100 protein-coding genes, 1 tRNA gene and 1 pseudogene (1 of these 102 only partly in view) are annotated in these 114,228 nt (G+C 71.8%); 55 read left to right on the forward strand and 47 right to left on the reverse strand.

The annotated features are described in order from the left end of the window. On the forward strand, positions 1 to 900 hold a 900-nt coding region (locus IF61_RS0113310; RefSeq protein ID WP_030366556.1), incomplete at its 5' end, for a SidA/IucD/PvdA family monooxygenase. Here the strand turns inward: IF61_RS0113310 and IF61_RS0113315 are convergent. Continuing rightward, positions 856 to 2,670 carry a bifunctional metallophosphatase/5'-nucleotidase gene (locus IF61_RS0113315; RefSeq protein WP_030366557.1) on the reverse strand — a complete coding sequence of 605 codons (1,815 nt, stop codon included), beginning with the start codon at positions 2,668 to 2,670 and terminating at the stop codon, positions 856 to 858. The genes IF61_RS0113310 and IF61_RS0113315 overlap by 45 nt on opposite strands. Before the next feature lie 141 nt (positions 2,671 to 2,811). On the opposite strand from IF61_RS0113315, the gene IF61_RS0113320 reads away from it, so the two are divergent. Both IF61_RS0113320 and pyk read left to right on the forward strand, forming a co-directional pair. Then, positions 2,812 to 3,510, forward strand: coding sequence for an SIMPL domain-containing protein (locus IF61_RS0113320; RefSeq protein ID WP_030366558.1), 699 nt, complete (start codon positions 2,812 to 2,814; stop codon positions 3,508 to 3,510). 120 nt (positions 3,511 to 3,630) lie between these two features. After that, positions 3,631 to 5,052, forward strand: a complete 1,422-nt coding sequence (gene pyk, locus IF61_RS0113325) for a pyruvate kinase (RefSeq protein ID WP_030366559.1) — start codon at positions 3,631 to 3,633, stop codon at positions 5,050 to 5,052. Positions 5,053 to 5,062: 10 nt separating this feature from the next. Here the strand turns inward: pyk and IF61_RS0113330 are convergent, their stop codons facing one another. Continuing rightward, the gene (locus IF61_RS0113330; protein ID WP_030366560.1) at positions 5,063 to 5,836 is read right to left on the reverse strand and encodes a hypothetical protein; all 774 of its coding nucleotides are present in this window, start codon (positions 5,834 to 5,836) and stop codon (positions 5,063 to 5,065) included. Positions 5,837 to 5,955: 119 nt separating this feature from the next. Further along, a tRNA-Leu gene (locus IF61_RS0113335) sits at positions 5,956 to 6,028 on the reverse strand. Between the two features lie 100 nt (positions 6,029 to 6,128). Between IF61_RS0113335 and IF61_RS0113340 the strand changes: the two genes are divergently transcribed. Then, positions 6,129 to 6,779: an ANTAR domain-containing response regulator gene (locus IF61_RS0113340; protein WP_030366561.1), complete on the forward strand. Its 651-nt coding sequence runs from the start codon at positions 6,129 to 6,131 to the stop codon at positions 6,777 to 6,779. 51 nt (positions 6,780 to 6,830) lie between these two features. Here IF61_RS0113340 and IF61_RS0113345 read toward each other — a convergent pair whose 3' ends face one another. From IF61_RS0113345 to IF61_RS0113380, 8 genes are all read right to left on the reverse strand, one after another. Next, entirely contained in the window at positions 6,831 to 7,547 is a 717-nt protein-coding gene (locus IF61_RS0113345) for an ABC transporter ATP-binding protein (protein WP_030366562.1), read from the reverse strand. After that, positions 7,544 to 8,413, reverse strand: a complete 870-nt coding sequence (locus IF61_RS0113350) for an ABC transporter ATP-binding protein (RefSeq protein WP_030366563.1) — start codon at positions 8,411 to 8,413, stop codon at positions 7,544 to 7,546. Before IF61_RS0113350 ends, IF61_RS0113345 begins: the two co-directional genes overlap by 4 nt. Then, entirely contained in the window at positions 8,410 to 10,257 is a 1,848-nt protein-coding gene (locus IF61_RS0113355; protein WP_030366564.1) for a branched-chain amino acid ABC transporter permease, read from the reverse strand. Before IF61_RS0113355 ends, IF61_RS0113350 begins: the two co-directional genes overlap by 4 nt. Positions 10,258 to 10,262: 5 nt before the next feature. After that, positions 10,263 to 11,195 (reverse strand): branched-chain amino acid ABC transporter permease, encoded by a 933-nt coding sequence (locus tag IF61_RS0113360; RefSeq protein ID WP_030366565.1) that lies wholly within the window; start codon positions 11,193 to 11,195, stop codon positions 10,263 to 10,265. 150 nt (positions 11,196 to 11,345) lie between these two features. Then, positions 11,346 to 12,590 (reverse strand): branched-chain amino acid ABC transporter substrate-binding protein, encoded by a 1,245-nt coding sequence (locus tag IF61_RS0113365; protein ID WP_030366566.1) that lies wholly within the window; start codon positions 12,588 to 12,590, stop codon positions 11,346 to 11,348. Positions 12,591 to 12,892: 302 nt separating this feature from the next. Further along, the gene (locus tag IF61_RS0113370) at positions 12,893 to 13,294 is read right to left on the reverse strand and encodes a hypothetical protein (RefSeq protein ID WP_052392674.1); all 402 of its coding nucleotides are present in this window, start codon (positions 13,292 to 13,294) and stop codon (positions 12,893 to 12,895) included. Between the two features lie 253 nt (positions 13,295 to 13,547). After that, positions 13,548 to 14,003, reverse strand: a complete 456-nt coding sequence (locus IF61_RS0113375; protein WP_030366568.1) for a PaaI family thioesterase — start codon at positions 14,001 to 14,003, stop codon at positions 13,548 to 13,550. A gap of 76 nt (positions 14,004 to 14,079) precedes the next feature. Beyond that, a complete protein-coding gene (locus tag IF61_RS0113380) occupies positions 14,080 to 16,386 on the reverse strand; it encodes an FdhF/YdeP family oxidoreductase (RefSeq protein WP_030366569.1) in 2,307 nt (768 codons plus the stop codon). A gap of 237 nt (positions 16,387 to 16,623) precedes the next feature. Between IF61_RS0113380 and polA the strand changes: the two genes are divergently transcribed. The 4 genes from polA to IF61_RS0113400 all read left to right on the forward strand — a co-directional run bounded on the left by polA (position 16,624) and on the right by IF61_RS0113400 (position 20,831). Then, entirely contained in the window at positions 16,624 to 19,281 is a 2,658-nt protein-coding gene (gene polA / locus IF61_RS0113385; RefSeq protein ID WP_211264882.1) for a DNA polymerase I, read from the forward strand. A gap of 165 nt (positions 19,282 to 19,446) precedes the next feature. Further along, positions 19,447 to 19,581 (forward strand): SPW_0924 family protein, encoded by a 135-nt coding sequence (locus tag IF61_RS35220; RefSeq protein ID WP_107043038.1) that lies wholly within the window; start codon positions 19,447 to 19,449, stop codon positions 19,579 to 19,581. Between the two features lie 15 nt (positions 19,582 to 19,596). After that, the gene (pgfA, locus tag IF61_RS0113395) at positions 19,597 to 20,628 is read left to right on the forward strand and encodes a cell envelope lipid trafficking protein PgfA (protein WP_078660184.1); all 1,032 of its coding nucleotides are present in this window, start codon (positions 19,597 to 19,599) and stop codon (positions 20,626 to 20,628) included. Further along, positions 20,625 to 20,831, forward strand: a complete 207-nt coding sequence (locus tag IF61_RS0113400) for a hypothetical protein (protein ID WP_030366572.1) — start codon at positions 20,625 to 20,627, stop codon at positions 20,829 to 20,831. The genes pgfA and IF61_RS0113400 overlap by 4 nt, the downstream gene beginning before the upstream one ends. Positions 20,832 to 21,356: 525 nt before the next feature. Here IF61_RS0113400 and hrpB read toward each other — a convergent pair. Beyond that, positions 21,357 to 23,882, reverse strand: coding sequence for an ATP-dependent helicase HrpB (gene hrpB / locus IF61_RS0113405; RefSeq protein WP_030366573.1), 2,526 nt, complete (start codon positions 23,880 to 23,882; stop codon positions 21,357 to 21,359). 54 nt (positions 23,883 to 23,936) lie between these two features. Continuing rightward, complete coding sequence (locus tag IF61_RS0113410; protein WP_030366574.1) at positions 23,937 to 24,740, reverse strand: class I SAM-dependent methyltransferase; 804 nt, start codon at positions 24,738 to 24,740, stop codon at positions 23,937 to 23,939. Between the two features lie 397 nt (positions 24,741 to 25,137). On the opposite strand from IF61_RS0113410, the gene rpsA reads away from it, so the two are divergent. From rpsA to IF61_RS0113445, 7 genes are all read left to right on the forward strand, one after another. Continuing rightward, on the forward strand, positions 25,138 to 26,640 hold the full coding sequence (gene rpsA, locus IF61_RS0113415) for a 30S ribosomal protein S1 (protein WP_030366575.1): 1,503 nt from the start codon (positions 25,138 to 25,140) through the stop codon (positions 26,638 to 26,640). 176 nt (positions 26,641 to 26,816) lie between these two features. After that, entirely contained in the window at positions 26,817 to 27,761 is a 945-nt protein-coding gene (locus tag IF61_RS0113420) for a PAC2 family protein (RefSeq protein ID WP_030366576.1), read from the forward strand. Between the two features lie 25 nt (positions 27,762 to 27,786). Beyond that, on the forward strand, positions 27,787 to 28,392 hold the full coding sequence (gene coaE / locus IF61_RS0113425; RefSeq protein ID WP_030366577.1) for a dephospho-CoA kinase: 606 nt from the start codon (positions 27,787 to 27,789) through the stop codon (positions 28,390 to 28,392). Between the two features lie 74 nt (positions 28,393 to 28,466). Next, complete coding sequence (locus IF61_RS0113430; protein ID WP_342667990.1) at positions 28,467 to 28,853, forward strand: DUF6228 family protein; 387 nt, start codon at positions 28,467 to 28,469, stop codon at positions 28,851 to 28,853. A 223-nt stretch (positions 28,854 to 29,076) separates the two neighbouring features. Continuing rightward, on the forward strand, positions 29,077 to 29,667 hold the full coding sequence (locus IF61_RS35850; RefSeq protein WP_030366579.1) for a hypothetical protein: 591 nt from the start codon (positions 29,077 to 29,079) through the stop codon (positions 29,665 to 29,667). 11 nt (positions 29,668 to 29,678) lie between these two features. After that, on the forward strand, positions 29,679 to 29,999 hold the full coding sequence (locus IF61_RS35855) for a WXG100 family type VII secretion target (protein ID WP_030366580.1): 321 nt from the start codon (positions 29,679 to 29,681) through the stop codon (positions 29,997 to 29,999). After that, on the forward strand, positions 29,996 to 30,730 hold the full coding sequence (locus IF61_RS0113445) for a hypothetical protein (RefSeq protein ID WP_030366581.1): 735 nt from the start codon (positions 29,996 to 29,998) through the stop codon (positions 30,728 to 30,730). Before IF61_RS35855 ends, IF61_RS0113445 begins: the two co-directional genes overlap by 4 nt. Positions 30,731 to 30,887: 157 nt before the next feature. Here IF61_RS0113445 and IF61_RS34130 read toward each other — a convergent pair whose 3' ends face one another. Continuing rightward, positions 30,888 to 31,670 carry a hypothetical protein gene (locus IF61_RS34130; RefSeq protein ID WP_211264881.1) on the reverse strand — a complete coding sequence of 261 codons (783 nt, stop codon included), beginning with the start codon at positions 31,668 to 31,670 and terminating at the stop codon, positions 30,888 to 30,890. A gap of 80 nt (positions 31,671 to 31,750) precedes the next feature. Between IF61_RS34130 and IF61_RS33365 the strand changes: the two genes are divergently transcribed. Next, positions 31,751 to 33,907 (forward strand): tetratricopeptide repeat protein, encoded by a 2,157-nt coding sequence (locus IF61_RS33365; RefSeq protein WP_030366585.1) that lies wholly within the window; start codon positions 31,751 to 31,753, stop codon positions 33,905 to 33,907. A gap of 53 nt (positions 33,908 to 33,960) precedes the next feature. Here IF61_RS33365 and IF61_RS0113470 read toward each other — a convergent pair whose 3' ends face one another. The 4 genes from IF61_RS0113470 to IF61_RS0113485 all read right to left on the reverse strand — a co-directional run bounded on the left by IF61_RS0113470 (position 33,961) and on the right by IF61_RS0113485 (position 37,569). Further along, entirely contained in the window at positions 33,961 to 34,275 is a 315-nt protein-coding gene (locus IF61_RS0113470) for a DUF6343 family protein (protein ID WP_052392676.1), read from the reverse strand. 69 nt (positions 34,276 to 34,344) lie between these two features. Further along, positions 34,345 to 35,775, reverse strand: a complete 1,431-nt coding sequence (locus tag IF61_RS0113475; RefSeq protein WP_030366587.1) for a WGR domain-containing protein — start codon at positions 35,773 to 35,775, stop codon at positions 34,345 to 34,347. A 126-nt stretch (positions 35,776 to 35,901) separates the two neighbouring features. Next, complete coding sequence (locus IF61_RS0113480; RefSeq protein ID WP_078660187.1) at positions 35,902 to 36,483, reverse strand: methylated-DNA--[protein]-cysteine S-methyltransferase; 582 nt, start codon at positions 36,481 to 36,483, stop codon at positions 35,902 to 35,904. A gap of 126 nt (positions 36,484 to 36,609) precedes the next feature. Beyond that, entirely contained in the window at positions 36,610 to 37,569 is a 960-nt protein-coding gene (locus IF61_RS0113485) for a glycerophosphodiester phosphodiesterase (protein WP_030366589.1), read from the reverse strand. Between the two features lie 227 nt (positions 37,570 to 37,796). Here IF61_RS0113485 and uvrB point away from each other — a divergent pair, with 227 nt between their 5' ends. The 4 genes from uvrB (at position 37,797) to IF61_RS0113505 (ending at position 43,818) form a co-directional block, all read left to right on the forward strand. Further along, positions 37,797 to 39,941: an excinuclease ABC subunit UvrB gene (gene uvrB / locus IF61_RS0113490; RefSeq protein ID WP_030366590.1), complete on the forward strand. Its 2,145-nt coding sequence runs from the start codon at positions 37,797 to 37,799 to the stop codon at positions 39,939 to 39,941. 157 nt (positions 39,942 to 40,098) lie between these two features. Beyond that, the gene (locus IF61_RS0113495; RefSeq protein WP_030366591.1) at positions 40,099 to 40,677 is read left to right on the forward strand and encodes a TerD family protein; all 579 of its coding nucleotides are present in this window, start codon (positions 40,099 to 40,101) and stop codon (positions 40,675 to 40,677) included. A gap of 120 nt (positions 40,678 to 40,797) precedes the next feature. Continuing rightward, complete coding sequence (locus tag IF61_RS0113500; RefSeq protein WP_030366592.1) at positions 40,798 to 42,672, forward strand: TerD family protein; 1,875 nt, start codon at positions 40,798 to 40,800, stop codon at positions 42,670 to 42,672. A gap of 120 nt (positions 42,673 to 42,792) precedes the next feature. After that, positions 42,793 to 43,818: a TerC family protein gene (locus tag IF61_RS0113505; protein ID WP_030366593.1), complete on the forward strand. Its 1,026-nt coding sequence runs from the start codon at positions 42,793 to 42,795 to the stop codon at positions 43,816 to 43,818. 38 nt (positions 43,819 to 43,856) lie between these two features. Here the strand turns inward: IF61_RS0113505 and IF61_RS0113510 are convergent, their stop codons facing one another. From IF61_RS0113510 to IF61_RS0113520, 3 genes are all read right to left on the reverse strand, one after another. Then, entirely contained in the window at positions 43,857 to 45,140 is a 1,284-nt protein-coding gene (locus IF61_RS0113510; protein WP_030366594.1) for an MFS transporter, read from the reverse strand. A gap of 314 nt (positions 45,141 to 45,454) precedes the next feature. Beyond that, positions 45,455 to 46,111 carry an MBL fold metallo-hydrolase gene (locus IF61_RS0113515; RefSeq protein ID WP_030366595.1) on the reverse strand — a complete coding sequence of 219 codons (657 nt, stop codon included), beginning with the start codon at positions 46,109 to 46,111 and terminating at the stop codon, positions 45,455 to 45,457. A 39-nt stretch (positions 46,112 to 46,150) separates the two neighbouring features. After that, complete coding sequence (locus IF61_RS0113520) at positions 46,151 to 46,843, reverse strand: maleylpyruvate isomerase family mycothiol-dependent enzyme (protein ID WP_030366596.1); 693 nt, start codon at positions 46,841 to 46,843, stop codon at positions 46,151 to 46,153. Between the two features lie 254 nt (positions 46,844 to 47,097). On the opposite strand from IF61_RS0113520, the gene uvrA reads away from it, so the two are divergent. Next, complete coding sequence (gene uvrA, locus IF61_RS0113525; RefSeq protein WP_043189106.1) at positions 47,098 to 50,010, forward strand: excinuclease ABC subunit UvrA; 2,913 nt, start codon at positions 47,098 to 47,100, stop codon at positions 50,008 to 50,010. Between the two features lie 139 nt (positions 50,011 to 50,149). Then, positions 50,150 to 50,602, forward strand: a complete 453-nt coding sequence (locus tag IF61_RS0113530) for a Rieske (2Fe-2S) protein (protein WP_030366598.1) — start codon at positions 50,150 to 50,152, stop codon at positions 50,600 to 50,602. Positions 50,603 to 50,731: 129 nt separating this feature from the next. On the opposite strand, the gene IF61_RS0113535 is transcribed toward IF61_RS0113530, so the two are convergent. After that, entirely contained in the window at positions 50,732 to 51,691 is a 960-nt protein-coding gene (locus tag IF61_RS0113535) for a hypothetical protein (RefSeq protein ID WP_052392677.1), read from the reverse strand. 235 nt (positions 51,692 to 51,926) lie between these two features. Between IF61_RS0113535 and IF61_RS0113540 the strand changes: the two genes are divergently transcribed. From IF61_RS0113540 to pgi, 13 genes and pseudogenes are all read left to right on the forward strand, one after another. Beyond that, positions 51,927 to 52,553: a papain-like cysteine protease family protein gene (locus IF61_RS0113540; RefSeq protein ID WP_043189055.1), complete on the forward strand. Its 627-nt coding sequence runs from the start codon at positions 51,927 to 51,929 to the stop codon at positions 52,551 to 52,553. 4 nt (positions 52,554 to 52,557) lie between these two features. Next, the gene (locus IF61_RS0113545) at positions 52,558 to 53,415 is read left to right on the forward strand and encodes a hypothetical protein (protein WP_245684502.1); all 858 of its coding nucleotides are present in this window, start codon (positions 52,558 to 52,560) and stop codon (positions 53,413 to 53,415) included. A 183-nt stretch (positions 53,416 to 53,598) separates the two neighbouring features. After that, positions 53,599 to 55,605: an excinuclease ABC subunit UvrC gene (gene uvrC / locus IF61_RS0113550; protein ID WP_030366602.1), complete on the forward strand. Its 2,007-nt coding sequence runs from the start codon at positions 53,599 to 53,601 to the stop codon at positions 55,603 to 55,605. Between the two features lie 66 nt (positions 55,606 to 55,671). Beyond that, positions 55,672 to 56,604, forward strand: coding sequence for an RNase adapter RapZ (gene rapZ / locus IF61_RS0113555; RefSeq protein ID WP_030366603.1), 933 nt, complete (start codon positions 55,672 to 55,674; stop codon positions 56,602 to 56,604). Continuing rightward, positions 56,601 to 57,653, forward strand: coding sequence for a gluconeogenesis factor YvcK family protein (locus tag IF61_RS0113560; protein ID WP_030366604.1), 1,053 nt, complete (start codon positions 56,601 to 56,603; stop codon positions 57,651 to 57,653). The genes rapZ and IF61_RS0113560 overlap by 4 nt, the downstream gene beginning before the upstream one ends. Then, entirely contained in the window at positions 57,644 to 58,651 is a 1,008-nt protein-coding gene (whiA, locus tag IF61_RS0113565; RefSeq protein WP_030366605.1) for a DNA-binding protein WhiA, read from the forward strand. The genes IF61_RS0113560 and whiA overlap by 10 nt, the downstream gene beginning before the upstream one ends. Positions 58,652 to 58,805: 154 nt before the next feature. Further along, positions 58,806 to 61,016: pseudogene (locus IF61_RS0113570) on the forward strand (M14 family metallopeptidase); the annotation flags it as partial. A 331-nt stretch (positions 61,017 to 61,347) separates the two neighbouring features. Beyond that, entirely contained in the window at positions 61,348 to 62,352 is a 1,005-nt protein-coding gene (gene gap, locus IF61_RS0113575) for a type I glyceraldehyde-3-phosphate dehydrogenase (RefSeq protein WP_030366607.1), read from the forward strand. Positions 62,353 to 62,526: 174 nt separating this feature from the next. Continuing rightward, positions 62,527 to 63,738: a phosphoglycerate kinase gene (locus IF61_RS0113580; RefSeq protein ID WP_030366608.1), complete on the forward strand. Its 1,212-nt coding sequence runs from the start codon at positions 62,527 to 62,529 to the stop codon at positions 63,736 to 63,738. Positions 63,739 to 63,744: 6 nt separating this feature from the next. Beyond that, the gene (gene tpiA / locus IF61_RS0113585; protein WP_030366609.1) at positions 63,745 to 64,521 is read left to right on the forward strand and encodes a triose-phosphate isomerase; all 777 of its coding nucleotides are present in this window, start codon (positions 63,745 to 63,747) and stop codon (positions 64,519 to 64,521) included. Between the two features lie 115 nt (positions 64,522 to 64,636). Next, positions 64,637 to 64,867, forward strand: a complete 231-nt coding sequence (gene secG, locus IF61_RS0113590) for a preprotein translocase subunit SecG (protein WP_030366610.1) — start codon at positions 64,637 to 64,639, stop codon at positions 64,865 to 64,867. Positions 64,868 to 65,028: 161 nt separating this feature from the next. Next, entirely contained in the window at positions 65,029 to 65,364 is a 336-nt protein-coding gene (locus IF61_RS0113595) for an RNA polymerase-binding protein RbpA (RefSeq protein ID WP_003957010.1), read from the forward strand. 112 nt (positions 65,365 to 65,476) lie between these two features. Next, on the forward strand, positions 65,477 to 67,129 hold the full coding sequence (gene pgi, locus IF61_RS0113600; protein ID WP_030366611.1) for a glucose-6-phosphate isomerase: 1,653 nt from the start codon (positions 65,477 to 65,479) through the stop codon (positions 67,127 to 67,129). A gap of 222 nt (positions 67,130 to 67,351) precedes the next feature. Here the strand turns inward: pgi and pgl are convergent, their stop codons facing one another. The 5 genes from pgl to tkt are packed head-to-tail and all read right to left on the reverse strand — an operon-like array spanning position 67,352 to position 73,967. Beyond that, a complete protein-coding gene (gene pgl, locus IF61_RS0113605; RefSeq protein WP_030366612.1) occupies positions 67,352 to 68,131 on the reverse strand; it encodes a 6-phosphogluconolactonase in 780 nt (259 codons plus the stop codon). Continuing rightward, positions 68,128 to 69,204, reverse strand: coding sequence for a glucose-6-phosphate dehydrogenase assembly protein OpcA (opcA, locus tag IF61_RS0113610; protein ID WP_030366613.1), 1,077 nt, complete (start codon positions 69,202 to 69,204; stop codon positions 68,128 to 68,130). The genes pgl and opcA overlap by 4 nt, the downstream gene beginning before the upstream one ends. Beyond that, positions 69,201 to 70,727: a glucose-6-phosphate dehydrogenase gene (gene zwf / locus IF61_RS0113615; RefSeq protein WP_030366614.1), complete on the reverse strand. Its 1,527-nt coding sequence runs from the start codon at positions 70,725 to 70,727 to the stop codon at positions 69,201 to 69,203. Before zwf ends, opcA begins: the two co-directional genes overlap by 4 nt. 1 nt (position 70,728) lies before the next feature. Further along, positions 70,729 to 71,844, reverse strand: coding sequence for a transaldolase (tal, locus tag IF61_RS0113620; RefSeq protein WP_030366615.1), 1,116 nt, complete (start codon positions 71,842 to 71,844; stop codon positions 70,729 to 70,731). Between the two features lie 35 nt (positions 71,845 to 71,879). Further along, a complete protein-coding gene (gene tkt / locus IF61_RS0113625) occupies positions 71,880 to 73,967 on the reverse strand; it encodes a transketolase (protein WP_030366616.1) in 2,088 nt (695 codons plus the stop codon). Between the two features lie 433 nt (positions 73,968 to 74,400). On the opposite strand from tkt, the gene IF61_RS0113630 reads away from it, so the two are divergent. From IF61_RS0113630 to IF61_RS0113640, 3 genes are all read left to right on the forward strand, one after another. Then, entirely contained in the window at positions 74,401 to 75,375 is a 975-nt protein-coding gene (locus IF61_RS0113630) for a heme o synthase (protein ID WP_030366617.1), read from the forward strand. A gap of 24 nt (positions 75,376 to 75,399) precedes the next feature. Further along, complete coding sequence (locus IF61_RS0113635; RefSeq protein ID WP_030366618.1) at positions 75,400 to 75,774, forward strand: hypothetical protein; 375 nt, start codon at positions 75,400 to 75,402, stop codon at positions 75,772 to 75,774. Positions 75,775 to 75,876: 102 nt separating this feature from the next. Then, positions 75,877 to 76,923, forward strand: coding sequence for an amidohydrolase family protein (locus IF61_RS0113640; protein ID WP_030366619.1), 1,047 nt, complete (start codon positions 75,877 to 75,879; stop codon positions 76,921 to 76,923). Here IF61_RS0113640 and IF61_RS0113645 read toward each other — a convergent pair. The 3 genes from IF61_RS0113645 to IF61_RS0113655 form a co-directional block, all read right to left on the reverse strand. Continuing rightward, positions 76,896 to 77,891 (reverse strand): COX15/CtaA family protein, encoded by a 996-nt coding sequence (locus IF61_RS0113645; RefSeq protein ID WP_030366620.1) that lies wholly within the window; start codon positions 77,889 to 77,891, stop codon positions 76,896 to 76,898. The two genes, IF61_RS0113640 and IF61_RS0113645, sit on opposite strands and share 28 nt — an antisense overlap. Before the next feature lie 112 nt (positions 77,892 to 78,003). After that, the gene (locus IF61_RS0113650) at positions 78,004 to 78,789 is read right to left on the reverse strand and encodes an ABC transporter permease (protein ID WP_030366621.1); all 786 of its coding nucleotides are present in this window, start codon (positions 78,787 to 78,789) and stop codon (positions 78,004 to 78,006) included. Continuing rightward, positions 78,786 to 79,745: an ABC transporter ATP-binding protein gene (locus IF61_RS0113655; RefSeq protein ID WP_030366622.1), complete on the reverse strand. Its 960-nt coding sequence runs from the start codon at positions 79,743 to 79,745 to the stop codon at positions 78,786 to 78,788. The genes IF61_RS0113650 and IF61_RS0113655 overlap by 4 nt, the downstream gene beginning before the upstream one ends. A 205-nt stretch (positions 79,746 to 79,950) precedes the next feature. Here IF61_RS0113655 and IF61_RS0113660 point away from each other — a divergent pair, with 205 nt between their 5' ends. The 8 genes from IF61_RS0113660 (at position 79,951) to IF61_RS0113695 (ending at position 86,622) form a co-directional block, all read left to right on the forward strand. Further along, positions 79,951 to 80,760: a helix-turn-helix transcriptional regulator gene (locus IF61_RS0113660; RefSeq protein ID WP_030366623.1), complete on the forward strand. Its 810-nt coding sequence runs from the start codon at positions 79,951 to 79,953 to the stop codon at positions 80,758 to 80,760. Continuing rightward, the gene (sufB, locus tag IF61_RS0113665; RefSeq protein WP_030366624.1) at positions 80,757 to 82,178 is read left to right on the forward strand and encodes a Fe-S cluster assembly protein SufB; all 1,422 of its coding nucleotides are present in this window, start codon (positions 80,757 to 80,759) and stop codon (positions 82,176 to 82,178) included. Before IF61_RS0113660 ends, sufB begins: the two co-directional genes overlap by 4 nt. Before the next feature lie 93 nt (positions 82,179 to 82,271). Beyond that, complete coding sequence (gene sufD, locus IF61_RS0113670) at positions 82,272 to 83,459, forward strand: Fe-S cluster assembly protein SufD (RefSeq protein WP_030366625.1); 1,188 nt, start codon at positions 82,272 to 82,274, stop codon at positions 83,457 to 83,459. Continuing rightward, complete coding sequence (locus IF61_RS0113675; RefSeq protein WP_030366626.1) at positions 83,456 to 83,782, forward strand: non-heme iron oxygenase ferredoxin subunit; 327 nt, start codon at positions 83,456 to 83,458, stop codon at positions 83,780 to 83,782. The genes sufD and IF61_RS0113675 overlap by 4 nt, the downstream gene beginning before the upstream one ends. Positions 83,783 to 83,789: 7 nt before the next feature. After that, positions 83,790 to 84,557 (forward strand): Fe-S cluster assembly ATPase SufC, encoded by a 768-nt coding sequence (sufC, locus tag IF61_RS0113680; protein WP_030366627.1) that lies wholly within the window; start codon positions 83,790 to 83,792, stop codon positions 84,555 to 84,557. Further along, entirely contained in the window at positions 84,554 to 85,810 is a 1,257-nt protein-coding gene (locus tag IF61_RS0113685) for a cysteine desulfurase (RefSeq protein WP_030366628.1), read from the forward strand. Before sufC ends, IF61_RS0113685 begins: the two co-directional genes overlap by 4 nt. A gap of 12 nt (positions 85,811 to 85,822) precedes the next feature. Beyond that, positions 85,823 to 86,287: a Fe-S cluster assembly sulfur transfer protein SufU gene (sufU, locus tag IF61_RS0113690; RefSeq protein ID WP_030366629.1), complete on the forward strand. Its 465-nt coding sequence runs from the start codon at positions 85,823 to 85,825 to the stop codon at positions 86,285 to 86,287. Further along, positions 86,284 to 86,622 carry a metal-sulfur cluster assembly factor gene (locus IF61_RS0113695; protein WP_030366630.1) on the forward strand — a complete coding sequence of 113 codons (339 nt, stop codon included), beginning with the start codon at positions 86,284 to 86,286 and terminating at the stop codon, positions 86,620 to 86,622. The genes sufU and IF61_RS0113695 overlap by 4 nt, the downstream gene beginning before the upstream one ends. A gap of 46 nt (positions 86,623 to 86,668) precedes the next feature. On the opposite strand, the gene IF61_RS0113700 is transcribed toward IF61_RS0113695, so the two are convergent. After that, the gene (locus IF61_RS0113700) at positions 86,669 to 87,661 is read right to left on the reverse strand and encodes an agmatine deiminase family protein (RefSeq protein WP_245684503.1); all 993 of its coding nucleotides are present in this window, start codon (positions 87,659 to 87,661) and stop codon (positions 86,669 to 86,671) included. A 48-nt stretch (positions 87,662 to 87,709) separates the two neighbouring features. On the opposite strand from IF61_RS0113700, the gene IF61_RS0113705 reads away from it, so the two are divergent. From IF61_RS0113705 to dapD, 4 genes are all read left to right on the forward strand, one after another. Further along, on the forward strand, positions 87,710 to 88,075 hold the full coding sequence (locus IF61_RS0113705; RefSeq protein WP_030366632.1) for a VOC family protein: 366 nt from the start codon (positions 87,710 to 87,712) through the stop codon (positions 88,073 to 88,075). A gap of 59 nt (positions 88,076 to 88,134) precedes the next feature. Then, on the forward strand, positions 88,135 to 88,458 hold the full coding sequence (locus tag IF61_RS0113710) for a DMT family transporter (RefSeq protein WP_030366633.1): 324 nt from the start codon (positions 88,135 to 88,137) through the stop codon (positions 88,456 to 88,458). Beyond that, positions 88,458 to 89,009 (forward strand): TetR/AcrR family transcriptional regulator, encoded by a 552-nt coding sequence (locus tag IF61_RS0113715; protein ID WP_030366634.1) that lies wholly within the window; start codon positions 88,458 to 88,460, stop codon positions 89,007 to 89,009. The genes IF61_RS0113710 and IF61_RS0113715 overlap by 1 nt, the downstream gene beginning before the upstream one ends. Before the next feature lie 174 nt (positions 89,010 to 89,183). Next, entirely contained in the window at positions 89,184 to 90,173 is a 990-nt protein-coding gene (gene dapD / locus IF61_RS0113720) for a 2,3,4,5-tetrahydropyridine-2,6-dicarboxylate N-succinyltransferase (protein WP_030366635.1), read from the forward strand. A gap of 88 nt (positions 90,174 to 90,261) precedes the next feature. Here the strand turns inward: dapD and dapA are convergent, their stop codons facing one another. Continuing rightward, complete coding sequence (gene dapA / locus IF61_RS0113725) at positions 90,262 to 91,179, reverse strand: 4-hydroxy-tetrahydrodipicolinate synthase (protein ID WP_030366636.1); 918 nt, start codon at positions 91,177 to 91,179, stop codon at positions 90,262 to 90,264. An 87-nt stretch (positions 91,180 to 91,266) separates the two neighbouring features. Next, a complete protein-coding gene (locus tag IF61_RS0113730; RefSeq protein ID WP_078660191.1) occupies positions 91,267 to 93,111 on the reverse strand; it encodes an endonuclease/exonuclease/phosphatase family protein in 1,845 nt (614 codons plus the stop codon). 307 nt (positions 93,112 to 93,418) lie between these two features. On the opposite strand from IF61_RS0113730, the gene IF61_RS0113735 reads away from it, so the two are divergent. The 3 genes from IF61_RS0113735 to IF61_RS0113745 all read left to right on the forward strand — a co-directional run bounded on the left by IF61_RS0113735 (position 93,419) and on the right by IF61_RS0113745 (position 97,790). Continuing rightward, entirely contained in the window at positions 93,419 to 94,930 is a 1,512-nt protein-coding gene (locus IF61_RS0113735) for a hypothetical protein (protein ID WP_030366638.1), read from the forward strand. 345 nt (positions 94,931 to 95,275) lie between these two features. Then, on the forward strand, positions 95,276 to 96,715 hold the full coding sequence (locus IF61_RS0113740; protein ID WP_030366639.1) for an alkaline phosphatase PhoX: 1,440 nt from the start codon (positions 95,276 to 95,278) through the stop codon (positions 96,713 to 96,715). 16 nt (positions 96,716 to 96,731) lie between these two features. After that, positions 96,732 to 97,790 (forward strand): MsnO8 family LLM class oxidoreductase, encoded by a 1,059-nt coding sequence (locus IF61_RS0113745; RefSeq protein ID WP_043189070.1) that lies wholly within the window; start codon positions 96,732 to 96,734, stop codon positions 97,788 to 97,790. Here IF61_RS0113745 and IF61_RS0113750 read toward each other — a convergent pair. From IF61_RS0113750 to IF61_RS36550, 5 genes are all read right to left on the reverse strand, one after another. Then, positions 97,765 to 98,970 (reverse strand): TerD family protein, encoded by a 1,206-nt coding sequence (locus IF61_RS0113750; RefSeq protein WP_030366641.1) that lies wholly within the window; start codon positions 98,968 to 98,970, stop codon positions 97,765 to 97,767. The genes IF61_RS0113745 and IF61_RS0113750 overlap by 26 nt on opposite strands. Positions 98,971 to 99,073: 103 nt before the next feature. Next, complete coding sequence (locus IF61_RS0113755) at positions 99,074 to 99,898, reverse strand: NAD-dependent epimerase/dehydratase family protein (protein ID WP_030366642.1); 825 nt, start codon at positions 99,896 to 99,898, stop codon at positions 99,074 to 99,076. A gap of 392 nt (positions 99,899 to 100,290) precedes the next feature. Next, positions 100,291 to 100,962, reverse strand: a complete 672-nt coding sequence (locus IF61_RS0113760) for a response regulator transcription factor (RefSeq protein ID WP_030366643.1) — start codon at positions 100,960 to 100,962, stop codon at positions 100,291 to 100,293. After that, on the reverse strand, positions 100,959 to 102,158 hold the full coding sequence (locus IF61_RS0113765; RefSeq protein ID WP_078660200.1) for a sensor histidine kinase: 1,200 nt from the start codon (positions 102,156 to 102,158) through the stop codon (positions 100,959 to 100,961). The genes IF61_RS0113760 and IF61_RS0113765 overlap by 4 nt, the downstream gene beginning before the upstream one ends. Positions 102,159 to 102,247: 89 nt before the next feature. Continuing rightward, entirely contained in the window at positions 102,248 to 103,303 is a 1,056-nt protein-coding gene (locus IF61_RS36550) for a hypothetical protein (RefSeq protein ID WP_052392679.1), read from the reverse strand. Positions 103,304 to 103,409: 106 nt separating this feature from the next. On the opposite strand from IF61_RS36550, the gene IF61_RS0113775 reads away from it, so the two are divergent. Further along, a complete protein-coding gene (locus IF61_RS0113775) occupies positions 103,410 to 104,528 on the forward strand; it encodes an aminotransferase class V-fold PLP-dependent enzyme (protein WP_078660193.1) in 1,119 nt (372 codons plus the stop codon). A 175-nt stretch (positions 104,529 to 104,703) separates the two neighbouring features. Here the strand turns inward: IF61_RS0113775 and thpD are convergent, their stop codons facing one another. From thpD to ectA, 4 genes are all read right to left on the reverse strand, one after another. Further along, positions 104,704 to 105,600: an ectoine hydroxylase gene (gene thpD, locus IF61_RS0113780; RefSeq protein ID WP_030366647.1), complete on the reverse strand. Its 897-nt coding sequence runs from the start codon at positions 105,598 to 105,600 to the stop codon at positions 104,704 to 104,706. Between the two features lie 3 nt (positions 105,601 to 105,603). After that, positions 105,604 to 106,002, reverse strand: a complete 399-nt coding sequence (locus tag IF61_RS0113785) for an ectoine synthase (RefSeq protein WP_030366648.1) — start codon at positions 106,000 to 106,002, stop codon at positions 105,604 to 105,606. 68 nt (positions 106,003 to 106,070) lie between these two features. Continuing rightward, positions 106,071 to 107,339, reverse strand: a complete 1,269-nt coding sequence (ectB, locus tag IF61_RS0113790; protein ID WP_030366649.1) for a diaminobutyrate--2-oxoglutarate transaminase — start codon at positions 107,337 to 107,339, stop codon at positions 106,071 to 106,073. A gap of 84 nt (positions 107,340 to 107,423) precedes the next feature. After that, positions 107,424 to 107,990, reverse strand: coding sequence for a diaminobutyrate acetyltransferase (gene ectA / locus IF61_RS0113795; RefSeq protein ID WP_030366650.1), 567 nt, complete (start codon positions 107,988 to 107,990; stop codon positions 107,424 to 107,426). A 388-nt stretch (positions 107,991 to 108,378) separates the two neighbouring features. Here ectA and IF61_RS0113800 point away from each other — a divergent pair, with 388 nt between their 5' ends. Further along, on the forward strand, positions 108,379 to 109,479 hold the full coding sequence (locus IF61_RS0113800; RefSeq protein ID WP_030366651.1) for an amidohydrolase family protein: 1,101 nt from the start codon (positions 108,379 to 108,381) through the stop codon (positions 109,477 to 109,479). A gap of 451 nt (positions 109,480 to 109,930) precedes the next feature. Here the strand turns inward: IF61_RS0113800 and IF61_RS0113805 are convergent, their stop codons facing one another. The 5 genes from IF61_RS0113805 to cobO all read right to left on the reverse strand — a co-directional run. Further along, the gene (locus tag IF61_RS0113805; RefSeq protein ID WP_030366652.1) at positions 109,931 to 110,899 is read right to left on the reverse strand and encodes a bile acid:sodium symporter family protein; all 969 of its coding nucleotides are present in this window, start codon (positions 110,897 to 110,899) and stop codon (positions 109,931 to 109,933) included. 46 nt (positions 110,900 to 110,945) lie between these two features. Beyond that, positions 110,946 to 111,998 carry an Rv2231c family histidinol phosphate aminotransferase CobC gene (gene cobC / locus IF61_RS0113810; protein ID WP_030366653.1) on the reverse strand — a complete coding sequence of 351 codons (1,053 nt, stop codon included), beginning with the start codon at positions 111,996 to 111,998 and terminating at the stop codon, positions 110,946 to 110,948. 92 nt (positions 111,999 to 112,090) lie between these two features. Next, positions 112,091 to 112,483, reverse strand: a complete 393-nt coding sequence (locus IF61_RS0113815) for a cobalamin biosynthesis protein (RefSeq protein WP_030366654.1) — start codon at positions 112,481 to 112,483, stop codon at positions 112,091 to 112,093. 5 nt (positions 112,484 to 112,488) lie between these two features. Next, a complete protein-coding gene (locus tag IF61_RS0113820) occupies positions 112,489 to 113,850 on the reverse strand; it encodes a cobyrinic acid a,c-diamide synthase CobB (RefSeq protein WP_397945232.1) in 1,362 nt (453 codons plus the stop codon). Beyond that, positions 113,844 to 114,228, reverse strand: partial view of a cob(I)yrinic acid a,c-diamide adenosyltransferase gene (gene cobO / locus IF61_RS0113825; RefSeq protein WP_030366656.1) — the 3' portion only. It continues 215 nt past the right edge of the window; only the last 385 of its 600 coding nucleotides appear in the window; the start codon falls outside the window, past its right edge; the stop codon is at positions 113,844 to 113,846. Before cobO ends, IF61_RS0113820 begins: the two co-directional genes overlap by 7 nt.

The raw sequence follows: 114,228 nt of genomic DNA on the forward strand, positions 1-114,228 counted from the left end.
GACCCCCTACGCCCCCTCGTCGACGCCCCCGCCGTCCCCGTCATCCACTCCGCCGACTACCTCGACCACCGCGAACGCCTCCTCGCCGCCGAACACATCACCGTCATCGGCTCCGGCCAGTCCGGCGCCGAAGTCTTCCTCGACCTCCTCCGCAACCGCCCCGCCGGCCGCGAAAAACTCCACTGGCTCGCCCGCACCCCCGCCTTCGCCCCCATGGAATACAGCAAACTCGGCCTCGAACAATTCACCCCCGACTACACCCGCTACTTCCACGCCCTCCCCGAACCCGTACGCAACCAACTCCTGCCCCAGCAATGGCAGCTCCACAAAGGCATCGCCACCGAAACCCTCACCGACATCCACGACGAGCTCTACCGCCGCAGCCTCCACGGCGGCTGGCCCGACACCGTCCTCACCCCCGGCGTCTTCGTCCGCACCGCAGGCCGCGTCGGCACCACCCGCGTCGAACTCCACCTCGAACACGCCCAGCAAGGCACCCGCTCCCGCATCACCACCGACGCCGTCATCCTCGCCACCGGCTACCGCGAACGCCCCGTCGACACCCTCCTCGCCGCCCTCGACCCCTACATCCGCCGCGACCACAGCGAACGCCCCCGCATCGACGAGAACCACCGCCTCGTCCTCGACCCCCTCGTCCGCGGCGCCATCCACGTCCAGAACGCCGAACGCCACACCCACGGCGTCGGCACCCCCGACCTCGGCCTCGCCGCCTGGCGCAGCGCCACCATCCTCAACGCCATCACAGGAAAGGCGGCCTACCCCCTCCCGGAGCGGACCGCCTTCACCACATTCGGCCTGGAGCCACGGCCACAGCCACGACCCCGCACCACCGGATCAGAAGACCGGCGCACCATCCCGCGTCAGCTTCCAGTCCACTGACGCAAAACGCCCCACATCGATCGTCCCCTGCGCCTTCACCCAGGAAATGATCGTGTTACGAATCTCCTCCGAGTTGGCCCACACCTGCTTCGCCCGCGCCACATGCGGAAAATTACCCCCACCACTGGCCCGGTAATTATTCACCGCCAGAACGAACTCGGCCGCGTCGTCCAGTGGCTTCCCGTCGAACATCAGCTTCGCAACCCGCGCCCCCGGCGCCTTCGCGACGTCGATCTCGTACGAGAGGCCGCTGACCACGTCATAGTTGTAATCCGGAATACTCTCCGCATTCGTCAGCTTCGCCGGATCCACCGGAACACCCGCCGGCGTCCGCACGTAATAGCGCGCCGAAAACTCCAGATACTCCCGCAGCTGCGCACCCGTCAGCACCCGCGCCTCCAGCGTGTTCTCGAACGGATACAGCCCCGCCACCTGACGAATCGACACCTTCCCCGCCGGCACCGCCGCCGTCCGCGAGAAACACGACGCCTGCGACAACACCGGCAGCGACGCGTACGCCGACCCCGCCAGAGCCGCCCTCACCGTCTCCTTCTGCACATGATTGATGAAATCGATGACCGGCGTGTCCTTGTACGCCGCCTCCGCAGCACTCATCGCCGCCGTCGACGTACCGATCACCTGATTCACATACGCCACGACCTTCTCGTGCTCGTCACGCAGCAACCGGGAGATCTTCCTGTCCTCAGGCACCGTGTTCGAGTTCAGCACCTTCGCCGACACCGACTCCACCTGCCAGCGGCCCCGCTCCCACACCAGACCGAAGTCGAACAGCGTCAACCGCTGACCCCACTTCAGCGGCTCCGACAGCACCACCTGCTTGCCCGTCTTCTTATTCGCCACCCGGTACTCCGGGATCTCCGTGTGCGCATGACCCACCAGAATCGCGTCGATCCCCGGCACCTGCTCCGCCACCAGCGCCGCCGCGTTCTCGATATACGGCAGCTGATCACCGTACGAAGACGTCCCGCTCGAACCCGAATGCGCCGACACGATCACCACATCCGCACCCATCGAACGCAGCCGCGGCACCCACTTCGCCGCCTGCTCCTCCAGACCCGGGAACACCATCTTCCCCTGGACATTCGCCTTGTCCCAGATCGCAATACCAGGATTCGTCAGCCCCAGGATCGCCACCTTCACATCACGACCGAACGGCGCACACACCCGCTTCATCACATACGGAGCAAACGCCGGCCGCAACGACTTCGCATCCAGCGCATTCGCCCCCAGCAGCGGAAAATCACACTGCTCCTCGAACTTCCGCAACACCGGAATGCCGTAATTGAATTCGTGATTCCCCAGCGCCGCCGCGTCATACCCGATCGCATTCATCGCCTGCGCCATCGGATGCACCGGACCATGCGCCTTGGTGATCGGATCCACCTTGGCGTAGTAATACGACAACTGCGTGCCCTGAATCGTGTCACCCGCATCGATCAACAGGGTATTCCGGCGCCCCTTCTCCGACCGCACCTGATTCACCAGCGTCGAAATCTTCGCCAGACCCACATCGTTGTGCGCCTTGTCGTCGAACTCCGCATCCGTAAAGTAATCCCAGTTGAAGACGTTCCCGTGCAGATCCGTCGTCCCCATCACCGTGAACGAATACTTCCGCTTCCCCCGGCCGCCCACGAGACCCGCATCCACCTCCTGCGCCTCGGCCGACCCGGCACCCCCCGCCCCCACGAGCGCGACCCCCGCACCCGTCGCGGCAGTACGCCCCAGAAAATTCCTCCGGTTCAGCGGCACTTCTTCTCCCCAAAGTCGCAAAGCTGACAACGCGCGTAGATTCTGACCCGCCCGCACCGCCCCGCGACACCCTCCCAAGGTTGCGATCCGATGACTCCCCAGTAACCCCACCCGGAAGAACCGGCAGTCCACACTGAACCCATGACCACACCCACACCCGCCACGCCCCTGCCCTACGGAACCCCCGACACCCCCCGCGTCTCCGTCCGCGGCGAAGCCCGCCTCGAAGTCGACCCCGAAATCGCCCACCTCGGCATCACCGTCACCGCCCGCGGCACCGACCGCACCACCACCCTCGAAGACCTCACACGCCGCAACACCCAGGCCCTCGACCTCGTCAAGTCCTACGGCGACGCCGTCGAAAGACTCGAAACCGGCCTCATCACCGTGGCCCCCCAATTCGCCGACAAAGGCCGCCACGAACGCGTCCGCTCCTACCACGGCAGCGTCTACCTCACCGCCACCCTCAACGACTTCACCGTCCTCGGCGAACTCACCACCCGCCTCGCCGACCTCCCCCTCACCCGCATCACCGGCCCCTGGTGGTCCCTCCGCCCCGACTCACCCGCACACCGAGGAGCCCGCCGCCTCGCCGTCCAAGAAGCCGTCCAGCGCGCACGCGAATACGCCGAAGCCCTCGGAGCTCACCTCACCGCCCTCCTCGAACTCGCCGACGACGGCGCCGAGAACCTCGGCTACTCCGCCATGGCCGGCGGCATGGCCCGCGGCGGATACGGAGCCGCAGCCGCCGCCGAACCCGAACTGGATCTCGAACCCCAGCGCCAGACCGCCCACGCCCAGGTCAACGCCCGCTTCACCATGACCCCGCCCCGCCTCTGAACCGCTCATCAGAGCGCGCACGCGCACGTTCATGCATTGTCAAAAACCTTTTACCGAAAGGCCGTTGGGCTGTCGCCGGCGACGGATCCACTACCCACCGGTAGGTCATAAGGTCGAAACATGCGCCGAGCAAAAATCGTCTGCACCCTCGGGCCCGCCACCGACTCGTACGAGCAGATCAAGGCACTCGTCGACGCCGGCATGGACGTAGCCCGCTTCAACCTCAGCCACGGCACCTACGCCGACCACGAGGCCCGCTACCAGCGCGTACGCAAGGCGGCCGAGGAGGCCGGCCGCAGCGTCGGCGTCCTCGCCGACCTACAAGGCCCGAAGATCCGCCTCGGCCGCTTCCGCGAAGGCCCCGTACTTCTTGAACGCGGCGACGAGTTCACCATCACCGTCGAACCCGTCGACGGCGACCGCCACACCTGCGGCACCACCTACGACGGCCTCGCCGGCGACGTCAGCCGCGGCGAGCGCATCCTCGTCGACGACGGCCGCGTCACCCTGGAGGTCACCGAGGTCGACGGCCCGCGCGTACGCACCATCGTCATCGAGGGCGGCATGGTCTCCGACCACAAGGGCCTCAACCTCCCCGGCGTCGCCGTCTCCGTCCCCGCCCTCTCCGACAAGGACGTCGAAGACCTGCGCTGGGCACTGGGCATCGGCGCCGACATCATCGCCCTGTCCTTCGTCCGCAGCGCGGAAGACGTCGCCGACGTCCACCGCGTCATGGACGAGGAAGGCCGCCGCCGCCCCGTCATCGCCAAGATCGAGAAGCCGCAGGCCGTGGAGAACCTCGACGGCATCGTCGCCGCCTTCGACGGCATCATGGTCGCGCGCGGCGACCTCGGCGTCGAAATGCCGCTGGAAACGGTCCCGATCGTGCAGAAGCGAGCGATTAAGCTCGCGAGGCGAAACGCGAAGCCGGTCATCGTGGCGACGCAGATGCTCGACTCGATGGTCGACGCCTCCCGCCCCACGCGCGCGGAGGCGTCGGATGTCGCCAACGCCGTCATCGACGGCACGGACGCGGTCATGCTCAGCGGCGAGACGAGCGTCGGGAAATACCCCGTCGAGACGGTCAAGACGATGGGCCGCATCGTCGCCGCGGCGGAGGAGGACCTTCTGGCGAAGGGCCTCCCGCCCCTGAGCGAGCGGGGCAAGCCCCGCACGCAGGGTGGCTCCGTGGCCCGCGCGGCGGCCGAAATGGGCGACTTCCTGGAGGCGAAGTTCCTGGTCGCCTTCACCCAATCCGGCGACACGGTCCGCCGCCTGAGCCGGTATCGCTCCCCGATCCCCCTGCTGGCGTTCACGCCGGAGGCGTCGACGGCGGCCCAGCTGAGCCTGACGTGGGGCGTGGAGACGTTCTTGGGCCCGATGGTCCAGACGACGGACGAGATGGTCGACCAGGTCGATGAGTACTTGCTGCGGATCGGCCGGTGCCGGAAGGGGGACCGGGTGATCATCACGGCGGGCTCGCCACCGGCGACGCCGGGCACGACGAATATGGTGCGGGTGCACCATATTGGCGAGGAGTAGGCCGACTACGTCAGTGCTTCGGGCCGATGTGGGCGTCCATGAGGGCGACGGAGTCGCGGCGGGCGATGGAGATGCTCTGAGCTCGTCGGCTCTGGTTCGCCGACTTCCACTCGACGCCGACCCTGTCGAGAGTGTCAGTGAAGAGCTTCAGGATGTCCGTGGACGTGTTGGTGAAGAAGTAGCGCGGGTATTCGTAGCGCTTGGGCTTGCCATTGACGATGCGGGTGGTCCAGTTGGTGATGCGACACCCGTCCGAGTGGATGAGTCCGCGCAACAACTCCCAGGGGTAGGCGTCCACGATCTGTTGCTGCCAGGGCTCCAGTGTGATCGCCCGCTCGTGCTTCTTGCCTGGTCCGTGCTGCGGGAAGAAGCATGGCCAGTGCTTGCTGGTGCTGGTGACCATCACACAGCCCTGCTTTCGTTCGAGCCACACGCGGTTCCCGGGGCGGACTTTCCGCATCGCCTCTCCGCAGGAGTCGATGAGGCCGGGCCACGCGTCTGCGCATGCGATGCGTAAGGCATAGACGCCTCGCCGACCGGCGCTGAGGCAGCCGTCGCCGAGGTAGAGGCCGAGCAGGTAGGTGTACGCGGCTGAGCCGTGGGGTGATTGAGGCGCCTGGCCGCATCTTTCGCATGGCGCGGCCGCGCGTGACAGGGGTTCGATCCTGGTCTGCCATGACCGGATCGCATACCGGGATATCCCGGTCTCCTTGCTCACGGAGTTGAGACTGCGTCCTTGGCGGACGAGAGCCAGTACGTGATGACGTGTTTCAAGGTCGTACACATCTGCGAGCGTGTATGAGTGCTTGCAGTGGACGGATGTATTCGGAGGAATGTTCACCACGGCGAGTGAAGATCGCCAACGGCTGGAGGATTTTCCGGACCTTCGAATTAAAGGTAAAGTGCCCTGGGTGGGATTCGAACCCACGCTGTCGGTGGTTTGAGCACCGTGTCTCTCCCGCTGGACTACCAGGGCTGGCTACGAAACCAAGGCTAGCGTAGTCAGGTCGTGTATCAAACCTACAGGAGCTAGGTAGGCTCGTGCAGCAGCACCCTGCCCTGGACCGAGGAGACCCGTGACCGCCGCCGAGCCCACGCCGCCAGTCGACGACGAGCCGACGCACACCCCTCCCCATGTCACCCGCGTGGTGATCGCCGAGGACGAGGCCCTGATCCGTCTCGACCTCAAAGAGATGCTGGAGGAAGAGGGCTACTCCGTCGTGGGCGAGGCGGGCGACGGCGAGACCGCGGTCGCGCTGGCCCGGGAGCACAAGCCCGACCTGGTGATCCTCGACGTGAAGATGCCCGTCCTCGACGGGATCTCCGCCGCCGAGCAGATTGCCCGCGACTCGATCGCCCCGGTCCTGATGCTCACAGCATTCTCGCAGCGCGACCTCGTCGAGCGTGCTCGGGACGCCGGTGCCATGGCCTACCTGGTGAAGCCGTTCAGCAAGAGCGACGTCGTCCCGGCCATCGAGATGGCCGTCTCCCGTTTCACGGAGCTGAAGGCGCTGGAGAAGGAGGTCGCGGACCTCTCCCAGCGGCTGGAGACGCGCAAGCTCGTGGACCGGGCGAAGAGCATCCTGCAGACGCAGTACGGCCTGACCGAGCCGGCCGCTTTCCGCTGGATCCAGAAGACGTCGATGGATCGCCGTCTGTCGATGCAGCAGGTCGCCGAGGCGGTCATCGAGGACGCCGAGGAGAAGAAGGCGGCGAAGGGGCAGTAGCCCGGATCCGTCACTGAGAGGGGCCCGTGTCCATCCGGACACGGGCCCCTCTCAGTCTTCGCCCAGGTAAGCCTTCCGCACGGATTCGTCGTGGAGGAGGTCCGCCCCCGTCCCGGAGAGGACGATCTTCCCGATCTCCATGACGTGGCCGCGGTCGGCCAGGGAGAGCGCGGCCTGGGCGTTCTGCTCGACGAGCAGGATGGTCGTGCCGGAGGTCTTGAGCTCGGTGATCGTGGCCATGATCCGCTGCATCATGATCGGCGAGAGGCCCATGGAGGGCTCGTCCAGCATGAGGAGCTTGGGGCGGGACATCAGGGCGCGGCCCATGGCGAGCATCTGCTGTTCGCCGCCGGAGAGGGTGCCGGCGGCTTGGCGGGCGCGTTCGCCGAGGATGGGGAAGAGGTCGTAGACGCGCTGGATGTCCTTGGTGATGCCCTCCCCGTCCTTCCGGAGGAAGGCCCCCAGCTGGAGGTTTTCCGCGATGGTGAGGCGCGGGAAGATGTGGCGGCCTTCGGGGGAGTGGGCGAGGCCGAGGGCGACGATGCGGTGGGCGGGGACGCCTATCAGCGGGCGGCCGTCGAAGCGGATGGTGCCGGCGAGGGGTTTGAGGAGTCCGGAGAGGGTGCGCAGGGTGGTGGTCTTGCCGGCGCCGTTGGTGCCGATGAGGGTGACGATCTGGCCGGCTTCGACGCTGAAGCTGATGTCTTTGACGGCTTCGATCTTGCCGTAGGCGACGCGGAGGTTTTTGACTTCGAGGAGTGCGGTCACCGCTCGTCCCCTTCCTCCGACGTGCGGGCTTCGGCGGCGGCGACTTCTGCGGCTTCCTCTTCTCCCGGGGCTCCTTCGAAGGGCGTGCCCAGGTATGCGGCGATGACGCGTTCGTCGGCCTGCACGGCGTCCGATGTGCCTTCGGTGAGTTTTTCGCCTTGGACGAGGACGGCGACGCGGTCGCAGAGGGCGAAGATGAAGCGCATGTCGTGTTCGATGACGAGGACTGCGGTTCCTTGGGCGCGGATGGCGTGGACGAGTGCTTCGGTGGCGCGGGTTTCCTGGGGGTTCATGCCGGCGGTGGGTTCGTCGAGGAGGAGGAGTCCGGGGTCGCTGGCGAGGGCGCGGGCGATTTCGAGCTTGCGTTGTTCTCCGTAGGGGAGGTTGCGGGCGAGGTGGTCGCGTTTGGTGGCGAGTCCGGTGAATTCGAGGAGTTGCATGGCGCGTTCTTCGGATGCTTTTTCGGCGTGGCGGAAGGCGGGGCCGCGGAGGAGGGCGGAGAAGAGGCCTTCTTTGGTGCGGGTGTGGCGGCCGACGAGGACGTTTTCGAGGACGGTCATGTTGGCGAAGAGGCGGATGTTCTGGAAGGTGCGGGCGATGCCGGCTTTGGTGACGAGGTGGGGTTTGGGTGGGAGGGTGTCGCCTTTGTAGGCGACGGTGCCTTCGGTGGGGACGTAGAGGCCGGTGAGGCAGTTGAAGAAGGTGGTTTTGCCGGCGCCGTTGGGTCCGATGAGGCCGACGATTTCGTTTTGTTGGACGGTGAGGTCGACGTCGCGTACGGCGGTGAGGCCGCCGAAGCGCATGGTGACGCCGGTGGCGGTGAGGACGGGGGCGGGGGCGTCCGCGGGGGCGGCGGTGGTGGTCATGGGGTGGTCGCCTCCGCGTGCGTGAGGGTGCTGCCGGTGGTGGTTCCGTCGTGGAATTCGAGTTGCCGGCGGCGGTTGGGGATGAGGCCTTCGGGGCGGAAGCGCATGAGGAGGATGAGGGCCGCGCCGAAGGCGAGGAGTTGGTAGTCCTGGAGGAATTGGAGTTTGGCGGGGATGAGGTAGAGGAGGGCGGCGCCGAGGAGGGGGCCGCTGATGGTGCCCATGCCGCCGAGGATGACGGCTGCGAGGAGGAAGGCGGAGTTGGGCGGTACGGGGCCGGCGAAGACGTATTGCTCGGGGACGACGGTGTAGGCGACGTGGGCTTGGACGGTGCCGGCGAGTCCGGCGAGGGTGGCGCCGAGAGCGAAGGCGAGGAGTTTGAGGCGGAAGCCGTTGATGCCCATGGCGGTGGCGGCGGTTTCGTCTTCGCGGATGGCGATCCAGGCGCGGCCGATGCGGGAGTTGCCGGCGCGGCTGAAGACGAGGACGACGATGACGGTGAAGAGGAGCATGAGGAGGTAGTAGTTGGCGAAGGGGTTGAGGGTGATGCTGCCGAGGTGGTGGGTCTCGCCGAAGGAGTAGCCGAAGAGGGCGAGGTCGGGGATGTTGGGGATGCCGTTGGGGCCGTTGGTGAGGGAGGGGCCGGATTCGCCGTTGAGGTTGCCGGCGGTGATGCGGAAGATCTCGCCGAAGCCGAGGGTGACGATGGCGAGGTAGTCGCCGCGCAGCCGGAGGGTGGGGGCGCCGATGACGACGCCGAAGACGAGTGAGGCGGCGGCTCCGGTGAGGACGGCGGCCCAGAAGGGGAAGCGGATGTCGAGGGTGGATGCGGTGGTGCCGGAGACGAGGGCGGCGGTGTAGGCGCCGACGCCGAGGAAGGCGACGTAGCCGAGGTCGAGGAGGCCGGCGAGGCCGACGACGACGTTGAGGCCGAGGGCGACGGTCGAGAAGATCAGGATGTTGACGGCGATGAGGGTGTATTGGTCGGTGTCCTGGGTGAGGGGGAAGAGTGCGGCGGCGATGAAGGCGGCGGTGACGGTGGGCGTGCGGTGTTTGGCGGTGAGTGCGGTGAGCCGGCTGAGGAGTCCGGCGCGGGCGAGGGCGGCGGTGCTGAGTCCGGCTAGGAGCAGGAAGCCGGTGAAGAGTTCGCCGTAGGCGGTGCCGATTCCGTAGGTGACGATGCCGAGGGCGAGGCCGAAGGCTGCGGTGATGATGAGGATTTCGGCCCAGGGGGGCAGGGGCCGGGGTGGTGGTGGCTGTTGGTGGGGGCGGCCGGGGCGGATGGTGCGGAGGGCGGTGCGGGCGAGTGCCCGGGTGCGGGTGGTGGTCCCGGGGCGGCTGGTGTCCGGGGTGGTGTCGTGGGTGTGCCGGTCGAGGGGGAGGGCGAGGGTGCCGAGGAGGGTGAGGAGGGTGGTGAGGGCGGCTGCGTAGCCGCCGGGTTCGAGGTTGGCGAGTCCGCCGAGTTGTACGGCGATGGCGATGAGGGTGTACCAGGTGGTGGCGAGGGTGGCGGTGGCCAGGAGTGCGGTGGCGTTGTGGCTGCCGGTGGGGTTGAGCCAGCGGAGGCCTGGGGTGTTCCAGGTGGTGAGGGTGTAGGCGAGGGTGAGGAGGGCGCCGGTGAGGGTGAGGAGCTGGAGGCCGCCGGGGTAGCCGTTGACGGTGAGGTTGCCGGGGAATCGGGTGGTCCAGGTCCAGGAGAGGAAGGTGGAGGCGGCGCTGAGGAGGGCGCCGGTGGTGGTGAGGGTGCGTGCGGTGTTGAGGGGGAGGGGGATGAGGGGGGCGGTTTCGGTGGTGGGTGTTTCCGTTGTTTCGGTTGCTGCTGGTGTGGTGTGTTGTGGGTTCATTGCTCTCACGCCCGATCCGCGACGCGTTCGCCGAGCAGTCCTTGGGGCCTGATGAGGAGGACGAGGATGAGGAGGGCGAAGGCCCAGACGTCTTTCCAGCCGCCTCCGCCGAGTTGTTGCATTCCGGGGATGTGCTGGATGTAGGTGGAGGCGGCGGCTTCGGCGATGCCGAGGACGACTCCGCCGAGCATGGCTCCGTAGATGTTGCCGATGCCGCCGAGGACGGCTGCGGTGAAGGCTTTGAGGCCGAGGATGAAGCCCATTTCGAAGTTGATCTGTCCGGCGCGGAGTCCCTGGGCGACGGCGGCGACGGCGGCGAAGGCGCCGCCGATGGCGAAGGCCAGGACGATGATGCGGTCGGTGTTGATGCCCATGAGTTTTGCGGTGTCGGGGTCCTGGGCGGTGGCTTGCATGGCGCGGCCGGTGCGGCTTCGGGCGACGAAGAGGCCGAGGGCGAGCATGCACAGGGGTGCGGCGACGAGGACGAAGAGGTCGTCGCGCTGGATGTGGAGGTTGCCGGCGAGTTCGAAGGCGTCGCCTTGGAACTGCGGGAATCCGCGGGATTTCTTGGCGTCGGGGTAGAAGGCCCAGACGATTTGCTGGAGGGCGATGGAGAGGCCGATGGCGGTGATGAGGGGGGCGAGTCTGGGGGCGTTGCGCAGGGGCCGGTAGGCGAAGCGTTCGGCCGCGGTGGCGACGGCGACGGAGGCCACGGCGCCGCCGATGAGCATGAGGGGGAGGGCGGCGGGGAGGGGGGTGTCGCCGGGGAGCCAGAGGTGGATGGTGAGGGCGCCGAAGGCTCCGATCATGACGATCTCGCCGTGGGCGAAGTTGATGAGCTGGACGATGCCGTAGACCATGGTGTACCCGATGGCGATGAGGCCGTAGAGGGCACCGAGGGCGAGTCCGTTGACCAGCGTTTGCGGCAGTTGGTGCACCGCTGGGCCTCCGATGCGGGTGTCGGATGTGGGTCCGCGCGAGGGCGTGGGACGCTTCCTCGCGCGGTGGGCCGGGGTCCGGGTGGGTGCTGGGGTGCTGGTTTGCCGGGGGGCGTTCGGTTTTTGAATTCCTTTGGTTCTTGCAGGTGTTCAGTCCTTGAAGGTGGCGCTCTTGACGGACTTCCAGGTGTCGCCCTTGACCTGGTAGACGGTCAGTTGTTTGTTGGTGGTGTCGCCGAATTCGTCGAAGGAGACCTTTCCGGTGACTCCTTCGAAGGAGACTTTGCCCATGGCTTCGGTGACTTTGGCGCGGGCGTCGGCGGGGAGTTTTCCGTTGTTGGCGGTGACGACGCTCTTGACGGCTTGGATGATGGCCCAGGCCGCGTCGTAGGAGTAGCCGCCGTAGGCCGCGTAGGGGTCTTTGTAGTCGGCTGCCTTGTAGTTCTGGACGAAGGCTTTGGCGGAGTCGAGGTCTTCGACGGGGTAGCCGACGGAGGTGCCGAGGTCGCCGTCGTTGCTCTCGCTGGAGGCCTTGATGAAGGCGGGGTCGTAGACACCGTCGCCGCCCATGAGGGGGATGCGGGCGCCGGCCTTCTTGACCTGGTCGGCGAGGAGGCCGCCTTCGGGGTACTGGCCGCCGTAGTAGACGATGTCGGCGCCGCTGTTCCTGACCTTGTTGGCGACGCTGGAGAAGTCGGTTTCCTTGACGGTGATGTGGTCGGTGCCGACGACTTCGCCGCCGAGGCGTTTGAATTCCTGGCCGAAGATGGAGGCGAGGCCGACGCCGTAGGTCTGTTTGTCGTCGACGACGAAGGCCTTTTTCTTCTTGGCGTCGTTGAAGGCGTACTGGGCGGCGAAGCGGCCTTGGATGATGTCGGTGGTGGCGGTGCGGAAGTAGGTTTTGAAGGGGCGTTTCTTGTCTCCCTTGAGCCAGTTGTCGCCCTGGCTGAGCTCGGGGCTGGTGTTGGCGGGGGAGACCTGGGTGAGGTCGGCGCGGGCGAAGACGCCTTGCATGGACTGGGAGACGCCCGAGTTGAGGGGGCCGACGACGCCGAGTACGGACTTGTCGGCGACGAGTTTGGTGGCGTTCTGCTGGCCGGAGGCGGGGACGGCCTGGTCGTCGAGGGTTTCGGTGCGGAAGGTGACGCCCTTGACTTCCTTGTTCTTGTTGGCGGTGCGGGCGGCGAGGTCGACGGAGTTCTTGATGCCTTGGCCGAGGGCGGAGAGGGAGCCGGTCAGCGGGGCGTCGACGCCGATGACCACGGTGGTCTGCGTGCCGCCTCCGCTGTCCTTGTCGTCGCTCTTGCCGCCGTCGTCGCGTGAGCCGCAGGCGCTCAGGGTGAGCGCGCCGGCGGCGAGGGTGCTGGTGAGGAGGAGCAGGGGACGATGGCGCACGGTGTGTCCTTTCCCCGGCGGGGTGGTGACTGGCCGTGACTCTATGGGGGTGCGGCGGCGGGGGGCAGAGGTGATGGCCATGATGTGACTGTCTTGTTATGACGCAGATCACTTCTGGGGAATTTTGTGTAGCGGTGCTGAGCGAATGATCTTCGCGGATGGTGATTTGTCCCCCGAGTGCGGAGCCAGAAAGTGCAGTTCCGCTAAGTGGTCGAGGGTGGGGGGAGGGGGTGTCAGGCCATGCCGATGGCGCTCGCGTCGCCGCCCCTACGCTTCCCGTCCTGCCTTGTGGTTACACACCGTTATGCCGGGGGCCGCCAGTTCTCGGAGCTGTGCGTCGCTCCGTTCGCGGCCTTGCAGCGCTCGGCGGACCGGCGCCGGACCAGTTCGAGTGCCGCGTCCGTCCCGCGCCGGCGCTGTTCGCCGCGCGCCTCCTGCACGATGTCGCCGTAGAGGCCGAACTGCTCGTTCGACAGGCCCTTCTGCTCCCAGTCGAGCCCGGCCCACTTGCTCCCGGTGATGTCCTGCTCGGCCCAGTACGAGATGAGCCTGGTGCACAGCTGCACGGGGGAGTCGGGGGAGGGGGAGCGCGGGGAGGGGGCGGCTGCGGAGCCGGAGTCGGAGCCGGAGCTTCCGCAGGCGGTCAGGGTGGCGGCCAGCAGCAGTGATGTACAGGCCAGTAGGCCGCCTAAGGGTGCCCGCATGCTGGGAAGGTAGAGCGCGTCTGCGGTGTGGGGAACCCGTCATGCCGCGGTTCGGCACCGCCGGTCCGCCGCGTTGTGGTGTCACACCCTTGCGGCGGAGGGGCATGCCTGCCGTGAGGCAGGGAACCGCGAGGGAGAGAACCGTGTTGCGGCGGGAACGAGATGCCCGCCGCAGCGGTGAGGTGCCCCTATGGCGAGGGTCCGGCGGAATGCGGAGCCACCCGCACCGGCGGTCAGGCTTCGGCGACGCCGGTCACCCCGCGTCGCGGATGATGCAGGTGAGCCGCGCCGAGCACACCCGCTTGTCGTGCTCGTCGGTGACGACGATCTCGTACGTGGCGGTGGTGCGCCCCCGGTGCACGGGCGTGGCGACGCCGGTCACCAGCCCGGAGCGGACGCCCCGGTGGTGGGTGCAGTTGAGGTCGACGCCGACGGCGATCCGGGAGGGGCCGCCGTGCAGCATGGCGCCGACGGAGCCGAGGGTCTCGGCGAGCACGGCGGAGGCGCCGCCGTGCAGCAGCCCGTACGGCTGGGTGTTGCCCTCGACGGGCATGGTGCCGACCACGCGGTCGGCGGAGGCCTCGACGACGCGTACGCCCATGCGCTCGCCGAGGTGCCCGGCGGAGAAGAGAGCGGGCAGGTCGAGCCCGCTGCCGGCCCACTGGTCCAGGACCTCTTGCGGGAACGTGGTCTTGCCGTGCTCGCCCATGCCTCGTGCTCCGATCACCGTCGGCCGTTGTGGTGTGAAAGTTTTTTCAGTTCAACGGCCTTGCCGTCAACCGTCGTCAGCCGGCTTGATCGTTCTTCCGCTCGGTCCGCTCGGTCCGCTCGATCCTGACGACCAGCGACTTGCTGGCCGGGGTGTTGCTGGTGTCGGCGGTGTGGTCGAGCGGTACGAGGACGTTCGTCTCGGGGTAGTAGGCGGCGGCGCAGCCGCGGGCCGTGGGGTAGTGGACGACGCGGAAGCCCGCGGTGCGGCGCTCGGTGCCGTCGGTCCACTCGCTGACGAGGTCGGCGTAGCTGCCGTCGGCGAGGTCGAGTTCCGCCGCGTCGTCGGGGTTGACGAGGACGACGCGGCGGCCGTTCTTGATGCCGCGGTAGCGGTCGTCGAGGCCGTAGATGGTGGTGTTGTACTGGTCGTGCGAGCGCAGGGTCTGCAGGAGCAGCCGGCCTTCGGGGGCGTGCGGGTACTCGACGGGGGATGCGGTGAAGTTGGCTTTGCCGGTGGTGGTGGGGAAGCGGCGTTCGTCGCGGGGGGCGTGGGGGAGGGTGAAGCCGCCGGGGTGGGCGACGCGGGTGTTGAAGTCCTCGAAGCCGGGGATGACGCGGGCGATGCGGTCGCGGATGGTGCCGTAGTCCTGCTCGAAGTCCTCCCAGGGCGTGGTGGAGTTCTTGCCGAGCACGCGGCGTGCCAGGCGGCAGACGATGGCGGGTTCGGAGAGCAGGTGGGGGCTTGCGGGCTTCAGGCCGCCGCGGGAGGCGTGGACCATGCCCATGGAGTCCTCGACGGTGACGAACTGTTCGCCGCCGGCCTGGCGGTCGCGCTCGGTGCGGCCGAGGGTGGGCAGGATGAGGGCGCGGGCGCCGGTGACCACGTGGGAGCGGTTGAGCTTGGTGGAGACGTGGACGGTGAGGCGGGCGCGCCGGACGGCGGCTTCGGTGACCTCGGTGTCGGGGGTGGCGGAGACGAAGTTGCCGCCCATGGCGAAGAAGACCTTGGCGTGTCCGTCGCGGAGTGCGCGGATGGCGCGGACGACGTCAAGGCCGTGTTCGCGTGGCGGGGTGAAGCCGAACTCCTTCTCCAGGGCGTCGAGGAAGGCGGGGGCGGGGCGTTCGAAGATGCCCATGGTGCGGTCGCCCTGGACGTTGCTGTGGCCACGGACGGGGCAGACGCCGGCGCCGGGGCGGCCGATGTCGCCGCGGAGGAGCAGGAGGTTGACGACCTCCTTGATGGTGGGGACGGCGTGTTTGTGCTGGGTGAGGCCCATGGCCCAGCAGATGATCGTGCGCTTGGAGGCGAGGATCATGGCGAGGGCCTGCTCGATCTCCGCGCGGCTGAGGCCGGTGGCCCGGAGGGTTTCGTCCCAGTCGGCGGTGAGGGCGGTGCGCCGGAAGTCGTCGAAGCCGTGGGTGTGCTCGTCGATGAATCCGGTGTCGACGGCGCCTTCGGTCTCCAGGACGAGCCGGTTGAGGATGCGGAAGAGGGCCTGGTCGCCGCCGAGGCGGATCTGCAGGAAGAGGTCGGTCAGGGCGGTGCCGCCGCCGGCGAGGCCGCGGGCGTTCTGCGGGTTTTTGAAGCGCTCGAGGCCGGCCTCGGGGAGCGGGTTGACCGTGATGATCTTCGTTCCGCCGTGCTTGGCCTTTTCCAGGGCGCTGAGCATGCGGGGGTGGTTGGTGCCCGGGTTCTGGCCGGCGACGATGATCAGGTCGGCCTTGTAGAGGTCCTCCAGGAGGACGCTGCCCTTGCCGATGCCGATGGTCTCCGAGAGTGCCGAGCCGGAGGACTCGTGGCACATGTTGGAGCAGTCGGGCAGGTTGTTGGTGCCGAATTCGCGGGCGAAGAGCTGGTAGAGGAAGGCTGCTTCGTTGCTGGTGCGGCCGGAGGTGTAGAAGACGGCTTCGTCGGGGGAGCTGAGGGCGGCGAGGTCCTCGGCGATGATGCCGAAGGCGCGTTCCCAGCTGACCGGCTCGTAGGTGTCGGAGCCCTCTGCCAGGTACATGGGCTGGGTGAGGCGGCCCTGCTGGCCGAGCCAGTAGCCGCTGCGCCCGGCCAGGTCGGTGACCGTGTGGCGGGCGAAGAAGTCGGGGGTGACGCGGCGCAGGGTGGCCTCTTCGGCGACGGCCTTGGCGCCGTTCTCGCAGAATTCGGCCGCGTGCCGTTTGTCGGGCTCGGGCCAGGCGCAGCCCGGGCAGTCGAAGCCGTCCTTCTGGTTGACCTTGAGGAGGGTGAGGGCTGTGCGGCGGGCGCCCATCTGCTGGTGGGCCATGCGCAGGGAGTGGGCGACGGCGGGCAGTCCGGCGGCGGCGTGCTGCGGGGCCGTGACGTCCGGTGCGTCCTGGACGGGATCGCCGGTGGGTGGCTTGCCTGCCATGTGTCGCTCCCCCTTGAGCGGTCGGTGGTGCGCGGTGTCGCGTACGGGTTCTCGTGCGCGTCTCTTGTGCGGCTCCGATCCTGTCACGGGGCGGCGCCGGGTGCCGGGGTGAGGTCGCCGTGGCCGGGATTGTCAGTGGGCCGTGGCAGGATCGGGGGCGTGGCAGCAAAGGCAGTGAAGACGAACGGACCGACCGGCACCGAGGCAGCGGAGGGAGGTCGCCCCCGTCTGCTCCTCATGGACGGGCACTCGATGGCGTACCGGGCGTTCTTCGCGCTGCCGGCGGAGAATTTCACGACGGTCGCCGGCCAGACGACGAACGCGGTGTACGGCTTCGCGTCGATGCTGGCGAACACCCTGCGTGATGAGACGCCCACGCACTTCGCGGTGGCGTTCGACGTGTCGCGCAAGACGTGGCGCTCGGAGGAGTTCCCGGAGTACAAGGCGACGCGGTCGAAGACGCCGGATGACTTCAAGGGTCAGGTCGAGCTGATCGGCGAGCTGCTCGACGCGATGCGGGTGCCGCGTTTCGCGGTGGACGGCTTCGAGGCGGATGACGTGATCGCCACGCTGGCTACGCAGGCCGAGGCCGAGGGCTTCCACGTCTCGATCGTCACCGGTGACCGGGACTCCTTCCAGCTGGTGTCCGATGACGTCACGGTGCTGTATCCGACGAAGGGCGTTTCGGAGCTGACGCGTTTCACGCCGGAGAAGGTCCAGGAGAAGTACGGTCTGAGCCCGTCGCAGTATCCGGACTTCGCGGCTCTGCGCGGCGACCCGTCGGACAATCTGCCGGGCATCCCGGGCGTGGGCGAGAAGACCGCCGCGAAGTGGATCAATCAGTTCGGTTCGTTCGCGGAGCTGGTGGAGCGGGTCGAGGAGGTCAAGGGCAAGGCCGGGCAGAACCTCCGTGATCACCTGGAGGCGGTCAAGCTGAACCGCCGCCTGACGGAGATGGTGCGCGACGTCGAGCTGCCGGTGGGCCCGGAGGGCCTGCGGCGCGAGGCGTACGACCGCAAGGCGCTGATCGCGTTCCTGGAGGGCCTGGAGATCCGCAACCAGGGCCTGCGGGACCGGCTGCTGGCCGCGGACCCGGGTGCGGAGGCCGAGGAGGAGGCCGCCCCCGCGGCGGGCGCCGAGGTGGACGGCACGGTGCTCGGGGCGGGTGAGCTCGCGCCGTGGCTGGCGGAGCACGGCGCGTCCCCGCTCGGTGTGGCGATCGTCGACGCGTGGAAGCTGGGCAGCGGCCGTGTCGCGGAGATCGCGCTGGCCACGGGCGAGGGCCCGGCCGCGTGGTTCGACCCGGCGGAGCTCGACGAGGCCGATGAGAAGGCGTTCGCCGGCTGGAGCGCCGATCCGGGCGCGCCGAAGGTCATGCACGACGCCAAGGCGGCGATGCGGGTCTTCGCCGAGCACGGCTGGACGGTCGAGGGCGTCAGCATGGATACGGCGCTGGCCGCCTATCTGGTCAAGCCCGGGCGCCGTTCCTTCGCGCTGGACGCCCTGTCGGTGGAGTACCTGGGCCGGGAGCTGGCCACGGCCGCCGCGGGCGACGGGCAGCTGGCCTTCGGCGCCGACGAGCAGGCCGAGGCCGACGCCCTCATGGGCCGGGCCCGTACGGTCCTCGACCTGGGGGCGGCGTTCACCACGCGTCTGCAGGAGGTCGGTGCGGCGGAGCTCATGCGCAATGTGGAGCTGCCGACGAGCGCACTGCTGGCCCGTATGGAGCGGGCGGGCATCGCGGCCGACCGCGGCTGGCTGGAGCGCATGGAGCAGCAGTTCGCCGCCGCGGTGCAGCAGGCCGTGCAGGAGGCGCACGCGGCCGCGGGCCACGAGTTCAACCTCGGCTCCCCCAAGCAGCTGCAGGAGGTGCTCTTCGGCGAGCTCGGCCTGCCGAAGACGAAGAAGACCAAGACCGGCTACACCACGGATGCCGACGCTCTGGCGTGGCTCGCGGCGCAGACCGAGAACGAACTCCCGGTGATCATGCTGCGGCACCGGGAGCAGTCGAAGCTGCGGTCCACGGTCGAGGGCCTGATCAAGTCGATCGCGCCCGGCGGCCGGATCCACACCACCTTCAACCAGACGGTGGCGGCCACGGGCCGGCTGTCCTCCACCGATCCCAACCTGCAGAACATCCCGGTGCGGACGGACGAGGGCCGGGCCATCCGCCGCGGCTTCGTCGTCGGCGAGGGCTACGAGTCCCTCATGACCGCCGACTACAGCCAGATCGAGCTGCGGGTCATGGCGCACCTCTCCGAGGACGAGGGCCTCATCGAGGCCTTCAACTCCGGTGAGGACCTGCACACCACCGTCGCCTCCCAGGTCTTCGGCGTGGAGCGGACCGAGGTCGATCCGGAGATGCGCCGGAAGATCAAGGCGATGTCGTACGGCCTCGCCTACGGTCTGTCGGCGTTCGGCCTGTCCCAGCAGCTGAACATCGCCCCCGGCGAGGCGGGCAAGCTGATGGACACGTTCTTCGAGCGCTTCGGCGGTGTGCGGGACTACCTGCAGCGGGTGGTCGTCGAGGCCCGCGCCACGGGCTACACCGAGACGATGCTCGGCCGCCGCCGTTATCTCCCGGACCTCAACAGCGACAACCGCCAGCGCCGCGAGATGGCCGAGCGGATGGCGCTGAACGCCCCGATCCAGGGCACCGCCGCCGACATCGTGAAGATCGCGATGCTGCGGGTGGGGAAGGCGCTGGAGGCCGGGGAGCTCGCGTCCCGGATGCTGCTCCAGGTCCACGACGAAATCGTGCTGGAGATCGCTCCGGGCGAGCGGGAGGCCGTCGAGGCGCTGGTGCGCCGCGAGATGGCCGGCGCCGTCGAGCTGCGCGCCCCGCTGGACGTGTCGGTCGGTGTGGGGCGGGACTGGGAGTCCGCCGCGCACTGAGCCCGTCCGTGATGTCCGTACGGCCCCTTTCCTCCGCGTCTCCCGCGGGGGAGAGGGGCCGTTCGCGTGGTTCTCATCTGCGCCGTGCATTGCTACCGTGCCCTGCCTGTTCCTGACTAGGTGTCAGATGTAGGGGATCCGGGGCGACCCGCCGGGAGGCTTCACATGCGCGCACTCGTCGCCGCGGCCGTCGGACTGGCCGCCGCCCTCGCCCTCGTCCTCACCGTCACCGCGATCGGCCCGCCCGAGGGCAGTACCTCCCCGAAGCCCCTGCTCACCTCCGCCCCCGTGCACCCCTGACGGGCCGGCCGCGCCGTGCGCCGCAGAGCGAGTCTCGTCCTTCTCGCGGTGGCCGTGTTCCTCGCGGCCCTCGCCCCGCTGCTGCGCTGGTACGCCTACCCCCGCCTCGCCAAGGTCCCGGCGGACACGTACCGGACCGCCGTCCTGGAGGCGAAGGACGCGACGCTCGTCGACTACGCGCGGATGGAGCCGCGAACCGTCCCCAAAGTGACCCTCGTCCAGACCCTCAAGGGCAACGTCGAAGAGGCCCGCAAGGTCAGGCGCGAGACCGGGCGCGACGTCGTCGTCTGGGACACCCTCACCCACATGACCGGGCCCGACGGGGCGATGATCTCCCGGATCCCCGAGCGGTACGTGTTCGACGCCCACGGCCAGCAGCCCGTGCACGCGGGCGGGGAACACGTCGACGGCACGCCCGTACGGCGCGACGGCATCGAGTACAAGTGGCCGTTCCTCGTCGAGAAGCGCGACTACCGCTACTTCGACATGCAGACCCGCGCCTCCGCGCCCATCCACTACCGCGGCACCCGATCCTTCCGGGGACTCGACGTCTACTACTTCGAGCAGACCGTCCCCTGGACCCGGGTGCCCTTCCCCAAGACGCTGCCCCTCGGAGTCACGCCCGAGACCCTCCGCCAACTGGGCCTGGAGCGGTGGTACACGACCCGGCGCATGTTCTGGGTCGACCCCGTCACCGGCGCCCCCGTCAACGGCGAGGAGATCCACCGCGAGGAACTGCGCTGGACCGACCGGCCCGAGAAACAGCCGGTCACCGCCTTCGCCGGGCACGTGAAGATGCGCGCCGACTACGTCGACTCCACCGTCGCCCTCGTGACCTCCCAGCGGCGGCTCGTCCTCCTGCTGACCTCGTGGCTGCCCTGGGGGAGCGCGGGGCTGGGCGGCGCGCTGGCCGCCCTCGCCCTGTTCCTGGAAGCCCGGGCCCGCCCTCGTCGTGCATTTACCGGACAAAAGGCACACGATGGAGGGAAAACCGAGCGGCAGGCCCCGGGGAAGAGGGCCGCGCGGAGCAGAGGAGGCTCGCCGTGAAGGAGAAGACCACGAAGGAGAAGACGGACGACGGATCCACCACGTCCCGGCCCAGGCAGCTGTACACCGGGGGCGAACGGCCGATCGACCCCGAGGACCTGGTCATGGTCTCGGGCCGGGACGTGACACCGGAACGCGTGGAGCGCGCGAAGCGGCTCATCGAGGAGAAGGGCCCGGCGGCGGTGGAGCGGTACCTCCCCTGAGGGCCGCCGCCCCGTCCGGGGCGCAGTGGTGACCCGCCGTCGCGGCGGAAGGAAAGGTGCGCGGGAACGGGAACACCTCTTCCGCCGCGACGACGGGCCGCCGCGGGTGCCCTGCCGAGTGGGTTCGCTGCGGCCGGCCCGGCCCGGCTCTGCCGGGCACCGGGCGTGATCCGGCACCGCCGATCAGGCGGTGTCGGGTTGCTCGCCGCCGCGGCGGGATGGGATCGGCGCGGCCGAATGAATTCCCGCCGCCGCGGCGGCGAGCAACCACGTACCTGCTGTCCGGCGGTGCCGAGCCGGGCGTGCCCGGGGGCGGTGCCGGAGCGCCGGGATTTCGGCCGTGCTGGATTACGCGCGCCCCAGGGCGTCGCCGCGCCGGGATTTCGGCTGTGCTGGATTACGCGCGCCCCAGGGCGTCGCCGCGCCGGGATTTCGGCTGTGCTGGATTACGCGCGCCCCAGGGCGTCGCCGCGCCGGAACTTCGGCCGTGCCGGACCACGCGTACCCCGGGGCGCCCCGCGCCCCTCAGTGGCCGCCGCTCGCCCGGCGGGTCGGGGGCGCCGAGGCCGGGTCCTCCGGCCAGGGGTGGCGGGGATAGCGGCCCCGCAGTTCCGCCCGCACCGCGCGGTAGCCGTCGCGCCAGAACGACGCCAGGTCCGCCGTGACCGCCGCGGGCCGCCCCGCGGGGGACAGCAGGTGGACCAGCACGGGGACCCGCCCGCCCGCGAGCCGCGGCGTCTCCTGCCAGCCGAACAGCTCCTGCAGCTTCACGGCCAGCACCGGCTGCCCACCGCCGTAGTCCACCCGGATCCGCGAGCCGCTCGGCACCTGGATCCGCTCCGGAGCCAGCTCCTCCAGCCGCGCAGCGTCCCCGGACGCCCACGGCAGGAGCCGTTCCAGCATCCGGCCGCCGTCCAGCCGCTCCAGGTCGGCCCGCCGCCGCGCCCGCTCCAGCTCCAGGCCGAGCCAGTCGTCCAGCCGCGCCAGCAACGCGGCGTCCGAGACGTCCGGCCACGGCTCGCCCAGCTCCCGGTGCAGGAAGGCCAGCCGCTCCCGCAGCCCGGCCCCGTCGGCCGTCCAGCGCAGCAGCCCGAGCCCCTCCCGCCGCAGCCCGTCCTCCAGCGCGGCCCGTACGAGCCCGGGGCCGGGCTCCGGCAGCGGGCGGGAGGCCAGCTCGACCGCACCGAGCCGTTCGACCCGCCGCGCCACCACGTCCCGGCGCTCCTCGGACCAGCCGACCTCCTCGCCCTCCGCGTGCAGCGCGCCCGCGGCCGCCCGCGCCGTGTCCTCGTCGATCACCGCGCCGAGCAGCACCCGCGCCGAGGCCGCCGTGACCGGCCGGTCGGCGACGGCCACCGCGAGCCAGGGCGCGCTCCGCAGCCGCGACCCGTCCCCGAGCTGCGCCCCCGTACCGGACACCATGAGGTAGGCGCCCTCGCCGCGCAGCCGGGCCACCCGCTCCGGGTAGGCGAGCGCGGTCACCAGCCCCGCCACGGCGTCGTCCGGCAGCTCACCACCGGAACCGGGCGCCGCGCCGGACCCCGGCAGCGCACCCTCCAGCCGTCGCGCCTCCGTACGCCACCGCGCGCCGTACGCGTCCCCGCCGCGCCGTGCCGTGCGCCAGGCCGCAGCCAGGTCGTCCCCGTACTCCCGCGGTGGTTCCTCGCTCAGCAGGGCGACCACTTCCGCCGCACGGCGCGCACCGGCCTCGGCAGCCCCGTCCAGGAGGGCGCGCGCGAGCCGCGGATGCACCCCCAGGCGCGCCATGCGCCGGCCCCGGTCCGTGACCCGGCCGCCGGCCGACACGGCGCCCGTGGCGGCCAGCACCTCACGGGCCGCGGCCATCGCACCGGCCGGCGGCGGGTCGAGCAGGGCCAGCCCGGACGCACCGGGGTCGCCCCAGCACGCGGCCTGCAGCGCGAAGGCCGTCAGATCGGCCACCAGGATCTCCGCCGCCGGGAACCCCGGCAGCCGCCCGTCGTCGGCCTCCGACCAGCAGCGGTACACCGCTCCGGGCGCCTCGCGCCCCGCCCGCCCGGCCCGCTGCCGGGCCGCCGCCCGCGAAGCCCGTACGGTCGTGAGCGCGCTCAGCCCGCGCGCGTGGTCGGTACGGGGCTCGCGGGCCAGACCCGCGTCCACCACGACCCGCACCCCGGGCACCGTCAGGCTCGACTCCGCCACGGACGTCGCCAGAACCACCCGCCGGACCCCGGACGAGCCGGCCAGCACCGCGTCCTGCACCGCGGCCGGGGCCCGCCCGTGCACCTGCAGCACCTCGGCGCCCAGCGCCTCCCGGTCACCCAGGCGGCCCGCCACGCGCGCGATCTCCCCGACACCCGGCAGGAAGCACAGCACGTCCCCCTCCCGCTCCCGCAGCGCCCGCCGCACCACCGCGGCGACGTGCTCCAGGAGGGCCGGGTCCACGCGCATCCCGTGCGGCGGCCGCACGGGCCGCTCCGGCGGCGCCCACACGACCTCGACCGGGTGCGAGACGCTCTCGGCCGTCACCACGGGCGCGTCGCCCAGCAGCCGGGCCCAGCCCTCGGCGTCCGTCGTCGCGGACGCCGCCACCAGCCGCAGCTCGGGCCGCAGGGCAGCCCGTACGTCCAGGAGGAAGGCGGCGGCGGTGTCCGCGTCGAGGTGCCGCTCGTGGCACTCGTCCAGCACGACCGTGCCCACGCCCGCGAGCTCGGGATCGCGCTGCAGCCGCTGCAGCAGCACACCGGTCGTGACGACCTCGACCACGGTCCGCGGTCCCACCCGCCGCTCCCCGCGCACGGTGAAGCCCACCTGCTCGCCCACGCCCTCGCCGAGCAGCCACGCCATGCGGCGCGCCGCGGCCCGCGCGGCGATCCGGCGCGGCTCGGCGACCACGACGCGCTGCCGCGGGCCATCCCCGGTCAGCCCGGCGAGGACCAGCGGCACCAGCGTGGTCTTGCCGGTGCCGGGCGGCGCGCACAGCACCGCCGCGCCGTGCGCGCCGAGCGCGCGGTCGAGGGCGGGAAGGGCGGAGCGGACGGGCAGCCGGTCGAGGGCGTCGCTGTGGATCACACGCCCAGTCTCACCCAGACGGCGGGTGGGGCGTCATCCGCCGGTACGGCGGCGCTAGTCCCGGTCGCAGACGAAGATCGCCGTTCCCGGGATGAGGTTCCCCCGCAGCGGGGACCAGCCGCCCCACTCCTGCGTGTTCCAGGCGGGCCACTCGGGCTCGACGAGGTCGGTGAGCCGGAAGCCGGCCGCGACCACGTCCCGCACGCGGTCACCGAGCGTGCGGTGGTGCTCCACGTAGACGGCGCGGCCGTGCTCGTCCTGCTCCACATAAGGGGTGCGGTCGAAGTAGGAGGCCGCGACGGAGAGGCCCTCGGGGCCCGGCTCGTCGGGGAACGCCCAGCGTATGGGGTGGGTGACGGAGAAGACCCAGCGTCCGCCGGGCCGCAGCACGCGCCGCACCTCGCGCATCACGCGCACCGGGTCCGCGACGAAGGGCACGGCCCCGTAGGCGGAGCAGGCCAGGTCGAAGGAGCCGTCGGCGAAGGGCAGGGCGCCCGCGTCGGCCTCGACGAGGGGGATGCCCCCGCCGATGCGCAGGGCGTGCTGGAGCTGGCGGTGGGAGAGGTCCAGGGCCACCGGGCGGGCGCCCTGCGCGGCGAGCCAGCGCGAGCACTGGGCGGCGCCGGCGCCGATCTCCAGGACGTCGAGCCCCTTCAGGCCGCTCGCCGGGCCCAGCAGGGCGGCGTCGGCTTCGTCGAGCCCCTCGGGGCCCCAGACGAAGCGGTCGTCGCCGAGGAAGGCGCCGTGCTCGGTCTGGTACTCGTCGGCGTTGCGGTCCCACCAGCCGCGGCTGGCCCGGCTGCTCTCGGTGTCGCCCGTGACGCGCCGGGTCGCTTCCGGTTCGTATTCGTGGATCATCGGCGGTCGTGCCCCCGGCAGTAGTGTGGTGCGGCCCGCAAGGGGGCCCGAGCGGCGTGCGGCCGGGGAACGCGGCGGGCTACTGAGGGGCCCCACGGCCTCGCCAAACAGAAGTTGTGCCCGATATGACGGGATTCGTCCCGGGTGTGCGCCTTCGCGCATTGACCGTGCCCGGCTGCCCCCGTATGCTACAAGTTGCGCTGCGGGCCTGCGCGCCTCAGACGGAGCAGGCCGCGCTCGCACTTGTTGTATGTCCCCTCGGTTATGCGAGGCGCGTGCGGCGGTTTTCGGATCGCGGAACGTGCGTCTCCAAGGCTGTCCGGCTTCGGCGGTGCGATACGGGCTCTCGGCGTAGCAGTACCTACGACTCAATGTCCGTACCGGAGCCCTTTCCCACATGACGAGCAGCACCGAGACCACCGCCACCACCCCGCAGGTTGCGGTCAACGACATCGGTAACGAGGAAGCCTTCCTCGCCGCGATCGACGAGACGATCAAGTACTTCAACGACGGCGACATCGTCGACGGCGTCATCGTGAAGGTCGACCGGGACGAGGTCCTGCTCGACATCGGTTACAAGACCGAGGGTGTTATCCCCTCCCGCGAGCTCTCGATCAAGCACGACGTCGACCCGAACGAGGTCGTCAAGGTCGGCGACGAGATCGAGGCCCTGGTTCTCCAGAAGGAGGACAAGGAAGGCCGCCTGATCCTCTCGAAGAAGCGCGCCCAGTACGAGCGCGCCTGGGGCACCATCGAGAAGATCAAGGAAGAGGACGGGATCGTCACCGGTACCGTCATCGAGGTCGTCAAGGGTGGTCTCATCCTCGACATCGGCCTCCGTGGCTTCCTCCCGGCCTCCCTGGTCGAGATGCGCCGCGTCCGCGACCTCCAGCCCTACGTGGGCAAGGAGCTCGAGGCCAAGATCATCGAGCTGGACAAGAACCGCAACAACGTGGTCCTGTCCCGCCGTGCCTGGCTGGAGCAGACCCAGAGCGAGGTCCGCCAGACCTTCCTCACCACCCTCCAGAAGGGTCAGGTGCGCTCCGGCGTCGTCTCCTCCATCGTCAACTTCGGTGCCTTCGTGGACCTGGGCGGCGTCGACGGTCTCGTCCACGTCTCCGAGCTGTCCTGGAAGCACATCGACCACCCGTCCGAGGTTGTCGAGGTCGGCCAGGAGGTCACCGTCGAGGTTCTCGACGTCGACATGGACCGCGAGCGCGTGTCCCTGTCCCTCAAGGCCACCCAGGAAGACCCGTGGCAGCAGTTCGCCCGGACCCACCAGATCGGTCAGGTCGTCCCGGGTAAGGTCACCAAGCTCGTTCCGTTCGGTGCGTTCGTCCGCGTCGACGAGGGCATCGAGGGCCTGGTCCACATCTCCGAGCTGGCCGAGCGCCACGTGGAGATCCCGGAGCAGGTCGTCCAGGTCAACGACGAGATCTTCGTCAAGGTCATCGACATCGACCTCGAGCGCCGCCGCATCAGCCTCTCGCTGAAGCAGGCCAACGAGTCCTTCGGTGCCGACCCGTCCGTGGTCGAGTTCGACCCGACCCTGTACGGCATGGCCGCGTCCTACGACGACCAGGGCAACTACATCTACCCCGAGGGCTTCGACCCCGAGGCCAACGACTGGCTGCCGGGCTACGAGAAGCAGCGCGAGGAGTGGGAGCGCCAGTACGCCGAGGCGCAGCAGCGCTTCGAGCAGCACCAGGCGCAGGTCATCAAGTCCCGCGAGGCGGACGCCGAGGCTGCGGCCGAGGGTGCTCAGGCTGCCCCGCAGGCCGGTGGCGCCCAGGTCTCCGGCGGCTCGTACTCCTCGGAGTCGGCCGACAGCTCCGGCGCCCTGGCGTCGGACGAGGCGCTGGCCGCCCTCCGCGAGAAGCTCGCCGGCGGCCAGAGCTGAGGCTCTGCACCACGGCAGCTGACAGCTGACTGAGTAAGGCCCGTTCCCCTTGGGGAGCGGGCCTTACTCGTGCTGTCGTTCCGTCATGTGAGATGCGCGGCGCGATCCGGAAGCCGGGAATGGCCGGGCCCTCCAGGCGCGTTCCCCGGTACGGAACATGAGGAGGAGCGGTCACTGTGTTGGATCCGCAGGGTTTGTACGAATGGGAGCCCAAGGGGCTCGCCGTGGCCGACCTGGCCCTGGCCCAGGAGACGGCCGGCCTGGTCATGCTCTATCACTTCGACGGCTACATCGACGCGGGAGAGACCGGCGAGCTGATCGTCTCGCGGCTCCTGGACACCCTGCCGCACCAGGTCGTCGCCCGCTTCGACCACGACCGGCTCATCGACTACCGGGCCCGCCGGCCGCTGCTCACCTTCCAGCGGGACCGCTGGAGCGCCTACGAGACCCCGGCGATCGAGCTGCGCATCGTCCAGGACGCTACGGGCGCGCCCTTCCTGCTGCTGTCCGGCCCCGAGCCGGACGTGGAGTGGGAGAGGTTCGCCGCCGCCGTGGGGCAGCTGGTCGAGCGGCTCGACGTCCGGCTGGCCGTCAACTTCCACGGCATCCCCATGGGCGTCCCCCACACCCGCCCCGTCGGCATCACCCCGCACGGCAACCGCACCGACCTGATGCCCGGTCACCGCAGCTTCTTCGACGAGGCGCAGGTGCCCGGCAGCGCCGAGGCCCTCGTCGAGTACCGCCTGGCGGAGGCCGGCCACGCCGTCCTGGGCGTCGCCGCCCACGTCCCGCACTACGTCGCCCGCTCGCCGTACCCGGACGCCGCCCTCACCGCGCTCGAAGCGGTCACGGCCGCCACCGGCCTGGTGCTGCCCAACGCCGCGCACGCCCTGCGGTCCGATGCGCTGCGCACCCAGGAGGAGATCGAGCGGCAGATCGCCGAGGGCGACGACGAGCTCGTGACCCTCGTCCGCGGCCTCGAGCACCAGTACGACGCGGTGTCCGGCGCGGAGACCCGCGGCAACCTCGTCGCCGAGCCCGTCGAACTGCCCTCCGCCGACGAACTGGGCGCGGAGTTCGAGCGCTTCCTCGCCGACAGGGAGGGCGACAGCGGTCACTGACCGCCCGCCCTATACCGTGGGGCCCATGCTGAGAGTGGGCCTCACGGGCGGAATCGGAGCCGGCAAGAGCGAGGTGTCGCGGCTGCTCGCGTCGTACGGCGCGGTGATCGTGGACTCCGACCGGATCGCGCGCGAAGTGGTCGGGCCGGGCACGCCCGGACTGGCCGCGGTCGTCGCCGAGTTCGGTGACGCGGTCCTCACCCCCGACGGCGCGCTCGACCGCCCCAAGCTGGGCGCGATCGTCTTTGCCGCCCCCGATCGCCTCGCCGCCCTCAACGCCGTCGTGCACCCTCTGGTCCGGGCCCGCTCCGCCGAACTGGAAGCCGCCGCGGCCCCGGACGCCGTCGTCGTCCACGACGTCCCCCTCCTCGCCGAGAACGGCCTGGCCCCGCTCTACGACCTGGTCATCGTCGTCGACGCCGGCACGGACACCCGCCTGGACCGCCTGGTCCGCCTCCGCGGCATGACCCCCGAAGAGGCCCGCGCCCGCATGACGGCCCAGGCCACCCGCGAGGCCCGCCTCGCCGTCGCCGACATCGTCATCGACAACGACGGCCCCCTGGAGGCCCTGGAGCCCCAGGTGTCGAAGGTCTGGCAGCAACTGCGCGAACGCAGCGCGGGTGACCGTTAGGACCTGATCACGTGATCGACTACGACGATGACGGCATTCCTGCCGTCCGGGTGGGAGATCCCGGACCGCGACCGGTGGACCTCCTCCTCTCCAGACCGGCGCGATCGTTCGGCGACGATGACCCGATATTCGACTTCCTCGTGACGGCGAGGGGGCAAGGGGTGAGCGTCGAGGTCTCGGTGCGGACCCTGGGCGGCGACGGCCTCGATGCCTTTCTGTCCTCGCTGGCCGAGGACTTCCGCGGCTGGACAGGGGCACGCACCTGGCGCTCCCTCGAAGGCGACCTGAGTCTCTCGGCGGAACACGGCCCCGGCGGCTACGTCCGCCTGACGTGGGGGATCCACGACCGGCCCCCGTCCGAGGAGTGGCACTTCGAGACCGCCACCGTGCACGCGCCCGGCGAGGAAATGCGGAACCTCGCCGCCGAGATCCGTACGTTCGTCTTGAGTGCGTTCCAGTAGCCGGAACCCCTTCAGGGCGTACTGCCACCACGTGAGATGACATCTTGGTCATCACGGCCGTTAGTCCTATCGGGTGAGGATCGGCGGGGCCCCGGGTTGGCTGTGGGGGCAGGTGGGACATGGGCTGGGGGCTGGTGCTCGTGATGCGCAGCCCGCTTTTGTGTGACGGTCACTTGTTGCTGTGTGCATAAGGTCCCCTCATCCGATGCTGAGGAGACCTTTCATGGCCGTGCCCGAGTTAACCGCGAGGAGCCCGTTCGTTGCTCTGCCCGCACCGCGCATCCTGCCGCGCCTCGCCGGTGTCGGCATCGTTGTGCTTTCGCTGGCCTGTATGGGGTTCATGGTCCGTCAGGCGGAGAAATCGGCCGGGCTCGTGGCGGACAAGGGCACACTGGTCGTGAAGCGGTGCGAGGAGCGCGGGCGTTCGGGCGGGCGGTATTCCTCGGACACGTATGACGTCTGCTTCGGTTCGTTCCAAGCCGACAGCGGCCGGGCCATGCGTGACGGCGCCTGGATCCGCGGCTGGTACGTGGTGGGCGAGAAGGTGCGCGTCTATCGCGAGGGAGACCGCTGTCAGCCGGTCAGCTGGCGGTTCTTCTGGGGGCGGCTGGCCTTCTTCTTCGCCGGGCTGATGATGGTCGCTTTCGGCCTGATGACCACGGTGGTCGGCCACCGGGCGAAGACCGCCGAGGAGATCAGGGCCTCTTGGGAGGCGCTGCGCCGGACGTCCGCAGGGCCGTACGTCTCCTGGCTGTTGCGGACCGGCGGAGCCGGGACCGCCGCGTGCACCGTGCTGTCGCTCGTCTGGTCCTGAAGGGGGGAACCGTGGATCTGAAGGTCGAGCCCGGACAGCTCGAAGCGTTCGCACGGCAGGTCGGCCGGGGCGCCGAGGACTTGCGGGAGGTGCTGGCGTACGTCCGGCGCCACACCCTCCTTCGCCCGGCGGCAGGCGGCCTGTTCGAAGACGTGGTCCTCTGGCACGGCCCTTTGCGCGACGACGTCCTGAGCGCCCTCCAGCGTTTGGCCGGGGTCCTGCAGGCCTCTTCGGAGGAACTCGCCACGGCCGCCGCCTATTACCGCCGCACCGATCGCCGCACTGCCGCCGCATTCGACGCGGCAATCCGCGAGAAGGACGCGGAACGGTGACGGCCACGGCATTTTCCGATGTGGCGGAGCCGACGGCGTGTCTCGTCCCGCCCGGCGAACCGGGGGAACTGGACCCGCTGAAGCCGTTCAATGACGCGGCGGAGGTCCTCACCCCATCCGGCTGGCTCTTCAAACTGGCGGAGCTGTATACGGGTCAGGATCCCCTGAAATGGGCCGAGAAGTTCCTCACCGGCGACTGGGACGCCTTTGCCAAGTGCGCCTCGGCATGGCGGGAGACGGGGCATGCCTGCGAGGGCGTCGCGCGCAACCTCCGATCCGGCAGCACACGCATTGACGCGACCTGGGACGGCAATGCCGCCGAAACGGCTGCGCGCTATTTCTCCGCCCTTGCCGGAAATCTTGAGGAGTTCCACGCCTCCTTCGGCGCTATGGGCACGGAATACCTCGTCGTCGCCCAGTCCGTCATGTATGCCGGAGCAGCCATCGGCGACTGCCTCGGGGCGATCCTCGACGCGCTGATCACCGGGACCCTCATCGCGGTGGCCGAGGCGGCCACGGGCGGAGCCGCCGCAGCCGCGGCCGCGGCGCTGGGCACGCAGGAACTGCTGACCATCCTGAGGGAATGGGAGCACATGACCCTGCTCGCTACGGAGGCCCAGATGTGCCTGCACGCCGGCTACGGCGTCCTTGGCAGGATCGGCGCGGAGGCTCTGGCCTCGCTCAACAGCTTCCCCGTGCCGCGCGCGGGCTACGACCACCCCGCGGTCTGACACAGGAGGGAACGCATGAGCGAACGGCATGTGGGATTCGAAGAGTTCGTGACCCGCGGACGCAGCGCCGACCGGGCGCGCGCCCTCCACGAGGCGCTGCAGCGGCTCGCCGGCGGCGGCGCCGGCGACGTGCTTCAGGAGATGGCCCGCGACGTGCTCACCGGCCGGGTCGGCCTGCGGGACGCCGTGCGCGTCGGGGCGTACGCCGAGGCCCTGGGCGAGGGGACGCGGGCTCTGCGGACGGCATGGCAGGCCCTGCCGGAAGAGGAGCGCGCGCGGTGCGTGGAGGAGGCCCGGCGCGCCCTCGCCCCGCCCGCCTCGGGCCAGGGCGCATCCCCGTACTGACCGCCCGCGCCCTCACTCCTGCCCGGCCTCCGGGGGGGGGGTAGGGCATTGTGGCCGGTCGTAACAGGTCGGCGGAGCCCGCCACTTCCGACAGGGCGTTCGCCAGCGCCACCAGGACCTCCCGCACCCGGGCGATCTCCTCCCGCAGCGCCGCCGCGTGCTCCCAGCCGCGCTCGTACGAGACGGGGTCCACGTCCGCCGGGCGCTGGGACTCGTACGCGGCCAGGCGGGGGTGCCAGGTGGCGAGGACGGGGCGGAGGGCCTGGTTGAGTACGGTGACCGCCAGCGCGCCGAAGGTGATCTCGCCCGGGCCGCGGCGCGGGGCGACGTCGGGGCCGTAGCGGCGCAGGATGTCGCGCGTGGTGCCGAAGAGGCTGTAGAAGGAGGACAGGGCCTCCCGCAGGAAGCCGTCCTCCGGGCCCAGCTCGACGGTGGAGACGCGCGTGGCCAGCTCCGCGTACAGCTCCCAGGCGGCCTTGCGCTCGGCCTCCACCGGCTCCCAGACGCCCGTGATGTCACCCAGCATCGGAATCGCCATCCGGACCGTGACCTGCTTCGGCCTGGCCCGGCCGGCGGCGTTGCGTATCCGTCGCATGATCTTCCTCCCCGGGGCCCCACAGTAGGCTAGTCCGGCCGCAGCAGACAGGCATCGGCCGGAACACCGTGGGAGAGAGCGTGGAGGGACAGGGCGCCCGCAGTTGGGACGTGTTCCTCAGCTACAGCCGCGGCGACGCCCACCGCATAGCTCCCCTGCGGGACCGGCTGCTCGCCTCCGGGCTGGAGGTCTTCGTCGACGAGGTCACCGTCGCGGGCTTCGCCGGCATCAGCGGCAGCATCCGCGCCGGCCTGGCCCGCTCGAAGGCGCTGCTGGCGTGCTACTCGGCGGCGTACCCGACGCGGCAGGCGTGCCAGTGGGAGCTGACCGCCGCCTACCTGGCGGGCCTCGCCGAGGGCGACCCGCGCCGCCGGGTCATGGTCGTCAACCCCGAGCCGGGCACCGGGCACATCCACCCCGTGGAGCTGCGCGACGCCAAGCACTGGGCCCTGCCCGCCGGAACGGCCGGGCTCGACGCCCTGGTCGCGGACGTGCGGGCGCACGTCGCGGCGCTGGAGGGCACCATCGGGGCGACCGAGGCCGCGCCGGCCCGCTGGTTCCCGGGCCCGCCCCCGTCGCCCGCGCCCGCGTTCACCGGCCGCCTGCCCCGCCTGTGGCAGGTGCACAGCTGCCTGCACCAGCACGACGCCCCGCTCACCACCGGGCATTCGGCTCCCCGGCCGGTGCAGGTCCGGGGCATGGCTGGGATCGGCAAGACGCTGCTGGCCCAGGAGTACGCGACGCGCTTCGCCGCCGGCTATCCGGGCGGGATCCACTGGCTCTCCCGCGACGCCGGCGCGGAGCCGCACGGCACGGGGTCTCCGTACGGACCCTACGAGGGCGGCCTGCGGGCGCTGGCCGCCGCGCACGGCCTGCCGGGGGAGGGCTGCGCGGAGGACGTCGCGGCCCGGCTGCGCGACCGCTTCGCCGCGGCCGGCGAACCGTTCCTCTGGATCGTCGACGACCTCCCGGACCGGCTGACGACCCAGCAGGTGACACGGCTGTGCGCTCCCCACCCGCTGGGCCGCACCCTGCTGACGACCCGCAGCCGCCGCTACGACACGCTCGCCACCCCCGTCGACCTGGACCCGCTGCCGCCCGGCGAGGCGTACGCGCTACTCACCCACGCCGCGGCGCCCGCCTCTCCCGAGGAGCGGGCGGCCGCCGACGCCCTGTGCGCGGCCGTCGCCGGGCATCCGCTGGCGCTCGACCTGCTGTCCTCCGCCGCGGCCGACGGCTACACCACCCTCCTCGACCGCTTCCACACGCCCGGGCGCTCGCTCCTGGACGTCCTCGGGCGGGACCGCGTCCTGCCCACCGGATACCCGGCCGGAGTGACCGCCGCGCTCGTCCGGGACGTACGGGAGGCGGGCCCGAGCGCCATGGACGCCCTGCGGCTCGCGGCCGCCTTCGCACCGACCCCGCTGACCAGGGACGACGCGGTACGGGCCCTGTCGCCGGGCAGCGCTGCCCCGGACGTCGTCGCCGCCCGCCGCCTCGACGCGGGCATCGCCGTGCTGCGCGGCCGCGGCCTCCTCGCGTCCGCCGGCACCCGCGCCTGGTCGGTGCACCCGCTCACGGTCCACGCCTGGCTGCGGCACGACCCCGAGCCCGGCCGGGCCGAACAACTGCGGCACGCCGTCATACGGGTCCTGCGTGCCGCCCACGGCACTACGCTGGGCGGCGTCGCAGCCCGGCCCGGCACGGCCGGCACGAGCAGCACGAGGGAGCCGCGGATGAAGCAGCACACGCCCGCGCCGCCGGTCGGCGCGCCCGGGGAGCTGGAGCGCATGGCCGCCTTCGACCTGCAGGTCGAGCTCGCCACCCGCATCGGCGTCCAGGAGCTGGCCCCCGGCACCGGCAGCCTGCGCGAGGCGCTCGGCTCGCTCCACGCGATGTTCGAGTTCACGCGCTCCACGCTGCGGCAGTACAGCATCAACCTCGCCGGCGGGCCGCCGCCCGAGGGCGCCCGCACCATCTACGCGATCGCCGACGACCTCCTCAACCGCACGCTGAGGCCCTTCACCAGCACGTGGCACCCGCGGCTGGCCGCCCACGAGGCGCTCCGCCCGGAGGGCACGAGCCCGGTCGCCCACGAGGAGGCGTGGGCGGACGCCCCGGCCATGCGCGCGGCCCTCACGGAGCTGCGCACGCCGCTGCTGCGGATCGTCGGTGAACTCGCCGGCATCTCGGGCGCCGACTTCGGCCTGTCGGCGGCCGGCTCGCAGCCGGGCTGAGGCCTGCCCTGCGGATGCGGATCGCTGCGGACGCAGGCCGCTGAGGACAGCCGCTACGGGTACGGTCCGCGCCCGTCGTCCCCCGGCCCCCGGCGCTCCCAGGGATCCCGGCGCTCGCTGACCGGCCGGTACGGCGGGACGTCCCGGCCGGGCTGGAAGTGCGGGCCCTGCCGGATGTGGCGGATCACCAGCGAGAGGTCGACGGCGGTCACGGCGACCAGGACCCCGCAGGCGGCGGCCCAGCCGGGGTGGTCCGTGATCGCGAAGAGCACGGTGCCCGCGACGGCCCAGAACAGGCCCCAGGAGGCCAGCCCGCAGCGCAGCCGCAGGGCGCTGCGGGCCGTGGCGGGTTCGTTGCCGGTACGCATGGCGATGCACCTCTGCCTCCAGCATCCACCCGCCCGGGTGAGGGGCGCCGCCCGGCCGGGCGTCCGGGCTCAGACCAGGCGCCGGATCTCGCCCCGCACGCGGTAGAAGCCGCCGGCCGCGGGCGTGAGGGCGTCGATGACGTAGCGGGCGCCGGCCTCGCGTATGTGCCGGGGGAACTGCACGTTCCAGCTGGGGTCGTAGCCCTCGGAGACGACGTGGACCCGCAGCCTGCCGGCCTCCTGGACGCACTCGACGACGATGCCCGTCGCGGGCGCCGTGGTCACGGTGGCGAGGGTGCGGGACGGGGTGTACGTGGGCACGGCCGCGGCCGACTTGACGTCCACGGGCACCGGGACGTTGCCCGCCTGCGCCGCGGCGACGGCGCTGTCACCGGCATCGACGCAGACCAGCGCGCCGTCCGTGGTGACCATGTACAGCTTCTCGTTCAGATACTGCATGGACAGCGCCGAGCCGCCGCCCGTGCCGAGCTTCCACAGCCGGGTGCCGTCCGCCGCGAAGCAGTACACGGACGACGCGGAGTCGCCCGCGAAGACGTAGCGGCCGCCGGGGGAGGTGGCGCAGGAGTAGACGACGGTGTCGCACGGGTAGGTGGCCTCGACGTCGCCCGTGGCCTTGGACAGGCGCTGGACGACACGGCGGTTGGTGCCGGCGTAGACGGCGTGGTCCTCCTGCCAGCCGAACAGCACCGATCCGGACGTGGGGGTGTGCCACAGCTCGCCGCTGCCGTCCTGGGCGTAGGCGGTCACGCCGCGCGAGTGGCCGTGGTAGACGGCGCGCTCGTCGCGGCGGACCATCCAGGCGTGGTCGCCGCTGCTGTTGCGCGACCACTGGTACTCGTCCTCGTGGTCGATGACGGTCAGCCTGCCGTCGCGGTCGGCGACGTCGAGGACGCCCTCGCGGATGTCGAGCCAGAAGATGTCGACGTCGGAGGAGATCTCGTAGGCGGCGAAGGGCAGCTTGGAGGACAGGTCGTAGACCGTGCCGTCGTCGCACCCGGCGTAGATCCAGAAGTCGTCCGCCACCAGGCACTTGACGCCGGCGGGCAGCTGATAGCGGGCCAGCACCTCGCCGTCGTGGCCGAGGGTGTGGACGTGCCCCGCCTGGTTGCCCACCCAGCAGCGGTCCTCGTCCACATGGATGCCGAACGCGGAGGAGCCGGTGTCGAAGCGCCACAGCACCGGCGCGACGGCCCGCGCGGTCGACGGCGCGGAGGATACCTGACGGTGCGTCACCGGGCGGGCGGCGCGCTGCCCGGCCACGGCCGGGGCGTAGCCCTTGCGGACCTTCTCGCCGACCTTCTTCGCCGCCGCGGCCCGGGCCTTCTCCGTGCTCGGGAACGAGGAGGTCTGGGTCTGGCCGGGGGCGCCGATGCGGCCGTAGCGGACCGTGACGGACGTGCCGGCGACCGTGACCTCGTAGAACTTGTGCGCCCCGCCGCCGTCCTGCGACAGCTCCAGGTACGTCGTCTCTCCCGCCATGGCAAAGGCCCCTCTTCCCCGTCCGTCGGCCACGCCGGCCGATCTCCGTGCCGAGCACGCTAGGGGCTGCCACTGACAAACGGCCCTCGCTCACCTGCGCGAGCAGCGCGGCAAACAGACGAACCGTTAGAAAAGGGGCTCGGGAAGCACTCCTTCGAGGGACAGGAGGGCGCGCTTGATCTCCAGCCCGCTGCCGAACCCGCCCAGGCCGCCGTTGCTCTCGATGACGCGGTGGCACGGCACCACGACCGGCAGCGGATTGCTGCCCATGGCCACGCCCACGGCCCGGGCCGCCCCGCGCTCGCCCACGCGGTCGGCCAGGTCCTGGTAGCTGACCACGGTCCCGTACGGGACACCCGCGGCCAGCTCGCGCAGCACGCGGCGGTTGAACCCGGAGGTCAGCGACCAGTCCAGCGGGACCGAGAAGGTCTCCCGGCGGCCGGCGAAGTAGGCCGTGAGCTCGGCCGCCGCCCGGTCGAGAACCTCCCGCGCGGCGCACGGCCCGGTCGCCGGGCCGGTCCCCATGCGGCGCGCGAGGCCGGCCACGGCCGCCTCCGTCTCCTCCGCCCCGGCGCGGAAGATCACCTGCAGCAGCCCCCGGGGCGTCGCCGCGATCCCCAGCGGGCCGATGGACGCGCCGACCGTCGCCCACGCCCACTCCTGCGGCCGGGGCGGGGTGGCCGCGGCAACCGGTTCCAGGTCCGTCATGGGGCCAGCGTAGGCCGTTCGGGGGACCGCCGGGCCCCGGACCGCACAAGTGATCCACGATCATGCGATCCGGCAGGCCGACGGGCCGGCGGGCCCCGGCCGCGGGCTCCGGGAGGCCGGAGCCCGCTAGAGGCCCAGGAAGCTCAGGATCGACAGGGGACCGTCGTCCTCCTCCTGCTCGTCCGCCGCCTCCTCCAGGGCCTCCTGGATCACCTGCGGGGTGTTGCTGATGATGCCGTCGACCCCCATGCGGGCCAGCGCCACGGCCCGGTCGCCGTTGTCCACCGTCCACGCGGACACCTCCAGCGGCCGCCCGTGCGCTCCCCGTACGGCGTGCACCGCCCGCACGTAGGCGGCGGTGACGCTCTTGTGGTTCGGGTTGACCTGGTCGGCGAACGCGGCGTACGACCGCAGCTCCGAAGGCTTCGGAGCGCCCAGGAAGCCCGTCTTCACGTCCGGCCGGACCCGGTGGAAGGCCTTGAGGGACGGGGCGCTGAAGGACTGCACGACGAGGGCGCTCCGCACGTGCCGCGCGTCGAGCCACCCGGCGCGCTGCAGCTCGGCCGCCAGCTGCCGCTCGATGCCCGGGTACAGCTCGGGCGCCTTGACCTCCAGCAGCAGCTTCTGCCGGTTGTGGTCGACGCGCTGCAGGTAGCGCCGCAGCGTCGGCACCCGCTCACCCGCGAACCTGCGGTCGTACCAGCTGCCCGCGTCGAGCTTCTGGATCTCGGCGAGGGTGAAGTCGGCGATCTTCCAGGGGGCGCGGCCCGGATAGCGCCGTCTGGCGTCCGTGGTGCGCTCCAGGGTCGTGTCGTGCATGACGATCAGGGCGCCGTCCTTGGTGCGCTGCACGTCGTTCTCCACCCAGGTGATCCCCAGGTCGGCCGCCTCGTCGATCGAGGCCAGAGTGTTCTCCGGGGCCCGGACCGGCACCCCGCGGTGGCCGATCACGAGCGGCGCGCCCGCCTGCGAGGACTTCGCGGCGGGAGCGGCCACCGGGGCCGCCTGGGCCTGGGGGGCGGCGAGGAAGAGCGCGGACAGGCCGAGCAGCGCGCTGGTCACGGCGGAGACGGGGCGGATGCGCATACGGGCTCCTCGCGGCGGCTGGACACGGACGGGCACGGACGCCCGGGGGCACCCCCGACCCCCTGGTGTACGGGACGGGCCCACCTCAGACAAGTACGCGACGGGGGCGCGGCAGGCGCACGGCGACGGGTGTTCTTCGCCGGATCGCCTCCTGCCGTTCGCCCCGGGAACAAGGGCCGGACGGCGGGTGTCCGGCCGTTGTCAGTGGCGGGTCGTACGGTGGTCCCATGCGGCCCGTATCGAAGATCGAACGCAAGGTGGCGCCTTTCGAGGTCGTCAGCCCCTTCCAGCCCAGCGGTGACCAGCCCACGGCCATCGCCGAGCTGGAGCGACGTATCCGCGCAGGTGAGAAGGACGTCGTCCTCCTCGGTGCAACCGGCACCGGCAAGTCCGCGACCACCGCGTGGATGATCGAGAGGCTCCAGCGGCCGACGCTCGTCATGGCGCCGAACAAGACCCTGGCGGCCCAGCTCGCCAACGAGTTCCGCGAGCTCCTGCCCAACAACGCCGTCGAATACTTCGTCTCGTACTACGACTACTACCAGCCCGAGGCCTACGTTCCGCAGTCGGACACGTACATCGAGAAGGATTCCTCGATCAACGAGGAGGTGGAGCGGCTGCGCCACTCCGCCACCAACTCCCTGCTCACCCGGCGTGACGTCGTGGTGGTGGCGTCGGTGTCCTGCATCTACGGCCTGGGTACCCCCCAGGAGTACGTCGACCGCATGGTGCCGCTGAAGATCGGCCAGGAGATCGACCGCGACGATCTGCTGCGCCGCTTCGTGGAGATCCAGTACACCCGCAACGACCTCGCGTTCACCCGCGGCACCTTCCGCGTCCGGGGCGACACCATCGAGATCTTCCCGGTCTACGAGGAGCTCGCCGTCCGCATCGAGATGTTCGGCGACGAGATCGAGGCGCTCTCCACGCTCCACCCGCTCACCGGAGAGGTCATCTCCGACGACCAGGAGCTGTACGTCTTCCCCGCCAGCCACTACATCGCCGGTGCCGAGCGCATGGAGAAGGCCATCGCCGGCATCGAGACGGAGCTGGAGGAGACCCTCGCCCGGATGGAGAAGCAGGGCAAGCTCCTGGAGGCGCAGCGGCTGCGCATGCGCACCACGTACGACATCGAGATGATGCGTCAGATCGGCTCCTGCTCCGGCATCGAGAACTACTCGCTGCACATGGACGGCCGCGAGCCCGGCTCCCCGCCCAACACCCTCATGGACTACTTCCCGGAGGACTTCCTCCTCGTCATCGACGAGTCGCACGTGACCGTCCCGCAGATCGGCGCCATGTACGAGGGGGACGCCTCCCGCAAGCGCACGCTGGTCGAGCACGGCTTCCGGCTGCCGTCCGCCATGGACAACCGCCCGCTGAAGTGGGAGGAGTTCACCGAGCGCATCGGCCAGACGGTGTACCTGTCGGCCACGCCCGGCAAGTACGAGATGTCCCGCTCCGACGGCTTCGTGGAGCAGATCATCCGTCCCACCGGCCTCGTCGACCCCGAGGTCGTGGTCAAGCCGACCGAGGGCCAGATCGACGACCTGGTGCACGAGATCCGCAAGCGCACCGAGAAGGACGAGCGGGTCCTGGTCACCACCCTCACCAAGAAGATGGCCGAGGACCTCACGGACTACTTCCTGGAGCTCGGCATCCAGGTCCGCTACCTGCACAGCGACGTCGACACGCTGCGCCGGGTGGAGCTGCTGCGCGAGCTGCGGGCCGGCGAGTACGACGTGCTGGTCGGCATCAACCTGCTGCGCGAGGGCCTCGACCTGCCCGAGGTGTCCCTCGTCGCCATCCTGGACGCCGACAAGGAGGGCTTCCTCCGCTCGGGGACGTCCCTCATCCAGACCATCGGCCGCGCGGCGCGCAACGTCTCCGGCCAGGTGCACATGTACGCCGACAAGGTCACCGCGGCGATGGAGAAGGCCATCGAGGAGACCAACCGCCGCCGGGACAAGCAGATCGCGTACAACAAGGAGCGGGGCATCGACCCCCAGCCCCTGCGCAAGAAGATCGGCGACATCGTGGCGACCCTCGCGCGCGAGGAGATCGACACGCAGGAGCTGCTGGGCTCGGGCTACCGCGAAAAGGGCGCCAAGGGCAAGGCGCCGGTGCCCACCGCCCCGGCCGGCAAGGCGGCGGGCAAGGGGGCGAAGGCCGCCAAGGGCGGCAAGGCGAAGGCCGGCGTCGCGGTGACGGACAAGCCCGCCGCCGAACTGGCGCAGCAGATCGAGGACATGACCGACCGTATGCGGGCCGCGGCCGCGGAGCTGCAGTTCGAGGTCGCCGCCCGGCTGCGCGACGAGGTGAGCGAGCTCAAGAAGGAGCTGCGGCAGATGAAGGAGGCCGGCCTCGCCTGACGCTCCGGCACCGCCCGCCGCGGGCCGCGGGCCGGGATGTTGCAAGACCGCCACAAATCCCGTCCGGATTCGTGTGCGCTCGGGGTCCGTGCGTAGGGTCGGGGCGGAGGCCGTGCGGACGCCCGGCCCACGGGGATAGAACGAGAAGGGACTGCGCGTGACGGTCAACTTGTCCAAGGGTCAGGGCATCAGCCTGCAGAAGGCAGACGGGGGCACCCTGACCGCCGTGCGGATGGGGCTGGGCTGGCAGGCCGCCCCCCGCCGCGGACTGTTCGGGTCGCGCACGAGGGAGATCGACCTCGACGCCTCGGCGGTGCTGTTCGCCGGCGGCCAGCCGGTCGACGTGGTCTTCTTCCGCCACCTGGTCAGCGACGACGGCTCGGTCCGCCACACCGGTGACAACCTGGTCGGCGGCGCCGGCACGGGCGGCGACGACGAGGCCATCCTCGTCGACCTGCAGCGCGTCCCCGTGCACATCGACCAGATCGTCTTCACGGTGAACTCCTTCACCGGCCAGACGTTCTCCGAGGTGCAGAACGCCTTCTGCCGCCTGGTCGACGAGACCAACGGCCAGGAGCTCGCCCGCTACACCCTCGACGGCGGCGGCGCGTACACCGCGCAGATCATGGCGAAGGTGCACCGTTCCGGCGGCGGCTGGGCGATGACCGCCATCGGCACGCCGGCCAACGGCAAGACGTTCCAGGACCTCATGCCGGCGATCCTGCCGAGCCTGTAGGCACCAGCGTCCTTAAGACATCCCGGGCCCGGCGGAGAGCGTTTCCGCCGGGCCCGCGGGCACGACAAGCGCAGAAGATGACAAGCGCGGAACGAGCATGAACAACGAGGGGGCGCAGGAATGACGGCCGAGCTGGTGCGGGGGCAGAACCACCCGCTGTCCGGGACCCGCCTGGAGATCCGGGTCTCCGCGGGAGGCCCCGTCGTCGCGGGCGCCACGCTCGCCGACGCGGACGGCAAGGTGTCCGGCGCCGACCGGGTCGCGCACCCCGCTTCCCACCGCCTGCCCGGCCTGGAAGTCTCCCGGCAGGCCGCGGCCGACCACCGGCTCGCCGTCGACCTGGAGGCCCTCCCCGAGGACGTGCACCGGGTCCACGTGCTGCTCGCGCTGCCCACCGGGGCCGGCGGCCCCACGTCCTTCGAGGCCCTGGCCGCCCCCTTCGTCGCCGTCACCGAGCTCGACGGGGCGGAGATCGCCACGTACACGATCACGGACCTCGGCGTGGAGTCCGCGGTCGTCGCCCTGGAGCTGTACCGCCGGCAGGACGCCTGGAAGGTGCGCGCCGTAGGCCAGGGGTACGCGGGCGGGCTCGCCGCGATGCTGCACGACCAGGGCCTGGAGCAGGCCTTCGAGACGGCCGCGGCCATCAACGAGGCCGTCACCCGCGGCATGGCCCGCGCCGTCGCCCCGCCGCCCCCGCGCCCGGCCGCGGACCCCGAGCCCCCGCGCCCCGCCCCGGACCCCGCGCCGCAGGGCCCCGCGGCCGCCGGCGGGTCCGTCGACTACCGCCACCCCCGCCGCGCCACCGCCGCGCCCCCCGCACCCGCTCCGGCCGTCCCGCCCGCCGAGCCGGGGCAGCCCCCGCGCCCCGTGGCCGGCGACGCCAACGGCTGGACCATGGACGAGCGGCTCTACAACCAGGTGTGGGGCATGTTCGAGGACCTGGCCCGCTCGGCCGCCGCCTACCGCAGCGCCGTCGACTTCGCGGAGTCGCGCCTGGAGCAGGAGCTCGACAAGGTGCTCTCCGACCCGGCCACCCGGGTGGGTCCCGCCGCCGACGCGGCCCGGGCCGAGGCCCGTGCCCGGCAGGCGAGCCTGGTGGAGCAGGCCCGCGCCGTCCTCGACCGGGACCTGACCCAGCTCACTGCCGAGGCCGAGGTCGTCGAGCACGCCCTGCCGCCCGCCTTCGCCCGCTGGGACAGCCCGGTCTGGCAGGGCTATCAGGTGCCGCTGGAGACCCCCATGGCCCTGCGCCTGGGCGACCTGCACCTGCCGGAGGGCACCGGCCTGCGGATCCCCATGCTGGTGCGGCTGCCCCTGGAGCGCGGCCTGTGGATCGACAGCGGCCGCCCCTCCGGGCTGCAGTCGGCCGTCGTGGACTCCACCGAGCTGCGCCGCCTCGCCATGGAGACGGCGGTCGCCCACGCGGCGCGGCTGCTCGCCGTGTACCCGGTCGGGGACTTCACCGTGCACGTCATCGACCCGGCGGGCGCGGCCGGCGGTGCGCTCGCGCCGCTGCTGCAGACCGGCGCGCTGAAGGAGCCGCCCGCGGCCGGGGCGCAGGGCGTCTCCGCGCTGCTGGAGCGGCTGACGCGCCGCGTCGACCTGGTGCAGATGGCGGTGCGCAGCGGCGCCGCCGACTCCCTCCCGCCGGACCTGGACACCGCCGAGCAGCTGCTGATCGTCAACGACTTCCCGCACGGCTTCGACGACCGCGCGGTCAACCAGCTGCGCTACCTCGCGGACGAGGGCCCGTCGGTCGGGGTGCACCTGATGATGGTCGCCGACCGGGAGGACACCCGGGGGTACGGGCCGGTGCTCGACCCGCTCTGGCGCGCCCTGCTGAGGATCACGCCGGTCCCCGACGACCACCTCGCCGACCCGTGGGTCGGGCACACCTGGACGTACGAGCCGTCGCTGGTGCCGGCCGGCAGCGACGTCGTCCGGCAGGTGCTCCAGCGGGTGGGCCAGGCGCGGCAGGCGTACGGCATCTAGCAAGTAAAGGGCCACTGAGCTGGGCTTTTGGATATTTCTTTACTGTTCCTTGGGTCTTCCTGTACCGTTTTGGGGACTGGCGCCGACCGCCGACGTGCCCGTACGACACCCGGAGGAACAGTGGACGTCTCCCTGACCCTGTGGGCGCTGACCATCCTTGGTCTCTGCGCCCTCGTCGCCGCCGACTTCTTCATCGGAGGCCGCAAGCCGCACGAGGTCTCCCTCAAGGAAGCCGGCATCTGGACGGCGGTCTGGGTCGCCCTGGCCGGCCTCTTCGGCCTCGGCCTGCTGCTCTTCGGCGGCGGCCAGCCGGCCGGCGAGTTCTTCGCGGGCTTCATCACCGAGAAGTCGCTCAGCGTCGACAACCTCTTCGTCTTCGTCCTGATCATGGCGAAGTTCGCGGTCCCGCCCGTCTACCAGCAGCGCGTGCTGATGGTCGGCGTGCTCATCGCCCTCGTCCTGCGAGCCGTGTTCATCGGCGCGGGTGCGGCGATCATCGCCAACTTCTCCTGGATCTTCTACCTCTTCGGCGCCTTCCTGATCTGGACCGCCTGGAAGCTCATCCAGGAGGCGCGCGCCGACGAGGAGGAGGAAGAGTTCGAGGAGAATCGGTTCCTCAAGCTGGTGGAGAAGCGGTTCCCCTCCACCGACCGCTACCACGGCACCAAGCTCTTCGTCGTAGAGAACGGCAAGCGCCTGATGACGCCGATGCTGATCGTCATGCTCGCGATCGGCACCACCGACGTCCTCTTCGCCCTGGACTCGATCCCCGCGATCTTCGGCCTGACCCAGGACCCGTACATCGTCTTCACCGCCAACGCCTTCGCCCTGATGGGTCTGCGGCAGCTGTACTTCCTGATCGGCGGCCTGCTGAAGAAGCTCGTCCACCTCTCGTACGGCCTGTCGGTCATCCTGGGCTTCATCGGCGTCAAGCTGGTGCTGCATGCCCTGCACGAGAACGGCGTGGGCGTCCCGGAGATCAGCATCCCGGTGTCCCTCGGCGTCATCTGCGCCGTGCTGGTCGTCACCACCATCACCAGCCTCCGCGCCTCGCGGAAGCAGGCGGAGGCCGAGGCCCTTGAGGCCGCGACGGCCGCTCCGCAGGGCGGGAGCACCGACGACGCCAAGGACGCCGCCCGCGTCTGACGGCGTCCCGCCCACGTGCCCCAGGAGGCCGTCCCCGCTCAGGCGGGGGCGGCCTCCGGCGCGGTTCCGGGCGCCGCGGCCGGCCGGGTCTCGGGCAGCAGCGCGAAGCACCCCAGGCTGACGGCGGCGACGGTCACGAGGTAGCCGGCGACCGCCCAGGGCGGGCCGGAACCCTGCGCCAGGGCCGTGGCCACGACCGGGGTGAGGCCGCCGCCCACCACCCCGGCCAGGTTGTAGCCGACCGCCGCCCCCGTACAGCGCACCCGGGTCTCGAACAGCTCCGGGAGATAGGCGGCGACGACGCCGACCACCGCCGCGAAGGGCACCGCCGCCCCCGCGAAGCCCAGCGTCATCCACACCGGCCGTCCGGTGTGCAGCAGGGCCACCAGCGGGACCATCCACAGGGCGAGTCCGGCGCTGCCGGCCAGGCACAGGGAGCGCCGCCCGTAGCGGTCGCCCAGCACGGCGAAGAGCGGGATGAGCAGGGTGGACACGGCGACGCCGCCCATGATGCAGCCGAGCATGACCGTGCGGCCGACCGCCAGCCGCTCGGTGCCGTAGGCCAGGGCCCAGGTGCTCATCGCGTAGTGGACGGCGTAGACGAGGGAGAGCCCGCCCGCGACGAGCAGGACCGGCCGCCAGTGGCCGCGCAGGAGTTCGGCGAGGGGCCGGGCCGCCCGGGTGTCCGTGGCCTCCAGCGCGCGGAACTGTGGCGTCTCCGGGAGCCGGGAGCGCAGCAGCAGGCCCGCCGCCGCCATGAGGCCCGCGCCCCAGAACGGCACCCGCCAGCCCCAGGCCAGGTAGTCCGCCTCGGTGAGCCCCGCCGACAGCGCGAGGGCGAGGCCGTTGGCCAGCAGGAACCCCGTCGGCGCGCCGAGCTGCGGGAAGCTGGTCCACAGGGCGCGGCGGTGCGCCGGGGCGTGCTCCCCGGTCAGCAGGACCGCCCCGCCCCACTCCCCGCCGAGCCCGAGGCCCTGTGCGAACCGCAGGGCGAGCAGGAGCAGCGGTGCGGCGACGCCGATGCTGTCGTACGTGGGCACGAGTCCCACGGCGACCGTGGCCAGGCCGGTCAGCAGCAGGGAGGCCATGAGGACGGGCCGGCGGCCGTGCCGGTCGCCGATGTGCCCGAAGAGCACCGCGCCGAGCGGGCGGGCGAGGAAGCCGACCCCGAAGGTGCCGAAGGCGGCGAGGGTGCCGAGCAGCGGCGACGCGGTGGGGAAGAACAGCGGCCCGAGGACGAGCGCGGCGGCGGTGCCGTAGACGTAGAAGTCGTAGAACTCGATGGCGGTGCCGGTCATGGCGGCGAGCGCCAGGCGCGGCATGGACGGCGCGCGGTGCGGCGATTCGTGGGGCGGCTGCATGTACTGCCCAACATCCAGCCGGCAGGGAGGCAACGGGCGTGCGGGTGCGCGGCGGGGGGCGCGGGGGAGTCGCGAAATTTTTTCGTCCGGATTTGCGTAGGTATGGCCATCCGGCTCGGGGAGGAGTACCTTAAGGAATGAGGCCGCCGCATCCGGAGCAATTTGGATGGACGGCCTCACTGCATGCCCGGGCTCGCCGCTTGCCCGGGCTTTGCGTGTCTCTGACCGCACGGCCTCCTGCCGCACGCCCGGGGCGGCCCCGGGGGCCGGCGGGATCACCAGCCGCGTGCGCGCCATTCCGCGAGGTGGGGCCGCTCGGCGCCCAGCGTGGTGTCCGCGCCGTGGCCGGGGTAGACCCAGGTCTCGTCCGGCAGCTGCCCGAAGAGCTTCGTCTCCACGCCGTCGAGGAGGCTCGCGAAGGCCTCGGGGTCGCTGTGGGTGTTGCCCACGCCGCCCGGGAACAGGCAGTCCCCGGTGAACACGTGCGGGTGGCCGTGCGGGTCGTCGTAGACCAGCGCGATGCTGCCCGGGGTGTGGCCCACGAGGTGGCGGGCGGTGAGCTCCACGCGGCCGACGCGGATGACGTCGCCGTCGTCCACCGGCACCTGCGTCGGCACGGGGATGCCCTCGGCGTCCTCACGGCCCGCGTACGTGGTGGCGCCGGTGGCGTCGACCACCTCGCGCAGGGCTCCCCAGTGGTCGCCGTGCCGGTGCGTGGTGACCACGGACGCGATGCCGCTGTCGCCGATCAGGTTCATCAGGGTGTGCGGCTCGGCCGCTGCGTCGATCAGCAACTGCTCGTCCGTTGCGCGGCAGCGCAGCAGATACGCGTTGTTGTCCATCGGGCCGACCGCGACCTTCGAGATCATCAGGTCGGTCAGCTCGTGCACGTCCGCCGGTCCGCCGACCTTCACCGCTCCGCTGTACGTCATGTCGCCAGCCTATGCCTTCACCCCCTTCCTCCACCCCCGCTAAAGCGGGGGGAGAGCGGGCAGCGCGCCCCCGGTCGTCTCCAGCGTCGCGCCCTTGTCGCCGCGGCCCGCGAGCCACCCCAGGAGGGCGGCGGGGGAGCCGGTGACGGTGACCGGGGCGCCCTCCGCGGTGCCGCCCGTGCGCCAGGTCCCGCCGCCGTCGGCGACGAGCGTGACGGCGGGGAGCTCCGGGCGGCCCGACCAGCGCTCGGCGAGGAAGCCGATCTCCCGGCCGGTGAACTCCTCCGGCAGGTCCTGCAGCTCGTAGCCGGCGTCCAGGTCCACCAGGTGCAGTTCCAGCTCGATCCAGCGGCGGAAGGGGACGCGGGCGGCCCGGTCGGTCACGCCGTTGCGCATGACGACGGTGCGGCTCCAGTCGGCGGGGGCTGCGGCCTCGGCGCTCAGGCGGGCTGCGCTGTCGCGCAGGTCGGCGAGGTGGGCCTCCAGGGTGCGGCCGGCGTCCCGGGCGATGTCCGCGTCACGGGACTCGCCGCTCGCGTACATGGGGCGGCCCGCCAGGACGTTGACGAGCGCGTCGGCGTTGCGCGCGACGTGCGCCAGCACGTGGCCGCGGGTCCAGCCCGGGAGCCGGGACGGCCCCGCGACGGCGGCGTCGTCGAGCTTGCCGGCCGCGCTCAGGAAGCGGTCGGTCGCTTCGCGTACAGATGCCAGGTCACGCACGTGGTCGATCATGCGGCCGACGATAGCGCCGCCACTCGTCCGGGTGAAGGTGCCGGACTCCGGCCGTAAATCGAATGTGCGTGCTATAGGCTCGGTGGGGCATCGCATCCGACAACAACGCGGCGGCCCCCCTACCCTGGACCGGGGGCGTGTGCCGTCACCGCCCCAGGAATCCGCCCGCAAGAACCGCTCCCGGGAAGCGCTCCCGAAGGCGACCGCAGGAGCGGGTCCCATCGATATCGTTCTCAAGAAAGGTGCCGACCGGCGTGGCTGACCGTCTCATCGTCCGTGGCGCTCGCGAGCACAACCTCAAGAACGTCTCGCTCGACCTCCCCCGCGACTCCCTGATCGTGTTCACGGGGCTCTCCGGCTCGGGCAAGTCGTCCCTCGCGTTCGACACGATCTTCGCCGAGGGGCAGCGCCGTTACGTCGAGTCGCTCTCCTCCTACGCACGGCAGTTCCTCGGGCAGATGGACAAGCCCGACGTGGACTTCATCGAGGGCCTGTCCCCGGCCGTCTCCATCGACCAGAAGTCGACCTCGCGCAACCCGCGCTCGACGGTCGGCACGATCACCGAGGTCTACGACTACCTCCGGCTGCTCTTCGCCCGCATCGGCAAGCCGCACTGCCCCGAGTGCAGCCGCCCCATCACCCGCCAGTCGCCGCAGGCGATCGTGGACAAGGTGCTGGAGCTCCCCGAGGGCAGCCGCTTCCAGGTGCTCTCGCCGCTGGTGCGCGAGCGCAAGGGCGAGTTCGTCGACCTCTTCTCCGACCTGCAGACCAAGGGCTACAGCCGGGCCCGGGTGGACGGCGAGACCATCCAGCTCTCCGACCCGCCCAAGCTCAAGAAGCAGGAGAAGCACACCATCGAGGTGGTCATCGACCGCCTCACCGTCAAGGACAGCGCCAAGCGCCGCCTGACCGACTCGGTCGAGACCGCCCTGGGCCTCTCCGGCGGCATGGTCATCCTCGACTTCGTCGACCTCGCAGAGGACGACGCCGAGCGCGAGCGGATGTACTCCGAGCACCTCTACTGCCCCTACGACGACCTGTCGTTCGAGGAGCTGGAGCCGCGCTCGTTCTCCTTCAACTCGCCCTTCGGCGCCTGCCCCGAGTGCACCGGCATCGGCACCCGCATGGAGGTCGACCCCGAGCTGATCGTCCCGGACCCGGAGAAGTCGCTGGACGAGGGCGCGATCAGCCCCTGGTCCCACGGCCACACCAAGGACTACTTCAGCCGCCTGGTCGACGCCCTCGCCGACGCCCTCGGCTTCCGCACGGACATCCCCTGGGCGGGGCTGCCCGCGCGCGCCAAGAAGGCCCTGCTGAACGGCCACAAGACGCAGATCGAGGTGCGCTACCGCAACCGCTACGGGCGCGAGCGCGCGTACACCACGGCCTTCGAGGGCGCGGTGCCGTTCGTCAAGCGGCGCCACTCCGAGGCCGAGAGCGACGCCAGCCGCGAGCGCTTCGAGGGCTACATGCGCGAGGTGAACTGCCCGACTTGTGAGGGCACGCGCCTGAAGCCGATCGTGCTCGCCGTCACCGTCCAGGGCCGGTCCATCGCCGAGGTCTCGGCGATGTCGATCAGCGAATGCGCCGACTTCCTGCGCGACATGAAGCTCACCGGCCGCGAGAAGAAGATCGCCGAGCGGGTCCTCAAGGAGGTCAACGAGCGGCTGAAGTTCCTCGTCGACGTCGGTCTGGACTACCTCTCGCTCAACCGCGCCGCGGGCACCCTCTCCGGCGGCGAGGCCCAGCGCATCCGCCTCGCCACCCAGATCGGCTCCGGCCTCGTCGGCGTGCTCTACGTCCTGGACGAGCCCTCCATCGGTCTCCACCAGCGCGACAACCACCGCCTGATCGAGACCCTCGTCCGCCTGCGCGACATGGGCAACACCCTCATCGTCGTCGAGCACGACGAGGACACCATCAAGGTCGCCGACTGGGTCGTGGACATCGGCCCCGGCGCCGGCGAGCACGGCGGCAAGGTCGTGCACAGCGGCCCCTTGAAGGAGCTCCTGCGCAACAAGGAGTCGATGACCGGGCACTACCTCTCCGGCAAGAAGGCCATCGCCATACCGGACGCCCGCCGCCCCGTCGACCCCGGCCGCCGGATCACCGTCCGCGGCGCCCGTGAGAACAACCTGCAGGACATCGACGTCTCGTTCCCGCTCGGCGTGCTCACGGCCGTCACCGGCGTCTCCGGCTCCGGCAAGTCCACGCTGGTCAACGACATCCTGTACACGCACCTCGCCCGCGAGCTGAACGGCGCCCGGGCCGTGCCCGGCCGCCACACCCGCGTCGACGGCGACGACCTGGTCGACAAGGTCGTCCACGTCGACCAGTCGCCCATCGGCCGCACGCCGCGGTCCAACCCGGCCACGTACACCGGCGTCTTCGACCACGTCCGCAAGCTCTTCGCGGAGACGATGGAGGCCAAGGTCCGGGGCTACCTGCCCGGCCGCTTCTCCTTCAACGTCAAGGGCGGCCGCTGCGAGAACTGCTCCGGCGACGGCACCATCAAGATCGAGATGAACTTCCTGCCGGACGTGTACGTGCCGTGCGAGGTCTGCCACGGCGCGCGCTACAACCGGGAGACCCTGGAGGTGCACTACAAGGGCAAGTCCATCGCCGAGGTGCTGGACATGCCCATCGAGGAGGCCCTGTCCTTCTTCGAGGCCGTGCCCACCATCGCCCGCCACCTGCGCACGCTCAACGAGGTCGGGCTCGGCTACGTCCGCCTCGGGCAGTCCGCGCCGACGCTCTCCGGCGGCGAGGCCCAGCGCGTGAAGCTCGCCAGCGAGCTGCAGAAGCGCTCCACGGGCCGCACGGTCTACGTCCTGGACGAGCCCACCACGGGTCTGCACTTCGAGGACATCAACAAGCTCATCTCGGTGCTGTCCGGCCTGGTCGACAAGGGCAACAGCGTCATCGTCATCGAGCACAACCTCGACGTCATCAAGACCGCCGACTGGGTCGTGGACATGGGCCCCGAGGGCGGCAACGGCGGCGGCCTCGTCATCGCCGAGGGCACGCCCGAGGACGTCGCGTCGGTGCCGTCCAGCCACACCGGCAAGTTCCTGCGGGAGCTCCTCGGGGACCGCGTCAGCGACGCCGTTCCGCTGCCGCGGAAGAAGCCGGCGGCCAGGAAGAAGGTCGCTGCCCGCAAGGGCTGACCGTCTTGTCCTCAATTGCCGGACGGGCTCTCTTCCGGGAGAGCCCGTCCGGACGGTGCGGCCCGCCACGCCGCGGGGAGCTCCGAGGCGCCGGGTAAGGTCGGTCCGCAGTCACCGAGAGTCCAGCGCTGGAGCACCCATGAGCACCCCCTCGTCCCCGCAGAGCCCCGCAGAGCCCCCCTGTGCGTCGCGTCGCACCGTGCTCCGGGGCGCCGCGCTCGCGGGCGTCGCCGGGCTGGGCGCCGCCGCCTGCGACGGCAAGACCGGCCCCAAGGCCGCCCCCGTGCCCACCGCGCCGGTGGACCTCGGCCCGGCGGCAGACATTCCCGTCGGCCAGGCGCGGCTCTTCCGCGAGGAGCGGCTGATCGTCTCGCAGCCCGTGCAGGGCCAGTACAAGGCGTTCAGCGCGGTGTGCACGCACGCGGGCTGCGTGGCCGACAAGGTGGACAACGGCAAGGTGCGCTGCCCCTGCCACGGCAGCGAGTTCGACGCGAACACCGGCAAGGTCCTCCAGGGCCCGGCCGGCGACCCCCTGCCGTCCGTCCCGGTCCGCGCGACCGGCGGCAAGCTGATCGCGGGCCCGGAAGCGTAACGCCTGCCCGGCGGATCATGACGAACGCGCCCGTCGCGGCCGATTGCGCATTCCGCCGGACCCTCGCCGTGACGGCCGGCCGCCGTGGCGGCGGGAAGGTTCTTCCGCGGCAGACAGATCCCGGCGTCCTTACGCCCAGTCCCAGGCGATCCCCACGATCCCCGGCCGTACGCACGGCTCCACCAGGTGCACCATGCGGTGGCGGCCGGCGAGCGTGAGCTCCTGCAGCCCGCCGCGGGGCGCGGTCGCCGAGCTGCGCGTGAAGCGCAGGCAGCGTGCGGGCAGCGCGGCGGCGTCGAAGCGGACCTGCAGCACGTACTGCCCGCCCGCGAAGCTGAAGCCGCGCACGTACTCGCCGGCGGGCCCGGCCGTGCCGTCGTCGAAGCCGTAGCCGAAGACGTGGGTCTCCCCGGCCCGCAACCGGGTGTCGAAGAGCAGCTCGGCCACCAGGACGCCGGCCGCCGTGTGCCACCGCACCCGCCCCACACGGCAGTTCTCGTTCGCCCGCACCGCCACCCGGCCGGGGTCGCAGCCCTCGTCCCCGTGGTGGATGGCGAGGTAGCGGTCCACGCCGTCCCGGTGGGCGCGGACGACGTGGTGGGAGTCGCGCCCCCGCAGCTCACGGCCGGCCCCGATGCGGACCCGCTCCAGGTGGCAGACGGTGTGCAGGCCGCCGTCGGCGGGCGACTCCAGCTCGGCGAGGAGCCGCTCCAGCGCGCGCGACTCCTCGACCAGGGAGCGGTACGAGCGCGCGGCCGGCCGCTCGGTGCCGGTGCGCGGCTCACCCGGCTCCAGCAGCCGGGTGAGGGAGTGGGCGGGCAGCTCCAGGATCTCCTCCAGGACCCGCACCGCCCTGAGCGACTCCGGCCGCTGCGGCCGGCGCGCCCCCTGCTGCCAGTAGCTGAGGCTCGTCACGCCCACGTGCACGCCGCGCTGCGCGAGCCGGTGCTGCACCCGGTGCAGCGCGAGTCCCCGCACGCTCAGCGCCGTCCGCAGCGCCACGTGGAACGGCCCGGTGCGCAGGGCGCGGGCCAGCTCGGCCTCGGCAGCGTGGTCATTCGCGTCCCCGCCGGGCCGTGTGCGTGCCATCCGTTCCCACCCCTGTGCTCTGTGAATATTCACAAGCGGTGACTGCGGCGGACCCCGCCGGACCGCTGTGATCCGCATGGCCGGGCAACGGACGTTCACATCCGGTACGCCTCGTTCACACCGTCGGCTCACCGAGCATTGAAGCCGGTTGACCATTCACTGACAACTCCCTGATGCTCCTCACCAGCGTCCGGACGCGCCTCCATCACCACCCCCCGCCTCGGGAGGAACGTCCATGTCCCGTGCATCGGCACAACTGAACAAGCCCGGAAAGGCCCGCATACGCGGCAGACGGCTGTCCACCGCAGCCGTCGTCGCGGCCGCGCTGCTCGCCGTCCCCACCACGGCATCGGCAGCCGGCGGGGACCACGCGTCCCTGCGCGCCTCGAAGAAGCTCAACATCACCATGCAGGCCCAGCAGAAGAGCAACTGGTGCTGGGCCGCCTCCGGCAACACCATCGCCACCTGGTTCGGGCGCAACTACAGCCAGAACCAGTTCTGCAACGCCGCCTTCCGCCGCCAGCAGGGCACGGAGTGCCCCAACAACCAGGCCACGCTGGGCAATGTGCAGACCGGCCTGCAGTGGGCCGGCATCAACCCCGGTTCGTACGTGACCGGATGGCTGCGCTACCCGACGGTCCAGAGCGAGGTCAACGGCAACCGGCCGATCGAGACCCGCATCCAGTGGTCCTCCGGCGGCGGCCACATGCACGTCCTCTACGGCTACGACGACGCGAGCGGGTTCGTGTACTGGGGCGACCCCTGGCCCTCCAGCAACCGCTACAACTGGGCCTCCCACGACTGGTACGTGAACAACAACAACTTCTCCTGGACCCACTCGCTCTACCGGATCGGGGCGTGACGTCATGACCGACCGGATGATCCGTCAGGCGGCCCGGAAGCAGCACTCCCGGCGCAACGCGGCCCGTGCGGTGGCCGCGGGCGCCGTCACCGCCGCCGCCCTCGGCCTCGCCCCGCTCGCGCACGCCGCCGCCCCGGCGCCTCCCGCGGCCCCCACCGCCGCCGGAGTCTCCGCCGCGCACGAGGCGGCCGCCTCCTCCTCGACGCTCGGGACGCTGTCCCGCTTCTTCGCCCGCGACGGTGCGGTCGCCGCGGCGAAGGCGCAGCCGAGGATCGAGGGCGCGACCGTGCCCGTCTACACGCTCTCCCCGGAGTTCGTGGCGGGCAAGGACGGCGCTCCCGTCGCCACGCTCGACTTCCTCGCCAGCAAGGCGGTCTCGGCCGACGGCCAGAAGGCGTCGGTGTGGACCGCGCGCACCGGAGGCGACTGGAAGGTCGTCAACATCGCCACCGGTGACGACGAGACGCGCTACGCCGCCGAGGGGCAGCAGAAGCTCAGCGGCGGCACCGTCTTCCACGAGCCCCAGATCGACGCCTGGTACGTCCAGCGCGGCGACCGGGTCCTGCCGCTGGACGACGACGCCGTCCGGGCCGTGGGCGCGCAGGGCACTACGCTCGACGGCTACCGCGCCCGCGTCCACAAGGCGTACGGCGACAAGCTGCCCGGCTCCGCGTACGCGAAGAAGGGGCAGGCGGGCGGCTACGGCCAGGAGCCGGCCGCGGCCGGGGAACAGCAGGCGGCGCCCGCGCCGCAGGGCGGCTCCGGCCCGCTGAGCACGACGTCCGCGGCGGCGGCCGGCGGCACGGCCCTGCTGCTCGGCGCGGGGGCGGTGGTGGCGCGCCGCAGACTCCGGCGCCGCTGACCCCGGCCCGGGTCCGGCCGGGTCCCCTTGATCCGGTCCGGTCCGTCCCCGTCGGCCCTGATCCACCCTGATCCGCCCCGCGTTCCCGGCTCCCGTCCCCGGCGGCCACCCCCCGCCGGGGCCGGAGCCGGTCCCTCCGCGGGCGGACGCCGATTGTCACTGCCCGCAAGTAGGGTGTGAGACATGGCCGACCCCAGCAGCTACCGACCCAAGCCGGGACAGATCCCCGACTCGCCGGGGGTCTACAGATTCCGTGACGAGCACGGCCGGGTGATCTACGTCGGGAAGGCGAAGAGCCTGCGCGCGCGCCTCTCGTCGTACTTCCAGGACCTGGCCGGCCTGCACCCGCGCACCCGCACGATGGTGACCACGGCCGCCTCCGTCGAGTGGACCGTGGTCTCCACCGAGGTCGAGGCGCTCCAGCTCGAATACTCCTGGATCAAGGAGTACGACCCGCGGTTCAACGTCAAGTACCGCGACGACAAGAGCTATCCCTCCCTCGCCGTCACCCTGGGCGAGGAGTTCCCGCGCGTGCAGGTCATGCGCGGCCCCAAGAAGAAGGGCGTGCGCTACTTCGGCCCGTACGCCCACGCCTGGGCCATCCGCGAGACCGTCGACCTGATGCTGCGCGTCTTCCCCGTGCGCACCTGCTCGGCCGGGGTGTTCAAGCGCTCCGCCCAGATCGGCCGCCCCTGCCTGCTGGGGTACATCGGCAAGTGCTCCGCCCCCTGCGTCGGCCGGGTCAGCCCCGAGGAACACCGCGAACTGGCCGAGGAGTTCTGCGACTTCATGGCCGGACGTACCGGTGCGTACATCCGCCGTTTGGAACAGCAGATGCACGATGCCGCCGAGGAGATGGAGTACGAGAAGGCGGCCCGCCTGCGGGACGACATAGAGGCCCTCCGGCGCGCCATGGAGAAGAACGCCGTCGTCCTCGCCGACGCCACCGACGCCGATCTCATCGCCGTCGCGGAGGACGAGCTGGAGGCCGCGGTGCAGATCTTCCACGTGCGCGGCGGCCGGGTGCGCGGCCAGCGCGGCTGGGTGACCGACAAGGTGGAGGCCGTCGACACGGCCGGCCTCGTCGAGCACGCCCTGCAGCAGCTCTACGGCGAGGAGAGCGGCGACGCGGTGCCCAAGGAGGTCCTGGTCCCGGCCCTGCCGGAGCCGGTGGAGCCCGTCGCCCAGTGGCTGGGCGAGCGCCGGGGCTCCCGCGTCGACCTGCGCATCCCCCAGCGCGGGGACAAGAAGGACCTGATGGCGACGGTCCAGCGCAATGCCCAGCAGGCCCTCGTCCTGCACAAGACCAAGCGCGCCTCCGACCTGACCACCCGCTCCCGGGCGCTGGAGGAGATCGCCGAGGCCCTGGAGCTGGACTCCGCGCCGCTGCGCATCGAGTGCTTCGACATCTCCCACCTCCAGGGGCAGGACGTGGTCGCGTCCATGGTCGTCTTCGAGGACGGCCTGGCCCGCAAGGGCGAGTACCGCCGCTTCCAGATCAAATCGTTCGAGGGCCAGGACGACGTCCGGTCGATGCACGAGGTGATCGGCCGGCGGTTCCGCCGCTATCTGCTGGAGAAGCAGAAGGCGGGGGAGTGGTCCGAGGAGAACGCCGTCGAGGCCGCCGAGGAGGAGAACGGCCACGCCGGCCAGGTGGACGCCCGCGCCGAGGACGGCCGCCCCAAGCGCTTCGCCTACCCGCCGCAGCTCGTCGTGGTCGACGGCGGGCAGCCGCAGGTGGCGGCCGCCCGCCGCGCGCTGGACGAGCTCGGCATCGACGACGTGGCCGTCTGCGGCCTCGCCAAGCGGCTGGAGGAGGTCTGGCTGCCCGGCGAGGACGACCCCGTCGTCCTGCCCCGCACCAGCGAGGGCCTCTACCTCCTGCAGCGCGTGCGCGACGAGGCCCACCGCTTCGCCATCGCCTACCAGCGCAGCAAACGCACGAAGACGCTCAGGGCAGGGCCGCTCGACGAGGTCCCGGGCCTCGGGGAGACCCGCAAGAAGGCCCTGCTCAAGCACTTCGGCTCGGTCAAGCGGCTGCGCGCCGCCACGGTCGAGCAGATCTGCGAGGCGCCGGGCATCGGTCGCAAGACCGCCGAGACGATCGCCGCCGCGCTCGCGGCAGCAGCCCCGCCCGCCCCCGCCGTGAACACGGCGACGGGCGAGATCATGGAAGAGGCGGGGGAATGACGGGACACGCAGTATGGAAGGACGGGGCCGTGACCGCGGCACCGTCGGTGAGACGGGGGTAGCAGCATGACCGGGAACGACCGAGACGGAGCACAGGTGAGTACGGGCACGACGGCGGATGCGGCGGCCGAGACGGCGGGCATCCCCGAACTGGTGATCATCTCCGGCATGTCGGGGGCGGGCCGCAGCACCGCCGCCAAGTGCCTGGAGGACCTCGGCTGGTTCGTCGTCGACAACCTGCCGCCCGCCCTGATCCCGACCATGGTGGACCTCGGCGCCCGCTCCCAGGGCAATGTGGCCCGCATCGCCGTGGTCGTGGACGTCCGCGGCCGGCGCTTCTTCGACAACCTCCGCGAGTCCCTGGCCGACCTGGCCGCCAAGCAGGTCAAGCGGCGCGTGATCTTCCTGGAGGCCTCGGACGACGCCCTGGTGCGCCGCTTCGAGTCCGTGCGCCGCCCGCACCCCCTGCAGGGCTCCGGGCGCATCGTCGACGGCATCGCCGCCGAGCGGGACCTGCTGCGCGAGCTGCGCGGCGACGCCGACCTGGTGATCGACACCTCCAGCCTCAACGTCCACGAGCTGCGCGCCAAGATGGACGCCCAGTTCGCCGGCGAGGAGGAGCCGGAGCTGCGGGCCACCGTCATGTCCTTCGGCTACAAGTACGGCCTGCCCGTCGACGCCGACCTCGTGGTGGACTGCCGCTTCCTGCCCAACCCGCACTGGGTGCCGGAGCTGCGTCCCTTCACGGGCCTGAACGAGGAGGTCTCGGGCTACGTCTTCAACCAGCCCGGCGCCAAGGAGTTCCTCGACCGCTACACCGAGCTCCTGCAGCTCATCGCGGCGGGCTACCGCCGCGAGGGCAAGCGCTACGTGACCATCGCGGTCGGCTGCACCGGCGGCAAGCACCGCTCCGTCGCCATGTCCGAGAAGCTGGCCCACCGCCTCGTCTCGGAGGGCGTGGAGACCGTCGTCGTGCACCGGGACATGGGGCGCGAGTGACCGGCCGCACGTCCAGGCTCCACCGGGTGCGCCGCCTCGTCCCCGGGCGGGTGACGCGCGGCCCCGAGGGGCGCACGAAGCGCGGCGCCCAGCCCAAGGTCGTCGCCCTCGGCGGCGGGCACGGCCTGTCCGCCTCGCTCGCCGCCCTGCGCCGGATCACCGGCGACCTCACCGCCGTCGTCACCGTCGCCGACGACGGCGGCTCCAGCGGCCGGCTCCGCGACGAGCTGGGCGTGCTGCCCCCCGGTGACCTGCGCAAGGCCCTCGCCGCCCTGTGCGGCGACGACGACTGGGGCCAGACCTGGGCCCGGGTGATCAAGCACCGCTTCACCAGCGAGGGCGATCTGCACGACCACGCCGTCGGCAATCTGCTGATCGTCGCCCTGTGGGAGCAGCTCGGCGACCCCGTCCAGGCCCTCGACCTGGTCGGCAAGCTGCTCGGGGCGCACGGCCGGGTGCTGCCCATGTCCGCCGTGCCGCTGGAGCTGCAGGCGCTCGTCAAGGGCCACGACCCCGCCGGGCCCGAGGCCGTCACGACCGTCCGCGGCCAGGCCACGGTGGCGCTGACCCCCGGCGAGGTGCAGTCCGTGCACGTCGTCCCGGAGGACCCGCCGGCCGTGCCCGAGGCCGTCGCCGCCGTGCTCGACGCCGACTGGGTCGTGCTCGGCCCCGGCTCCTGGTTCTCCTCCGTCATCCCCCACCTGCTCGTCCCCGAGCTGCTGGAAGCCCTGCAGGAGACCAAGGCCCGCCGGGTGCTGTCGTTGAACCTCGCACCACAACCGGGTGAAACCGATGGCTTCTCCCCGCAGCGTCATTTGGAGGTTTTGGCCCGACACGCCCCTAAACTCGCCCTGGACGTGGTGCTGGCCGACGAGGCCGCCGTGCCCGACCGGGAGAGCCTCACCGAAGCCGCGAAGCGGCTCGGGGCCGCGGTCGAGCTGGCGCCGGTCGCCGCGCCCGACGGCTCCCCGACCCATGACCCGGAGCTGTTGGCCGCCGCGTACGACCGTATTTTTCGGATGCATGGAAGGATCGGCCCATGGCGATGACGGCAGCGGTGAAGGACGAAATCTCCCGGCTCCCCGTCACCCGAACCTGCTGCCGGAAAGCGGAGGTCTCGGCGATCCTGCGGTTCGCGGGCGGTCTGCACCTGGTCAGCGGGCGCATCGTGATCGAGGCGGAGCTGGACACCGGGATCGCCGCCCGGCGGTTGCGCAAGGACATCCTGGAGATCTTCGGGCACGCCTCCGACCTGGTGGTGATGGCCCCCGGCGGGCTCCGCAGGGGCAGCCGGTACGTGGTCCGGGTGGTGGCGGGCGGTGACCAGCTGGCGCGCCAGACCGGCCTGGTCGACGGCCGCGGCCGGCCGATCCGCGGGCTGCCCCCGCAGGTCGTCTCCGGCGCCACCTGCGATGCCGAGGCCGCCTGGCGGGGCGCCTTCCTCGCCCACGGCTCCCTCACCGAGCCCGGCCGCTCCTCCTCCCTGGAGGTGACCTGCCCCGGGCCGGAGGCGGCGCTGGCGCTGGTCGGCGCGGCCCGCCGGCTGCAGATCGCGGCCAAGGCGCGCGAGGTGCGCGGCGTGGACCGCGTGGTCGTCCGCGACGGCGACGCGATCGGCGCCCTGCTGACCCGGCTGGGCGCGCACGAGTCGGTGCTCGCCTGGGAGGAGCGGCGGATGCGCCGCGAGGTCCGTGCCACGGCCAACCGCCTCGCCAACTTCGACGACGCCAACCTGCGCCGCTCGGCCCGCGCCGCCGTCGCGGCCGGCGCCCGGGTGCAGCGCGCGCTGGAGATCCTCGGCGAGGAGGTGCCCGAGCACCTGGCGGCCGCGGGCCGGCTCCGCATGGAGCACAAGCAGGCCTCCCTGGAGGAGCTCGGCGCCCTGGCCGACCCGCCGCTGACCAAGGACGCCGTCGCCGGCCGGATCCGGCGCCTGCTCGCCATGGCCGACAAGCGCGCCCAGGACCTCGGCATCCCCGGCACCGAGTCCAACCTCTCCGACCTGTCGGACCTCTCCGAGGAGATGGCGGAGGGCATGGCCGGCTGACCGGCCGGCGTTAGTTCCAGAGTCAGGTCCGAGCCACCCCGGTGCCGTGCAGGGCGCCGGAGGGTGGCTCTTTCTGCATCGTTGACATGATCATGCTGCCTCTCCAGTCTGGCGACCGTGCACGGACGTGGCAGACAACAGCAAGGGGGGGCTCATGAGACGCAGGACGAGATCGGTCCTCGCGGCGGCTTCGCTGCTCTTCGGCGGACTGGCCGCGGCACCCTTCGCCCACGCACAACCCGCCGCCGCACCCGCGGCGCGCGACGGTGACGGCGCACCGGCCGTCTGGACCGCCAGGATCACCGCCGGCCAGGTGCCGCTGCTGCTCGCGGCCGGCGTCGACGGCCAGGAGCTCGCCGAGCGCCCGCAAGGGACCAAGGCGGCCTCCGTCGAGCTCTACCTCACCCCCGGCCAGGCCCGCGACCTGCGCGAGCGCGGCGTCGGCCTCACCGAGAAGCGGATCCCCCAGCGCACGAAGGAGCGCCTGAAGGCCGCGGGCGACGGCGTCTTCCGCCCGTACAGCGGCAGAGGCGGCCTCCAGCAGGAGCTCCTGGACACCGCGAAGGCCCACCCCGGCCTCACCAAGGTCGTGAGCATCGGCAAGACCGTCCGCGGCCAGGACATCCTCGCCCTGAAGCTCAGCAAGGACGCCCGCACCGAGCCCGACGGCCGCAAGCCCGCCGTGCTGTACATGTCCAACCAGCACGCCCGGGAGTGGATCACGCCCGAGATGACGCGGCGGCTGCTCCACCACTACCTCGACGGCTACGGCAAGGACGCCCGCCTCACCGACGTCGTGGACCGCGCCGAACTCTGGTTCGTCCTCTCCGCCAACCCCGACGGCTACGACTACACCTTCCAGAGCCCGGCCACCCGCCTGTGGCGCAAGAACCTGCGCGACAACAACGGCGACGGGAAGATCACCCCGGGCGACGGCGTCGACCTCAACCGCAACTTCCCCTACAAGTGGGGCTACGACAACGAGGGTTCGTCCCCCCGCCCGGGCTCCGAGACCTACCGCGGCCCGGCCCCCGCCTCCGAGCCGGAGACGCGGGCGCTCGACGCCTTCGAGAAGAAGCACCGCTTCGGCTACGCCGTCAACTACCACTCGGCGGCCGAACTGCTGCTCTACGGCGTCGGCTGGCAGGTCGCCACGCCCACCCCGGACGACGTCCTGTACAAGGCGCTCGCCGGCACCCCGGAGAAGTCCGCGATCCCGGGCTACCACCCCCAGGTCTCCTCCGAGCTCTACACGACCAACGGCGAGGCCGACGGCCACGCGGCGAACGTCAACGGAACGATGATGTTCACCCCCGAGATGTCGACCTGCCGCACCGCCTCCGAGGCCGATCCCCACGACCGCTGGGACCCGGCCGACTGCCCGTCGTCCTTCAGCTTCCCCGACGACGAGAAGCTCATCCAGCAGGAGTTCGCGAAGAACATCCCGTTCGCGCTGTCCGTGGCCGAGACCGCCGTCAACCGCGAGGGCGCCGACCGGCCGCGCTCGTCCGTGGGCCTCACCGCCCCCGACTTCACCCCCGGCGCCTTCACCACCTCCTACGCCCTCGGCGACGAGCAGGAGGTCTCCGTCACCGCCCGCAAGAGCCTGCGCGAACGCCGCCTCAACTACCGCATCGACGACGGGCGTACGCACTCCGCGCCGCTGGAGGCCTGGAAGGGCGGCGACCGCTACGGCGGCAAGGACAGCATCCGGTTCGCCGAGTACCGCGCCTACGTCGAGGGCGCCGAGCCCGGCTCGAAGGTCCGGGTCTGGTACACCGGCCGGACGCAGGACGGGAGGCCCACCGCCAGTGAACCCTTCACCTACGCCGTGGCGCACCGCCCCGAGGCCGACACCCTGGTGATCGCCGACGAGGGCGGGACGGCCGCCGCCCGGCACACCGCCGTCTACACCGGCGCCCTGGCCGCGGCCGGCCGCGCCGCCGCCGTCTGGGACGTCGCCACGCAGGGCGCGCCGCACGCGCTCGGCGTGCTCGGCCACTTCAAGAGCGTCGTCTGGTACTCCGGCGACAACCGCCCCGGCGGCGCCACCCTGCTGGCCGTGCGGGACTTCGTGAACGAGGGCGGCAAGCTCATCGCCGCGGGCAAGCAGGCGGGCGGCTACGCCCTCGTCGGCGAGGCCGAGACCGACGACTTCAGCCAGTACTACCTGGGCACGGGCGGCCGCGCGTCGCAGCCCGCCCCCGCGCGCTTCACCGGGACCGGCGCCCTCGCCGGTACCGGCGTCCGCCTCGGCGACGCGCCCGGCGACCGGGTCGACGGCGCGGGCGCGTACACCCCCATCTCCGACGAACTGCCGCCCGCGGGCTTCCCGCAGTTCCGCAGCGCCGCCGCGGGGGAGTACACGAACGGCGCAACGGACAGCCGGTGCACCGGAACCGGCCTCACGCTCCGTAATGACGCTTGTGCGGCGGCGGACGCGCGCCGCGCGGCCGCCGTCTCGACCCCCGCCACGGTGCTCCTGGGCTTCGGTCTGCAGCACGTCCCGGACCCCGCCGAAAGGTCCGCGCTCATTAGTGCAGCCCTGCGCTCTGTCAAGGGGTGAAGCCGCTCCAGAGGCCCAGTGACGCCAATGTCACGTCCCCACCTTCTTAGAGGTAGGGTCGGTGGTGGTCGGGGACATCCCAAACAGCCCGCCGGCGGACAGTCCGGCACACCAACGAGGAGATCGGTTCGTGACGATCCGCGTAGGCATCAACGGCTTTGGCCGTATCGGTCGTAACTACTTCCGCGCGCTCCTGGAGCAGGGTGCGGACATTCAGGTAGTCGGTGTCAACGACCTGACCGACAACGCCACCCTGGTGCACCTGCTGAAGTACGACAGCATCCTCGGTCGTCTCAAGCACGAGGTCAGCCACACCGACGACACGATCACTGTCGGCGACATGACCTTCAAGACGATGGCCGAGCGCGACCCGGCGAACCTGCCCTGGGGCGAGCTGGGCGCCGACATCGTCATCGAGTCCACGGGCATCTTCACCAAGCGCGAGGACGCCGCCAAGCACCTCGCCGCCGGTGCGAAGAAGGTCCTCATCTCGGCTCCGGCCAAGAACGAGGACATCACCATCGTGATGGGCGTCAACCAGGACAAGTACGACGCGGCCAACCACCACGTCATCTCCAACGCCTCCTGCACCACCAACTGCGTGGCGCCGATGGCCAAGGTCCTCGACGAGAGCTTCGGCATCGTCAAGGGCATGATGACGACGGTCCACGCGTACACCAACGACCAGCGCATCCTGGACTTCCCGCACTCCGACCTGCGCCGCGCCCGCGCCGCCGCGGAGAACATCATCCCGACCTCGACCGGTGCCGCCAAGGCCACCGCCCTGGTCCTCCCGCAGCTGAAGGGCAAGCTGGACGGCATCGCCATGCGCGTCCCGGTCCCGACCGGCTCGGTCACCGACCTCGTCCTGGAGCTCGACCGCGAGACCACCAAGGAAGAGATCAACGCCGCCTTCCAGAAGGCCGCCGAGGGTCAGCTCAAGGGCATCCTCGAGTACACCGAGGACCCGATCGTCTCCTCCGACATCGTCAACTGGCCGGCCTCCTGCACCTTCGACTCGCAGCTGACGATGGTCCAGGGCAAGCAGGTCAAGGTCGTCGGCTGGTACGACAACGAGTGGGGCTACTCCAACCGCCTGGTGGACCTGACCGTCTTCGTCGGCGGCCAGCTCTGATCTCTCTGCCCGCTGATCGTACGATCACAGGCATCGGGATGTAGGGGACGGGGCTCGTACGACGCGATGGAGCGTCGTACGAGCCCCGTCTCATGACTGTCCCCCAGCTACCGCTGGGAGGGGCCCCGCCCTACGGGGCGGAGCCCCCACCTACGGACGTACCGGAGTCACCGCATGAAGACGATCGACGAACTCATCCAGGACGGTGTCGAGGGCAAGCGGATCTTCGTCCGCGCCGACCTCAACGTGCCGCTCGACGGCACCACCATCACCGACGACGGCCGCATCCGCGCCGTCGCCCCGACCATCGCCAAGCTCGCCGCCGCGGGCGCGAAGGTGATCGTCGCCTCCCACCTGGGCCGTCCCGAGGGCGCCCCGGACCCCCGCTTCTCCCTCGCCCCGGCCGCCGCGCGGCTCGGCGAGATCCTGGGCAAGCAGGTCTCGTTCGCCACCGACACGGTCGGCGACAGCGCGAAGGCCACCGTCGCCGCACTGGCGAACGGCGAGGTCACGCTGCTGGAGAACCTCCGCTTCAACGCGGGCGAGACCAGCAAGGACGACGCGGAGCGCGGTGCCTTCGCCGACGCCCTCGCCTCCCTGGCCGACCTGTACGTGGGCGACGGCTTCGGCGCCGTGCACCGCAAGCACGCCTCGGTCTTCGACCTCCCGGCGCGCCTGCCGCACGCCGCCGGCGACCTGATCGCCACCGAGGTCGGCGTCCTGAAGAAGCTCACCGAGGACGTCGCGCGCCCCTACGTGGTGGTGCTCGGCGGCGCCAAGGTCTCCGACAAGCTGGGCGTCATCGACAACCTGCTCAAGAAGGCCGACCGCATCCTCATCGGCGGCGGCATGTCGTACACCTTCCTGGCCGCCAAGGGCCACGAGGTCGGCATCTCGCTGCTGCAGGAGGACCAGAAGGACACCTGCCTCGCGTACCTGGCCGAGGCGGAGAAGCGGGGCGTCGAGTTCGTCCTGCCCGTCGACGTCCTGGTCTCGGCCGACTTCCCGGACCTGAAGACCAAGGCCCCGGCCAACCCCGACACCGTCTCCTCGGACGCCATCCCGGCGGACAAGGAGGGCCTCGACATCGGCCCGAAGACCCGTGAGCTCTACGCGGCGAAGCTCGCCGACGCGGGCACGGTCTTCTGGAACGGCCCGATGGGTGTCTTCGAGCACCCCGACTACGCGAACGGCACCAAGGCCGTCGCGCAGGCCCTGCTGAACTCGCCGGGCTTCACCGTCGTGGGCGGGGGCGACTCGGCCGCGGCCGTGCGCACCCTCGGCTTCGACGAGAATGCTTTCGGCCACATCTCGACCGGCGGCGGCGCCAGCCTCGAGTACCTCGAGGGCAAGACGCTCCCCGGCCTCGCCGCACTGGAGGACTGAACCACTGTGAGTGCACGTACCCCGCTGATGGCGGGCAACTGGAAGATGAACCTCAACCACCTCGAGGCCATCGCCCACGTCCAGAAGCTCGCCTTCGCGCTCGCCGACAAGGACTACGAGGGCACCGAGGTCGCCGTCCTGCCGCCCTTCACCGACCTCCGCTCGGTGCAGACGCTGGTCGACGGCGACAAGCTGAAGATCAAGTACGGCGCCCAGGACGTCTCGGCGTTCGACTCCGGCGCGTACACCGGCGAGATCTCCGGCGCCATGCTCGCCAAGCTGAAGTGCACCTACGTGGCGATCGGGCACTCCGAGCGCCGCCAGTACCACGGCGAGTCGGACGAGCTCTGCAACGCCAAGGTCAAGGCCGCCTACCGGCACGGGCTGACCCCGATCCTGTGCGTCGGCGAGGGCCTGGAGATCCGCAAGGCCGGCGGCCAGGTCGCCCACACCCTCGCGCAGGTCGACGGCGGCCTCAAGGACGTCCCGGCCGAGCAGGCCGAGAGCATCGTCATCGCCTACGAGCCGGTGTGGGCCATCGGCACCGGCGAGGTCGCCACGCCCGAGGACGCCCAGGAGGTCTGCGGGGCCATCCGCGGCCGCCTCGCCGAGCTCTACGGCCACGAGGTCGCCGACAAGATCCGCATCCAGTACGGCGGCTCCGTCAAGTCCGGCAACATCGCCGCGATCATGGCGCAGCCGGACGTCGACGGCGCCCTGATCGGCGGCGCCGCGCTGGACGTGGACGACTTCGTCAAGATCGTGCGCTTCCGCGACCAGTAGCAGCGCTATGACGGGGAGCATCCCTCGTCGTACCCTGTCGGGGCCGGGACCGGCGCGTTCGCGCCACCCGGCCCCTCACCGTTCACCGTCCGAGAGAGTTGGTCCAGCCGTGGTCATGGGGTTCTCGATCGCCCTCATCATCTTCAGCGTGCTGATGATGATGCTGGTGCTCATGCACAAGGGGAAGGGCGGCGGCCTGTCCGACATGTTCGGCGGTGGCATGCAGTCCTCCGTCGGCGGCTCCTCCGTCGCCGAGCGCAACCTCGACCGCATCACCGTGGTCGTCGGTCTGCTCTGGTTCGCGTGCATCGTCGCACTCGGCCTGCTGATGAAGCTCGATAGCTGACGTCCCGTCGTGAACGCGGCCTATCATTGAGGTCGCGTCCTCGCGGCCGGGCTGTAACTCCTGCCACTGGACGCGCGTTGGGCCTTACGTAGACTGGGGCGCCCGCAGCGGAGCCGTCGGTTCAGACGGTCCGCAGCACCATTACGCAGGGAGTTACGACCGTGGCAAGTGGCAACGCGATCCGGGGAAGCCGGGTCGGAGCGGGGCCGATGGGTGAGGCCGAGCGGGGCGAGTCCGCGCCGCGCCTCCGCATCTCCTTCTGGTGCTCTAACGGGCACGAGACGCAGCCGAGCTTCGCCAGCGACGCACAGGTGCCGGATACGTGGGACTGCCCGCGCTGCGGCTTCCCGGCAGGCCAGGACCGGGACAATCCGCCGGACCCGCCGCGCACCGAGCCGTACAAGACCCACCTCGCCTACGTCCGCGAGCGGCGCAGCGACGCCGACGGCGAGGCGATCCTGGCCGAGGCGCTCGCGAAGCTCCGCGGAGAGATCTGACGAAACGGCACCCCTCGTGGGTGCCGTTTCGCGTTGCGCTCGAACCGACCGCTGATCAATTAGGTTGGAGGGCGGCGGGGCAGTTACGACAATGAATGGGCTGATGTCCGAGATGAACGCAGAGGACCGCACCAGGCTGGACCGGACTCCGGAGTGGAACGCTCTGGCCAAGCACCGGGACGAACTGGGGGAGGTGCACCTGCGCGAGCTCTTCGCGGACGATCCGCGGCGGGCCGGGAAGTACGCCCTCACCGTCGGCGACCTCCACCTGGACTACTCCAAGCACCTCGTCACCGACGAGACCCTGCGCCTGCTGCGCGAGCTCGCCTCGGCCGCGGGCGTCGCGGAGCTGCGCGACGCCATGTTCCGCGGCGAGAAGATCAACACCACCGAGGGCCGCGCCGTGCTGCACACCGCGCTGCGCGCCCCGGAGTCCGCCGTCGTCAAGGTCGACGGCGAGAACGTCGTCCCGGCCGTCCACGCCGTGCTCCGCAAGATGCAGGTCTTCTGCGACCGCGTGCTCTCCGGCGACTGGAAGGGCCACACGGGCCGGCCCATCAAGAACGTCGTCAACATCGGCATCGGCGGATCCGACCTCGGTCCGGCGATGGCCTACGAGGCGCTGCGCGCCTACACCGCCCGCGACCTGACGTTCCGATTCGTCTCCAACGTGGACGGCGCCGACCTGCACGAGGCCCTGCAGGGCCTCGACGCCGCCGAGACGCTGTTCATCGTCGCCTCCAAGACGTTCACGACGATCGAGACCATCACCAACGCCACCTCCGCGCGGAACTGGCTGCTGACCGAGCTGCGGGCCGGCGAGGACGCCGTCGCCAAGCACTTCGTCGCCCTGTCGACGAACGAGGAGAAGGTCTCCGAGTTCGGCATCGACACCACCAACATGTTCGAGTTCTGGGACTGGGTCGGCGGCCGCTACTCCTACGACTCGGCCATCGGGCTCTCCCTGATGCTCGCCATCGGCCCGGACCGCTTCCGCGAGATGCTCGCCGGCTTCCACCTCGTCGACGAGCACTTCCGCACGGCGCCCTTCGAGGAGAACGCTCCGCTGCTGCTCGGCCTGCTGGGCGTCTGGTACGGCAACTTCCACGACGCCCAGTCGCACGCGGTCCTGCCCTACAGCCACTACCTGTCGAAGTTCGCCGCGTACCTGCAGCAGCTGGACATGGAGTCCAACGGCAAGTCGGTCGACCGTGAGGGACGGCCCGTCAGCTGGCAGACCGGGCCCGTCGTCTGGGGCACCCCCGGCACGAACGGCCAGCACGCGTATTACCAGTTGATCCACCAGGGCACGAAGCTGATCCCGGCGGACTTCATCGGCTTCGCCAAGCCGGTCGACGACCTGCTGCCCGGGCTGGTGGCCCAGCACGACCTGCTGATGGCCAACCTCTTCGCCCAGGGCCAGGCGCTCGCCTTCGGCAAGACCGCGGAGGAGGTGGCGGCGGAGGGCGTTCCCGCCGAGCTCGTCCCCCACAAGACGTTCCGCGGCAACCACCCGACGACGACGATCCTCGCGAGCGAGCTGACGCCGTCGGTGCTGGGGCAGTTGATCGCCCTGTACGAGCACAAGGTGTTCGTCCAGGGTGCGATCTGGAACATCGACTCCTTCGACCAGTGGGGTGTCGAGCTGGGGAAGGTCCTCGCGAAGCGGGTCGAGCCTGCGCTGACGGAGGGTGCGGAGGTCTCCGGCCTGGACGCCTCGACGGCGTCCCTGGTCGCCCGCTACCGCGAGCTGCGGGGCCGCTAGGCCGTGGCCTGAGGCGGGTCCGGCACCGCCGGAGACGTTGACGGTGGTTGCGCGCCGCGGCGGCGGTTCGAAGGATGCAGGGCATCCTGCACCGGGTGGAGGGTGCGCTTGCGCCCTCCAGTTCCGCCGCAGCGGTGCTCAGCCACCATGGCGGCGGTGCCAAGACAACGGCCCGGCCCCCGAGAACGGGAGCCGGGCCGTCGGCATGCGTCGTGCGTACCGTCAGGGCGAAGCCGGCGGGTACAAGCCCCGCGGCAGCCGTGCCGCCGCGGCCGCGTCCAGCAGCCACAGCGTGCGGCTGCGACCGTACGCGCCCGCGGCCGGGGCCTGGATCTCGCCCGCACCGCTCAGCGCGAGCGCAACGGCGTTCGCCTTGTCCTCGCCCGCGGCGAGCAGCCAGACCTCCCGCGCCGCGCGGATCGCCGGCAGGGTCAGCGAGACCCTGGTCGGCGGCGGCTTGGGCGCGCCGTGGACGCCCACGACCGTGCGCTCGGTCTCCCGTACGCCCGGCATCTCGGGGAAGAGGGACGCGACGTGCGTGTCGGGGCCGACGCCCAGCAGGAGCACGTCGAAGGACGGCACGGGACCGTGGTCCTCGGGGCGGGCGGCCTTGGCCAGCTCCGCCGCGTAGGCCTCGGCCGCGGCGTCCGCGTCGTCGTGGGTGCCGTCGGCGGCGGGCATGTAGTGCACCCGCGCCGGGTCGAGGTCCACGGCGTCGAGCAGGGCCTCGCGGGCCTGCGTGGCGTTGCGCTCCGGGTCGCCCTGGGGCAGGAAGCGCTCGTCGCCCCACCACAGGTCGAGCCGGGACCAGTCGACCGCGTCCCGGGCGGGCGCCGCGGCGAGGGCCGCGAGCAGCCCGTTGCCGTTGCGCCCGCCGGTGAGGACCACGGACGCCGAGCCGCGGGCGGCCTGGGCGTCGACGATCTTCGTGATCAGCCGGGCCGCGGCGGCCTGAGCCATCAGCTCCTTGTCCCGGTGGACGACGATCTGCGGGGTGCTCACTTGCCGGCCGCCTTCTTGCCGCCGGCCTTCTTGGCCGGGGCGGAGGCCGGGGCGGCCTTCTCCTCGGCGGCCGGAGCCTCGGCAGCGGCCGGTGCCCCGGCGGCCTCGGCAGCCGGCGCCTTCGCGGCGGCGGGCGCCGCGGCCGGCGCGTCGTTCAGCCGGTCCACCCCGTACTTGAGGGCGGACTGGTAGATGTCGTCCGGGTCGAGCCGGCGCAGCTCCTCCGCGAGGAGCTCCGCCGTCTCGCGCCGCTGGAGGGCGACGGCGCGGTCGGGCTGGCCGGGCATGGAGAGCGTGGCCAGGGAGCCGTCCGGGCGGTCCAGGACGACGGGCCCGTTCTTCGTCTCCAGGCGGACGGCGGTGAGGCCGGGGCCGTCGGAGACGGTGCGGCGCACCGGGACGCCGAGGCGGTCGGCGAGCCAGAGGGCGAGGAGCTCGGCGCTGGGGTTGTAGCCCTCGCCCTCGACCTCCGCGGAGACGACGCCGGCGTGCTGCTGGTCCAGGGCGGCCGCGAGCATGGAGCGCCACGGCGTGATCCGGGCCCAGGCGAGGTCGGTGTCGCCGGGCGTGTAGTGCGCCGAGCGGGCCGACAGCTCCTTGACGGGGTCCTCGGCGGCGTACGCGTCGGTGACGCGGCGCTGGCCGAGGGCGCCCAGCGGGTCCTCGTGGGGGTCGACCGGGGAAGAGACCGGCCACCAGACGACGACGGGGGCGTCCGGCAGCAGCAGCGGCAGGACGACCGACTGGGCGTGGTCTATCACGTCGCCGTAGAGCCGCAGGACGACCGTCTCGCCGGTGCCGGCGGAGGTGCCGACGCGGACCTCGGCGTCGAGGCGGGCCTTGGCGCGGTCGCGCGGGGAGCGGCTGACGCGCTTGATGACGACGAGCTTGCGCGAGGGGTGCTCGCGGGACGCCTCATTGGCGGCCTTGAGCGCGTCGTAGGCGTGCTCCTCGTCGGTGACGATGACGAGGGTGAGCACCATGCCGACGGCCGGGGTGCCGATCGCGCGGCGGCCCTGGACCAGGGCGTGGTTGATCTTGCTGGACGTGGTGTCCGTGAGGTCCATTTTCATGGCCGGCGCCAGCTCCGTCCGTCTCGTGCGAGCATCTCGTCCGCTTCGGCCGGGCCCCAGGTGCCGGCGGGGTAGGACGCGGGCTTGCCGTTCTTGTCCCAGTACTCCTCGATGGGGTCGAGGATCTGCCAGGACAGCTCGACCTCCTTCAGGCGCGGGAAGAGGTTGGCGTCGCCCAGCAGCACATCGAGGATGAGCCGCTCGTAGGCCTCGGGGCTGGACTCGGTGAAGGACTCGCCGTAGGCGAAGTCCATCGAGACGTCCCGGACCTCCATCTGGGTGCCGGGCACCTTGGAGCCGAACCGCATGGTGACGCCCTCGTCCGGCTGCACCCGGATGACCAGGGCGTTCTGCCCGAGCTCCTCGGTGGCGGTGTGGTCGAAGGGCGAGTGCGGGGCGCGCTGGAAGACGACCGCGATCTCGGTGACGCGGCGGCCCAGGCGCTTGCCGGTGCGCAGGTAGAAGGGGACGCCCGCCCAGCGGCGGTTGTCGATCTCCAGCTTGATCGCGGCGTAGGTGTCGGTCTTGGAGGCCGGGTCGATGCCGTCTTCCTCCAGGTAGCCGACGACCTCCTCGCCGCCCTGCCAGCCGTGCGCGTACTGGCCGCGGACGGTCTCCTTGCCGAGGTCCTTGGGCAGTCGGACGGCGCCCAGCACCTTGGTCTTCTCGGCGACCAGCGCGTCCGCGTCGAAGGAGGCGGGCTCCTCCATGGCGGTCAGCGCGAGCAGCTGGAGGAGGTGGTTCTGGATGACGTCGCGGGCGGCGCCGATGCCGTCGTAGTAGCCGGCGCGGCCGCCGATGCCGATGTCCTCGGCCATGGTGATCTGCACGTGGTCGACGTAGGACCGGTTCCAGATCGGCTCGAAGAGGGTGTTGGCGAAGCGGAGCGCCAGGATGTTCTGGACGGTCTCCTTGCCGAGGTAGTGGTCGATCCGGAAGACCTCTTCGGTCGGGAAGACCTCGTGGACGATCCGGTTGAGCTCCTGGGCGCTGGCCAGGTCGTGGCCGAAGGGCTTCTCGATGACGGCGCGCCGCCAGGAGCCCTCCTTCTGGTCGGCCAGGCCGTGCTTCTTGAGCTGCTGGACGACCTTGGGGAACCACTTCGGCGGCACCGAGAGGTAGAAGGCGAAGTTGCCGCCCGTGCCCTGGGCCTGGTCGAGCTCGTGGACGGTGCTCTTGAGCTTCTCGAAGGCCTCGTCGTCGTCGAAGTCGCCCTGCACGAACCGGCAGCCCTGGACCAGCTGCTGCCAGACCTCCTCGCGGAAGGGCGTGCGGGCGTGCTCCTTGACGGCGTCGTGGACGATCTGGGCGAAGTCCTCGTTCTCCCAGTCGCGGCGCGCGAAGCCGATGAGCGAGAAGCCCGGCGGCAGCAGACCGCGGTTGGCGAGGTCGTACACCGCCGGCATCAGCTTTTTCCGGGACAAATCGCCCGTGACGCCAAAGATGACCAGGCCCGACGGCCCCGCGATGCGCGGGAGCCGTCGGTCCAGAGCGTCACGCAGCGGATTGCTGCTTGTGCTCAATTCACGCCTCCGGGGCGAGGCGCTTGAGCTCCGCCTCGGTGGACTTCAGCAGGTCGTTCCAGGACTGCTCGAACTTGTCGACGCCCTCGTCCTCCAGGAGCTGCACGACGTCGTCGTACGAGATCCCGAGCTTCGCGAGCGCGTCGAGCTCGGCCTTGGCCTGCTCGTACGTGCCGCGGATGGTGTCACCGGTGATCTGCCCGTGGTCGGCCGTGGCCTCCAGGGTGGCCTCCGGCATGGTGTTGACCGTGTTCGGGGCGACCAGGTCGTCCACGTACAGCGTGTCCTTGTAGGCCGGGTCCTTGACGCCGGTCGAGGCCCACAGCGCACGCTGCTTGTTGGCGCCGGCCTTCTCCAGGGTGGCCCAGCGGTCCGAGGAGAAGACCTCCTCGTAGGCCTGGTAGGCCAGGCGGGCGTTGGCGAGGGCGGCCTTGCCGCGCAGCGCCTTGGCCTCGTCGGTGCCGAGGGCGTCCAGGCGCTTGTCGATCTCGCTGTCCACGCGGGACACGAAGAAGGACGCGACCGAGTGGATCAGGGACAGGTCCAGGCCCGCGGCCTTGGCCTGCTCCAGACCGGTCAGGTAGGCGTCCATGACCGCGCGGTAGCGCTCGAGGGAGAAGATCAGCGTGACGTTGACGCTGATGCCCTTGCCGATCACGTCGGCGATCGCCGGCAGGCCCGCCTTGGTGGCCGGGATCTTGATCAGCGTGTTGGGGCGGTCCACCAGCCAGGCCAGCTGCTTGGCCTCGGCGACGGTGGCCTTGGTGTTGTGCGCGAGGCGCGGGTCGACCTCGATCGAGACCCGGCCGTCCTGGCCGTCCGTGGCGTCGAAGACCGGGCGCAGGATGTCGGCGGCGTCGCGGACGTCCGCCGTGGTGATCATGCGGATGGCCTCGTCGACGGTGACCTTGCGGGCCGCGAGGTCGGCGAGCTGCTGCTCGTAGCCCTCACCGCTGGAGATCGCCTTCTGGAAGATCGACGGGTTCGTCGTGACGCCCACGACGTGGCTCTGGTCGATCAGCTCGGCCAGGTTGCCGGACGTGATGCGCTTGCGGGACAGGTCGTCCAGCCAGATCGCGACGCCTTCGTCGGAGAGGCGCTTGAGTGCGTCTGTCATGGGTTCTGCATCTCCTACTTGCTCGTAAAGGGGCGTCAGCGGCGGGCGGCGTCGGCGTGCTCGATCGACTCGCGCGCGGCCGCGACGACGGCCTCGGTGGTCAGACCGAACTCGCGGTAGAGCACCTTGTAGTCGGCGGAGGCGCCGAAGTGCTCCAGCGACACGATGCGGCCGGCCTCGCCGACGTAGCGGTGCCAGGTCAGGCCGATGCCCGCCTCGACGGCCACGCGGGCCTTGACGTCCGGCAGCAGCACGCCGTCGCGGTACGCCTGGTCCTGCTCCTCGAACCACTCGACGGACGGCATGGAGACCACGCGGGTCGGGATGCCCTCGGCCTGGAGCTGCTCGCGGGCCTCGACGGCCAGCTGGACCTCGGAGCCGGTGCCGATCAGGATCACCTGCGGGCGGCCGCCCTCGGCCTCGAACAGGACGTAGCCGCCCTTGGCCACACCCTCGTTGGCCTCGTACGTCGGGACGTTCTGGCGGGTGAGGGCCAGGCCGTGCGGCGCGGGCTTGACGGTGTGGCGCTTGGTGATCTCGCGCCAGGCGATGGCCGTCTCGTTGGCGTCGGCCGGGCGGACCATGTTCAGGCCCGGGATGGCGCGCAGGGCGGCCATGTGCTCGACCGGCTGGTGGGTCGGGCCGTCCTCGCCGAGGCCGATGGAGTCGTGCGTCCACACGTAGGTGACCGGCAGCTTCATCAGCGCGGCCAGGCGCACGGCCGGGCGCATGTAGTCGGAGAACACCAGGAAGGTGCCGCCGTAGACACGGGTGTTGCCGTGCAGCGCGATGCCGTTCATGGTCGAACCCATGGCGTGCTCGCGGATGCCGAAGTGGATCGTGCGGCCGTAGGGGTTGGCCTCCGGCAGCGGGTTGCCCTTCGGGAGGAAGGACGACGACGGGTCGATCGTGGTGTTGTTCGAGCCGGCGAGGTCGGCGGAGCCGCCCCACAGCTCGGGGAGCACGCCGCCCAGCGCCTTGAGGACCTCGCCCGACGCCTTGCGGGTGGCGACGTCCTTGCCGGCCGGGAAGACCGGGAGGGCCTTCTCCCAGCCGTCGGGCAGCTCGCCCGCGACGATGCGGTCGAACTCCTCGGCGCGCTCCGGGTTGGCCTGACGCCACTCCTGGAGGCGCTTGTCCCACGTGGCGTGGGCCTCGCGGCCGCGGTCGACGACCTTGCGGACGTGGCTGAAGACCTCGTCCTCGACCTGGAAGTCCTGCTCGGGGTCGAAGCCCATGACGCGCTTGGTCGCGGCGACCTCCTCGGCACCCAGCGCCGAGCCGTGCGAGGCCTCGGTGTTCTGGGCGTTCGGGGCCGGCCAGGCGATGATCGTGCGCGCGGCGATGATCGAGGGGCGCTCGGTCTCCTCCTGCGCGGCCTTCAGGGCCGCGTGCAGGGCGTGGATGTCGAAGTCGCCGTTGGCGGCCTGCTCGATGCGCTGGACGTGCCAGCCGTAGGCCTCGTAGCGCCCCAGGACGTCCTCGGAGAAGGCGGTCTCGGTGTCGCCCTCGATCGAGATGTGGTTGTCGTCGTACAGAGCGACGATGTTGCCGAGCTTCTGGTGGCCGGCGAGCGAGGAGGCCTCGGCGGAGATGCCCTCCTCCAGGTCGCCGTCGGAGACGATCGCCCAGATGGTGTGGTCGAACGGGGAGGTGCCCTCGGGGGCCTCCGGGTCGAACAGGCCGCGCTCGTAGCGGGCGGCCATGGCCATGCCCACGGCGTTGGCGATGCCCTGGCCCAGCGGGCCGGTCGTCGTCTCGACGCCACGGGTGTGACCGTGCTCCGGGTGGCCGGGGGTCTTGCTGTCCCAGGTGCGGAAGGACTTCAGGTCCGACAGCTCCAGGCCGTAGCCCGCCATGAAGAGCTGGACGTACAGCGTCAGGCTGGTGTGGCCGGGGGAGAGGACGAAGCGGTCGCGACCGGTCCAGTCCGCGTCATTGGGGTCGTGCCGCATCATCTTCTGGAACAGCAGGTAGGCGGCGGGCGCCAGGCTCATGGCCGTGCCCGGATGGCCGTTGCCGACCTTCTGCACGGAGTCCATGGCCAGGACGCGGGCGGTATCGACGGCCCGCTGGTCCAGTTCGGTCCATTCGAGGTCTGTGGTGGTCGGCTTGGTGCTCACCCTTGGATCAGGGCTCCTCTCCACATGGTCTTGTCTGCCGGGGGCGGTATGTTCCGCCACGACGCGGCGTGCCCGAGCCTACCCCTGCGGGGACGCGCATCTTTTCGACGTACAGTCGGCTGCCCGTTCGCGGGCAACCGAATCGCGGCGGCAGGGATTCCCGCCGCGGGTGCGGCGCCCTGTGTCCAGCCTGCCGGGCGGCGCGCCCGCCCGCCTCCCGAAGACGACCGTTGCGTCATGTCCGGGGAGCTCCGCGGCGGTGCCCGGGGCGCGCGGCGAGGCGTCCGTGATCCGTTGCGCGCGCCCTCAACACGACCCACCCCGGCGGAGGCCGTGCCATCGCCTGCGTCTAAAGTGGCGTGGTACGCGCAAGTCTTTACCGGGCTTTCCGGCCCGGATGTGCTTGCTGGCCTTATCTCTGTCAGGGGTGTGCGTGACGGCCGTCGAATCCCGTCCTGCGGGTGGGGGTACCTCCCACGCCTTTAAGGCAGTGGGGGAGCTTACCGAAAGCCCCGGTCACCGGCCGTTCGGAGCCCGTGCCAAGGCGTTCGTGGCGCTGACCAAGCCGCGTGTCATCGAGCTGCTGCTGATGACCACCGTGCCGGTGATGTTCCTCGCGGCACAGGGCGTGCCCGACCTGTGGCTGGTCCTGGCCACCTGTATCGGCGGCTACCTGTCCGCGGGCGGCGCCGGCGCGTTCAACATGTGGTACGACCGCGACATCGACGCCCTGATGGACCGCACGTCGCAGCGCCCGCTGGTGACCGGCATGGTCTCCCCGAAGGAGTGCCTGGTCTTCGCCTCCGCGCTGACGGTGGGCTCGACCCTGTGGTTCTGGTTCCTGGTCAACCCGCTGTCGGCGATGCTCTCCCTGGGCGCCAACGCCTTCTACGTCGTCGTCTACACGATGATCCTCAAGCGGCGCACCGCGCAGAACATCGTGTGGGGCGGCATCGCGGGCTGCATGCCGGTCATCATCGGCTGGTCGGCGGTCGCGAACTCCGTGTCCTGGGCCGCCGTCGTCCTGTTCCTGGTCATCTTCTTCTGGACGCCGCCGCACTACTGGCCGCTGTCGATGAAGGTCAAGGACGACTACGAGCGCGTGGGCGTGCCGATGCTGCCCGTCATCGCGGGCAACAAGGCGGTCGCCAAGCAGATCGTCCTCTACAGCTGGGTGATGGTCCTCATCTCCCTCTCCCTGCAGCCGCTCGGCTACACCGGCTGGTTCTACACGGTCGTCGCGGCCGCGCTGGGCGCCTTCTGGCTGAAGGAGGCGCACGCCCTGCAGCTTCGCGCCAACGCCGGCATCACGGGCGCGAAGCTCAAGGAGATGCGGCTCTTCCACTGGTCCATCACGTATGTGTCGCTGCTGTTCGTCGCGGTGGCCGTGGATCCCTTCCTTCGTTAATTACTGGTGGGTAGCATCTGCGGCATGGCAGATGACACCACCCCGCAGGACGGCACGGCCGAGAAGGCCGCACCCGACGCCCGGGCGGACCGCAAGGCCGCCCGGCTCGCCCGTCAGATCGACGCTTTTGCCAAGGGCCACGGCGGCTCCGCCGACGGCCAGCTGGCCCACATCGCCCGCGGCACCGTACGGATCGCCCTCGTGGGCGCCGACGGCGAATGGGGCAACCTCGTCGCCCCCTCCCTGGACGTCGCGCAGAAGGCCGCCGAGAAGGCCGGGCTGACCCTCCACGACGACTTCGACGGCGAGCTCGCCGCCAAGGTCCGCACCGGCCCGTACGAGTGGTCGCGCATGGCCGGCATCCAGGTCGGCGGCCCGGCCAACCCCGCCGCCGGCTGACCCGGCGGCCGAACCGATAACTGACGGGCCCCTCGGCCGTTAGACCCCCGGGGAGCGGCCGCACGCGCGCCGCTCGGGGCGGGGACGGTACGAGGGGGGCGGATGGACGGCATGCCGCCGCTCGTCGACCAGCACAGCCACGGCGCGGTCCACGGCGAGCTGGGACTCGGCGGGTTCGAGGCGCACCTGGCCGCGGCCGCGGGCGCCGCGGGCCCGGCCCCGCCCGGCACGTCCTTCTTCGACAGCCGCACGGGGCTCGCCCTGCGCCGCTGGTGCCCGCCGCTCCTCGGCCTGGACCCGCACTGCTCGCCCGTCCGCTATCTGGCCCGCCGGCGCGAGCTGGGCGCCTACCGCGCCGGGCAGTTGCTGCTGCGCGGCGCCGGCATCGGCACGTTCCTGCTGGAGACGGGGGAGCCGAGCGCCCTCACGTCGGCCGCCGAGCTCGCCGGGGCCGCCGACGGCAGCGCGCACGAGGTCGTCCGGCTCGAAGCGCTCGCCGAGCAGGTCGCGGACACCTCCGGGAGCGCGGACTCCTTCACCGCGTACGCGGCCGAGGCGCTCTACGCGGCCGCCCGGAGCGCCATCGCGTTCGCCTGCGGCCTCCCCTTCTGCGACGGGAGCCCGCCGGGCCTGGCGGAGGTGCGCAAGGCCGCGGGGCAGTGGCTGCGGTCGCGCCGCCCGGGCGGCCGGCTGGACGACCCCGTCCTCGCCCGTCACCTGCTGTGGAGCGCGCTCGCCGCCGGGCTCCCCGTCCAGCTGCACTGCTCCGACCCGCTGCGGCTGACCCGCTTCCTGCGGGCCACGGCGGGCCTGGGATGCGATCTGGTGCTGCTGCCGGACCCCTGGCACCAACGGGAGGCCGCGCAGCTCGCCGGGGCCTTCCCGCACGTCTACGCGGACGTGGGGCGGCTTCCTGAGGAGACGCTGCGCGAGGCGCCCTTCGGCAAGCTGCTGTTCTCCTCCGGCGCGCGCGGCCCGGCGGAGCTCTACGTGGTCGCCGCCCGGTCGTTCTCGCAGGCCATGGACCGGCTGATGAGCGACTGGGTGGCCGACGGCTGGTGCCGGCGGGCGGACGCGCGCAGGATCGCCTCGCTCGTCGCGGCCGGCACCGCCCGCAGGATCTACCGGCTGGACGCGCCGGCCGGCTGAGCCGGGACGGCCTCGTGCCCGTCCGCGGGGGCGGGCACGACGGGCTGCTCGCCGCGGTCGCGCAGCGACAGGAAGACCCGCAGCACGGCGATCCACACCAGGCAGGAGCCGAACATGTGGGCGCCGACGACGACCTCGGGCTCGTCGTTGAAGTACTGCACGTAGCCGATGACGCCCTGGAACATCAGCACGGCGAACAGCTCGACGGTCCGGCGGCGCGGCACGGCCGGGGCCTTCACGGCCCGCAGCACGAACCACAGGGCGATCGTCAGGCCGACCACGATGTAGACGAAGTCGACGTGCAGCTGGGTGACCTCGCGCCAGTCCAGCGGGATGCGGTGGACGTTCTTCGAGGCGTCGCCCGCGTGCCGGCCGGAGCCGGTGACGACCGTGCCGACCAGGATCAGCACGGTGGTCGCCACGACCAGGACCCAGCTGAGCTGCCGCACGGGACGCGCCACCAGGTCGCGCGGCGCGTCGTCGCCCTCGGCCGAGCGGTGCCACATCACCACGGCCACCGTCAGCAGCGCGGTCGCCGCCAGGAAGTGCAGGGCGACGATGTACGGGTTGAGGCCCGTCAGGACGGTGATGCCGCCGATGATGCCGTTGCTCGCGATCAGCCAGAACTGGGCCCAGCCCAGCCGCGTCAGGGGGCGGCGGCGCGGGGCACGCGCGCGTGCCGCCACGATCGCCACGCCGACGATCGCGCAGAGCACGTACGTCAGCATGCGGTTGGTGAACTCGATGACGCCGTTGATGCCCATCTCCGGGGTGGGCGTCAGGCTGTCCTCGGTGCAGGTGGGCCACGTCGGGCAGCCGAGCCCCGACTGGGTGAGCCGGACCGCGCCGCCCGTCACCACGATGACCACGCCCATCACCACGCAGGCGAGGGCCGCTCGCTCGACGAAGCGCGCGGACGGCTGCCAGCGGTCGGCGACGATCTGGAGGGGGTTCAGCGTTTTCGGCACGGGCTCATCGTAAAGGGGAGCTTGTGCACGCGTTCACGAGGGGCCCCGGGGGAGTCGTCTCCCCGGGAGAAAGGCGGCATGAGGGAGCGCCCCGTGTCCCTCCGCCCCGCCCTCACTCCCAGCGGAAGAGCTTCGCCGCCGCCCCGAGGCCCAGCAGCGACCACACCGCGAGGATGCCGAGGTCGCCCCAGGGCATGCCCGCGCCGTGCTGCAGGACGTCCCGCAGGCCGCCCGAGAGCGCCGAGATCGGCAGCAGCTCCAGCACCGCCCGCACCCCGCCGGGGAACTTCTCCATCGGCACGATCACGCCGCCGCCGACCAGCAGCAGGAGGAAGACGAGGTTCGCCGCGGCGAGCGTCACCTCGGCCTTCAGCGTGCCGGCCATCAGCAGCCCCAGCCCCGAGAACGCCGCCGTGCCCAGCACGAGCAGCAGCAGGACCGCGAACGGGTTGCCCTGCGGCGACCAGCCCAGCGCGAAGGCGATCACCGTCAGGAGGACGACCTGCAGCACCTCGGTGACCAGCACCGAGCACGTCTTCGCCGTCATCAGCGCCCAGCGCGGGAGCGGCGAGGCGCCCAGCCGCTTGAGGACGCCGTAGCGGCGCTCGAAACCGGTCGCGATGGCCTGGCCGGTGAACGCCGTGGACATCACCGCCAGCGCCAGCACGCCCGGGGCGAGGAAGTCGACGGCCTTGCCCTCACCCGTGTCGACGATGTCGACGGCGCTGAAGAGCACCAGCAGCAGCGTGGGGATGACGACGGTCAGCAGCAGCTGCTCGCCGTTGCGCAGCAGCATGCGGGTCTCCAGCGCGGCCTGCGCGCGGATCATCCGGGAGACGGGCGCGGCACCGGGCCGCGGGGCGAAGGTCCCGCTGCTCGCCGAGATCACATCACTCATGCCCGCAGCTCCTTACCGGTCAGCTCCAAGAAGACGTCCTCCAGCGTGTGCCGCTCGACCGCTATGCGGTCCGGCATGACGCCGTTCTGCGCGCACCACGTGGTCACCGTGGCGAGCAGCTGCGGGTCGATGCGGCCGCCCACGCGGTACGTGCCCGGGGTCAGCTCCGCCGCCGTGGACTCGGCGGGCAGGGCCTTCAGGAGCGAGGTGAGGTCCAGGCCGGGTCGGCCGCTGAAGCGCAGGGTGTTCTCCGCGCCGCCCCGGCACAGCTCCTCGGGGCTGCCCTGGGCGATGACGCGGCCGCTGTCGATGATGGCGATGTCGTCGGCCAGGGCCTCGGCCTCGTCCATGTAGTGCGTGGTGAGGACGACGGTGACGCCGTCGGTGCGCAGCTCGCGCACCAGGTCCCAGGTGGCGTGCCGGGCCTGCGGGTCCAGGCCGGCCGTCGGCTCGTCCAGGAAGACCAGCTCGGGGCGGCCGACGACGGCCATGGCGAGCGCGAGGCGCTGCTGCTGACCGCCGGAGAGCCGCCGGTAGGCCGTCCGGCCGCAGCTGCCGAGGCCCAGCCGTTCTATGAGGGAGGGCACGTCCAGGGGGTGGGCGTGGAGGGCGGCGACGTGGCGCAGCATCTCCTCCGCGCGCGCCCCCGCGTACACCCCTCCGCTCTGCAGCATGACGCCCACGCGGGGGCGGAGCTTCGCCGCGTCGGCGACGGGGTCGAGCCCCAGGACGCGGACGGTGCCCGCGTCGGGGCGGCGGTAGCCCTCGCAGGTCTCGATCGTGGTGGTCTTGCCGGCTCCGTTGGGGCCGAGGACGGCGGTGAGGCCGCCCCGGGCGACGGACAGGTCGAGCCCGTCCACCGCGGCCTTCGGTCCGTACCGCTTCACCAGCCCGCGAACCTCGACCGCGGGCCGGTCCGGGGCCTCGGGGGTGTCCCCCGGGAAGACGCTGCGCATGGCGCGAAGTCTACGAAGCCGGGCGTGTCCCCGGAGGCCCCGGGGTGGAACCCGTCCGAGGAGGGGCTCCCGGGGGAGCCCGGAACCACGGGCCCGCGAGCAAGATCGACGGGTACCGGTTAGGTGACCCTTAGTGATCGAGGACACCGCCGGCCGGTGGGGGCGAGGCTTGTCGGCCTCCGGGTAATTACGCAACAATGGTGTTGTGAAATACGCGGGCGAGGCTCCACAGGGCCCCGCGGCCGGTCCGGAAGGATCCGCGGCCGCCGGGCCGCAGCAGCCTGCGCCCGGGCTCGAGGACCGCCGCGAGCACGGCCATGACGAGCAGCGCGGCACCCGCAACCGCGTGGCCCGCTCCATCCTCGACCACGGCCCGTCCACCGCGGCCGAGCTCGCGCTCCGCCTGGAGCTCACCCAGGCGGCCGTGCGCCGCCACCTCGACACCCTCGTCGCCGAGGGCGTCGTCGAGCCCCGGGAGAAGCGGGTCTACGGCGCCCGGAGCCGCGGCCGCCCCGCCAAGGCCTTCGCGCTGACCGACTGCGGCCGCGACGCCTTCGACCAGGCCTATGACCAACTCGCCGGTGACGCCCTGCGCTGGATCGCGCAGGCCGCCGGCGGCGGGGAGATGGGCGAGGCCGCCGTCGCGGCCTTCGCCCGGGCCCGCATGGCCGCCCAGGCCGAGGGCTACCGCAAGGCGCTCGAGGCCGCCGCACCCGAGTCACGCACCGAGGCCCTTGCCAGGGCATTGACCGCGGACGGGTACGCTGCTACGGCGCGTAGCGCGCCGGTCGGCGAACAGCTTTGCCAGCACCACTGCCCGGTCGCCCATGTCGCCGAGCAGTTCCCGCAGCTGTGCGAGGCGGAGACCGAGGTCTTCTCCCGCCTGCTCGGGACACATGTGCAGCGTCTTGCCACCATCGCCCACGGCGACGGGGTGTGCACGACGTTCATCCCGAAGAGCAAGACCAAGACCACCACAGCATCCGCCAGCACGGCCGGGAGGAACCCCGCATGACTCTCCCCACGGAGACTGCCCACCCTGAGCTCGAAGGCCTGGGCACGTACGAATACGGCTGGGCCGACTCCGACGTGGCCGGTGCCGCAGCCAAGCGCGGCCTCTCCGAGGCGGTCGTCCGCGACATCTCGGCCAAGAAGTCCGAGCCGGAGTGGATGCTCAAGCTGCGCCTGAAGGGCCTGAAGCTCTTCGACAAGAAGCCCATGCCGACCTGGGGCTCCGACCTCTCCGGCATCGACTTCGACAACATCAAGTACTTCGTCCGCTCCACCGAGAAGCAGGCCGCTTCCTGGGAGGACCTGCCGGAGGACATCAAGAACACCTACGACAAGCTGGGCATCCCGGAGGCCGAGAAGCAGCGTCTCGTCGCCGGTGTCGCCGCCCAGTACGAGTCGGAGGTCGTCTACCACCAGATCCGTGAGGACCTGGAGGAGCAGGGCGTCATCTTCCTGGACACCGACACGGCCCTGAAGGAGCACCCCGAGCTCTTCCAGGAGTACTTCGGCACGGTCATCCCGGTCGGCGACAACAAGTTCGCCTCGCTGAACTCCGCCGTGTGGTCCGGCGGCTCCTTCATCTACGTCCCCAAGGGTGTCCACGTGGACATCCCGCTCCAGGCCTACTTCCGTATCAACACGGAGAACATGGGCCAGTTCGAGCGGACGCTGATCATCGTCGACGAGGACGCCTACGTTCACTACGTCGAGGGCTGCACGGCTCCGATCTACTCGTCGGACTCGCTGCACAGCGCGGTCGTGGAGATCATCGTGAAGAAGGGCGGCCGATGCCGCTACACGACGATCCAGAACTGGTCGAACAACGTCTACAACCTGGTCACCAAGCGTGCCGTGGCCTACGAGGGCGCGACCATGGAGTGGGTCGACGGCAACATCGGCTCCAAGGTGACGATGAAGTACCCGGCCGTCTACCTGATGGGCGAGCACGCCAAGGGCGAGACGCTGTCCATCGCCTTCTCCGGCCAGGGCCAGCACCAGGACGCCGGCGCCAAGATGGTCCACATGGCGCCGAACACCTCCTCCAACATCGTCTCCAAGTCGGTGGCGCGTGGCGGTGGCCGCACCTCCTACCGCGGTCTGATCGAGATCGGCGAGGGCGCTCACGGCTCGAAGTCGAACGTGCTGTGCGACGCGCTGCTCGTGGACACCATCTCCCGGTCGGACACCTACCCCTACGTCGACGTCCGCGAGGACGACGTCTCCATGGGTCACGAGGCGACCGTCTCCAAGGTCAGCGACGACCAGCTCTTCTACCTGATGAGCCGGGGTCTGTCCGAGGACGAGGCGATGGCGATGATCGTGCGCGGCTTCGTCGAGCCGATCGCCCGGGAGCTGCCCATGGAGTACGCGCTGGAGCTCAACCGGCTGATCGAGCTGCAGATGGAAGGCTCCGTCGGCTGACCCTCCCCCCGCCCCGGAGGCGGGGGAGGGGCACGGACGCCCCCGGCCGCAGCAGCGAACCCTTTGTGACAGGAAGAGAGCACGACGACAGCCATGGCTGACAACACCCCCGCCGGCAGCACGACCGACGGCGCCATCCAGGTGGGCGGGCCGCAGCAGCCCATCGACGCGCGCGTGAGCGCCCCCGCCTCGTACGACGTGGCGGACTTCCCCGTGCCGCACGGCCGCGAGGAGGAGTGGCGGTTCACCCCGCTGGAGCGCCTGCGCGGTCTGCACGACGGCACGGCCGCAGGCAAGGGCGTGGACGGCGGCGTCAAGGTCGAGGTGAGCGCCCCCGCGGGCGTCACCGTCGAGACCGTCGGCCGCGACGACGCCCGCCTCGGCCGGGCCGGCAAGCCGGTCGACCGCGTCGCCGCCCAGGCCTACAGCTCCTTCGAGAAGGCCTCGGTCGTCTCGATCCCCAAGGACGCGGTCCTCACCGAGCCCGTCACGATCTCCGTGCACGGCGAGGGCGGCGTGGCCTTCGGCCACCAGGTGATCGAGGTCGGCGCCTTCGCCGAGGCCGTCGTCGTCCTCGACCACACCGGCGACACCACGCTCGCCGCCAACGTCGAGTTCCTCATCGGCGACGGCGCCAAGCTCACCGTCGTCTCCATCCAGGACTGGGACGCCACCGCGGTGCACGCCGCCCAGCACACCGCGCTGATCGGCCGCGACGCCTCCTTCAAGTCCGTCGTCGTCACCTTCGGCGGCGACCTGGTCCGCCTCCACCCGCGGGTCGTCTACGGCGCCCCCGGCGGCGAGGCCGAGCTCTACGGCCTGTACTTCACCGACAAGGGCCAGCACCAGGAGCACCGCCTCTTCGTCGATCACGACACCCCGCACTGCCGCAGCAACGTCGCCTACAAGGGCGCGCTGCAGGGCCAGGACGCCCACGCGGTCTGGATCGGCGACGTCCTCATCCGCGCGGAGGCCGAGGGCACCGACACCTACGAGCTCAACCGCAACCTCGTCCTCACCGACGGGGCCCGCGTCGACTCCGTGCCCAACCTGGAGATCGAGACCGGTGAGATCGTCGGCGCCGGCCACGCCTCGGCGACCGGCCGCTTCGACGACGAGCAGCTGTTCTACCTGATGGCGCGCGGCATCCCGGCCGACGAGGCCCGCCGCCTGGTCGTCCGCGGCTTCTTCGCCGAGCTCGTCCAGCAGATCGGCATCCCGGAGCTCGAGGAGCGCCTCATCGCCAAGATCGAGGCCGAGCTGGAGGCGTCGGTGGCATGAGCGAGACCCTTTTCGTCCGAGTGGCCGCGCTGAGCGACCTGGAGGAGGACACCCCCAAGCGGATCGAGATCGACGGCGTCCCCGTCTCCCTCGTCCGCACCGAGGGCGAGGTCTTCGCCATCAACGACATCTGCTCCCACGCGAACGTGTCGCTCTCCGAGGGCGAGGTGGAGGACTGCGCCATCGAGTGCTGGCTGCACGGCTCCAGCTTCGACCTGCGCACCGGCAAGCCCTCCGGCCTGCCCGCCACGCGTCCCGTCCCCGTATACCCCGTCAAGATCGAAGGGGACGACGTGCTCGTCTCCGTCACCCAGGAGTCCTGAGTTCCCCATGGCAACGCTTGAGATCCACGACCTGCACGTCTCCGTCGAAGCCGAGAACGGCCCGCGCGAGATCCTCAAGGGCGTCGACCTGACCGTGAAGCAGGGCGAGACCCACGCCATCATGGGCCCCAACGGCTCCGGCAAGTCGACCCTGGCGTACTCGCTGGCGGGTCACCCCAAGTACACGATCACCGGCGGCACCGTCACCCTCGACGGCGAGGACGTCCTGGAGATGTCCGTCGACGAGCGCGCCCGCGCCGGCGTCTTCCTCGCCATGCAGTACCCGGTCGAGGTGCCCGGCGTCTCGGTCTCCAACTTCCTGCGGACCTCCGCCACCGCCATCCGCGGCGAGGCCCCCAAGCTGCGCACCTGGGTGAAGGAGGTCAAGGGGGCCATGGAGCGCCTCAACATGGACCCCGCCTTCGCCGAGCGCAACGTCAACGAGGGCTTCTCCGGCGGTGAGAAGAAGCGCCACGAGATCCTCCAGCTGGAGCTCCTCAAGCCGAAGATCGCGATCCTGGACGAGACCGACTCCGGCCTGGACGTCGACGCCCTGCGCCAGGTCTCCGAGGGCGTCAACCGCGTCCGCGAGACCGGTGAGGTCGGCACCCTGCTGATCACGCACTACACGCGCATCCTGCGCTACATCAAGCCCGACTTCGTGCACGTCTTCTCCGGCGGTCGCATCGTCGAGTCCGGCGGCGCCGAGCTCGCCGACAAGCTGGAGTCCGAGGGCTACGAGGCCTACCAGACGAAGGGTGGCGTAACCGCGTGACCATACTGCCGGGCCTCCTCGACACCGAGGCGATTCGCAAGGACTTCCCCATCCTGGACCGTACGGTCCACGACGGTAAGAAGATCGTCTACCTGGACTCCGCGGCCACCTCCCAGAAGCCGCGCCAGGTGCTCGACGCGCTCAACGAGTACTACGAGCGGCACAACGCCAACGTCCACCGCGGCGTCTACACCATCGCCGAGGAGGCCACGGCGCTGTACGAGGGCGCGCGCGACAAGGTCGCCGCCTTCATCAACGCCCCCAGCCGCGACGAGGTCATCTTCACCAAGAACGCCTCGGAGTCCCTCAACCTCGTGGCCAACATGCTCGGCTGGGCGGACGAGCCCTACCGGGTCGACCACGACACCGAGATCGTCATCACGGAGATGGAGCACCACTCCAACATCGTCCCGTGGCAGCTGCTCTCGCAGCGCACCGGCGCGAAGCTGAAGTGGTTCGGCCTCACCGACGACGGCCGCCTCGACCTGTCCAACATCGACGAGATCATCACCGAGAAGACCAAGGTCGTCTCGTTCGTGCTGGTCTCCAACATCATGGGCACCATCAACCCCGTCGAGACCATCGTCCGGCGCGCCCAGGAGGTCGGTGCGCTCGTCGTCATCGACGCCTCCCAGGCCGCCCCGCACATGGTGCTGGACGTCCAGGCCCTCCAGGCCGACTTCGTGGCCTTCACCGGCCACAAGATGTGCGGCCCGACCGGCATCGGCGTCCTGTGGGGCCGCCAGGAGCTGCTGGAGGACCTCCCGCCGTTCCTCGGCGGCGGCGAGATGATCGAGACCGTCTCGATGCACTCCTCCACCTACGCCCCCGCGCCGCACAAGTTCGAGGCCGGTACGCCCCCGATCGCCCAGGCCGTCGGCCTCGGCGCCGCGGTGGACTACCTCTCGGCGATCGGCATGGAGAACATCGCCCGGCACGAGCACGCGATCACGCAGTACGCCGTCCGCCGCCTCCAGGAGGTGCCGGACCTGCGCATCATCGGCCCCACCACGGCCGAGGACCGCGGCGCCACGATCTCCTTCACGCTCGGCGACATCCACCCGCACGACGTGGGCCAGGTCCTCGACGAGCAGGGCATCGCCGTCCGGGTGGGCCACCACTGCGCGCGGCCCGTCTGCCTCCGGTACGGAATTCCCGCGACCACGCGGGCGTCGTTCTACCTGTACTCCACCCCCGGTGAGGTCGACGCCCTGGTCGCGGGTCTGGAGCACGTCCGGAACTTCTTCGGGTAGAGCGGGGATCTTGTGAAGCTGGATTCGATGTACCAGGACGTCATCCTGGACCACTACAAGCACCCGCACGGGCGGGGCTTGCGGGACGGCGACGCCGAGGTGCACCACGTCAACCCGACCTGCGGCGACGAGATCACGCTGCGGGTGCGCATGACCGGCGACACCATCGAGGACGTCTCGTACGAGGGCCAGGGCTGCTCCATCAGCCAGGCCAGCGCCTCCGTCCTCAATGAGCTGCTCGTCGGCAAGGAGCTGGAGCAGGCCCGGAAGATCCAGGAGACCTTCCTGGAGCTGATGCAGTCCAAGGGCCGCATCGAGCCGGACGACGCGATGGAGGAGGTGCTGGAGGACGCGGTCGCGTTCGCCGGCGTCTCCAAGTACCCGGCGCGCGTGAAGTGTGCTCTGCTGAGCTGGATGGCGTGGAAGGACGCGACCGCCCAGGCACTGGGCGAGGGCGCTGAGAGGAAGACCGCATGACCGACAACGCAGAGATGACCACCAAGCCGGCCACCGAGGAGGAGGTCCGCGAGGCCCTCTACGACGTGGTCGACCCCGAGCTGGGCATCGACGTCGTCAATCTCGGCCTGATCTACGGCATCCACATCGACGACGCCAACATCGCCACCCTCGACATGACCCTGACGTCCGCGGCCTGCCCGCTGACCGACGTCATCGAGGACCAGGCGAAGTCCTGCACGGAGGGCATCGTCAACGAGCTCCGGATCAACTGGGTCTGGATGCCGCCGTGGGGCCCCGACAAGATCACCGACGAGGGCCGCGAGCAGCTCCGCGCGCTCGGCTTCAACGTCTGAGCCGTACTTCGTACGACGGCGCAGCAGCCCGCCGCCTGACCCCCGGTCAGGCGGCGGGCTGCTGCTGTGTGGCGCAGTGGATGCCGCCGCCGCCCTCGGCCAGGTCGTGGATCTCGACCGTGCGGACGGCGCGCCCCGGGTGGACGTCGGCCAGGAGCGACGCGGCGCGTTCGTCGGCGCGGCGGTCGCCGAAGCGGGGGACGATCACGGCGCCGTTCGCCACGTAGTAGTTGGCGTAGCAGCCGAGGAAGTCCTCGCCGCGCCGGCCGAGGGCGGCCGGGTCCGGCTCGGGCAGCTCCACGATCTCCAGGGGCCGGCCGCGGGCGTCGGTGGACGCCTCCAGGGTGGCGCGCGCCTGCTCGTACACGCGCGTCCAGACGTCCGGCTTCGCCCCCGGCGGCGGGCTGCTGAGCAGGACGGTGCCGGGGGCGGCGAAGCGGGCCAGGGCGTCGACGTGGCAGTCGGTGACGTCCTCGCCGCGGACGCCCTCCAGCCAGATCACCTTGCTGACGCCGAGCAGGTCCGCGAGCGCGCGTTCGATCTCGTCGCGGGTCCGGCCCGGGTTGCGGTTGTCGTTCACCAGCGAGCTCTCGGTGACCAGCAGCGTGCCCTCGCCATCGGTCTCCAGCGAACCGCCCTCCGCGACGAGCGGCGCCGCGACGCGCGGCACGCCGAAGGCCTCCAGCACCCGGCGGGCCACCAGGGCGTCCCTCGGGTGGGCCTGCTTGCCGCCCCAGCCGTTGAAGCCGAAGTCGATCCCGGCGGGGCCGTCCGGGCCGGTCACGAAGACGGGCCCGGAGTCCCGCAGCCACAGGTCGTCGACGGGCACCTCCACGACCTCTACGCCCCCGCCGCACGCCTTCCGCGCCGCCGCCGCGTCCTGAGGCCCGGCGAGCAGCACCACCGGCTCGTACTCCGCGATCACGCGGGCGACGGCGGCGACGTCCTCGCGCACCGCGGCGGTGTACGGGCCCCAGACGGGGCCGGCCGGCGGCCAGCCCATGAAGGTGCGCAGATGGGGCTGTGATTCGGCGGACATCTGATGCATCGTCGGGATTCCTCGGAGTCGCTCGGCGAAACTGTGGCCATGGCTTCTTCGCTCTACACCCTCGTCATCGACGCACACGACCTCCGCGCGCAGGCGCGGTTCTGGTGCGGGGTCCTCGACTGGAAGGTGCTCTACGAGGATGACGCGGAAATCGTCATCGGCGTTGACGAGTCCGCGACCCCCGGCATCACCTTCGTGCCCGTGGCGGAGGGCAAGACCCTCAAGAACCGGCTGCACATCGACCTCAACCCCGACGACTTCGACGCCGAGGTCGCCCGCGTCACCGCGCTCGGCGCCCGCCCGGCGGACGTGGGGCAGAGCCCGGACGACCCCTGGCGCGTCCTCGCCGACCCCGAGGGCAACGAGTTCTGCGTGCTGACCCCCAAGCGGTCCCTCGTGTCCTAGACGCCCGTGCCGGACATCGATGCGTACGCCCGTACGCATCGATGTGTACACTCGTACGCATGGTGTACGTGACCCTTGCGGGGGCGATCCTCGCCGAGATCCTGGCCACCACCGCCATGAAGCTCAGCGAAGGCTTCAGCAAGCTGTGGCCCTCCGTCGGCACGGTCGCGGGGTACCTCGTGGCCTTCGTCCTGCTCGCGCAGACCCTCAAGACCATGAACGTCGGAACGGCCTACGCCATCTGGTCGGGCGCCGGCACCGCCGTCGTGGCCGCCATCGGCATGCTCTTCCTCGGCGAAGCCGTCACCGCGGCGCGCATCGGCGGCGTCCTGCTGGTGATCGCCGGAGTCGTCGTCCTCAACCTGGGCGGGACGTCCCACTGATGGCCCGCCGCTACGACCCCGAGCGCCGCGACCGCATCATCGACGCCGCCATCCGCGTCGTCGCCGACCGCGGCATCGACGCCCTCAGCCACCGCGCCGTGGCCGCCGCCGCCGACGTGCCGCTCGGCTCCACCACGTACCACTTCGCGACCCTCGACGAGCTGCTCGTGGAGGCGCTGCGCCGCACCGCGCGGGAATGGCTCGACGGCCTCGCCGCCTGGGAGCGCGCCGTCGATCCCGCCCTGCCCTTGGCCGAGGAGCTGGCCCGGCTCGTCGGCGAGTCGCTCACGGGGGACCGCCGGCGCCTGGAGCTGGAGTACGAGCTCTACCTCGCCGCGCTGCGCCGCCCGGCCGTGCGGCCCATCGCCGCGGAGTGCGTCGACGAGATGGTCACGGTCCTGCGCCGCCGCACCGCGGACGAGACGACCGCCCGCGCGCTCGTCGCGCTGATCGACGGCATGCTGCTGCAGCACCTGCTCACCGGGCGGGCCTTCGACCGGGACGAGGCGGTCCGGGCGCTGGCCGCGGTGACGGGCGGGCCGGCCCGCTGACCGGCGGCCCCGCGTGGTGGCCGGTGCTGCCCGCTGACCGGCGCCCCGCGTGGCGGCCGGTGCTGCCCTCCGGCCTTCCCCGCCCGCTGACCGGCAGGGACCGTCCGGGCCGGGACAAGGGCGTCACGATCACCGGTTCGCCTTGAGAGGCCCCGGCCGGTTAGGTTTTCGAGCATGACCGATGCTGTTGCCCCCCGTACCACCGGCGCCGTCGCCGCCGGCCTCGCCACGATCACCCCGGACGGGACCGTCCTCGACACCTGGTTCCCCGCCCCGGAGCTCACCGGGGACGCCGGCCCGGCCGGCACCGAGCGCCTGAGCGCCGAGCGCGCCGCCGAGCTGCTCGGCGAGAACGCCCTCAAGGCCGTCGGCCCGGACCCGCGCCGGGGCGTCGAGGTCGTGGCCGTCCGTACGGTCATCGCCTCGCTGGACGACAAGCCGCTCGACGCCCACGACGCCTACCTGCGCCTGCACCTGCTCTCGCACCGCCTGGTGAAGCCGCACGGCCAGAGCCTGGACGGCATCTTCGGCCTGCTCGCCAACGTCGCCTGGACCTCCCTCGGCCCCGTCGCCGTCGACCAGGTCGAGACGGTGCGCCTGAACGCCCGCGCCGAGGGCCTGCACCTGCAGGTGACCAGCATCGACAAGTTCCCCCGGATGACGGACTACGTCGCCCCGTCCGGCGTGCGCATCGCCGACGCCGACCGCGTCCGCCTGGGCGCCCACCTGGCCGCCGGCACCACCGTCATGCACGAGGGCTTCGTCAACTTCAACGCCGGCACGCTGGGCACCTCGATGGTCGAGGGCCGCATCAGCGCGGGCGTCGTCGTGGGCGACGGTTCCGACATCGGCGGCGGCGCCTCCACCATGGGCACCCTCTCCGGCGGCGGCAAGCAGATCATCTCCATCGGCGAGCGCTGCCTGCTGGGCGCCGAGTCGGGCATCGGCATCGCCCTCGGCGACGAGTGCGTGGTCGAGGCCGGCCTGTACGTGACCGCGGGCACCCGCGTCACCCTGCCGGACGGCCAGGTCGTCAAGGCGCTGGAGCTCTCCGGCGCGGACAACATCCTCTTCCGCCGCAACTCCACCTCCGGCGCGGTCGAGGCTCGTCCGTACAAGAGCACCTGGGGCGGCCTGAACGAGATCCTGCACAGCCACAACTGACGTGGGCGGGGCGGGAAGGATCTTCGACCCGCCCCTTTCCCGTCCCCGGGGGCGAAGCCCCCGGGCCCCGGCGCCGCGCGCGGCGTCCTCAAATGCCGGACGGGCCGGGAGATGATGCGGCCTCGTACGCCTGCAGCAGCGCCTCCGTGCGCTCCGGGGACGCCGCCCGCAGCGGCGCCCGCACCGGCCCGCCGGGCAGGCCGAGGGCGTTGAGTAGAGCCTTCGCCGTCACCGTGCCCGGCAGGCCCGACGCCATCATCAGCTCCGTCAGGGGCAGCATCCGCGCGTGCCGCCGGGCCGCTTCCGCGGTGTCGCCGCGGTCGTACGCGTCGAGCACGGACGCCACCGCCCCGCCCGCGACGTTCGCGACCGTGCTGATGTATCCGACGCCTCCCACCGAGCGCAGCGGAAGGTTCAGCTCCTCGCAGCCCGAGTAGTAGGCGAGGTCCGTCGCGGCGATGACCTTCGAGCTGCCCAGCATGTCGTAGGCGCAGTCCTTGACGCCGGCGATGCGCGGGTGCTCGGCGAGCCGCAGCATGGTGGCGGGCTCGATCCGGGTGCCCGTGCGGCCTGGGATGTCGTAGAGCATCACCGGCAGGCCGGTCGCGCCGGCCACGGTCAGGAAGTGCTCGGCGATGTCCTCCTGCGGCGGCCGGCTGTAGTACGGGGGCACGACCAGCACCCCGTGCGCCCCCGCCGCCTCGGCGGACCGGGCCAGCTCGACGGTGTGCCGGGTGTCGGCCGTGCCGATGCCCGCCGTGATCCGGGCCCGGTCGCCGACGGCCTCGGCCACGGCGCGGATGAGCGCGCTCTTCTCCGCGTCGCTGGTGGTCGGCGACTCGCCGGTGGTGCCGCTGAGGACGAGTCCGTCGCAGCCGCCCTCCCCGACGAGGTGGCCGGCGAGGGCCTGCGCCCCGTCGAGGTCGAGCTCTCCCTCCGGGGTGAAGGGGGTGACCATCGCGCAGACGGTACGGCCGAAGGGGCTGGCGGGAGCAGTGATCGTCATGGACGCGATTGTCGGCCCCTCCGACCGTACAGGTCTATTTAATTGTTCTCTGGGTGACCCGTAAGCAGTGCTACGGATTCCGCAGTGTTACGGCTTCCAGCGCAGCACCTGCGGGTCGTGGTCGCTCGCCTGGTCGGCGAACTCCGCGTTGACGTGGACGATGTCGTAGTCCACCCGGCGTACGTGAGAGCTGGTCAGGATGTGGTCCAGCACCTGGGAGTTGCCCTGGTAGACGTAGCCGTAGCGCTGGGCGCGCGGCAGCCGGTCGACCTGGTCGGTGAGGACCTTGCCCGCGGTGAGGGCCTTCAGCGCGGGCGAGAACTGGTAGTCGTTCAGGTCGCCCGCGACGATGACGTTCGCGTTCCGGTCGGCCGCCAGCAGCTGCTTGACGAACGCGTTCACGAGCTGGGCCTGCTGGGTGCGCTGGACCTCGGAGGAGCGGGCCGGCGGCTGGAAGCGGCTGTCGACGCCCTGGTCGCCGCCCTTCGAGTTGAAGTGGTTCGCGACGACGAAGACCCGCTGACCGCGGAAGGTGAACTGGCCCGCGAGCGGCTTGCGGCTGTTCGCCCACGCGGCGTTGGCGGGGTCGACCCGGCCGGGGGAGGCGGACAGCGCGGCCTTGCCGCCGTCACGGACGGCCTTCACCGCGGTGGTGGAGTCACCGCCGGGCTTGTCGGTGAAGGACACCCGGGCGGGGTTGAAGAGGAACGCGGTCCGGATGTTGCCGCCCGGCTGACCGCCGTCCTGGTCGTTGACGGGGTTGATCTGCCGCCACTCGTAGGCCGGGCCGCCCGCCGCCTTGATGGCGTCCGTGAGCTTCTTCAGCGTCCGGCCCGCGTCCACCACGCCGTTGTCGGTGGTGCCGTTGTCGTCCTGGACCTCCTCCAGGGCGACGATGTCCGGCGAGGCGAGGTTGGTGACCAGCGCGGACGCCAGCCGGTCGAACTTCGCCTGCGGCGTCTTGGGGGAGAGGTTCTCGACGTTGTACGTGGCGACCGCCAGCTCGTCGCCGCGCTGCTTGCGCGTGGTCTCGCGCTTCAGGCCCCGGTCGGTGAGCTTGCCGAGCTCGGTGGCCTGCAGGGTGTAGCCGCCGAAGTTGTCGTAGTCCAGCGGGCCGGCGGTGGTGCCGGACAGCTCGTCGCCGACGTTGGCGACGGGGAAGGGGCGCTCGGCGAACGGGATCAGCGAGGCCACCTTGACGCGGCCGGCGTTCGGGTCGCGGTACGCGCCGTAGAGCGTGCCGCCGCGGCCCGTGCGGTTGCGGCGGGGCTCGGCGGTGACCCACAGCTCCTTGTGCGTGCTGGTCGCGCCCACGACGGGGGCGTTCTGCACGGAGACGCGCATGCCCTCCAGCGACTCGAAGCGGTCCAGGGCGTACGTGCCCGGGCGCAGCTGCAGCTTCTCGATCGAGCCGCCGTGCGCGTCGGGCGCGTAGCGGTCCGGGAGCTGCGACGCGCTGAGGCGGACGGGGGCCGGGAGGGCGTTGCCGGAGGACGCGACGTGCCACGTGGCCCTGGTGAGCTGCGTGACCGACTGCAGGCCGGCCGCCTCGCCGCCCGGGTAGTACTCGGTGACGGTGCCGGAGACGGTCACGGCGTCGCCCACGGCCGCGTCCGGGGTGGTGGAGCCGGTGAAGACGAAGATGCCCTCGCTCGTGGCGTCGTTGCGGTCCGGGTGCGTGTCCTGCATCCAGAAGCCGCGGGCCGAGCCGAAGGCGCGGACGGCGGTGACGACGCCCGGCACGTCCGAGACCTGCCGGCCGGCGAGCGGCGACACGCGGGTCGTGCCCTGGATGTCGTGGATCCGCAGGCCCTCGGCGCTCGCCGCCTCCGGCGCGGCGAGCAGCCCGGCCGCGAGCGCGGTGGCGAGGAGGGAACCGAGGGCCGCGGGTCTGCGCAGGGCGGCGCGGCGGGAGGGCGAGGGAGTGGGCACGAGGGCCTCCGGTGAGGAATGCGAGGGGGGTATGGCGTGGAGGAATCGTCGTTGACGCGATCCTGACGATCTCTACGCGCGTCAATGTCTTGCGCACCCGGGGGAGTTGTCAAGGTTCCGCGGGTAACCGTCAGCCATATGTCCGCCGACGGTTCGGCGAACCGGGCGGCAGGGCGGAAATCCCGTCTACGCTTGGGCACCGCGCCCCGTCCGCGGCGCCGCATGCCACACCGCATGTCACCACGCGCGTCGCCGCACGTCACCGCACGTGCCGCGACGCATGTCACGACGAGGAGAGACCCCCCTGATGTCCGGAGAGCGTCCGACCATGCCGCCGGTGCGGCTCCCCTCCGACGCGGAGCTCGCGCGCGACGCGCTGACCGCGCCGCTGCTCGCCCGCGCCGCGAAGCTCGCGCGCTGGGCCGGCGAGGAGGGCGTCCCGGTCGGGGTCGGCGGCGAGCTGCTCGCGCAGCAGCTGCGCGAGGCGACCGAGCTCCTCGGGCTCGGGGGCGACGAAGACGGCACCGCGCACGCCATGGACGCCTGGCAGCACGCGCTCGACACGGGGCTCGTGGACTACGAGGAGCACGAGGAGCACGAGGAGGACGAGGGCGAGGGTCCCGAAGCGGGCGAGGACGAGCCCCGCGGCACCGCCGTCGCCGGCGAGGAGCTCGCCACGCTCACCTCCGGCAGCCCCGCCGACATCCTCGAACTGTGGCTCGCCGGCTTCGAGAGCGTCCTCGCCGACGCCGCCGCGCCCGACCTCGGCGAGATCGCCGACCGGATCGCCGAGGGCGAGGACCTCGACCTCGACTCCCTCGACTGGGACCCCGAGGGCGAGGCCGACTTCCTCGACGGCGTCCTCGGCAACCTCTACCTGCTCACCGCGCTGGAGCAGAGCGACGCGGACCACCCCGTACCGCTGCCGGCGCTCGCCGCGTCCATGATCGTGCCGGACGACATGGACGAGCCCACGGACGACATCCTCGAAGAGGTCTCCGACGCGATGATGCGCCTGGACGACCAGTTCCGGCTGCTCGCGCCCACCGGCATCATCGCGTACCGGCCCGTCGACGAGTCCCTCATCGAGGAGGTCGACGGCGAGGGCCACATCCGCGAGTCCGTCGACGGCGTCACCTCCGACAGCCCCGAGGAGGAGGACGTCAGCCGCTACGGCATGGTCTCCCTCACCCCCCTCGGCCTCCTCGCCGTCCGCGACCGGATGCAGGAGGCGGGCGTCGACGCCCCCGCCGTCGGCGACCTCGCCGACAAGGGCGCGGACGCGCTCCTGGCCGCCCTGCCCGGCCACCCGGAGACGGCCGCCCGCGCGGAGGCCGAGCTGTGGCTCGCCCGCCGCACGCCCGCGGCGGCCGCGGCGGAGCTGCTCGCCGCCGGGCGCGGCGACGACCTGGACGCGCCGTCGCGCCGCCTCGCCTGCCAGCAGACGCTCTCCCTCGTCGGCGCCGGCGCCGAGCCCGCCGTGCGCGAGGTCCTCGACGACCGCGAGCTCGGCGGCCTCGCCCGCGTGTGGCTCGCCGAGCACGGCGCGGCGGACGTGCCCGAGCCCGGCGAGGACATGGTCTTCTGGCTGACCATCGACACGATCGCCGCCCAGCTGGCGGCGTCCGGCGACACGGACGAGCTGCGCGGGCTGGTGGAGAGCCTCGTCGGGCAGCACAGCGGGTTCTTCGACGCGGCGTGGCGGGTGGACCACCCGGCGACGGCGGACGTCCTGGAGGCGATGGGCCGCCTCCACCCGGAGAAGAAGGTGGCCAAGGAGGCCCGCAAGGCGGCGTTCAAGGCCCGCTCGCGCGGCTGACCTTCCCGGTGGCCCGGCCCTTCTCGGGCCGGGGCGCCGGGGATTTTTCCGCCGCGACGGCGATCGGCCACGATGGTGGATTCCGGCGGTGCCCGGCCGGCCTGAGCCGGGTACGGCACCGCCGGATGCGTTCGCGGTGGTTGCCGGCCGTTGCGGCGGAGGAGAGGCCCCGGTCCCTCCCTTTCACCGTTCCCCCCTGCGGGGGGCGCCGGGCCGACCGGGTTCCGGCGCGCGGCAGCGCGCCCCGTGCGCCCCGTGCTCGCCTCTCGCGCTTTGTGCGGTGTTCATACCGTATTCCTCGGGGAACGGGAACGTAGGCGTGAGCCAGCGGACCCGGGAGTGCAGATGACCCTCAGCCGAAGAGACTTCGCGAAACGATCCGCCGTCGCCGGCGCCGGGGTGGCGCTGACCGGCAGCGTGGGCGTCCTCGCCAGTGCCCCCGGCGCGCTGGCCGGAAGCGTGCCGGAGCAGCGCGGGGCACGCCCCCGCCCCGCCCGCCCGCCGGGCTACGGCCCCCTCGTGCGGGACCCGAAGGGCCTCCTCGCCCTGCCGGCCGGCTTCTCGTACCGCGTCGTGACCCGGGCCGGCGTCACCAAGCTGGAGTCGGGCGAGCCCACCCCCTCCAACCACGACGGCACGGCCGCCTTCGAGGGCCCCCGCGGCACCACCCTGCTCGTCAACAACCACGAGCTCAAGGGCCCCCGGGCCGGCTGGAAGTACCCGGTGCCGCTCACGGAGGGGCTCGTCTACGACCCCGCCGCGTCCGGCGGCTGCACCGTCGTCGAGGTGTCGCACGACGGCGCGCACGTCACGGAGTGGGTCGGCATCGCGGGCACGTCCACCAACTGCGCCGGCGGCGCCACCCCCTGGGGCACGTGGCTGACCTGCGAGGAGACCGAGGACAAGGCCGGGCAGAACGGCATGACGAAGACGCACGGCTACGTCTTCGAGGTCGACCCGCACGACCGCCGCGCGGGCCGCGACCCCAAGCCCGTCAAGGCCCTCGGCCGGTACGCCCACGAGGCGGTCGTCACCGATCCGGCCCGCGGCCACCTCTACCTCACCGAGGACGCCGCGGGCCCCAACGGCCTGTTCTACCGCTGGACCCCGCCGGCCGGCTTCCGGCACGGCCGCGGCCGGCTGCGCACCCTCGCCGACGACGCGGGCCGGCTGCAGGCCTTCAAGTGCTTCGACTCCGGCGGCCGGTTCGTCGACGACCTCTCCCGCGCCACCCGCCCCGGCACGGTCTACGGCGTGGACTGGGTGGACGTGCCGGACCGCGACGCGGCGTCCGTCTCCGTCCGCAAGCAGTTCAAGGACGGCGGAGTGACGCGGGCCCGCAAGCTGGAGGGCATGTGGTGGGGCGACGGCGGCGCGTACGTCGTGTCGTCGTACGCCCGCGAGGAGAGCCCCGTGCAGCACGACGGCCAGGTGTGGTTCTACGACCCGCGGCGCCGCACGCTCACGCTGAAGGTGCGGTTCGGCGTCAACAAGGACCCGGAGCGGGACGGCGCCTTCGACGGCCCGGACAACATCACGGTCTCCCCGCACGGCGGCCTGGTCGTCGCCGAGGACGGCGAGGGCGTGCAGCACCTCTTCGGCGCTCTGGACGACGGCCGTACGTACCCCGTCGCCCGCAACGAGCTGAACATCGGTACGGCACAGAAGCCCGAGTACAGCGAGTTCACCGGCGTCACCTTCTCGCCGGACGGCAGGACGCTCTTCGCCAACATCCAGGAGCCCGGCATCATGCTGGCGATCACCGGCCCCTGGCGCCGCCAGTAGCGTGCGGGAATCACGGATGGGCATCTTTGTTGAAGCAGAGGTGACCATCCGCCTCTCGATACTCGACCGCTCCCGCACCCGCCGGGGCCGCCCGCAGGCCGAGGCACTGCGCGACACCGTACGGTTCGCGCAGCAGGCCGAGGCGCTCGGCTACCACCGCTTCTGGGTCTCGGAGCACCACGGCGTGCCCGGCGTGGCGGGCTCGGCCCCGACCGTGCTCGCCGCGGCGGTCGCCGCCGCGACCTCGCGGATCAGGGTCGGCACGGGCGGCGTGATGCTGCCCAACCACCGCACCCTGGTGGTGGCCGAGCAGTTCGGGGTGCTGGAGTCCCTCTTCCCGGGCCGCATCGACATGGGCCTGGGCCGCTCGGTGGGCTTCACGGACGGCATCCGGCGGGCCCTGGGCACGGAGAAGGAGGCCATGGGGGACTTCGGCGGGCAGCTCGCCGAACTGGAGGGCTGGTTCACGGACGGCCCGCGGCCCCACCCCGAGGTGCACGCCCGGCCGGCCGAGGGCCTGCGGATCCCCGCGTTCGTCCTGGCCAACGAGGCGGGCGCGGAGCTGGCGGCCGCCGCGGGCGCGGCCCTGGTGATCGGAGGCCTGAGCGGCGAGGAGCGGATGCTCGCCGCCGTCGAACGCTACCGGGAGGCGTTCCGGCCGTCGTCGTGGTGGCGGCGCCCGTACGTCGTGGTGGCGGGAAACGTGGCCGTCGCCGGCAGCCGCGAGGAGGCCCGCCGGCTGCTCGTCCCCGAGGCGTGGGCGCTGGCCCATTCCCGTACGCACGGCGTCTTCCCGCCCCTGGAGCCCGCGGAGGAGACCGAGGCGCGGGCGATGACCGAGCGGGAGCGCCGCCTGTACGAGGAGGGGCTGCGCGGGCACGTCCACGGCACGGAGGACGAGGTGGCCGCCGCGCTCGGCGCGCTGGTGGAGCGCAGCGGTGCCGACGAGGTGCTGGTCACCACCTCCTCGTACGACCGGGAGGCCCTGCTGGACTCCTACCGCCGGCTGGCCCGGATCGCGGGCCTGCCGGCGGCGGGAGCCCCGGTGCTCACAGCGCCTGCGCCGCCGGCTTGACCAGGTCACGGACGGTGCGGGACTTCACGAACTCGCCGAGGGCGGTCATCTCCCACTCGCCCGAGTACTGCCGGACGAACTTCGCCATCAGCACGCCCGTCTTGGGCTCGGCGCCGGTGAGGTCGAAGCGCACCAGCTCCTCGCCGGTGCGGGCGTCGAGGAGGCGGCAGTAGGCCTTGGCGACCTCGCTGAACTTCTGGCCGTTGAAGGAGCTGACGGTGAAGACCAGGCCGGTCACCTCCGGCGGGAGCCCGCCCATGTGCACGGTGATCGTCTCGTCGTCGCCGGAGCCCTCGCCGGTGAGGTTGTCACCGGAGTGCTGGACGGCGCCGTTGAGGATCTGCAGCTTGCCGAAGTAGCAGGCGTCGATCATGTTGCGGTCGGGGCCGTAGGCGATGACGGAGGCGTCCAGGTCGATGGCCCGGCCGCCCCAGGCCGGCTCCCAGCCCAGGCCCATCTTCACCGACTGCGTCAGCGGCCGGCCGCCCTTGACCAGGGACACCGTCTGGTTCTTCTGCAGGCTGACCCGGCCCTTGTCCAGGTTGATCTTCCCGCTGCCGGGGGCCGGGGCGGGCGGCGCCGGGGGCGCGGCGGGCACGGGCGGCGCGGCCGCGGGCATCGGCGGGGCGGCGGCGGGCGGCTGGACGGGGGCCGGCGGCTGGACGGGGGCCGGGGCGGGCGCCGCGGGCTCCTCCACGCTCACGCCGAAGTCGGTGGCGATGCCCGCCAGGCCGTCGGCGTAACCCTGGCCGACCGCACGCACCTTCCAGGCACCGGCCCGGCGGTAGACCTCCACGACGACGAGCGCGGTCTCGGAGCCCAGCCGGGGCGGCGTGAACGTGGCCAGGACCGAGCCGTCGTCCGCGTTGCGCACGGTGGCGGTGGGCTCGATGCCAGCGAACGTCTGGCCCTGGGCGTCGGGGCTCGCGGTCACCACGATCTTGTCGATGGCGGCGGGGACGGCGGCGGTGTCCACCGTGATGGCGTCGGGCGCGCCGCCGGCCGCGGCGCGGTGGGCCACGCCCGGCCCGGAGGGCTGGTTGTAGAAGACGAAGTCGTCGTCGGAGCGCACCTTGCCGTCGGCGGTGAGCAGCAGGCCCGACACGTCGAGCCGCACCGGGGCGGTGACGTCCACCGTCACGCGGGCGACGGAGAGGGGGATGTTCGAGCCGGGTGTCATAGCGGTCATGCCCCGGGTAACGAGCGGCCGCTCTTTGCGGTTCCATTACCGAACACCTGATGCGATCCCGTTACGGAGTTCGCTGCCCTGCTGTCGTCGCAGGTCAGTGAGGGTGCCGGCGGGGCGGCTCGGCGCCGCAGAACTCGCCGCCGACGAGCCCGGCGCCCTCCTGCACGGTCCCCGCCGCCGCGGCGAGCAGGGCGGGCGCGTACGGCTCCGAGTCGTCCCGGGGCTCGTAGCCCAGCGCGCGGGCCGAGGACAGGTCCCACCAGGCCCGGGTGTTGGCGGAGCTGCCGTACGCGACGGTGTGGCCGACGCCCTCGGCCGTGAGCGCGGCGTGCACGAGCCGTGCGCAGTCGCCGGGGCTCAGCCAGACCGACAGCATGCGCACCGACGTCGGCTCCGGGAAGCACGCGCCGATGCGCAGGGAGACGGTCTCGATGCCGTGCCGGTCCCGGTAGAGGGAGGCGAGGTCCTCGCCGAAGCACTTGGAGAGGCCGTAGAGGGTGTCGGGGCGGTGCGGCGTCTCCACGGGCAGCGGCCGGCCGCCCTCGGCGGGCAGGGGCGTGAAGCCGACGGCGTGGTTGCTGGAGGCGAGCACCACGCGCCGCACGCCCGCCTCCCGCACGGCCTCGTAAAGGCGGTACGTGCCCTCGATGTTGGCGCGCAGGATGTCCGCGAACGGCGCTTCCACGGGGATGCCCGCCAGGTGGACGACCGCGTCCACGCCGTCGAGGGCCTTGCGCAGCGCCTCGCCGCCGGCGGCGGCCGGGTCGGCCAGGTCCGCGGTGACCGCATCCGGCTCGCCCGGCACCGGCCGGATGTCCAGGAGGCGCAGCCGGTGGCCGTGGGCGGGCAGCAGGGTGCGCAGGTGGGTGCCGATGCGGCCGGCCGCGCCGGTGAGGAGGACGGTGCGGGATGCGGGCATGGCCGGGACCTCCTGAAGAGCGGAATTGTCCAATCCGATTGTTCCGTGGGCGAGATGGCGATCGTCACGAAATAGCCACGCGCCCCGTCCGGCTTCACCCACCGGAAGCAGCACCTGCCTCACTGAACCACAGGAAGCACACCCATGCCGACCCCGGCTGCCGCGCAGGCGAGCGCCGTCCGGGGAACCCCCGCGCGGCCTCCTCGCCCACCGGGCCGGCCTCATCGGCTGCTTCCGCCGCGGGACGGAAGGAACTGCCTGGGCGCCGGTCCTTCCCTCCGCCGCGGCGCCGCGTGGCCCCCCACCGGAGGTGTCCGGCGGTGCCGGCCGGCCTGCGGACACCGGGCATCGCCGGGTGCCACCGTGGCGGGAAGCCGTCCCGCGCCCCGCCGTCAGCGGGGTGAGACGAAACCGCATTCGTACGCGGCGATGACCGCCTGCGTGCGGTTGCGGACGCCGAGTTTGGAGAGGGCACCCGCGACGTAGGTCTTCACCGTCGCCGCGCCGAGGACGAGCTCCGTGGCGATTTCCGCGTTCGACAGGCCGCGTGCCATCAGCCGCAGCACCTCCGCCTCCCGGTCCGACAACTGCGCGCGCAGCCGCCCCGCGGCCGCCCGCGCCCGGCGGGCCTCCGCGTGCTCGGCCGCGAGCGCCCGCACGGCGGCGGGGAAGAGCAGCGAGTCGCTGCGTGCCACCAGCCGGACGGCCTGGACGAGTTCGTCCGCGCCCGCCCGCTTCAGCAGGAAGCCGCTGGCGCCGGCGCGCAGCGCGTCGTACACGTAACTGTCGTTCTCGAACGTGGTGACGACGATGACGCGCGGCGGGTCCTCCATGCCGCCGCCCAGCAACTGCTCCGTGGCGCGGATCCCGTCGACGTCGGGCATGCGCACGTCCATGAGCACGACGTCCGGCCGCAGCTCGCGGACGACGGAGACGGCCTCCGCGCCGTTCGTGGCCTCGCCGACGACCTCCAGGTCGTCCTCCGCGCCGAGGATGGCGCGCAGGGCCGTCCGCACCATGCGCTCGTCGTCGGCGAGCACGATCCGCAGGGGTGCCGCCGTCACCGGCCCGCACCCCCGCCCAGCGGCAGGCGGACGGCGAGCCGCCACACGCCGTCCCGTTCGCCCGCGCTGCTGCTGCCGCGCAGCAACCGGGCGCGTTCGGCTATGCCCGTCAGACCGCGGCCGCCGCCGGTGCGGCGGTGCGCGGGTGAGTGTGCGCGGCCCCTGTCGGGACCGACCGGATTCTCCAAGGCGACCTCCACGACTTCGTCGTTCACAGTGATCCGCAGCAGGACGGGCACCCGGCCCGCGTGCCGCAGGGCATTGGTGAGCCCCTCCTGCACGATCCGGTACGCCTCGCGGGAGACGACCGGCGGTACGCGCTCCAGGGCGGGCGGCGCGGCGAGGGTGACCGTGCCGCCCGCGGCCCGGGTGCGCTCCAGCAGCCCGTTCAGGTCGGCGAGGGTCGGGGCGGGCGCGGCGGAGGCGGCGCCGTCCTCGCGCAGCAGCCCCAGGACGGTGTCCAGCTCGCCGACCGCCTCGCGCGTGGTCTCCTCGATCGCGGCCAGCGCCTGCCGGGCGAACTCCGGGTCGGCGTCGAGGACCTTGCGCGCCGCGCTCGCCTGCAGCGTCACCGCGCTGAGGGCGTGCCCCACCGAGTCGTGGAGTTCGCGCGCGAGCCGGTTGCGCAGGGCCAGCCGCATGGCGTGCTGTTCGGCGGCGGCCAGCCGGTCGGCGGCCGTCGGCCCGAGCAGGACGGGCGCGCAGCGCGCGAGCAGCGCCCCCGCGCCCGCGGACAACGCGGCGAGCAGGGCGAGCACCGCCAGCCCGGCGAACGGCATGAGCAACTGCCACGGCAGGGACAAGTCGCCGAGCCCGTACGGGGCGTCCGCGCCGCCCGGGACGCCGGTGACCGGCAGGGCGATCAGCATCAGCGCGAACGGGGGCGTGGCCAGCGACATGCCGCTCAGGATGCCGCCGGCCAGCAGGTGCAGGGTGTACCACAAGGCGGTCCGCCCGCGTGCGGCCCACGACTCGGCCGGGCCCGTCGCGAGCGCCTCCTCGGGCAGCCCGCACAGGGACCGGGCCGCCATGGACTCCAGGGTCCGCACCCACGGCACCAGTGCGGTCACGGCCGCGGGCACCAGCGCCAGCGCGAAGACGCCGAGCTGCATTCCCAGGGTGTCAGGGAACAGGACGTTCCTGCTGCGCCTGACCAGGACCAGGGTCAGGGTGCTCGCCAGCAGGTAGTACGGCATGAGCAGCGCGCCGCCCAGCAGGAGGTGCACCCAGCGGAGGCGGGCGCGGCGGCCCAGCAACGCGCGGGCGCCGCGCCGGAGAAGGGCTGTCACGAGGCGAGGGCCTCCGCGCCGGTGCGCCCGTGGACGTCCGTGGCGGTGCGCCCCGGGATCGCCGCAGACATGCGCGCCGAGCGCGCGGCGAAGAAGCGCGCGCCCGCGGCGAGGACCAGCAGACCGGTGATCACCTGCACAGCGTAGGTGACCCCCATCGCGGCCGTCGGCCCCCGGCCGTCGTCGGCCAGCGACGTCAGCGTCGCGAGCAACTGCCAGCCGCCCCATGCCGCCGAGGCGGCGGAGCCGACGCCCGCGAGGAGCAGCGGCACGCGCAAGGGCAGGCAGCTGCCCCTGTTCGCGCCGGAGAGCAGCAGGACGGTGCCCGCGACCGTCGCGGCGGCGTACAGCACGTAGCCCGACTCCCCGGCCGCGAACGCGCTGCTGTACCCCTGGGCGATCTCCGGCGACAGGCCCGCCGACCAGCCGCAGGTCCACAGCAGGTGCACGCCACCGGGCACGACGGCCAGCACTGCCGCGGCAGTCAGCGCGGCCCGCTGTCCGCGGCCCGGGGAAGCAGCCTTCAGGTCACCGACAACGCCCTGCCACAGGTGGCCCCAGCGGTCGCGGGCGTACAGCACGAACAAGGCGCCCAGGGTCAGCCCTTGGACGATGAACCCCGTGTAGACCACCCCGAACACCCACTCGTCCAGGAACGGCCGCCCGCTGCCGCCGACCGTCGTGCTGCTACCGCCCAGCGCCCGCACCAGCAGCTGCGCCGGAAACGCGTACATGATGGGCGTCAGCAGCCCCACCGCGCCCCACATCGGCAGGAGCAGCAGCCACGCCGGTACGCGCCTGCCCCACGGGCGGGTCAGCAGCAGGGCGAGCACCACCACGGCGGCGTCCATCAGGATGGTCACGGCGTTCGCCACGACCAGCCCCGCGTCGGCATCCCGCAGGGCGCTGCCCTCCGGGATGCCGATGTGACTCCCCGCCACCCATGCGACCTTGAGGCCGAGATAGGGCAGGCATGCGGCGATGGTCACCGCGCGGAGGGCGCGGCGCTTGGTGGCGTGATCGTCCGGGACGGTCGTCGTCGTACTGGTCATGAGACCAGGGTTCCGCCGCGGATGCGCCCGCGCGTCGCCCTGAACGGCGGACTGCCTCCGCCGCAGGGTGGAGCGGCTTCTCCACCCTGCGTCCACCCTCGGGTCCATGGACGGCGCGATCATCGCCGCGCATAGTGGGTGCATGGACGAGATGAGCATGATCATGAATGTGGGCATGGGCATCGAAAGCCTCGCGCCCGAGCAGTTCGCGCCCGGGACCGTCTACTTGAACACGGCCGCCACGGGGCTGATCCCCGAGCCGGCCGTCACCGCCATGCACGACGCCGCGACCGCGCACGCCCGGGGCCGGGCCGGCAGCGAGGACCACTTCCAGGTGGTGGACGCCGTCCGCGGCGCCTTCGCCCGGCTGGTGGGCGTGCCCGCGCGGAGAGTCGCCACGGGGGGATCCGCCGCGGTCTTCTGCGGGCTCATCGCGCAGTCGCTGCCGGACGGTGCGGAAGTGCTGTGCGCCGAGGGCGACTTCAGCTCCCTGGTCAATCCGTTCCACGTCCGGCCCGGCTTGCACGTCCGGACCGCTCCCTTGGAGAAGATCGCGGCGGAGGTCCGGCCCGGGACGGCCCTGGTGGCGGTCAGCGCCGTGCAGTCCGCGGACGGGCGCATCGCCGACCTCCGGGCGATCGGGGAGGCCGCCCGCGCGTACGGGGCCCGGACGCTCGTCGACATCAGCCAGTCCGCGGGGTGGCTGCCGACGGACGCCGGCGCCTACGACTTCACCGTGTGCGTCGGCTACAAGTGGCTGATGGCGCCCCGCGGCACGGCCTTCCTCACCGTGCCGGAAGACCTCGGCGGCCTCAGCCCCGTCTTCGCCGGGTGGGTGGCCGGGGAGGACCCCTGGGACAGCACGTACGGGCCCGTGACCACGCTCGCCTCCACGGCGCGCCGCTACGACCACAACCCCGCCATCCTGGCGTACGTCGGGGCCCTGGCCGGGCTCCGGCTCATCGAAGAGCTCGGCCCGGAGCGGATCGCGGCCCACGACCGCGCCCTCGCGGACCGCTTCCGCGCGGGGCTCGCCCGCCTCGGCCACCGCCCGGTGCCGGCGGACGGCTCCGCCATCGTCTCCGTCCCCGGCCTGGGCCCCGCAACGGAGCGCCTCTCAGCGGCGAGCGTACGGGCAAGCACCCGCGCGGGCCGTCTACGGGTGGCGTTCCACGTGTACAACGGCGCCGCCGACGTGGACGCTGCGCTGGCGGCGTTGTCCTGAGCGTTGCGCCTCCGGCGGCGGAGGGGCGGGTGAGGCCCGGCCATCCCTTTCCGCCGCCGGAGGTGACCGGCCACGGTGGTGGTGCTCGGCGGTGCCCGACGGGCTTGAGGCCGGCCCGGCACCGCCGAGCACCTCCGGTGGGGGTGCCGGGCCGTCGCGGCGGGAGGAGTGGGTGCTACCTCACCGGAGTGACATCGCGCGCCCCGATGAAATCCGGGCGGCGGGCCGGGGCCGCGAACGGCTCCCCCGCAGCGTTTTCCACGCTGTTGAAGACGATGAACACATTGCTCCGCGCGAACGGCGTGATGTTGTCGCCCGAACCGTGCATGCAGTTGCAGTCGAACCACGTCGCCGAACCGGCCGGCCCGGTGAAGAGCCGTATGCCGTGCCGGCCCGCGAGCTCGGTGAGGGCCGCGTCCGACGGCGTGCCCGCTTCCTGCATCCGCAGGGACCGCTTGTAGTTGTCCCGCGGCGTCACCCCCGCGCAGCCCAGGAACGTCCGGTGCGACCCCGGCATGATCATCAGGCTGCCGTTGGTGGCGAGGTTCTCCGTCAGCGCGATCGACACCGACACCGTCCGCATCCGCGGCAGCCCGTCCTCCGCGTGCCACGTCTCGAAGTCCGAGTGCCAGTAGAACCCGGAGGCCCCGAAGCCCGGTTTGACGTTGACCCGCGACTGGTGGACGTAGACGTCGGAGCCGAGGATCTGCCGGGCCCGGCCGACCACCCGCGGATCGCGCACCAGCTCCGCGAACACCTCGCTGATCCGGTGGACCTCGAACACCGACCGCACGTCCTGCGAGTGCGGCTCGACGACCGCTCTCTCGTCCGCCCGCACCGCCGGGTCACCGATCAGCCGGTCGAGTTCGGCGCGCAGAGCGGCCACTTCGTCCGGTGTGATCAGTTCGTCCACGGTGAGGAAGCCGTCGTGCTCGTAGCCCGCGAGGCCGGCCGCGTCGATCGGCCCGGGAGCCGGGGCCCCGGAGTCCGAGGGCCACACCACCGGGTCCCGCCGCGGAACGGCGGCCTCGCGCGTGCCGCGCGTGGGGTAGAGGTCGGTGACCGCGGCCATGGTTCAGCCCTCCTCCGTCAGCAGCGGGTAGACGCCGTTCTCGTCGTGGTCCTCCCGCCCGGTGACCGGCGGGTTGAAGACGCACACGCAGCGGAAGTCGGTCTTCGGCCGCAGGGTGTGCCGCTCGTGGCCGTCGAGCAGGTACATCGTGCCGGGCGAGATCCAGTGCTTCTCGCCGGTCTCGTCGTCGGTGAGCTCGGCCTCGCCCTCCACGCACAGCACGGCCTCGATGTGGTTGGCGTACCACATGGACGTCTCGGTCCCGGCGTAGAGGACGGTCTCGTGCAGGGAGAACCCGACCCGCTCCTTGGCGAGGACGATCCGCTTGCTCTCCCACGTGCCGCTGCGGGCCTTGACGTGCCGGTCGGTGCCTTCGATGTCCTGGAGGGAACGGACGATCATGGTGAATGCCTTTCTGTTCTGCTCTGCTCTGTTCTGTACTGGCTGCGGGGCTTTGCCGGTCAGGCCGTTCAGGCCGTTTCGCGGACCGCGCGGGCGAGGACCCTCAGCCCCTCGTCCAGCTCCTCGGGCGAGATCGTCAGCGCGGGCAGCAGCTTGACGACCTCGCCCTCCGGGCCGGACGTCTCCACGAGCAGGCCGAGCTCGAAGGCCCGCCGGGAGATGGCCGAGGCACGGGTCTTGCCGGCGAACTCCAGTCCCCATACGAGCCCACGGCCCCGGTACCGCGCGCCTAGACCGGGGTGCTCGGCGCAGATGGCGCGCAGGGCCTCCTCGGCCTGCTCGCCGCGGGCGAGGGTCTGCTTCTCCATCTGCCCGTCGGTCCAGTACGCGTCGAGCGCCGCGGCGGCGGTGACGAAGGACGGGTTGTTGCCGCGGAAGGTGCCGTTGTGCTCGCCGGGCTCCCACACGTCGAGCTCCGGGCGGAAGAGGGTGAGCGACATCGGCAGCCCGTAGCCGCCGATGGACTTGGACAGGGTCACGATGTCCGGGGTGATGCCCGCCTCCTCGAAGGAGAAGAAGGAGCCGGTGCGGCCGCAGCCCATCTGGATGTCGTCGACGATCAGCAGCATGTCGTGCCGCTCGCACAGCGCGGCGAGCCCGCGCAGCCACTCGGGGCGGGCGACGTTGATGCCGCCCTCGCCCTGCACCGTCTCGACGATGACGGCGGCAGGGGTGTTCAGGCCCGAGCCCTGGTCGGCGAGCAGCCGCTCGAACCAGAGGAAGTCCGGCACCGTGTCGTCGAGGTAGTGGTCGAAGGGCATGGGCGTGCCGTGGACGAGGGGGATGCCCGCGCCGGCCCGCTTGAAGGCGTTGCCGGTGACGGCGAGCGAGCCGAGCGACATGCCGTGGAAGGCGTTGGTGAAGGACACGATCGCCTCGCGGCCCTTGACCTTGCGGGCCAGCTTGAGCGCGGCCTCGACGGCGTTGGTGCCCGTCGGGCCGGGGAACATCACCTTGTACGGCAGGTCGCGCGGGCGCAGCACGACGTTCTGGAAGGCCTCCAGGAACGCGCGCTTGGCGGTGGTCGCCATGTCCAGGCCGTGGGTGACGCCGTCGCGTTCGATGTAGTCGATCAGCGCGCGTTTGAGGACCGGGTTGTTGTGGCCGTAGTTGAGCGCCCCGGCACCGGCGAAGAAGTCAAGGTACGTGTGGCCGTCCTCGTCGTACATCCGGCTGCCCTGGGCCCGGTCGAAGACCGCGGGCCAGCTGCGGCAGTAGCTGCGGACCTCCGACTCCAGGGTCTCGAAGACGCTGAGGGCGGGCGGGGTGATGGTCATGAGCTGCTCCTGTGAGTGCGTTCGGTGCGTGCGGTGAGTCCGGTCGTTGCAGCGCCGGGCCGGGGCCGGCGCGCTGCGCGCGTTTCAGTGCGCGAGGGGGCCGATGCGGTGCAGCACTTCGGGGTCGTGGCCGTCCTCGGGGAACAGTCCGCCGTGGAAGAGGACTTCGCGTTCGACGGCGGCGCCGTGCCGCTCGGCGAAGGAGGCGAAGAGGCGGTTGGAGGCGGTGTTGCCGGGCGTCACGGTGGTCTCGATCCCGTCGAGGCCGCCCGTCTCGCGGGCCACCCGGGCGACGAGGCCGTCCAGCAGCGCGGCGGCCAGGCCGTGGCCGCGGTGGGGGCGGTCCACGGCCACCTGCCAGACCACGAGGGTGCGGGGGCGGGCGGGGCGGATGTAGCCGGTGATGAAGCCCGCGGGCTCCCCGTCGCCGCTGCGGCGGGCCACGGCCGAGGTGGCGGCGAAGTCGCGGCACCACAGCAGGTAGCTGTACGAGGAGTTGAGGTCCAGGGTTCCCGAGTCGCGGGCGATGCGCCAGATCGCGGCTCCGTCGTCGACGCGCGGGATGTCGAGCGTGAGGCCTTCCGGAATTCCCGGGAATTCCCGGGAGGAGGCTGGGCGGGCACGTGCAAGGTCTGCTTGTGCGGCGGTCATGCGGAGGGAATTTACCGATGCGGATCGGAAATCGCATCGGGGGTGCGGGTTACCCGGCGGCGGGTGGTTGTGTTATCGCGCGGAGGCGCGTGGGCGGGCGAGGCGGGCGCGATGCGGTGTGGTTTGCCCGGAAATAACCGGGCGAAAGGGGTGGGGTGTGGAGTGTGTCACAGGGGGTTGCGGGGCGGATGAATTCACTTCTGAAAACGTAAGAAAAATTCTGCGTTTAGGGTGCGGGGGAGCGGGCAAGAGAATGCGCGGGGAGTTGTCTGCATGAATACGAAAGGCGGGTCCCGGGGAATTTCCCGGGACCCGGGCGGGGCCGGCCGGATCCCGGGGCCGGCAGCCCCTTGGCGCGCGGGAGGAGCGGGCTCGTACAGTGCGGTCCATGAGCGACAGCGATGTGCTGCACATCAAGGGGCGGGTGCTTGTCGGCGCGGACCCGGACGGCGGGGTGCGCGACGAGCTGTGGGTCGTCGACGGCCGGATCACCTTCGAACGGCCGGTGGGAGCGCGGGACGTCACCACCATCGAGGGCTGGGCGCTGCCCGGCCTCGTGGACGCGCACTGCCATGTGGGGCTCGACGCCCACGGGCCGGTCGACGAGTCCACGAGCGAGAAGCAGGCGCTGACCGACCGGGACGCGGGGGCCCTGCTCCTGCGGGACGCCGGCTCGCCCTCCGACACGCGCTGGATCGACGACCGCGAGGACCTGCCGCGCATCATCCGCGCCGGGCGCCACATCGCGCGGACGCGCAGGTACATCCGCAACTACGCGCACGAGATCGAGCCCGAGGACCTCGTGGCCTACGTGGCCCGGGAGGCGCGGCGCGGGGACGGCTGGGTCAAGCTCGTCGGCGACTGGATCGACCGCGAGACCGGCGACCTGTCCGCCTGCTGGCCCCGGGGCGAGGTGGCGGCGGCCATCGCCGAGGCGCACCGGCTCGGGGCGCGGGTGACGGCGCACTGCTTCGCGGAGGAGACGCTGGCACCGCTGGTGGAGGCGGGCATCGACTGCATCGAGCACGCGACGGGGCTCACCGAGGACACCATTCCGCTGTTCGCGGAGCGGGGGGTCGCCATCGTGCCGACGCTCGTCAACATCGCGACGTTCCCGCGGCTCGCGGAGGGCGGCGAGGCGAAGTTCCCGCTCTGGGCGGACCACATGCGGCGCCTGCACGCGCGCCGCTACGACACGGTGCGGGCCGCGCACGACGCGGGCATCCCCGTCTTCGTCGGTACGGACGCGGGCGGCTCCCTCGCCCACGGCCTCGTCGGCCAGGAGGTCGCCGAACTCGTCAAGGCCGGCATCCCGCCGGTCGACGCCCTCGCCGCCACGACGTGGGCGGCCCGCGCCTGGCTCGGCCGCCCGGGCCTGGAAGAGGGCGCCTCGGCCGACATCGTCGTCTACGACGCGGACCCCCGTGCGGACGTCCGCGTCCTCGGCTCCCCGAGCCGCGTGATCCTACGGGGGAGGGTGATCCGCTGATGGGGGGCCTGCGGCCGGCAAGGTCCCGCCGCCGCGGCGGCGATCGGCCATGATGCTGGTGTCCGGCGGTGCCTGGCGACCTGCGCTGGGTTCGGCACCGCCGGAGGCGTTTACCGGGGGTTGCTCCCCCAGCTACCGCTGGGAGGTACCCCCAGCCGTCGCGGCGGGAGGGAAGGTGCGGCTCGGCTGGTGTGGTGGCCTGCTTCCGGGGTGATGCCGGGCCGGGTAACTCCGCCTGGTGGGCGGCGCCGGCTCGGCAAGTCCCTCCGCCGCGGCGGTGACCGGCCGAGGCGGTGGTTGTCGGCGGTGCCTGGCGACCTGCGGTTTCGGCATCGCCGGTCAGGTCGGGGTGGGGCGGCACTCGCCTCGCCCAGCAACTCCCTCCGCCGCGGCGGTGATCAGCTGCGACGGTGGGTTCCGGCGGTGCCCGGCAGGCTGGGCCTCGCTACGGTCACCCTCCGTGAGGAGCCCCGCGGCGGGACATCCACGCCGCCACCACCGCCCCCGAAACGTTGTGCCACACCGAGAAGACCGCCGCCGGCAGCGCCGCCGCGGGGCTGAAGTGGGCCGTTGCCAGGGACGCCGCCAGGCCCGAGTTCTGCATGCCGACCTCGAAGGCCATCGCCCGGCTCGACGGGCCGCCGAGCCGGGCCAGGCGGCCCGCCGCGTAGCCGAGGGCCAGGCCGAGGCCGTTGTGGAGGACGACGGCGAGGAAGACGAGGGCCGCCGCGTCCTTGATGCGGGCCGCGCTGCCCGACACCACGATCAGCACGAGGACGGCGATCGTCAGCGCCGACAGGGAGGGCAGCACGCCCAGCACCCGGGCGACGCGCCGCCCCGCCACCATCCGCACCAGCGCCCCGCCGACCACCGGCACGAGCACGGTCTTGAGGATGTCGGTGAGCATGGCGCCGGCGTCCACGTCCAGGAACCGGTCCGCCAGCAGCAGCGTCAACGGCGGTGTGACCAGCGGCGCGACGAGCGTCGACACGGTCGCGACGGACACCGACAGGGCGACGTCCCCGCGCGCGAGGTACGTGACCACGTTGGACGCCGTCCCGCTCGGCGCGCAGCCGACCAGGATCACCCCGGCCGCCAGCTGCGGTGGCAGCCCCAGCGCCGTGGCGATCAGCCAGCCCAGCCCCGGCATGATGACGTAGTGGGCGACGAGGCCGAGCCCGACCGCCCAGGGCCGCTCGGCGACCGCGCGGAAGTCGTCACCGGTCAGCGTCAGGCCCATCGTGAACATCACGACGCCCAGCAGGTACGGCACGGCCGGCGCCCAGCCGGTGAAGTGCGACGGCGCGGCGAGCCCCAGCGCCCCGGCCGCGACGACGAGCAGCGGGAACACGGTGACGGCCAGCCGCGCCGTCCGGTCGGCGGCTGCCGGGGCTGCCGGGGCTATTCGCGAGGTCGCCATACGGCGGCACCCTAGCGATCACTGCCGCCCTCGGCCAGAGGCGATCTCACCCCTCGGCGAGCGCCTTCCCGAGGGCCTCCGCGAAGCGGTCCGTCGTCGCACGGTCCCGGACCGCGAGGCGCAGATAGTCGGGCCCCAGCCCCGGGAACGTGTCGCCGCGCCGCACCGCGAACCCCAGCCCCCGCAGCCTGCCCCGTACGGCCGCGGCACCCCGTACCCGGATCAGCAGGAACGGCCCGGCCGCCGGCCCGTGCACCCGGACCCCCTCGAACTGGCCCACCGCCGCCGCCAGATACGTCCGGTCCTCGGCGAGCCGCCGCGCCGCGTGCCCGGCCTCCGCGAGCGCCGGGGGAGCGCTGCACGCCTCGGCCGCCGCCAGCGCCGGCGACGACACCGGCCACAGCGGCTGCGCGCGCTCCAGCCGGGCTATGGTCCCGGGCGACGCGAGGACGTAGCCGATGCGCAGGCCCGCCAGCCCCCACGTCTTGGTGAGGCTGCGCAGCACGACGAGCCCCGGCAGGTCCGTGACCGACGCCAGCGACTCGGCCTCGCCCGGCACCGCGTCCATGAACGCCTCGTCCACGACGAGCGTCCGGCCCGGCCGGGCGAGCCGCGCCAGGTCACGCGCCGGGTGGAGCACGGACGTCGGGTTCGTCGGATTGCCGACGACGACCAGGTCCGCGTCCCCCGGCACCGCCCGCGGGTCCAGCCGGAAGCCGTCCGCCTCGTCGAGCAGCACCCGCTCCACCTGGTGCCCCGCGTCCCGCAGCGCCGCCTCCGGCTCCGTGAACTGCGGGTGCACGACGACCGGCCGCCGCACCCGCAGCGCCCGCGCGAGGAGCACGAACGCCTCCGCCGCGCCCGCCGTCAGCAGCACCCGCTCCTCCGGCAGCCCGTGCCGCGCCGCCACCGCCCGCCGCGCGGCCCGGCCGTCCGGGTACGCGGCGAGCCCGTCCAGCGACGCGGCGATGCGCTCGCGCAGCCACACCGGCGGCGTTCCGGCCCGCACGTTCACCGCGAGGTCCGTCAGCTCCGCGCCGGCACCCCGCACTTCGGCGTCACCGTGGTGGCGCAGGTCGGGTTCGCTGGGAGTGTGCATGGCCGCGGGCCGCCTTCTTGTGAGTACCGGATGGTCGTCGGCGGGCGCGTGCGGCCCACCCGGAAACGGTACTGACGGCCGCCGAAGGGCCGTCAAGCGGGTCCGTACGCGACCGCGCACGTCGCCCGCGCGGATTTCCGCTTCCCCACGGCCAGGACGGCCCCCGGCCCGGCCGCCAGCAGCGCCGCCGCCTCCGCAACGGCGGGCGTGCCCACGGCGGCCAGAGCGGTGGCCGACGAACCCGGCACGGCGACCCGTGACAGGGCGCCGGCCCCGTAGGACCGCAGCGGCACCCCCAGCCGGGCGGCCGCTTCCACGAGCCCGGGCTCGCACGCCTTCGCCTCCACCGTCACCAGCGCGGACGGCCGCAGCCCGGCCGCCCCCGCCTCCGCGAGCGCCCGCTCGACCAGCTCCAGCACCTCCGCGGCCGGCACGCCGCGCCGGGCGCCCACGCCCACGTAGACGGAGGCGGAGACGGGGGCCACCGGCGTCACCCGCGGGCGGCGGCGCCCGCCACGAGCCGGGCGGCCGCGCCGGGGGCGCCCGCCCAGTGCACATGCAGGTACGAGGCGTGGACCCCGCCGGCCACGAACCCCTCCGTGCGGCGCTCCGGGTGGGTGAAGCCCCACGCCGGGGCCGCGCCCGCACCCGGCTCCGTCACCGTGCGGTGGAACTCGTGGCCCCGGACACGGGTGCCGGCCTGCGCCAGCGGATTGTCCGCGATCGCCACGGCCTCGCGGTAGCCGAGGGTGAGACGGCCGGACATCCGGGCGTCCGCGGGCAGCACGCCGCACATCGGCTTGCCGTCCAGCGAGCGCGACAGGTAGAGCAGGCCCGCGCACTCGGCGATGACCGGGGCGCCGGTTGCCGCGAGGGCGGCGACCTGTTTGCGGAGGGGCTCGTTCGCGGAGAGTTCCGGGGCGTAGACCTCGGGGAAGCCGCCGCCTATGAGGAGGGCGGCGGTGCGGTCCGGGAGGGACTCGTCGCGGAGGGGGTCGAACGGGGCGACCTCCGCGCCTGCTGCTCGGAGCAGCTCGGTGTGCTCGGCGTACGAGAACGTGAACGCCGGGCCGGCTGCTACTGCCACTACCGGTGCGTTCTTCGGGTGCGGCCCGGTGGTTGCCGGGTCCCACGGCTCGGCCGTCAGCGGAGGCGCCGTGCGCGCCAGAGCCAGCAGGCCCTCCAGGTCGCAGCCCTCCCGTACCTGCGTGGCCTGGGCGGCCACTGCCTCCACCGCCTCGGCCCGCCGCTCGGCCACCGGAATCAATCCCAGGTGCCGGCTCGGCGTGTCGACCTGAGGCACCCGCCGCACCGCCCCCAGCACCGGAACCCCCGACTCCGTCAGCGCCTCCCGCAGGAGCGCCTCGTGGCGGTCCGAGCCGACCTTGTTGAGGATGACGCCCGCGACCCGTACCTCCGGGTCCCAGGACGCGAAGCCGTGCACCAGGGCGGCCACCGAACGCGACTGCGACGACGCGTCCACGACCAGCACGACCGGCGCCTTCAGCAGCTTCGCCACGTGCGCCGTCGACGCCAGCTCGCCCTGCCCGCTCGCCCCGTCGTACAGGCCCATCACGCCCTCGACCACCGCGACGTCGCAGCCCGCGGCCCCGTGCAGGAACAGCGGCGCGATCCGCTCCGGGCCGCACATGTACGCGTCGAGGTTGCGGCCCGGGCGGCCGGTCGCGAGCGCGTGGTAGCCCGGGTCGATGTAGTCCGGCCCCACCTTGTGCGGCGACACGGCGAGCCCCGCGTCCGCGAAGGCCCGCATCAGGCCGGTGGCCACGGTGGTCTTGCCGCTGCCGGAGGCCGGCGCGGCGATGACCAGGCGGGGGATGTGCGTACTCACCACTCGATGCCCCGCTGGCCCTTCTGACCGGTGTCCATCGGGTGCTTCACCTTCGACATGTCCGTCACCAGGTCCGCGAACTCGACCAGCTTTTCCGGGGCGTTGCGGCCCGTGATGACCACGTGCTGGGTGCCGGGGCGGTCGCGCAGCACCTCGATCACCTCGTCCGTGTCGATCCACCCCCAGTGCATCGGGTAGGCGAACTCGTCCAGCACGTACAGCTTGTACCGCTCGGCCGCGAGGTCGCGCTTGACCTGCTCCCAGCCCTCGCGGGCCTTCTCCTCGTTCGACAGATCGCTGTCGCGCTGGATCCACGACCAGCCCTCGCCCATCTTGTGCCAGTCGACGGTGCCGCCCTCGCCCGACGCACCGAGCACCCGC

It is taken from the genome of Streptomyces roseoverticillatus (assembly GCF_000719265.1).
Taxonomy (GTDB): Bacteria; Actinomycetota; Actinomycetes; order Streptomycetales; family Streptomycetaceae; genus Streptomyces; species Streptomyces roseoverticillatus.

What these genes read in the sequence shown, in the direction of transcription:
- IF61_RS0113320 (WP_030366558.1), top strand. Translation starts at nt 2,812, where the DNA reads ATGACCACACCCACACCCGCCACGCCCCTGCCCTACGGAACCCCCGAC.
- pyk (WP_030366559.1), top strand. Translation starts at nt 3,631, where the DNA reads ATGCGCCGAGCAAAAATCGTCTGCACCCTCGGGCCCGCCACCGACTCG.
- IF61_RS0113350 (WP_030366563.1), bottom strand. Translation starts at nt 8,413, where the DNA reads ATGACCACCACCGCCGCCCCCGCGGACGCCCCCGCCCCCGTCCTCACC.
- IF61_RS0113355 (WP_030366564.1), bottom strand. Translation starts at nt 10,257, where the DNA reads ATGAACCCACAACACACCACACCAGCAGCAACCGAAACAACGGAAACA.
- IF61_RS0113370 (WP_052392674.1), bottom strand. Translation starts at nt 13,294, where the DNA reads ATGCGGGCACCCTTAGGCGGCCTACTGGCCTGTACATCACTGCTGCTG.
- IF61_RS0113375 (WP_030366568.1), bottom strand. Translation starts at nt 14,003, where the DNA reads ATGGGCGAGCACGGCAAGACCACGTTCCCGCAAGAGGTCCTGGACCAG.
- IF61_RS0113380 (WP_030366569.1), bottom strand. Translation starts at nt 16,386, where the DNA reads ATGGCAGGCAAGCCACCCACCGGCGATCCCGTCCAGGACGCACCGGAC.
- polA (WP_211264882.1), top strand. Translation starts at nt 16,624, where the DNA reads ATGGACGGGCACTCGATGGCGTACCGGGCGTTCTTCGCGCTGCCGGCG.
- IF61_RS35220 (WP_107043038.1), top strand. Translation starts at nt 19,447, where the DNA reads ATGCGCGCACTCGTCGCCGCGGCCGTCGGACTGGCCGCCGCCCTCGCC.
- IF61_RS0113410 (WP_030366574.1), bottom strand. Translation starts at nt 24,740, where the DNA reads ATGATCCACGAATACGAACCGGAAGCGACCCGGCGCGTCACGGGCGAC.
- rpsA (WP_030366575.1), top strand. Translation starts at nt 25,138, where the DNA reads ATGACGAGCAGCACCGAGACCACCGCCACCACCCCGCAGGTTGCGGTC.
- coaE (WP_030366577.1), top strand. Translation starts at nt 27,787, where the DNA reads ATGCTGAGAGTGGGCCTCACGGGCGGAATCGGAGCCGGCAAGAGCGAG.
- IF61_RS35850 (WP_030366579.1), top strand. Translation starts at nt 29,077, where the DNA reads ATGGCCGTGCCCGAGTTAACCGCGAGGAGCCCGTTCGTTGCTCTGCCC.
- IF61_RS34130 (WP_211264881.1), bottom strand. Translation starts at nt 31,670, where the DNA reads ATGCGACGGATACGCAACGCCGCCGGCCGGGCCAGGCCGAAGCAGGTC.
- IF61_RS0113470 (WP_052392676.1), bottom strand. Translation starts at nt 34,275, where the DNA reads ATGCGTACCGGCAACGAACCCGCCACGGCCCGCAGCGCCCTGCGGCTG.
- IF61_RS0113475 (WP_030366587.1), bottom strand. Translation starts at nt 35,775, where the DNA reads ATGGCGGGAGAGACGACGTACCTGGAGCTGTCGCAGGACGGCGGCGGG.
- IF61_RS0113480 (WP_078660187.1), bottom strand. Translation starts at nt 36,483, where the DNA reads ATGACGGACCTGGAACCGGTTGCCGCGGCCACCCCGCCCCGGCCGCAG.
- IF61_RS0113485 (WP_030366589.1), bottom strand. Translation starts at nt 37,569, where the DNA reads ATGCGCATCCGCCCCGTCTCCGCCGTGACCAGCGCGCTGCTCGGCCTG.
- uvrB (WP_030366590.1), top strand. Translation starts at nt 37,797, where the DNA reads ATGCGGCCCGTATCGAAGATCGAACGCAAGGTGGCGCCTTTCGAGGTC.
- IF61_RS0113500 (WP_030366592.1), top strand. Translation starts at nt 40,798, where the DNA reads ATGACGGCCGAGCTGGTGCGGGGGCAGAACCACCCGCTGTCCGGGACC.
- IF61_RS0113510 (WP_030366594.1), bottom strand. Translation starts at nt 45,140, where the DNA reads ATGCCGCGCCTGGCGCTCGCCGCCATGACCGGCACCGCCATCGAGTTC.
- IF61_RS0113515 (WP_030366595.1), bottom strand. Translation starts at nt 46,111, where the DNA reads ATGACGTACAGCGGAGCGGTGAAGGTCGGCGGACCGGCGGACGTGCAC.
- IF61_RS0113520 (WP_030366596.1), bottom strand. Translation starts at nt 46,843, where the DNA reads ATGATCGACCACGTGCGTGACCTGGCATCTGTACGCGAAGCGACCGAC.
- IF61_RS0113530 (WP_030366598.1), top strand. Translation starts at nt 50,150, where the DNA reads ATGAGCACCCCCTCGTCCCCGCAGAGCCCCGCAGAGCCCCCCTGTGCG.
- IF61_RS0113535 (WP_052392677.1), bottom strand. Translation starts at nt 51,691, where the DNA reads ATGGCACGCACACGGCCCGGCGGGGACGCGAATGACCACGCTGCCGAG.
- IF61_RS0113540 (WP_043189055.1), top strand. Translation starts at nt 51,927, where the DNA reads ATGTCCCGTGCATCGGCACAACTGAACAAGCCCGGAAAGGCCCGCATA.
- IF61_RS0113545 (WP_245684502.1), top strand. Translation starts at nt 52,558, where the DNA reads ATGACCGACCGGATGATCCGTCAGGCGGCCCGGAAGCAGCACTCCCGG.
- uvrC (WP_030366602.1), top strand. Translation starts at nt 53,599, where the DNA reads ATGGCCGACCCCAGCAGCTACCGACCCAAGCCGGGACAGATCCCCGAC.
- rapZ (WP_030366603.1), top strand. Translation starts at nt 55,672, where the DNA reads ATGACCGGGAACGACCGAGACGGAGCACAGGTGAGTACGGGCACGACG.
- whiA (WP_030366605.1), top strand. Translation starts at nt 57,644, where the DNA reads ATGGCGATGACGGCAGCGGTGAAGGACGAAATCTCCCGGCTCCCCGTC.
- IF61_RS0113580 (WP_030366608.1), top strand. Translation starts at nt 62,527, where the DNA reads ATGAAGACGATCGACGAACTCATCCAGGACGGTGTCGAGGGCAAGCGG.
- secG (WP_030366610.1), top strand. Translation starts at nt 64,637, where the DNA reads ATGGGGTTCTCGATCGCCCTCATCATCTTCAGCGTGCTGATGATGATG.
- pgi (WP_030366611.1), top strand. Translation starts at nt 65,477, where the DNA reads ATGAACGCAGAGGACCGCACCAGGCTGGACCGGACTCCGGAGTGGAAC.
- opcA (WP_030366613.1), bottom strand. Translation starts at nt 69,204, where the DNA reads ATGAAAATGGACCTCACGGACACCACGTCCAGCAAGATCAACCACGCC.
- tal (WP_030366615.1), bottom strand. Translation starts at nt 71,844, where the DNA reads ATGACAGACGCACTCAAGCGCCTCTCCGACGAAGGCGTCGCGATCTGG.
- IF61_RS0113635 (WP_030366618.1), top strand. Translation starts at nt 75,400, where the DNA reads ATGGCAGATGACACCACCCCGCAGGACGGCACGGCCGAGAAGGCCGCA.
- IF61_RS0113640 (WP_030366619.1), top strand. Translation starts at nt 75,877, where the DNA reads ATGGACGGCATGCCGCCGCTCGTCGACCAGCACAGCCACGGCGCGGTC.
- IF61_RS0113650 (WP_030366621.1), bottom strand. Translation starts at nt 78,789, where the DNA reads ATGAGTGATGTGATCTCGGCGAGCAGCGGGACCTTCGCCCCGCGGCCC.
- IF61_RS0113655 (WP_030366622.1), bottom strand. Translation starts at nt 79,745, where the DNA reads ATGCGCAGCGTCTTCCCGGGGGACACCCCCGAGGCCCCGGACCGGCCC.
- sufB (WP_030366624.1), top strand. Translation starts at nt 80,757, where the DNA reads ATGACTCTCCCCACGGAGACTGCCCACCCTGAGCTCGAAGGCCTGGGC.
- sufD (WP_030366625.1), top strand. Translation starts at nt 82,272, where the DNA reads ATGGCTGACAACACCCCCGCCGGCAGCACGACCGACGGCGCCATCCAG.
- IF61_RS0113675 (WP_030366626.1), top strand. Translation starts at nt 83,456, where the DNA reads ATGAGCGAGACCCTTTTCGTCCGAGTGGCCGCGCTGAGCGACCTGGAG.
- sufC (WP_030366627.1), top strand. Translation starts at nt 83,790, where the DNA reads ATGGCAACGCTTGAGATCCACGACCTGCACGTCTCCGTCGAAGCCGAG.
- IF61_RS0113695 (WP_030366630.1), top strand. Translation starts at nt 86,284, where the DNA reads ATGACCGACAACGCAGAGATGACCACCAAGCCGGCCACCGAGGAGGAG.
- IF61_RS0113700 (WP_245684503.1), bottom strand. Translation starts at nt 87,661, where the DNA reads ATGTCCGCCGAATCACAGCCCCATCTGCGCACCTTCATGGGCTGGCCG.
- IF61_RS0113705 (WP_030366632.1), top strand. Translation starts at nt 87,710, where the DNA reads ATGGCTTCTTCGCTCTACACCCTCGTCATCGACGCACACGACCTCCGC.
- IF61_RS0113710 (WP_030366633.1), top strand. Translation starts at nt 88,135, where the DNA reads ATGGTGTACGTGACCCTTGCGGGGGCGATCCTCGCCGAGATCCTGGCC.
- IF61_RS0113715 (WP_030366634.1), top strand. Translation starts at nt 88,458, where the DNA reads ATGGCCCGCCGCTACGACCCCGAGCGCCGCGACCGCATCATCGACGCC.
- dapD (WP_030366635.1), top strand. Translation starts at nt 89,184, where the DNA reads ATGACCGATGCTGTTGCCCCCCGTACCACCGGCGCCGTCGCCGCCGGC.
- dapA (WP_030366636.1), bottom strand. Translation starts at nt 91,179, where the DNA reads ATGACGATCACTGCTCCCGCCAGCCCCTTCGGCCGTACCGTCTGCGCG.
- IF61_RS0113735 (WP_030366638.1), top strand. Translation starts at nt 93,419, where the DNA reads ATGTCCGGAGAGCGTCCGACCATGCCGCCGGTGCGGCTCCCCTCCGAC.
- IF61_RS0113740 (WP_030366639.1), top strand. Translation starts at nt 95,276, where the DNA reads ATGACCCTCAGCCGAAGAGACTTCGCGAAACGATCCGCCGTCGCCGGC.
- IF61_RS0113745 (WP_043189070.1), top strand. Translation starts at nt 96,732, where the DNA reads ATGGGCATCTTTGTTGAAGCAGAGGTGACCATCCGCCTCTCGATACTC.
- IF61_RS0113750 (WP_030366641.1), bottom strand. Translation starts at nt 98,970, where the DNA reads ATGACACCCGGCTCGAACATCCCCCTCTCCGTCGCCCGCGTGACGGTG.
- IF61_RS0113755 (WP_030366642.1), bottom strand. Translation starts at nt 99,898, where the DNA reads ATGCCCGCATCCCGCACCGTCCTCCTCACCGGCGCGGCCGGCCGCATC.
- IF61_RS0113765 (WP_078660200.1), bottom strand. Translation starts at nt 102,158, where the DNA reads ATGCCGTACTACCTGCTGGCGAGCACCCTGACCCTGGTCCTGGTCAGG.
- IF61_RS36550 (WP_052392679.1), bottom strand. Translation starts at nt 103,303, where the DNA reads ATGACCAGTACGACGACGACCGTCCCGGACGATCACGCCACCAAGCGC.
- IF61_RS0113775 (WP_078660193.1), top strand. Translation starts at nt 103,410, where the DNA reads ATGGACGGCGCGATCATCGCCGCGCATAGTGGGTGCATGGACGAGATG.
- thpD (WP_030366647.1), bottom strand. Translation starts at nt 105,600, where the DNA reads ATGGCCGCGGTCACCGACCTCTACCCCACGCGCGGCACGCGCGAGGCC.
- IF61_RS0113785 (WP_030366648.1), bottom strand. Translation starts at nt 106,002, where the DNA reads ATGATCGTCCGTTCCCTCCAGGACATCGAAGGCACCGACCGGCACGTC.
- ectB (WP_030366649.1), bottom strand. Translation starts at nt 107,339, where the DNA reads ATGACCATCACCCCGCCCGCCCTCAGCGTCTTCGAGACCCTGGAGTCG.
- ectA (WP_030366650.1), bottom strand. Translation starts at nt 107,990, where the DNA reads ATGACCGCCGCACAAGCAGACCTTGCACGTGCCCGCCCAGCCTCCTCC.
- IF61_RS0113800 (WP_030366651.1), top strand. Translation starts at nt 108,379, where the DNA reads ATGAGCGACAGCGATGTGCTGCACATCAAGGGGCGGGTGCTTGTCGGC.
- IF61_RS0113805 (WP_030366652.1), bottom strand. Translation starts at nt 110,899, where the DNA reads ATGGCGACCTCGCGAATAGCCCCGGCAGCCCCGGCAGCCGCCGACCGG.
- cobC (WP_030366653.1), bottom strand. Translation starts at nt 111,998, where the DNA reads ATGCACACTCCCAGCGAACCCGACCTGCGCCACCACGGTGACGCCGAA.